The sequence below is a fragment of the Streptomyces sp. NPDC001153 genome, assembly GCF_053598315.1.
In genome coordinates this window covers 1-112,296 of sequence record NZ_JBSFJZ010000023.1, presented here as the reverse complement: position 1 = coordinate 112,296, position 112,296 = coordinate 1, and the positions used below count along the sequence as shown (strand labels likewise).

The window sequence follows — 112,296 nt, the reverse complement described above, 5'->3', positions numbered from 1 at the left end:
TGGACATGGGCGTCGCGTCCAGGCCCGGGTCGTTCGGGTCCTTTGCCGCGACCTGGATGACGATGGTGGCGGCGATGATGCTGCCCGGCGCGGCCCCGGCTCTCGCGAGGCATGTCCGCGTGGTCGGCGGACTGCGCGGCGCCCCGCTGTTCGCCGGGGCCTACCTCACCATCTGGGCACTGGCAGGTGTCGTGGCGTACACGCTGGACCGTCCGCACGGCCCGGCGGCCGCCGGCGCAGTGGTGATCACTGCGGGCGTCTACGAGCTCACGCCGGTCAAGCGGTACTTCCGGCGACGCTGCCACGAGGTTCCCGGTTCCGGGCTGAGGTTCGGACTCTACTGCGCCGGCTCGAGCATCGGGCTGATGGCGATGATGGTCGCGCTGGGCGTGATGAGCGTGTGGTGGATGTCGCTGGTCGCCGTCCTCGCCTCCGCCCAGAAGCTGCTGCCCGCGAAGACCGCCATCGATGTTCCGCCGGCGCTGGCGATCGTCGGGCTCGGACTCGTGAGCGTGGTCGCGCCCTCGCTGGTTCCGGGGCTCACGCCACCGACGACGTAGCGACAGGAGACAGGACAGGCGGGACAACGCACGACAGCACAGGAAGCGATTCCAAGGAGACAGGCAATGACCGGTCACAAGACGGGGACACGCGAGGAATGGCTCGCCGCGAGGCTGGAGCTGCTCGAGGCGGAGAAGGAGCTGACCCGACGCGGTGACGAACTGGCCCGGCGACGGCAGGAGCTGCCCTGGGTCCGGGTGGACAAGGACTACCGCTTCGAGACCGACGAGGGACCGGCGTCGCTCGCCGACCTGTTCCGGGGACGTTCCCAACTGCTCGTCTACCACTTCATGTTCGGGCCGGACTACACCGCCGGATGCCCCTCCTGCTCGGCGATCGCCGACGGCTTCAACGGCTCCGTGGTCCATCTCGCCCACCACGACGTCATGTTCTGGGCGATCTCGCGAGCCCCGCTCGCCAAGCTCCACGCGTACCGGCAGCGGATGGGCTGGACCTTCCCGTGGGCGTCCTCCCACGGCAGTGACTTCAACGTCGACTTCGGGGTGGCGCACACCAAGGAGGAGTGGGAAGCGGGACTCGTCGCGTACAACTTCGGGGAGGAGGACCTGCGCCCGGCGACCGACGCCGAGAAGAGCTCCCGCGACGCCTTCACCCAGTCGATCGTCGGCACGGACTGGGAGACCTACCGGCGGGAAGGCCCCGGCGTGAGCGCGTTCGCGCTGCAGGACGGCGCCGTCCACCACACCTACTCGGCGTACGCCCGCGGGCTCGACGGCCTGTGGGGCATGTACCAGTGGCTCGACCGCGCGCCCCTCGGCCGCAACGAGACCGGCTTCTGGTGGCGCCGCCACGACGAGTACGACAACCAGTGAGCGAGCACCGGAGGAGCATGAGGGCGGCCTGCACCGGCGTCCGGCGCTACGGCGACTCGGTCAGGCCGCTGCGGTGGGCGAAGACGACGAGTTGAGCACGGTCACGGGCGCCGACCGTGGCCATGGCGCGGTTGACGTGGGTCTTGACCGTTGCGGGGCTGAGCACGAGCCGGGCGGCGATCTCGTCGTTGGACAGCCCGGTCGCCACCAGCCCGGTGATCTGCCGTTCGCGGTCGGTGAGCGCCTCCAGCCCGCGGCGGGCCGCCCCGTCCAGGGGACCCGGCACCGCCGGGGTGGCGAGGAAGCGGCTGATGAGGGTTCTGGTCGCGGCGGGAGACAGCAGTGCGTCGCCGCGGCTGACCGCGCGGATGGCCTGCAGCAGCTCCTCCGCGTCGGCGCCCCTGCCCAGGAAGCCGCTGGCACCGGACCGAAGCGCCTCGAAGACGTACTCGTCGATCTCGAAGGTGGTCAGGATCAGCACCTTCACCCCGGCGAGGTCCTCGTCCCCGGTGATCAGGCGGGTCACCGCGAGGCCGTCCAGGACGGGCATACGGATGTCCATCAGGACCAGGTCGGCCTGGGCGGCTTGGGCCAGCCGTACCGCCTCCCGCCCTTCACCGGCCTCGCCCACCACCTCCAGGTCGGGCGCCGGCTCGATCAGGGCCTTGAAACCGGTGCGCTCCACGGGCTGGTCGTCGGCGATGGCTACGCGGATGGTCACGGGGCGGGCTCCGGGGCGAGATCGAGGGGCTGGCAGGGCAGGCCGGCCGTCACCTGGAAGGTACCGTCCGGGCGCGGGCCCGCGGCGAAACGGCCGCCGAGGGCGAGGACCCTCTCGCGCATGCCGACGATGCCGTGCCGGTCGGCCGGCGGGCGCCCGCTGTCGGGTCCGTGCGTGTCGGTCCCGGTCCTGCCACCCGAGAGGTCGGCGACGGTGATGCGCAGTTCGTCGGGGTCGTAGCTCAGTGTCAGGCGTGCCTGCCGCCGGCTGGAGTGCTTGTAAACGTTGGTCAGCGACTCCTGGATCACGCGGTACGCGGTGAGGTCGGCCGCGGGCGCCAGCGGAACGGCACCGCCGTGGACCCGGCAGTCGATGTCCAGGCCGCAAGCGCGCAGCGAGGCGAGCAGTTCGTCGAGTCCGTCGAGGCCGGGCGCGGGGATCGCGGTGGGGGCGACGGGGTCTCCGGGCTGCCTGAGCAGGCTGACGGTGTCGCGCAGTTCCCCAAGGGCCTTGCGGCTGGCGGACTTCACATGGGCGATGGCCTCCCGGGCCCCCGCGACATCGCGGTCATACGGCCCCTCGTTCCTGAGTGGCCGTCTGCTATTTCGCCAACGATTGTTGGTCTTATTCGCGCCATGGGTCAAGTGGCCGTCGCTCGCCCGGGTGAAGCCCCCACGGTGGTGGCGTCAGGAGCGGCGACAGACCGGCGAGTCCGGTGGGGCCGGGGCTGCAGGGCGCGTACGGGGCCATTGGCGCGCTCGGCGACGCCTTCCGCCTCGGCACCTGTCGCTACCTGCTGGACGGGGGCGGGCCGGCCGAGTCGCAGTCGGCCGGCCCGGCGCGTACGCGACCACCGGCGACCGCTTCGTCGCCGAACTCACCCACCGGTTCGGCCCGTTGGCCACCCTGCACCGGCGCGCCGACGTACGGGCGGCGCTCCTGACCGTCGCCCCGCACCCCGAGGAGTGCGCCCTCAACCTCACGCTGGGCGGCGACGCGCTCGACGGCGAACCGCTCACCTTCACCGGCACCGTGATCGAACCGGCGGCAGGCGGCACCCGGCCGTGCGTCCCCGAGAGCCTCGGCACGGGCGCCACCTCGGCCTGCTGCTCGCCGCGGAGTTCACAGGTGCTGCCTGACCATCCCCCTCCGGCCCGCCCGCACCGGACGCCTCCTGCCCGCCACGCTGCTCCTGGCAGGCGGCCTGGCCTTCCTCACCGGCTGGCCCGGGCACCTACGCCTACGTGTGCACCGTGCACCGTTATCACCCATATTGAGCCACGTCCCCCCGACCCAACAAGCCGGTGACCTGTGCGCGTACGACCTCCCACGCGGCGGTCGGCAGGTCTCCGAAGGCCGTCGCGCGCAGCGCGTGCAGGGCCTCCTCGGGGTTCGTGACGCACGGAGTGCTGCCGCTGAGCACGTCATAACCGTCGCGCACCGCGACCCGCAGCCGGTCGCCGTCGTCGTCGCCATCGCCGCCGTTCTCGTGCACCGCCGAGGCGACGACGAGGGGCGGCGGTCCGCCTGCCTCGCCGGCCAGTTTCCGATACGCGCAGGCGATGGGTGCACGCCAGCGCAGGCTGAGCAGGAGGGGGCGCTTGGCCACGAGTTCGGCCAGGTCCGTCTCATGGACGCCGTCGGTCTCCAGCACCGTCGCCCGGGCGTCCAGGACGATCGCCGCGGGCAGCAGACAGCGCAGTGTGCTGCCGACGAGGTTGCCGCCGACCGTCGCCGTCCGCCGCACGGCCCCGGTGCCCACCGCGGCGGCCGCGAGGCGCAGCACGTCCGGCACCCGGTCGTCCACCCGGTGCAGGACCACGGCTCCGCCCACCGTCTCCCGTCCCAGGACGTTGGCCTCCGGCAACTCCCGCAGGGACATGGCCAGTTCGGGGAATCCGTCGCGCTGCCATGTGGCCCACAGGAGCGTGGCCCCGCCGATCGGCACGGTCCCCTCGGCCAGGTACTCCTGCGCTTCGGACACCGACGTGGGGAGACGCAACAACACAGCGACCGGCCTGCCTTCCTCCGTAGTTGACCGAAGGCGGTGAGTGGTGTTCTGGCCAACCGCCCTCGCCAGGGCAGTCTTCTCGCCCGGGCGGGGGCGCGTACAGGGCTCACGCGGGCACACCGTGCGCGATCTCGTCTCCCTTTTGGACCCCTGCACCGGTGACCTTGTGGACCTGTCCATGACGTCCGTGGTGAGGGCAGCGTGGGCGGTATGGACACACCTTCCGCTCCGTTCGCCCAGCTCGTCCCCGGCATGGTCGGGATGGCGCTGGTCGGCAGCAGCGTGAGCGTCTCGCGCACGCTCGTCGATGCCCCGCTGTTCACCACCCAGGCGGTCCGGTACGCGGCCGCGACCGTGATCCTGCTGGTCATGGCCCGGATCGCCGGTGCTCGGCTGGTGTGGCCGCGGGGCCGGGAGTGGTTGTGGCTGGCCGGGATCGCGGTCACCGGTCTGGTGCTGTTCAACGTGGCCGTGGTCCGGGGCGTCGGCCATGCGGAGCCCGCGGTGATCGCGGTCGCGGTCGCGTGCGTGCCGGTGGTTCTGGGGGTGGTGGGCCCGGTGCTGGAGCGGCGCAGGCCGAGCCGGCAGGTCCTGTGGGCGGCGCCTGTCGTCATGGCGGGCGCGGTACTGGTGGAGGGAACGGGCCGTACCGATGCCGTCGGGGTGGCGTGGGCGGCGCTGGCCCTGGGCTGCGAGGCCGCGTTCACGCTGCTCGCGGTGCCGGTCCTGCGGCGGCATTCGCCGTGGGGGGTGTCCGTGCACGCGATGTGGCTGGCCGGTGTGCTGCTGGCCGTCCTCGGCACGGCGACGGAAGGGCCGTCGGCCGTACGGGAGGTGTCCGGATCCCAGTGGGCGGCCGCAGGTTATCTGGCGTTGATGGTGACGGCGGTCGCCTTCGTGTTGTGGTACTCGACCGTCCGCGCGGTGGGAGCGGGGCGAGCGGGGTTGCTCACCGGCATCGCGCCGCTGGCCGCGGCGGTCGTCGGCGCCGTCTCGGGCGGCGGCGCGCCGCGGCCGTCGGTGTGGCTGGGCATCGCCGTGCTGATCCTGGGCCTGGTCGGTGGCCTGCGTCCGCGGGGCGTTCCCGGCGGAGAGGCCGCGGAGCTCGATCCCCCGGCCGCGGCGGCTCCTTCGCCGGCCTCCGCGCGCTCCAGGTAGCGGGAGATCCAGGCTGTAGGCCCCAGTCCCCCGTCCAGGAGCCAAGAGCAGCAGGCTCGTGGTCAGAGCCGTACAGGCACGTCCGAGGGAGCCACGTCTTCTGCGCATGCGTTCCCCTTGCCGTCGGGGGCTTCCTCCGCGCGAGCGGTCCCGCCGGTTTCCGGAATCCCTCCGTCACCAAGTCGGCGTAAGTAGGGTGATATGCATGAAGGCACTTTTGTTGTCTGGTGGCTCAGGTACCCGATTGCGCCCCATAACCCATACTTCGGCGAAGCAACTTGTACCGGTCGCGAACAAACCGGTGCTGTTCTACGGACTGGAGGCGATCGCCGGGGCGGGCATCACCCAGGTGGGGATCATCGTCGGGGACACCGCCGAGGAGATCCGGGATGCGGTCGGGGACGGTTCCGCGTGGGGACTGGACGTCACCTACATCCCGCAGGCGGCGCCGCTGGGGCTGGCCCATGCGGTGCTGATCGCCCGTGAGTTCCTGGGCGACGACGACTTCGTGATGTACCTCGGCGACAACTTCGTCGTCGGAGGCATCACGGATCTGGTGGACGCCTTCCGCACCGAACGGCCGCAGGCGCAGATCCTGTTGACGAAGGTGCCGGACCCGACCGCGTTCGGGGTGGCAGAACTGGACGCGGCGGGCCAGGTGATCGGCCTGGAGGAGAAGCCGAGGCATCCCAAGAGCGAGCTGGCGCTGGTCGGCGTGTACCTGTTCTCGTCGGCGATCCATGAGGCCGTGCGCTCCATCCAGCCGTCCGGACGCGGCGAGTTGGAGATCACCGACGCGATCCAGTGGCTGATCGACGCGGGATGCGATGTGCGGTCCACGACCATCTCCGGGTACTGGAAGGACACCGGGAACGTCACGGACATGCTCGAGGTCAACCGCTCGGTCCTGGAGACCCTGGAGCGCCGGATCGACGGCACGGTCGACGACGACAGCGAGATCATCGGCCGGGTGCGGATCGAACCCGGGGCGAAGGTCACCGGCAGCCGGATCGTGGGACCGGTGGTCGTCGGCGCGAACACCGTGATCACCGACTCGTACGTCGGCCCCTTCACCTCGATAGCCGGGGACTGCCGGATCGACGACAGCGAGATCGAGTACTCGATCGTGCTGCGGGACTCCTCGGTGAGCGGGGTCCGGCGGGTGGAGGCCTCCCTCATCGGACGCAACGTCGAGGTGACTCCCGCGCCCCGCAAGCCCGCCGCACACCGTCTCGTCCTCGGCGACCACAGCAAGGTGCAGATTGCGTCATGACGGCTCCCGCCTTTCCCACTCCGACCCACCCGACCCGGATTCTGGTGACCGGCGGTGCCGGTTTCATCGGCTCGCACTACGTCCGCACACTCCTCGGTCCGGCCGGCCCGGGTGATGTGGCGGTCACGGTGCTGGACAGGCTCACCTACGCGGGCAACCCGGCCAATCTCGACGAGGTGCGCGATCACCCCGGATTCGCCTTCGTCCACGGTGACATCTGTGACGCCGCGCTGGCCGACGAGCTCCTCGCGACGCACGACCAGGTGGTCCACTTCGCCGCCGAGTCGCATGTGGACCGCTCGATCCTGGGCGCCGCCGAGTTCGTCCGGACCAATGTCCTGGGCACGCAGACCCTGCTGGACGCGGCGCTGCGGCACGGAGGTGCGAAGACCTTCGTGCACATCTCCACCGACGAGGTGTACGGCTCCATCGACTTCGGCTCCTGGCCGGAGACGGACCCGCTGCGCCCCAACTCCCCGTACGCCGCCTCCAAGGCGGCAGGCGACCTGATGGCCCTCGCCCACCACCGCACCCACGGCCTCGACGTGCGGGTGACCCGCTGCTCCAACAACTACGGGCACCATCACTTCCCCGAGAAGGTCATCCCGCTGTTCATCACGAACCTGCTGGACGGGAAGAAGGTCCCGCTGTACGGCGACGGCGGCAACATCCGCGACTGGCTGCACATCGACGACCACGTCCAGGGCATCGAGCTGGTGCGCACCAAGGGGCGCGCCGGTGAGGTCTACAACATCGGCGGCGGCACCGAGCTGACCAACAAGGAGCTGACCGCACTGCTGCTGGAGGCCTGCGGCGCGGACTGGGACACCAGCGTCGAGCATGTCGCCGACCGGAAGGGGCACGACCGCCGTTACTCCGTGGACTGCGCGAAGATCCGCGGCGAACTCGGCTACGAGCCCCGCAAGGATTTCGCCACCGGCCTTGCGGAGACGGTCACTTGGTACCGCGAGAACCGCGCCTGGTGGGAGCCGCTGAAGGAGCGAGCGGCGCTCTAGTGCCGTATCCACACCCTTTCGACGACGAACAGGGGACCATGAGCACCACTTGGCTGATCACCGGCGCCGCCGGAATGCTCGGGCAGGATGTCCTCGCGCGGCTGCGCGGGGAAGGCGAGGAGGCCGTCGGCCTGGCCCGGGGCGGTCTCGACATCACGGACGCCGGCACCGTGCACGACGCGATCGGCGCGCACCGGCCCCGGATCGTGCTCAACTGCGCCGCGTGGACGGCCGTTGACGACGCCGAGGAGCACGAGGCGGACGCCCTGCGGGTCAACGGCGACGGGCCCCGGCACCTCGCCGAGGCGTGCGCCAGGACGGGCGCCAGGCTGATCCAGGTCTCGACGGACTACGTGTTCGCGGGCGACGGCACCGGCCCGTATCCCGAGGACGCCCCGACGGCACCGCGCAGCGCCTACGGACGTACCAAGCTGGCGGGGGAACAGGCGGTGCTGGCGGCGCTCCCGGACACGGGGTACGTCGTGCGTTCTGCCTGGTTGTACGGGGCCGGCGGCGGCAACTTCGTCGACACGATGATCAGGCTGGAGTCGGTCAGGGACACCGTCGACGTGGTCGACGACCAGCGCGGACAGCCCACGTGGGCGGCGGACCTCGCGGACCGGCTCGTACGGCTGGGGCGTGCCGCCCTGGCCGGTTCCGCGCCCGGCGGGGTCTACCACGGCACCAGCGCCGGGGAGACGACTTGGTTCGGCCTGGCCCGGGAGATCTTCCGGCTGCTCGGCGCGGATCCCGGCCGGGTACGGCCGACCACCAGCACGGCCTTCGCACGGCCCGCTCCCCGCCCCGCGTACAGCGTCCTGGGGCACGACCGCTGGCGCCGGACCGGGATCGAACCGATCCGTCCCTGGCGCGAGGCGCTGCGGGCGGCTTTTCCCGCTCTGCTCGACGAGAAGAAGGGTTCAGCCCGGTGAACTTCAGGATCCAGCCGACCGCTCAGGTCGACGAGACGGCCACGATCGGTGACGGGACGACGGTCTGGGACCTGGCCCAGATCCGGGAGGACGCCCGGCTGGGCAGCGGGTGCATCGTGGGGCGGGGAGCGTATGTCGGCCCGGGGGTGCGGATCGGCGACAACGTGAAGCTCCAGAACTACGCGTTGGTCTACGAACCCGCGGTGCTCGGTGACGGCGCGTTCGTCGGCCCGGCGGCGGTGCTGACCAACGACTACTTCCCCCGTTCGGTGGACCCGCGGGGCCGTCTCAAGCGCGGCGGCGACTGGGAGCCGGTGGCGGTGGTGGTGGGCGAGGGAGCGTCCCTGGGGGCCCGTTCGGTGTGCGTGGCGCCGGTGCGTGTCGGTCGCTGGGCCCTGGTGGCGGCGGGTGCCGTGGTGACGAAGGACGTGCCGGACTTCGCGCTCGTGGCCGGCGTTCCGGCGCGCCGGATCGGCTGGGTCGGCCGGGCCGGCGTGCGACTGGTCGAGCGGAAGGGCGAGCCGGGCGGATGGGAGTGCCCCGAGACGGGGGCACTGTACGACGAGAAGGACGGCGAACTCGTCGAGCGCTCATGACGTCTCGTCGAGCGCGTATGACGTCCGATTCTCCCAAAACACCGATCCTCGAACACGCGCAGGCATAACATGTGTGCGAACTGTGCAGGACGGGCACAGTTAGCGCACACATACCTGTGCCCAGGGGGGGTTACCGGGTGGGGATACCTGTGTCTGAAGCGAGGAGTGACGACCGCTCCGTCGCCTGACGTCTGACGTTATGACGCTCTGATGTCTGACGTTCTGATGTCTGACGTTCCGTTGTCTGCCTTTCCGCCGCGTGGCCGTTCGCGACGCGGCGATCACGAGTCTGCGCAAAAAAAGAGGACCCACAGGGGGGTTGGTGTGCGCAAAAGATGACGATCACACGCCTGGCGGCGCTCGGCCGTGAGGAGCCGCCGCTGCTCGCGCTGGCCCGGCGACTGCTCGCGGTCGCCGAGTCGGGGCTTCCGTCGATGCTGCTCCCCGGTGGTGAGGCCTTCGCGTTCACCATGGCCGGGCGCAAGGCTCCCGGTGGTTCCTGGACCCTGGAGCGGCGCGGGACCAGTACCCGGTACGCGGCCATCACCGCGCTGGGGGCCCGGTTCCTGCCCGAGGACCGCCAGCGCGCGGTGCTCGGCGGGCGTACCGCCGAGGAGTTCACGGGTCTGCTGATCGAATCGCTGCCCGGGGTGGCCAACCTCGGCGACGCGGCGCTCATCGCCTGGGCCGCCGCCGAGACCGGACATCCCAAACTGTCCGACGCCGTCGCACGGGTCGCGGCCCTGGACGAGGACGGCCGGCCGCAGTACACCGTCGAGGCCGCATGGGTGCTGTCCGCGCTCGCGGCGGCTCGCGGCACGGTCGACGTGGAGAGCCGTTTCACCGCGGCCCGCGACCGTCTGCTGCGGGCCCGGATCGGGAACAGCCCGCTGTTCCCGCACGCCACCGGGCCCGGCCTCGTGCCCTGGTACCGGGCCCACGTGAGCTGCTTCGCCGACCAGACGTACCCGCTCCAGGCCCTGGCCCGCGCGCACGCCGGCGGCGACGGCGGCGGCGATCCGCAGGCACTGGCCGCGGCCGATGCGTGCGCGACACGCATCTGCGAGCTCCAGGGCGACGGCGGGCAGTGGTGGTGGCACTACGACGCGCGCACCGGCGGTGTCGTGGAGGGCTACCCCGTCTACAGCGTCCACCAGCACGCGATGGCGCCGACCGCCCTGTTCGACCTCGCCGACGCCGGCGGCACCGACTTCGGCGCGTCGGTCCGCAAGGGTCTGCGCTGGATGACGGACGTGCCCGAACTGGCCGAACGCCCGGAGCACCGCGAGCCGTTGATCCTCGACGAGCTCGGCGCCACCTGGCGCAAGGTCTACCGCGGCGACCCGAGGAAGGCCGTACGCGCCGCCCGCGGACTCGGCACCCGGGTCGCTCCCAACCTCCGGCTGAAGTCCCTGGACCGGCTGTACCGGCCGCTCTCCGTGGACCGCGAATGCCGGCCCTACGAGTTCGGCTGGATGCTCCACGCCTGGCAGGGGGGCCGCATATGAAGGCGCGTCAGTCCCTCTTCGGCATCGAGCTGGACCCGCTGACCATGGACGAGACCGTACAGCGCTGCCTGGAGGCGGTCCGGGACGGCAGACAGCTCGAGATCGGGGTCGTCAACGCCGCGAAGCTGGTGAACATGCGGCGGGATGCCCGGCTCGCCCGGGCCGTGACCGGCTGCGATCTCGTCCTCGCCGACGGACAGGCCGTGGTCTGGGCCGGCCGGGTGTTACGCGCCCCGCTGCCGGAACGGGTGGCCGGTATCGACCTGTTCCTGCGCCTGCTGGCCGAGGCGGAATCGGCCGGCATGTCGGTGTACTTCCTCGGCGCCAGACAGGACGTGCTCGATCACATGCTGCGCCGGGTCGCCGACCGCTTCCCGCGCCTGAAGGTGGCCGGCAGCCGCAACGGCTACTTCGACGACTCCCAGCAGGAGGCGATAGCGGAGGAGATCGCCCGAAGCGGCGCGCAGATGCTGTTCCTGGGCATGACCTCGCCCAAGAAGGAGATCTTCACCGCCGCCTACGGCGCACGCACCGGCGCCCGCGTCGTCCACGGTGTCGGCGGCTCCTTCGACATCCTGGCCGGGGTCACCAAGCGGGCCCCCGAGTCCTGGCAGCGGCGGGGGCTCGAATGGCTCTACCGCGCACTGCAGGAGCCGCGCCGCCTGGGCCGGCGCTATCTCACCACCAATGCTGCCTTCGTCCTCATGACGGCGCGAGAGTTCCTCCGGCTCACCCCGTCGACCGCTCCCGCGAACAGGAGTCACTGATGCGCGTCGTCGTGGTTGGACAGGGATACGTCGGCCTGCCACTGGCCATCCGCGCCGCCGAGGTCGGACACGAGGTGATCGGCTACGACGTCGACTCCCGGCGGGTCAAGAGCCTCTCCGCCGGCGAGTCCTTCGTCGAGGACGTCTCCTCCGAGCGGATCCGGGCGGCCCTGGACCGGGGCACCTACCGTCCGAGCGAATCGGCCCGCGACTGCGGCGGCTTCGACGTCGCCGTCGTGACCGTGCCGACCCCGCTGCACGAGGGCATGCCCGACCTCCGCTACATCAAGGAATCGGCGGTCACCCTCGCCCGCTATCTGCGCCCAGGTGCCACCGTCGTCCTGGAGTCGACCACATATCCCGGCACCACCCAGGAGCTGTTCGCGCCGATCCTGGAGGACGGCTCGGGTCTCACCGCCGGGCCCGACTTCCATCTCGGCTACAGCCCCGAGCGGATCGATCCGGGAAACGCGGTCTGGGGTTTCAAGGAGACGCCGAAAGTCGTGTCCGGCGTCGACGCGGCGTCGCTCAAGGCCGTGCAGGACTTCTACGCACAGCTCGTCGACACCACCGTGCCGGTGAGGTCGCCCAAGGAGGCCGAACTCGCCAAGCTGCTGGAGAACACCTTCCGCCATGTGAACATCGCGCTGGTCAACGAGATCGCGATGTTCGCGCATCACCTGGACATCGACGTCTGGCAGGCCATCGACGCCGCCTCCACCAAGCCCTTCGGCTTCATGAGGTTCACGCCGGGACCGGGCGTCGGCGGCCACTGCCTGCCGATCGACCCCTCGTACCTGTCCTGGCGGGTGCAGCGCGAACTCGGTCAGAGCTTCCGCTTCGTGGAGCTGGCCAACGACATCAACAACCACATGCCCGAGTACGTGGCGCGCCGGATCAGCGACCTGTTCAACGAAAGACGCCGTTCCGTGAACGGCTCGCGGATCCTGCTGCTCGGCCTGGCGTACAAGAAGAACACCGGCGACGCCCGAGAGTCGCCCGCGCTACGCATTTCCCAGCTGCTGCTCGACATGGGGGCCCAGGTCAAGGCGGCGGACCCGCACGTCGTCGAGGGCCTGCCGGTGGACACCCGGCTGGTGCGGGTCGAACTGACGCAGGAGGAGCTGGAGTCCGCCGATGTGGTGGTGCTGCTCGCCGACCACGACAGCTTCGACTACGAACTCATCGCCGAACACGCTCCGTTCGTCCTCGACTGCCGTCGACGGCTGCCCTCCCGACCCACGATCGAGGTGCTCTGAGCCATGCCGCGCATCGTCTGTGTCGCCGGGGCGCGACCCAACTACATGAAGATCAAACCGGTGATGGACGCCCTGGAACGCCGGGGCGCCGAGGTGGTACTCGTCCACACCGGCCAGCACTACGACCCGGCCATGAACGACGTGTTCTTCGCCGATCTCGGCATCCGGCCGCCCGACCGCTTCCTCGGCGTCGGGTCCGGCACCCATGCCGAGCAGACCGGACGCGTGATGACCGCGTTCGAGCCCCTGCTCGGCGAGGTCTCCCCGGACGTCGTCGTCGTGGTAGGCGACATCAACTCCACCCTGGCCTGCGCCCTCGTGACGGCCAAGGCCGGACCGCTGCTGGCGCATGTCGAGGCCGGGCTGCGCAGCCGCGACTGGAGCATGCCGGAGGAGATCAACCGCGTCGTCACCGACCGCGTCAGCGACTATCTGCTGGCGCCTTCGCCCGACGCCGCCGACAACCTGCGCGCGGAGGGGTACCGGGACGACCAGGTCCACCTCGTCGGCAACGTCATGATCGACACGCTGCTGGCCAACCTGGAGCGGGCCAGGAGCTCGGACGTCCTGGGCCGGTACGGCCTGGCCAGGGGCGAGTACGGCCTGGTCACCCTGCACCGCCCCGCCAACGTGGACGACGCCGAGGTCCTCGCCGCGCTCCTGAAGGCCCTGGGTGAGATCGCCGGCCGCTGCCCGCTGCTGCTGCCCGTGCACCCGCGCGCGGCGCAGCGGCTGGCCGACATCGGCGTCCCCGGCGGAATCCGGCTCGTACCGCCCGCCGGATACCTGGACTTCATCGCCCTGCAGGACTCCGCCCGGCTCGTGCTGACCGACTCGGGCGGCGTACAGGAGGAGACCACGGCGCTGGGTGTGCCGTGCGTGACCCTGCGGGACAACACCGAGCGGCCCATCACCGTCGAGCAGGGCACCAATGTGCTGGCCGGCCGGGATCCGGCGCGCATCGTGACCACCGTGAACCGGGTGCTGGACGATCCGCCCGCGCCGCGTCGGCCCGAGCTGTGGGACGGTCGCGCGAGCGACCGCATCGCCGACGTGCTGCTGGGGGGAGGCACCGCCCGCACGCGGCCGAGGCCCACCGACCGAACGTTCCCCATATGATCCGCTTGCCACATATGCTCGTCGAACGTCGGGGCGCGAGGGGGGACCACCATGGATCTGGCTGAGATATTCCGTGTCATGCGCAGGCGCTGGTACATCCTGCTGCCCGGGCTGCTGCTGACCGCCGGTCTGATGGTCGCCGTGGCCCTGCTGGTTCCGGTCACCTATCAGTCGCAGAGCACGGTGGTTCTGCTGAACTCCCAGAAGGCCACCGTGGCCTATGACGGCAACCCGTTCCTGAGCACCCAGACCTCGCTCACCGGCATGGCCGACAGTCTGGCCCGCAATCTCAACTCCGACGGCTCCGTCCGGGAGCTCAAGTCCCGCGGCGCCACGGGGACTTTCGAGGCCAAGCTCGCCGACAACGCACAGGGGCCGCTGATGTGGCTCACCGTCACCGGCACCGACAAGGCCGCCGTCCTGTCCTCGGACCGCATCCTGACCGCGTATGCCAAGGAGCGGCTGGATCAGTTCCAGCAACAGCAGTCGGTCGCCCCGAAGGCCATGATCCGTATGACGGCCGTCGTGCCCCCGCAGAACCCGGTGGCGCAGACCAAGACCCGGCTCGAGTACATGATCATGGGCGGGTGCCTGGGCCTGGTGCTGAGCCTGGTCGCCGTCTTCTACGTGGAGGCGCGCCGCCGGTCGCAGACGTCCGCGCGACCGGAAGAACCCGCACAGCCGGTCGCCGCCCCCCAGCCGGCGGCCGGAGAACCGGTCGCGGACCAGACCATCGCCCTCCGGACGACGCCCAGTTGGTCGCGGACCGCGGAGAACAGGTCCGCCGAGAACCGGTCCGCCGCGGAGCCGAGGGCCGGGCGGCCCGTCGTGGCCGTGGCGCCCGCCGCCGAGCCGCTCGACGAGGAATCGACTCATGGACAGCGTTCGCACACCGGACAGCGAGACCGCTGAGCCGAGCGACACCCCCGCCACCAACTCCCTCGGCCGAAAGGTCCGTTCGGCGGCCCGCTGGAGCCTGGTCAACACCGTGGTGATGCGCCTCGGCAACTTCGCCACCGGCATCCTGCTGGCGCGCTTCGCCCTCGGACCGGCCCAGTGGGGCGTGTACGGCATCGCGCAGACCGTGCTCCTGGTCCTGCTCTCCGCGAACGAACTGGGCGTCAGCCTGGCCATCGTCCGCTGGGACGGCGACCCCCGCCGGTTCGCGCCGACCGTGCTGACCCTGGCCACCGCGTCCAGCGGCCTGCTGTACGCCGCCCTCTTCGTCTCGGCACCGACGGTGGCCGGGCTGCTCGACTCGCCCGACGCCTCGGGTGTCCTGCGGGTGATGTGCCTGTGCCTGGTGATCGACGGGGTGGCCCAGGTGCCCGCCGGCTTCCTGACCCGGGAGTTCGCGCAGGGCAGGCGGATGCTCATCGACGCGCTCAACTTCGTCCTCAGTACCGGCGTGACGCTGGTGCTGGCCTTCGCCGGCTGGGGGGCCATGAGCTTCGCCTGGGGCGCGGTCGCGGGAAACATCGCCGCCCTCGTCGGCTGTGCCCTGGCCGCTCCCGGCACGCTGCGGTTCGGCTGGGATACCCAACAGGCCCGCGCGCTGCTGGAGTTCGGGCTTCCGCTGGCGGGCGCGAGCCTTCTCGCGCTCGCCGTGGTCAACGTGGACACCATGGTCGTCGGCTCCACGCTCGGCGGAGTCTCCCTCGGCTTCTACGTCCTGGCCTTCAACATGTCCGGCTGGCCGGTGCGTGTCATCTCCGAGGCCGCCCGCCGCGTGTCCTTCGCCGGCTTCTCCCGCCTCGCCGACTCACCGCAGGCCCTCGCCCGTGGCTTCAGCCGCGCTCTGGGCGTCCTGGTCACCGGCACCGTACCCCTGTGCGTGCTGCTCGGCGGCCTCGCCGCCCCCGTCGTCCACCTGGTGTACGGGAGCACGTGGCTGCCCGCCGCCGACGCGCTGCCCTGGCTGATGGCTCTGGGCCTGGTCCGCATCGGCTGTGAGCTCGCCTACGACTGCCTCGTCGCCACCGGGCAGCGCCGCTCCCTGATCCTCACCCAGGGGCTGTGGGTCGTCGCCCTGATCCCCGTCCTCGTCGTCGGCGCACGGCTCCACGGCATCGTCGGCGTCTCCCAGGGCCATGTGCTGGTCGCCGCCGGACTCGTCGTACCCGCGTTCCTCTACGCCCTCGGGCAGGCCGGGATCGGCCTCGGGCCCCTCGCCAGGGCCTGCGCCTGGCCCTTCCTCGGAGGAGCCGTGATGACCCTGGTCGTCCTCGCCGCGAAGCGGATCCTGGGCGACGGCACCCTCGCCCTGTTCGGCATCGGCGCGGTCGCCCTGGGCTGCTATGTGGTGTGCGTGCTGCCCAGCCGCCGTTTCCTGCTCGGCTCCCCGGAACCGGAGACCGTATGACGAGGCTCCGGCGCCTGCTCGCCGTCCTGGCCCTCCTGCTGTGCGCCGCGTGTGCCTCGAGCTCCTCGAGCTCCTCGGGCTCCTCGGGCTCGTCGGGCTCCTCGGGTTCCTCAGGCTCCTCGGGCTCCTCGGGCTCCTCAGGCACCGACGCCGCGCCGCCCGCCCGGAGCCACTCCCCCGGCGCGTCTCCGACCGCCACCGCGGCACCGGGCGAAGCCGGCTTCCCCGACGCCCGCACCACCGGCCCCCGTATCCCCCTGGCACCGCACTCCACGGGGAACATGAGCGTCAAGACCGACGGGACCGTCATCAAAGGGTGGGACATCACCGGCTCACTCGACGTCTACGCCAACGACGTGACCATCATCGACAGCAAGATCACCTCCGCCAACTGGTGGGGGGTCAACCTGCGCCCCGGCTACCACGGCCTGCGGGTCCTCCACACCACGATCACCGCCGTCCCCGGCCAGGGCCCCGACAACGGCGGAGTGGACTACGCCGTGTCCAACATGGGCACCAGCTCCGTCGAGGTCGGCTGGTGCGACATCTCCGTCTTCGGCAACGCCCTCTCCATGGGCCAGGGTCACCTCCACGACAACTACGTCCACGGCCTCGTCCCCTTCCGCAACAACGGCGGCGAGTGGCAGCACACCGATGCGGTGATCAGCGGCGGCGGCACCAAGGGCAAGCTGATCATCCGCCACAACACCCTGCTCAACCCCGTCGCCGTCGACCGGGGAGCGTCCGCCGCCCTGGGCCTGTTCGCCGACACCGGCCATGTCTACGACACCGTCGTCGACGGCAACCTGCTGGCCGGCGGCGCGTACGCCCTCTACGGGGGTGGCGCGGGCGCCACCGGGATCACGGTCACGAACAACGTCTTCTCCACCCGGTACCACCGCAACTCCGGCGTCTACGGAGCCGTCACCGCCTGGAACGCCCGCGGTCCGGGCAACGTCTGGCGCAACAACCACTTCTCCGACGGCACCCCGATCACCCCCGAGCCGGCCGGCTGAGAAAGAGGATCATGCGACGCATCGCCCGCGCCCCCTGGGAGCTCCTCAAGCACACCTTCGGCTGGCTCGTCCTCTTCGAGCTGCGCAACAAGGTCCTGCTCCTGCCCTCCGCACTGCGGCTGCGCCGCTTCGAAGGCGCAGAGGTCCGCCGCCTCGCGGCCGCCGCCGCACCCCTGCCCGCCGCCCTCGTCGCCACGGTCATCGCCACCCACCGCCGCCCGGACGAACTGCGGGCGGCCGTCCGGTCGGCCCTGGCACAGACCGTGCGCGATCAGGTCGTGGTCGTCGTCGACGACGGCGCCGGCCTCCCCGAACTCCCCGACGACCCACGGCTGTTCGCCGTCTCGCTGGCGCGCAACACCGGCGTGGCCGGCGTCGTGCGCAATGTCGGCATCCGCCTCACCCGCTCGCGGTACGTGGCCTTCCTGGACGACGACAACCTGTGGGAAGCCGACCATCTCCAACGGGCGCTGGCGGTCCTGGAGTCCCCCGGCGGGCCGGACGGCGTCTACACGGCGCTGCGCCGTGTCCTGCCGGACGGGAGGGAGCGGGACATCCTGTCCGTGCCGTTCGACCGTCGCCGGGCCGCTCGTGAGTCCTTTCTGGACACCAACGCGTTCGTCGCGCGGCGCAACCGGGCCTTGCACTTCAGCCGTCTGCGGCGCACGCCGGACGTGCTCCCGCGTGAGGACTGGGAGCTGGTCCGGCGGTACGGCCGCCGGCACCGCGTGCGCCATGTGCCGTACGCCACCGTGCGGTACCTGGTCAACCCCGGGAGTTTCTACACGACGTGGTCCGGCTGAGGTCCTGGAGTGGCCCGCAGGGCGCCCGGCTTGAGCAGCGCGGCCGCCGCCGCCCTGCTGGCCCTCCTGCCGAGGGCCGCCCTCGACGTCTCGCGCAGGAACACGGCACCTCGGAAGCACGCCGTTGCGACGGCGCCGTGGCGCCGCCCGTACAACCGCACCCGGTTGAGCGTGAGCAGGGCCCACAGCCGGGGCGAGACCTGGGAGTCGCCCCCCAGGTGCACCGCCTCGGCCGTCGGCTCCAGTTGCGTGCCGTACCCCAGGTCCCGCGCGCGCAGGCAGTACTCGGTCTCCTCCGAGTAGAGGAAGAAGGACTCGTCCCACGGACCGCAGGCGGCCAGGCAGTCGGCCGAGACGGCCATGAGGGCGCCGGTCGCCCAGTCCGCGCGCGTGGGCCGTCGATACGCGGCGGGGTCGGTGACGAGTTCGCTGAGGCGCGGGAACCGCCCGGCCCGGCGGTTGCCGATGACGGCTTCACCGAGGGCCCTCAGCACGCTCGACTCGCGGCGCAGCGAGTAGTGGGGCGTGTCCCGGCCCTCTTCGTACAGAAGGGGTACGGCGATCCCCACTCCGTCGCCGAGGCGCTCGACGAGCCGTTCGGCGCAGCCCTGCCGCATCCGGATGTCGGGGTTGCAGATGAGAGCGACGCCGTACTCACCGGCGGCTCCCAGCGCCGCGTTGATGCCGGCGGCGTACCCGGCGTTGCGGCCGGTCTGGACGATGGTGGCGTCGGGGGCCAGCTTCTGGAGAACCTCGACGGTGTCGTCCGCCGAGTCGTTGTCGGCGACCACCAGCCGCCAGTCGAGGCCGGCCATGCCCTCGCCGAGCGCGGCGAGGAACCCGGGGAGCACCGGGGCGCTGTTCCAGGTGACGACGATGACGGCGACGGGGCTCATCGGGACTCCACGAGTTGGGGGAGCTGGACTTCTGTGGTCTGACCGGGGCCCTGGACCGCGGCGGCGGCAGCCTCGCGCCGTACGAAGCCCAGATAGCTGCCCCCCGCCCCCAGGATCAGGAAGAACATGCCGGCGAACATGGGGAAGCTGAGCGAGTCGAAGGTGGCGCTGATGACCATGGCGACCAGTGACGAGGCGAAGAAGGCCTGGCCCAGCTCGCGATCGGACTCGGTGCGGGCCAGGCGCCGGATGGTGCCGCCGTGGTGGATGCCGGTGATGAACAGCAGGAGCAGGGCGAGAAGCCCGAGCACGCCCATCTCGGCCAGGCCCAGCATGTACTGGTTGTCCGTGAAGAAGTACAGGTCCGGAGTGAAGGTGCCGAAGCCCCGTCCGAACCACGGATGTTCCTTCAGATAGGGCATGATCGCGCTGTACTTGACCGTACGGGCCTGAGTGCTGCTGTCGGAGTTGGAGAGAAACGAGGCGAACAGGCCCGTGATCGTGCCGATCAGTCCGGGAACGAGGACCTTGAACACGGCCACGGAGGCCGCCATCACGGCGATCGCGGCCCAGCGCCGGGCCGGTTTCCAGCGCGGCACCAGCACCAGCGCCACCAGCAGCAGGCCGATGATCGAGGTCCTCGACACCGACAGGGGCAGCGCTCCGGCCATCAGCAGCACCGGGCCCCAGCGGCGCAGCGCGTGGAGGTGGCGTCGTACCGGATCCAGGGCCTGCTGGATGGCGAAGGGCAGGAGGATCGCCAGCATGCCGGCGAACTCCAGCGGCTGGGCCGTGGTGGCCCGGGGCCGGGTGAAGGCGCCGCGGTCCATGACGCTCACCTGGGCCACGCTGGTCTGGAGCCCGGGGATGTGGATGGAGTCGGCGATGTTGGTGGCGGCGAAGAAGTCGTAGAAGCCGATCGCGGCCACGACGGACCCCATGACGACCATCCGGCGCATCAGGACGTCCAGCCGGCCGCGCTCCTGCAGGGCCGCCGAGGTCAGGACGACGAGCGACACCCACACGAGGAATCCGATGAGCCCTCGGTCGGCCCCGAGGACCTCCTCGTGCGAGCTCTCGCGCATCGCGTCCGCGATGTACGCCGCCAGCACGGCCAGCCCGAGCCCGCACAGCGCGACCCGGGGGGTCCTGGTCCCCGGCGCCGGAAGGATACGGCCGCCGAGCCAGGTCGCGAGGTACCACAACAGTCCGAGCAGGGCGAAGACGTTGGCCGGGGTGCCGACGCCGCCGAGCGCGGGCAGGGCCAGGTTGGACGGGATGAAGAAGGCCAGCACCAGGTAGACGGTGAGGACCGCCGTGGCGTCGACCCGTCGGCCGAGCAGGCCTGCTCGTACCCGCCGGCGGCCGGGGGCATCCCGGGGGCGCGGGGCGAGGCCGTTCCCGGCGCGCCGCCGCCGGCGGACCACCGCGACGCCCTCCAGCAGGATCGACAGCAGGAACGCGCTGACGACGCCCAGGATGACCACCGCCGCGACGTCCTGGTAGCGGCTCTTGGACTTCGACACCGGGGTCTGCGGCAGGACGACCGGCGCGGTCTGGACGAAGTAGGTGGGCGGGACCTTCGCGGCGGCCTGCAGGGCCTTCAGCTGCTCACCGGCGAAGTCCGTCAGGGTGTTGGTCTCCCGCAGCACCTTCGCCCGGTCGGTTCCGGTGACGCTGAGCGAGAGCAGCGGGCTCTCGCTCTCCGGCGCGAAGCCGGCCGTGTACGGATCCGTGACCCCCCGGCTCTGCAACTCCTTGGCGGCGTCGGCCGATTCGAGGGTCCTGATCAGCACGTCGGCCGTGACGATCAGCGAACCGCCGGCATTGGAGATGGGGTTGCCGAACGTGGGGGCCAGCCGGGCGACGGCGGAGGAGTCCAGCAGCGCCACGGAGCTCTGGGACTGGTAGGAGACGGGCACGGTCACGTACAGATACGCGCCGCCGAGCAGACTGAGCAGGGTGAAGGGCACCATGAAGTACCAACGTCTGCGCAGAATGGCCCATATCTCACCAAGGCTCACGAACCATCCCCCCATTCGGTGGCATCCAGCCCCGCGTCCTGCCAGTATCGGGGGTGACGGAAGGAACTCGTATGTCGCCCGGGAACGTCGCCGATGCGCTGCTCCGCCGCTGGTACGTCCTGGTGGTCGCGCTGTTGCTGACGGCCGCCGGGGCGTACCACGTGCTGCGCCCCGCCCCCCAGTACGTCGGCTCCGCGGTGGTCGTCCTCAAACCGCCGGTGACGCGGAACCAGCCCAACCAGTTCACCAATCTGCAGCCGCCGCTCGCCGTGGTCTCCTACGCGGTCGTCCAGCAGCTGCAGTCCCCCGCCGGGGCCGGGGAGTTGAACGCGGCGGGCGTCCGCGGGACCTACCACCTCGTCCCCCGCAACAGCGGCACCAGCGCCACACCGCGCTACCTGATCCCTTCCCTGCAGGTGCAGTCGCAGGCGTCCGGCCCTGACGCGGCCGTCACCGCGGTGCGCCGCATCATCGGCGTCTACACCCAGCACGTCGAAGAGATGCAGACGGCCCAAGGAGTGCCCGCCGGGTCGCGGATCACCGCCTCCGTCCTGACCTCCCCGAGCGCCGCGGAGGTACAGGGCAGCAAGAGCCGGGGCCTGGCCGGCACGGCCCTGCTGGGCCTCGCCGGGGGTGTGGTCGGCGCGTTGTGGCTCGACCGGTATGTGAGGGGGCGCCGTCAGGCCGCGGCCCGACGGCACGCGGGTCCCGTTCCCGCGACCGGCTGAGCAGAACTGGTCGTTCATCAGATACCGCGCCGCTTCCACGACTCCCACCACAGCCATTCCCGCCCGCGCTCGGCCACGGCCGACCACACCAGCGGCTGCAGATACGGCATCGCCCTCGGACCGATCCGTCTGCGCAGGCGCAGCGCGCGGTACTCGGGCAGCGTCTCGTACCCCGGCAGGCACTGCTCGGCGAAGTCCACGCAGTCAGCGACCGGCACCAGCGCCGTGCGCCCCCGGTCGTAGGCACGGTAGGCCCGGCGCAGTGCGAAGCGGGCGAGCCGGGTGTGCACCTCGTGGGCCAGGCGGTCGGCCTGGGGCAGCCGGTCGGAGCACTTGGCCAGCACCGAGTCGAAGGCGAGGAGACGCTGGCGCAGGTCGTCCAGCTGACCGCCGAAGTCGGTGGTGGACATGTTCTTGCCGTGGACGCGGTAGAAGGCCTGGTCGGCGCCGCGTACGTAGCCGACGTCGGCGTGTGCGGCGAGCCGCATCCACATCTCGATGTCGCCGGCGTGGGGAAGCGCCGGGTCGTAGCCGCCGACCGTGCGCTGCAGGCTGGTGCGGACGACGACCTCCGGCGAGGTGATGCAGCCGGTGCCCTCGCGGAAGCGCCGCTCGAGCCACCACTGGCCGGGGTAGACGACCGAACCCGTGCTCCGCGTACGGGCCTTGGGCAGCGGGCCGCCGTGCTGGAAGCGCAGGGGACGCCCGTAGGCGAATCCCGCCTCGGGGTGGGCGTCCAGGAGTGCGGCGGCCCGTACCAGCGCGCCCGGGACCAGCCGGTCGTCGGCGGACAGGAGGGCGACGTAGTCGCCGTCGGCCCACTCCAGGAGGCCCTCGTTGTAGGTGGCGATGTGGCCCTTGTTGGTTGCGTGGACGCGGACCTCGATACGCGGGTCGGCGGCGGCCAGTTTGTGTGCGGTCTCCGCCGAGTCGTCGGGCGAGGCGTCGTCGATGATGAGCACCCGGACGTCGACGCCGTTCTGCTCGTCCAGGACACTGCTGACGCAGTCGGCGAGGAAATGGCCGTACTTGTAGCAGGGGATCACAACACTGACGGTGCTCATCGGTGGGCAAGCCAATCCCCGCCGGCGGCCCCCGAGCTGGGCGGAGGCCACCGACGGTGTTCGGGTCGGTCAGTTCTTCTTCTTGCGGACGGTCGTGCTGGTCAGGGTCCAGCTGCGGGACGTCACCGTGTGGTGGTGCTTGTCCCGGGCCGTGACCGTGACCGTGAACCGTGTGCCGTCCGGCAGCGGGGCGGACAGGTGGACGGACACCTTGTGGCCGGCCCGGTCGTAGGAGGTGACGGCTGTGACGTGGAGCTTCCTGGCGGCGGCCGCCTGGGGGCCCGGCAGGATCGTCACGGTCGCGTCGACGGAGGACACGGACTTGTCGGTGACGGCCATGACGAGGGCGCTCCCCGCGTCGGCGGTGTGTGTCACCGAGGACGCGGTCACCTCCGAGGCGGTGGCCGTCGCCAGAGACCCGCTGGGATTGTCGGCGGTGAAGACCGGGCCGACCCAGTAGTTCGCGGATCCGTACGAGCTGTTGGGGAAGGCCGAGTCGGCGCCGTACCGGTAGAGCCCGTTGTGGTGCGCGGTGGTGTCGGCGGTGGCGGTCAGCGGATACGACTGGTGGGCTGCCGCGAAATAGCCGCCGTCCACCGCGTAGTTGCCGTTGGGCGCGTGGTAGGAGACGACGTACGGGGTGCCGGCGGTGATGGCCACCGGGGTGGCGAAGGTCAGCTGCTGCCAGCCGGAGGCCGTCTCGCCGGTGAAGGTGCCGGTGGCGAGGAGCGTGCCGTCGTCGGCCCACAGGCTGCCGGTGTGGGTGCCCGTGTTGCCGGTGCCCTTGTAGAAGGTGACGCCGGTGACCCAGCCGTTCGCCGAGGACGTGAACCGGGTGCCCAGCTCGACGGAGTTGGCGTCACCGGTCATGTCGGTGGTGGCCGGCACGGCGGAGGAACTCCACAGCGTGCAGGGGCAGGTGACCGCGGGCGGGGTGGAACTGGTGGTGAAGGACCAGGTCACCGGGTCCGCCATGGCGTTGCCCCAGACGTCGGAGCCCTGGACGGACGCGGTGTACGCGGTGTGCAGTGCCAGCTCCGTCGACGGGGTGAAGGTCGCCTTGTTCGACGCTGGGAGGGTGATGGCCCCCGGGACGGAGTTGCCGGCCGGGTCCTTCAGAGAGAACGTCAGGCTGTCGGGGTCGACGGCAGAGCTGAAGGTGGCCGACACCGGGGCCGTGATCGACGCGTCGGTCGCCCCGGAGGTCGGGGAGGTGGCGGTGACGGTGGGCGGGGTCGTGCTGGCCGTCGAGGTGTCCAGCACCACGTCGACCCAGTAGTTGCTGCCGGAGGACTGCGAGGACGGGAAGGCGCTGGTCGAGCCGTAGTGGTAGACGCCGTTGCCGCCGTCTGTGCCGGACTTCAGCGCGGTGAGCGGAGCCAGGCCCGCGTCAGCGGAGGTGAAGTAGCCACCGTCGTAGGAGTATCCGCCGTTGGGCGCGAAGTACGAGGCGACGTAGGTGGTGTTGGCCTTGACGCTCACGGGGGTGGCGAAGTTCAGCTGCTGCCAGCCGGAGGCCGTCTCGCCCGTGAAGGTGCCGGTGGCCAGGCGGGTGCCGGAGGCGCTCCACAGGCTGCCGGTGTGGGTTCCGGTGTTGGCGGGCGACTTGTAGAAGCGGACGGCGGTGATGGAACCGGCCGCCGTGGTACGGAACTTGACGCCGAGCTCCACCGAGCTGCCGTCGCCCGCGTTGACGGTGCCGGGTACGGCCGAGGCCGGGAAGACGGTGCACGGGCAGGCCTGGGGGCCGACGGTCACCGGGACCGTGGTGACGGCGCCGATGTTGACGCTGTCGTCGACGGCGCGGACCTTGATGGACGCGGTGCCCGGGGCCGTCGGGGTCCAGCTGTAGCTCCAGGACGCGAGGCCCTTGGCTGCCTTCCAGGTGGTTCCGCCGTCAGTGGACACCTCCACGCGGGCCACCACGCCCCCGCCGGAGTCGGTGGCGGTGCCGGTGATGGTGACCGGCTTCAGCGCCGGGACGGTGACACCTGAGGCGGGGCTCGACACGGTGATCGCGGGGCCGGTGGTGTCGGTGGAGGCCCCGGCCGCGACGAGGTTGCTCTGCAGGGTCAGCGGCTGGACGCCCATGTCGGCGAGGATGTTCACCGTCGCCTGCTGCATACGGGAGTCCTCGGTGACCACCGTGTCGGCGGGGTTGTAGGTCGGGACGTTGGTCAGGCCCCACGACCACTGCACGGTCCCCGACCCGAACACCAGGGCCCCGGAGTCCTGGTCGCGGAACTCGACCAGGTTGTGCGTCGCCGTGCCGTTGCCGTACACGTTGCCCCAGTCCATGCGGAGCTTGCCGTCGTTGACGTCCACCGTCGTGGACGACACGTCGATGGCGCCGGCGGGTCTGGTGCTGTTGTCGACGTCGCTGTCCCACTCGTAGCCGAGGGTGCCCGTCGGGAAGGTGGCGGTCTGGCCGGCGGTGAGGTTCGCGATGGAGGTGTTGCGCCAGATCCGGTTCCTGCCGTAGGAGCCGGGGACCGTGATCGCGTCGCTGCGGTAGCCGTTCACCTGGAACATGGAGCCGGTGAGGATGTTCGGCGGCTGGTAGGTCTGTCCGTACTGGGTGCTGGTCGGGTCCATCCAGGTGCCGGTCCAGATGCCGCTGGGGTCGGCGACGCCGTTGTTCTGCGCCATCTTGGTCATCTTGTAGCAGACCAGGGTCCGGTCCGCCGTGTTCGTGCCGTCGTTGCTCGGGGCGAGCCGGGTCTTCCAGAAGACCTCGTTGCCACTGAAGAAGGCCTCCCGCACGTCGGCCTTCCGGGCCGCCAGGACGTTGGAGTACTGGCTCTGCGTCCAGTACTCGTCATGGCCGGAGGACATGTACACCTTGTGCTTCTCCAGCAGGGTGGCACCGCTGGTCGACGACACGTCCACGCCGGACAGATAGCTGACGTCGTAGCCGTTGCGCTCCAGCCAGGACAGCATCATGTACTCGGAGCCGTAGATGCCGTTGTCGCCGCCGATGTCCAGCGGCCGGTTGTAGCTGACCTCGTAGGCGCGGCCGTCCGGCGCGGGCCCGGCGCCGCCGTAGAGGTCCTGGCCGCCGTAGTGGTTGTAGGCCTGCCAGGTCTGGTCGCTGGTCTGTACGACGACGTCGGAGGTGCTGGAGTCCTTGCGGACGACGAACGGGTACGGCATGAGGCCGTTGCCGTCCGTCTGCGACAGGTTCGCGACGTACAGGCCGGACACGGCGTCGCTGGGCACCGTCCAGCTCGCGGTCACCGGCCAGTTGCCGCAGTCGACCAGGCCGGTGCTGCTCTTGGTGGTACAACTCGCCGGTTTGGTGAGGTAGTTGGCCGGATAGGTCACGGCCGCCTGGGCCGCGGTGGACAGCTCGCGCGCGCCGTCGCCGCCGTACCAGCCCAGCCGGTAGATCTCGATGTGGTACGGGACCTTCGACTGGACCTTGAACTGGACGGTGTCGCCGGCCTGGACGCTCTCCTTGGTGGAGAAGCCCTGGATGTCGCCGTACGCGTTGGGCGAGAACCAGTCGGACTTGGGGCTGCCCGGCTTGGAGTTCTCGCAGACGACCGGGTTCGAGCCCGTGCCGCACGGATCGGATGCCGCCTGGGCGGTCGCGGCCTGCGGGAGCACCGCCCAAATCAGTGCTGCCACGACGGCGAGGCGGCCGCCCCGGAGCCGTCTGCTCCATCTGTTCATGTGTACCTCTCAGCGGTGCTGTGCAGGACCGGCCCGTGCGGCCGGGGTGGAGCGTGAAGTCCGGGACCGGTCAGCTGCCCAGCGCGTCGGCGAGCGTGTGCACGACGCGCTGCTGCTGGTCGGGGGTGATCTGCGGGAAGAGCGGCAGCGACAGGATCCCTTCCGCCGCCTTCTCGGCGTTCGGGAAGGCGCCGCGGGAGTGGCCGAGATGGCGGTACGCCGGCGTGAGGTGGACCGGGGCGGGATAGTGCACCCCCGCGCCGATGCCCTCCGCGTTGAGCTTGCCGACGACGGCGTCGCGGTCCGCGCCGGTGACCTGGACGACGTACAGGTGCCACACGTGGACGTTGCCGGGCGCCGTCGCCGGGAGCACGACTCGCCCGGCGGCCGCCAGGTCGGCGAGCAGCGCGTCGTAGCGGGCCGCGGCTGCCCGGCGGGCCGCGTTGCCGTCCGCCAGCCGTGCCAGCTTCGCCCGCAGGACGACGGCCTGCAGCCCGTCCAGACGGCTGTTGAAGCCGGGTACGTCGTGGCGGTACTTGGCGATGCCGCCGTGGTTGGCGATCGCGCGCACCAGGCCGGCCAGTTCCTCGTCGTCGGTCAGCACCGCGCCCGCGTCGCCGTACGCGCCGAGGTTCTTGCCCGGGTAGAAGCTGGTGGCCGCGATGCCGCCGCTGCCGGGCGACCGGCCGTCGCGGGTCGCACCCTGGCACTGGGCGGCGTCCTCAACGACCTTTACACGGTCGGGCAGTTGGCCGGCCAACTCCGGCACGTCGGCCATCTGTCCGTAGAGGTGGACGGGTACGACCGCGCGAGTGGCCGGGCCGACCGCGTCCAGCGCCGCCTGAGGGTCGAGCAGGTAGGTGTCGGGCCGGCAGTCCGCGAGGACCGGTCGCGCACCGGTCCTCGCCACCGCGCCCGCGGTGGCGATGAAGGTGTTGGCGGGTATCACGACCTCGTCGCCGGGCCCCACCCCGTGTGCGCGGAGGGCGAGTTCGACGGCGTCCGTGCCGTTGGCGACGCCCACGCAGTGCGCGACACCGCCGAAGTCCGCGTATGCGTTCTCGAATCGGCGGACCTCGTCGCCTCCGATGAACGCGGTGCCGGCCAGGATCCGTTCGAATCCGGCCCGTACCTCGTCGGCCACTTCCTCGTGGGCCGCCTTGAGGTCCACGAGCGGAATCTGGTTCATGTCAGCGGTCCCCCCACTGTTCGCGTCGCACGTCCTGTTCGCGTCGCTAGTTCGTCGAGCGCGGGCGTGTCCGCCGCGCGCAGCCGCCGGGCCGGGCTCCCCACCCAGACCTCGCCCGGCGGAACGTCGCCGAGCACGCTGCTCCCCATCCCGATCAGCGACCACGCGCCGACCGTCGTGCCCTCCCGGACCAGCGCCCCGGAGCCGACATAGGCGCCCCGCTCCAGCCGAACGCCCCCACCCAGGCGGACGCCGGAGGCGAGGGTGGCGCAGTCCTCGACCACGTCGTCATGGGTGAGGACGACCTGCGGCATCACCGCGACATGCGCGCCCACCCGTACGGCGGCGGTCAGGACGCAGTGCGCGAGCAGGACCGAGCCGGGGCCGACCTCACAGGTCGCCGACACCGCCGCCGTCGGGTGGATCACGGTGGCGTAGCGGTTCGCGGACAGGCCGAGCCTGCGGACCAGCCGGGCGCGGGCCGCGTAGTCCCTGGGGTTGCCCACGCAGACCACCACCCCGGCGTCGGGCAGGTCGTGGACCAGGTCGCAGCCGCCGAGTACGGGGACGGAGTCCACCTCGGTGCCGTGCAGGGCGGGGTTGTCGTCCAGGTGCCCGAGCAGCCTGCACTCGCCCGCGTCCCGTACGGCCTGTGCGGTCTCCCGGGCGAACCCGCCCGCGCCGACGATCAGCAGCCCGTTCATCTTCGGGCCTGTTCGCGCAGTGCCGTCACGACGCGGTCCTGCTGGGCCTCGGTCATCGTGTGGAACAGCGGCAGGATCAGCGAGTCGCGGGTGATCCGCTCGGTGACCGGCAGCGGAGCGCAGGGGTGGCTCGCGTAGGCGGGTTCGAGGTGCGCGGCCATGATCCCGCGCCGGGCGGAGACCCCGGCCTCGGCGAGCGCGGCGAGCAGGTCGTCCCGGCCGACGGGGAAGTCCTCGTCCAGCAGTACCCAGTAGGACTGGAAGTTGCTCTGGCCGTGCGCGGGGTCGCGTACGGGGGTGAGGCCGGGGACGTCGTGCAGCAACGTGTCGTAGCGGGCCGCCAGTTCACGGCGGCGGGCGATCATCGCGTCGAGCTTGCCGAGCTGGACCAGGCCGATCGCGGCCTGGACGTCCGTCATCCGGTAGTTGTAGCCGACTTCCAGGTAGCTCTCCAGGACCGGCTTGTTGCTCGCATGGCGCTCGGCCGCCGAGGCGTTCATCCCGTGCTCGCGCAGCCGGCGCAGGCGTGCCGCCCACTCGGGGTCATCGGTGGTGATCATGCCGCCCTCGCCCGTGGTGACCAGCTTGCGGGGGTGGAAGGACCAGGCGGCGAGCAGTGCGCCGTGCCCGACGGGCTTGCCGCCGACCGTGGAGCCGATGGCGCAGGCCGCGTCCTCGACCAGGGGCAGGTCCCAGTCGGCGCAGGCGGAGCGCAGGGCGTGCACGTCGGCCGGTACGCCGCCCTGGTGGACGGCGAGGACGGCCCTGGTGCGAGGGGTGCGGACCGCGTCGACGGTGGCCGGGGTCAGGTTGCCGGAGGCGAGGTCGACGTCGGCGAAGACGGGCTGGGCGCCGACATACCGTATGGCGTTGGCGGTGGCGATGAAGGACAGCGAGGGCACCACGACCTCGTCGCCGGGGCCAAGACCGAGCGCGACCAGCGACAGGTGCAGGGCGGTGGTGCAGGAGCTGACCGCGATGCCGTGTTCGGCGCCCACCCTCTCCGCGAAGGCCCGCTCGAAGGCGGCGACCCGGGGCCCTTGGGCGACCCATCCGGACAGCACCGCCTCGGAGGAGGCCCGGGCCTCCTCCTCACCGAGCCAGGGGATCATCACCGGGATGCGGTCGGTGCTCACTTGGCCGCCTTCCGCTCTGCGCGCCACCACTCGACCAGGTCCCGCAGCCCGGTACGCAGGTCGATCCGCGCGGTGAACCCGAGCCGTTCGGCGGCCTGAGTGGTGTCCGCGAGGCGCCGGGTCACCCCGTTCACCGCGCGGGCGGGGCCGTGCACCGGCTCCAGGCCCTGTGCCCCCATCGCCTCCAGCAGGCCCTCGGCGAGTTCCTTCAGCGAAGTCTCCGTACCGCTGGCGATGTTGAAGACCTCGTCGGTGAGATCCGACTCGGCGGCGAGCACATTGGCCCGGGCGATGTCGCGGACGTCGACGAAGTCCATGGTCTGCGTGCCGTCGCCGAGGATCAGGGGGGGCTCGCCGGCCTCGATGCGCTCCATCCAGCGGATGAGCACCTCGGTGTAGAGGCCGTGGATGTCCATCCGGGGGCCGTAGACGTTGAAGTAGCGCAGCGCCACGTAGTCCAGGCCGTACATGGCGTGGAAGCTGCGCAGCATGCCCTCGTTGAAGGCCTTCGCCGCGCCGTAGAAGGTGTCGTTGTTGTACGGGTGGTGGCGCTCGGTCGTCGGGAAGGTCTCGGCCATGCCGTAGACGGACGCCGAGGAGGAGGCGATCACCTTGGCGACCCCGGCCTCGGCCGCCGCCTCCAGGACGTTGAAGGTGCCGTCGACCAGGACCTCGTTGGCCAGCCGGGGCTCCTCCGCACACTGGGTGATACGGATGGCGGCGAGGTGGAACACCAGGTCGGAGCCCTCGGTGACCTTCCGTACGGTCGCGGCGTCGCGGACGTCGCCCTCGACGATGTCCACGACGCCGCTGGGCAGGGCCCGGGCGAGGTTGGCCCGCCGCCCGCGCACGAGGTTGTCGAGTACGACGATCTCGCGGGCGCCGCCCTCGGCCAGGAGGTCGACGAGGTTGGAGCCGATGGTGCCCGCTCCCCCGGTGACCAGGATCTTCTTGCCGCGTACGCTGCTCAACTGCCTTGCCCTCTCAGGGAATCGGATACGCTGAATGGGGTGCGCTCAACGTCCGGCGCGCAGGCCGACGACCGCGCCCTTGAATTCCAGGCTGCGGGACGCCGCCTCGAGGATGTCCAGCACCCGGAGGCCCGCCCGGCCGTCGGTCAGGGGCGCCCGGCCCTGCCCGATCGCGTCGCCGAACTCGTCGACCATGCCGCGCAGCGCCTCCTTCTCGCCGATGGCGGGCGCGACCATGTCTCCGGAGCGGTACGAGACGAGCATGTCCCGGCGCTCGTCGTCGCCGATCTCCTGGGGCGAGGCCAGGTCCACGCCCCGGTCGTAGACGGCCACCCGCTGCAGGGGGTTGAGGTCGTCCCAGATCAGGGTGCGTTTGGCGCCGCCCACCATGGTGGTGCGCACCTTGGTCGGGGACAGCCAGTTGACGTGCACGTGGGCGATGGCGCCGGTGTTGAGCGTGAGCGTCAGGTAGGCCACGCAGGCCTGTCCGGCGCCGATCGGGTCGGCGCCGTGGGCGGCGACGGCGACCGGCTCGACGTTGTCGGGAAGGATGAAGTCCAGGATCGACAGGTCGTGCGGGGCGAGGTCCCACAGGACGTCGATGTCCTTCTGGACGAGGCCGAGGTTGATCCGGACCGAGTCCACGAAGTGGATCTCGCCGAGTTCGCCGGAGCGGACGAGTTCCCGGATGCGGCCGACGGCGGGGGTGTAGCAGTAGGTGTGGTCGCACATCAGGGTGAGCCCGCGCTCCTCCGCCTCGGTCACCAGGCGCACCCCGTCGGCGTAGGTCGCCGCGAGCGGCTTCTCCACGAGGACGTGCTTGCCGGCGCGCAGGGCGGCCAGGGCGATGTCGAGGTGGGTGCCGGCGGGCGTGGCCACCGCGACCGCGTCCACGGAGGGGTCGGCGAGGACGGCCGCGTAGTCCGCGGTGGCCTCGACCGTCGAGTAGGCGCCGAGGACCCGCTGGGCCCGGTCCACGTCGAGGTCGCACAGCAGGCGCAGCCGGAACCGCTCGCTGGCCTGGAAGTTGCGGACGAGGTTGGGGCCCCAGTAGCCGGCCCCGACGACCGCCACCCCCAACGGCTGCGTGGTCTGCGTCACTTGGTTCCTCTCCCCTTGGTCCATCGGTGGGCGGTCCATCGGTGGGCGGTTCGTTCGCGGGCGGTCCGTTCGCAGGCTCATCAGTAGGCCCCCGTTCCCCGCACCACCGCGGACCCGGTGCGCAGCAGGATCGACAGGTCGAGGCTCATGGACCAGTTGTCCACGTATCCGAGGTCGAGCCGGACGGCCTCGTCCCAGGGCAGGTCGGAGCGGCCGCTGACCTGCCAGAGTCCGGTGAGCCCGGGCTTGACGAGCAGCCGGCGTTTGATGTCCGGCGTGTACTCCTCGACCTCTTCGGGCAGCGGCGGGCGGGGGCCTACGAGCGACATGTGGCCCTTGACGACGTTGAGCAGTTGCGGCAGTTCGTCGAGCGAGCTGCGGCGCAGGAGGGAGCCGACCCGGGTGATCCGCGGGTCTTCCTTCACCTTGAACAGCAGGCCGTCGCTGTTCTGGTTGAGGTGCTCCAGTTCCGCCCGCAGGGCCTCCGAGTCCGGCCGCATCGTACGGAACTTCAGCATGGTGAAGTGGTCGCCGTACCGGCCCACCCGCTGCTGTCTGAACAGGGCGGGCCCGGAGCTGTCCAGCCGGACGATCAGGGCGATCAGCAGCATGGGCAGCGCGAGGAGCAGCAGGAGCGCCGCCGCGAGCGTGCGGTCCAGCAGTTCCTTGGGCAGGCGGGAGGTCCGCGAGAGGTTCGGTGCCTGGATCCGCAGCAGCGGCACCCCGTTGGCGGGCCGTACCACCAGCCGGGAGGCGGACACGTCGGCCAGCACGGGGGCCAGCAGGAAGTCGACGCCCTGCGCGGCCGCCGTCCAGCCCATCCGGCGCAGGGCGGAGGCGTCGGTCCCGGGTACCGGCAGCGCCACGACGGTGCTGACGCCCAGGGCCCGGACGACGTCGTTCATGTCACCGATGCCGCCGAGGACGGGGAGCCCCAACTTGCGGATCTCCGCGGCGTTTTGCGGATCACTCAGGCACACACCGGCGGCCTGCAGTTCCTGTACGCCGCCGCGCCGCAGCACGGCGACCAGTTCCACTATGCCCCGTGAGGGCCCGACCAGCAGGGTCGTGCTCCGGTCCCGGCCTCGCGTCCACCGGCGGTGCAGCCGGCGGCGCAGCGTGTAGCGGACCGGCAGGGCGATCGCGGCGGCCGGCACCGCGGCCACGCTCATGTCATGAAGGAGGCCCGAATCGCGCGTGAACAGCCAGTACGCGAGGGCGGCCAGGGCCGGCAGGGCGACGGCTCCGCGCAGCACCCGGCGGTATTCCTCGCTGCCCAGGCCGAGGGCACTGCGATCGTAGGAGCGATGGGCCAGCATCGCCACGATCCATGTCGGGGGCAGCGCCAGGGCCACTGCCCAGCGGCCGTACGCCCCGTGGATCACTAAGGCCGCGGCAACGGCGGCGAGGCCGTCCGCGACCAGCAGGACTGTCCGGTACTTCCGTTCCCAGCGTCTTCGGCGAGCTTCCGGACGTCTGTGTTCCACGACCAGTTGCTCATGCGTGACCTCAATGGTCATGTCCCCCCACCACATGCGCGGCTCCCCCTGGCCGAACGCAACAGGACCTGCGGTCGCATGTGCGCAGCCAGGGCTGGATCGGCACCGCATGTGTCTCCTCCACACAGCGGCACCGAAAAAGACGAGGAAGCCCTCAGCGGTTCCCCAACCGCCTCATGCTTCCTGCATGTTGGTTACTGCCTGTTTCGCATCCGGTTCACGACGCCGCACCTTGACGTACCGTCAAGGGCAAGTACCCCTCCCAAACCGGTCCGGCGGACCTCAATCTAGACCACGGGACGCAGTCACGGGAACAGTTGGACGGAACACACAGCGCAATGGCGACTTCGAGGCCATACTGCCCGGGTGACGAGCATCGTGATCCCGGCCCACAACGAGGCGCGCGTCATCGGCCGGCTCCTCGATTCGCTGCTGGCCGACTCCTTTGAGGTCGAGGAGGACGAGGAGGACGAGACCGACATCGTGGTCGTCTGCAACGGCTGCACGGACGACACCGCCCGGATCGCCGCCGCCCGCGGCCCGCGCGTCCGGGTGGTCGAGATCCCCGTCCCTTCCAAGCACGCCGCCCTGCGGTCGGGTGACGACCACGCGCGCGGCTTCCCGCGTCTCTACGTGGACGCCGACGTCGTGATCACCGCTGCCGACGTACGGGCGCTGACCGAGCCCCTGAGCGACGATGACTCGGGCATCCTCGCCACCGCTCCCGAACGGCGGATCCCGCTAACCGCCTGTGCCTGGCGGGTGCGTGCCTACTACCAGGTGTGGCAGCGGCTCCCGGCCGTACGCGAGGGGCTGTTCGGGCGGGGCGTGATCGCGGTGTCCAAGGCCGGACAGGCCCGGATCGCCGCGCTGCCGCCGCTGATGGCCGACGACCTGGCCGCGTCCCTGGCGTTCGCCCCGGAGGAGCGGCTCGTGGTCGGCGCGGCCAGTGTCGTGATCCAACCGCCGCGCACCTGGCGGGACTTGATCAAGCGGCGCATCCGGGCCGCGGTGTCCACCGCCCAGGTCGAGCAGCATCACCGGCCGGGAGCGGCCTCGGCGCGCACGAGCAAGGCGGATCTGAGGGCCCTGATCCGCAGGGAGCCGAGGCTCTTCGCGGGTGTCGTGGTCTTCGTCGTGGCGGCGATCGCCGCCCGGCGGGGGGCCGAAAGAGCCATCAGGGCACAGGACTTCGGCACCTGGCTGAGGGACGAGAGCAGCCGGCAGAACTGACCGCACCGCACCTGGAGCCTTGTCTTGTATCTCACCGACCGCTCCGCACCTGTCCAGGCGGGCACCGACCGGCGCCGAAGACGCGGCCCGGGGCCGAAGGTCGCCCCGGTCGTGCTCGCGCTGGGCACGGTCAGCCTGATCACGGACGTCTCCTCGGAGATGGTCACCGCCGTCCTGCCGCTCTACCTGGTCACCACGCTCGGCTTCAGCCCGCTGGGATTCGGCACCCTCGACGGCGTGTACAACGGCGTCAGCGCGCTGGTCCAGCTCACCGGCGGTCACCTCGCCGACCGGGTGCGGGGCCACAAGCTGCTGGCCGGGCTCGGCTACGGTCTGTCCGCGCTGTGCAAGCCGCTGCTCCTGTTCGCCGGCAGCCTCGGCACGTTCGGCACGGTGCTGGCGCTGGAACGGACCGGCAAGGGCCTGCGCACCGCGCCACGGGACGCGATGATCTCCCTGTCCACGCCGGCCGAGAACCAGGGCCGGGCCTTCGGTGTGCACCGGGCGATGGACACCACCGGCGCGATGCTCGGTCCGCTGGCGGCCTTCCTCATCCTGCGCGCGGCCGCCGACGGTTACGACGCCGTGTTCGGCGTGAGCGCGTGCGTCGCCGCGCTCGGTGTGGTGGTGCTGGTGCTCTTCGTACCCGGCGGGCAGCGGGGCAGGGGCGGCGGACGGCAAGGCCCGCAGACGGAGGAAGCGGACCTGACGTACGCATCCGAGGGGACCGACCATGGGGAGGTGAGGGGCGGCAGGCCGCCCGTCCGCGTGCGCGAGGTGCTGGCGCTGCTGCGCCTGCCACGGCTGCGGGCGCTCGCCGGCTGTGCCGCGCTGCTCGGCCTGACCACCGTCAGCGACGCCTTCGTGTATCTGCTCCTGCAGCGCCGGACGGGTGTCGGCGAGGAGTGGTTCACGCTGCTGCCGCTGGGTACGGCCGTCGTGTTCCTGCTGCTGGCCGTGCCCGTCGGCGCGCTGGCCGACCGGGTCGGGCGGCGCTCCGTGTTCCTCGCCGGGCACGTGGGTCTGCTCACGGCCTACGCCCTCCTGCTGTGGGCCCCGGGCACACCGCTCCTCGCCCCTGTCGTCCTCGCCCTGCACGGCACGTTCTACGCGGCCACCGACGGTGTGCTCCCGGCCGCCCTCGCGGGCCTCGTGCCCGAGCACCTGCGCGCCAGCGGCCTGGCCATCGTCGGCACCAGCCAGGCGCTGGCCCGGTTCTGCTGCTCACTGGCCTTCGGCGCCGCCTGGACGGCGTGGGGAGACGGCCCGGCGCTGGCCGGCTCGGCGGTCGGCCTGCTGTGCTGTGCGGCCGTCGCGGCCGTGGTGCTGCGGCCGGCCGGCGGAACCCGATGACCACTACAGCCACAAGGATCCGGATGACATCGCTGCGCCGCCGTCTGCTGATACTCGTCGCGGCGGTCCTGCTGCTCGCGGGCCTGGGCACCGGCCTGGTCCTGCACGCCGCGGACCGCGCGGACCGGGCGAACCAGTCGCGGTCGGGCGGTCCGGCCGTCCGCGCGGGCAGGCTCACACTCGACCAGAAGGGCCGGCTGGCCTTCCTCAACGCGACCCCCGGCCCGCACCGCACCGCGGTCGCCTCGGTACCGTCCACGGACCCGGAGGGCGGGCGGACCGCCTCGGGCCTGAAGTGCGCGCGCTTCTACGCGGCCGCCGGTACGGGCATCTGCCTGCAGTCCAACCCCGGTGTCCTCAAGCAGAGCAACCGCGCGCTGCTGCTGGACGCGGGCCTGCGCACCCGGCGCACCTACCCGCTCGCGGGCACCCCCAGCCGGGCCCGGGTGTCGCCCAGCGGCCGCTTCGTCGCCTGGACCGTCTTCGTCTCCGGCGAGTCCTATTCCTCCGCCTTCTTCTCCACCCGGACCTCGATCCTGGACACCCGCACCATGGGACTGACTCCCAGCCTGGAGACGTTCTCCGTCGTCAAGGACGGCAAGCCCTACCACGCCTCGGACATCAACTTCTGGGGCGTCACCTTCGCCGCCGACGACGACACCTTCTACGCCACCCTCAACAGCTCCGACAAGACCTACCTGGTCCGTGGTTCGATCTCCCGGCACACGGTCACCACCCTCGTCGAGAACGTGGAGTGCCCGTCGCTGTCCCCCGACGGGACCCGCGTCGCCTTCAAGAAGCGTGTGTTGTCCCGTACCGACCTCTGGCACGAGTACGTCCTCGACCTGCGCACCCTGCGCGAGACGGCGCTGGCCGAACGCCACAGCGTCGACGACCAGGCCGCCTGGCTCGACGACCACACCGTCGCCTACGCGCTGCCCGCCAACGGCAGGGTCGGCAGCAGCGACCTGTGGAGCGTGCCCGCGGACGGCTCGGGGACCCCCCGCCTGCTGATCGCCGGAGCCTCCTCGCCCGCCCCGCTGTAGAGCCGCGTGATCACTGGAAGTAGACGAGAATGCGTCCGGCGTTGCCCGTGTCGACCTCGCGCCGGACGTACAGCTTCCTGATGTGCTGCTGGTCCAGGAACGCGAGCACGCGAGACCTGAGCCGCCCGGAACCCTTGCCCGGAATGATCTCCGCAACGGGCTCGCCCGAATGGTTCGCCCTGAAGAGGAACTGACGCAGCGCCAGTTCGATGTCGCGGTTGTTGCGGAAGATCGGGTGGAGATCGAGCGACAGCATACGGAACCTCCCAGTGATGCGGCACGGCTGTCCGAGCACCGATCCATCATCGACTCGTTCCCGCCTGTCTGCTTCGATCGTACGACAATGTCGCGATGCGGAAATACAATGCCACCAAGTGGAAAAACGTGTGGGGTGGGATTGAGTATGCGGCGCCATGTGAGGATGCAGGCGCTCGGCCGCGGTCCGAGATTCGTCATTCGCGTGCTGCGCGGCCTGGCTCAGGTCATGTTTCTGGACAGTGCTGGGGCAGGCGCCGTCTTCGCCCTCGCGCTGTGGACGGCGGACTGGCGGTACGGCGCCTACGCACTGGGCGGCGCCGCCCTCGGCACCGGCGCCGCACGTCTGCTGGGCGCTCCCCATGACCGGGTGCGGGCGGGGCTGGAGGGCTTCAACTCCTGCCTGACGGCACTCTGCTTCGCCGTGTTCCTCGGCGCAGGCCGGTCGGCCACGATGGTGCTCGCGGCCGCGGCCTGCCTCGTGGTCACGGTCGTCACGGCGGCCCTGACGCGCGTGCTGCACGTCTGGGATCTGCCGACCCTGACCATGCCCTACTGCCTGCTGGCGGGCGCGGTCACCCTGGCCGCGCCCGCCTTCCGGCGGCTCTGGCCCCAGGCCCGGAGCATCGCCGCGCTGCCCCGCGCAGGCTCCGGACCCACCGTCCTGAGCTGGAACGACGTGGGAGGAGCGTTCTTCCGCAACGTGTCCCAGGTCTTCTTCCTGGAGCAGTGGTACGCGGGGGCCCTGCTGCTGGCCGGCCTCTTCCTGGCGAGCCGGGTCGCAGGGTGGGTGGCCTGCGCCGGCAGCGCGACAGGCATCCTGACGACCTGGGCGCTCGGCACACCGGCCGCACGGATCACCGACGGCACGCTGGGCTACAACGCGGTTCTCGTCGCGATGGCACTCTGCGGGGTGTTCCTGCCCGCCACCCGGAAGACGCTGCCGTACGCGCTGCTCGGCGCCGCGACCGCGACCGCCCTCACCCCGGCCGTCGCCGCTCTCCTCGCCCCGTCCGGCGGCCACCCGTTCACATGGCCGTTCGTGCTGACGACGCTCGGCTTCCTGGCGGCCGCCCGCTCCTTCCCGCTCATCACCACCCCCACCGCCTGCCGGGCAGCCGACCGGCCCACCGCGTCACTCCACGGCGACCAGGCCACCGCAGGCTGACGAGGCCGCCGTGACCGCAGGAGGTCGAGGGGAGACCAGCACCGGGGGGCAGGCCGTCTAACGCCACTCCCCCTTGGTGAGGGGTTCCACGGGGTGCTTCTCGCGTGGCATGTGGAGGCGGCGGAAGATCTCGGCCGACTCGGGGCTCTCGGCCTCCGTGTCGAGCTGGACGTCCAGCTCCCGCTCGACGTCGTGGGCGGCGCCGATCAGTACGAACTCGGTGCCCTCCTGGTCGAGCAGTTCGGGCTCGGCGCTGGTGAACCGACGTCCCTCGAACCGGTCCTGATCCCGGCTCGGCAGGTCGGCCCGCTGCGGCGGAGGCGGACCGACGCCTGCCGGCGCGCCCGCCCGCGGATTCTTCACCGCGAGGATGTAGCTCGCCTCGGGCTCGATGGCCAGCTCCTTCTGGACGGCGCCCGGCTTCGCGGGCATCTCCAGTTCGTAGGTCAGATGCGTGTGACCGCCGTGCCGGACGATCGCGTAGCGGCCCTCTCCCGCCGGCCTCGCCTCGGGTTGCGTCCGCTTGCCGCGCGTTCGCGTGTCGTACGTCCGCCGCTGCAGGTCCTCCGCGACGGGTTCCGGCCTGGTGGCCACCTCGTCGACGAAGCCCCAGAACCGCTCGTGTTCCGCCGGCTGGGGCAGGTACTTGCGCCCGATGACGAGGCGCCTGCTCCGGTCGCTGTCGGACGGCTGGAGGATCATGAAGAGGCGCTGGACGTCCTCGATGGCGTGAGCCTGCTCCTGCTCGACTCTGGGCCGGTACACGAAATAGATGTCGCCTCGTTCGAGGATGTCGTTCGCCATTGCCGCTCACCACCCACGCACACGATGACCGGCGAGTACCCCGTGTGCCGCAGGGCGATGGCTCCGCCCGGACAGTGACCGGATTTCTACGGACGGTGGTGTCGCGGGAGGGCGGACCGACCGCGCGGGCGACGCCTTGGAAACCGGCGCGAGCCGGCTGCGGGCCCCGGTGGCGCGGCCGCTGCCGGACGGCGGTTGGTGCCATACGGCGCGGGTACCCGAGCGCGCAGGGAGTGGCAGCAGGTGCGGGACGCGCCGGCCGCGGTCTGCGTGGCGTCCGAGGTGCCCGGCCTTGGCCGACATCCGCCGCCCCGACCTCGGCCCGGCGCCGATCGGCCTGCCCCAGGGAGCACCACCGGGAGCGAATCATGACGTCCACCGAATTCCTCGCCACCGTGCGGGAGCGCGGAGAGTACCCCGACCTCGACGAGGCGACCCGCGTCACCGAAGCCGTCCTCTGCACCCTGGGCGACCGGCTGCAGCCCACCGCGGCGGATCACCTCGCGGACCAACTGCCCCTGGAGATCGGCGGATTCGTCACCGGAGTGGGCAACACCGGACGGACCTGGGGCGTGCAGGAGTTCGTCCGCCAGGTGGCCCGGGCCGCCGCCGAGGACGAGGCGACCGCCCGGAGGGACGCGGAAGTGGTCCTCACCGCCGTGGGCAGCACCGTGTCGGGCGGTGAGCTGCACAAGCTGCTCAGCGTGCTGCCGAGCGGATACGCCGCGCTGTTCGGCCACCCCGAACTGACCTGACCGCGAGGTGTCACACACCCGCGGGCCAGGTCTGCTCCTCCCTTCTCTCCTCGGCCAAGGGGGGCAGCGGTGTGAGCGCGTGGGTGCGGTCGAGGTAGCAGAAGGCGTCGTAGCGCTGGGCCAGGACCGTGGGGACGTAGTTGCCGACGCGGTCGTACTGCGGCCGGTACACCACGCCGATCGCGCGGTGACCGTGCTCTTCGTGGTACCACTCGCCGCGCCCGGAGGAGGGCGGACGCTGGAGCTGCACATGCGGGAAGACGAACAGGACGCGCTCGCCGGGCAGCGCCCGGTGCAGCAGATCCTCCACACTGCCCCGGCGCGCGGACGGCATCGCCATGATCCTCGGCACGTCACCCCACGCGTACGCGGCGATCACGGTCCCGGAGTACGAGCCGAACCCGACCAGCACCACGCCCCTGCCCATGTGCCGCTCGCGCACCAGCTGGCCGACGTTGACTTCGCCGACGTCGGCCATGTCCGTGGCGCGCGCGTCACCGATGTGGGTGTTGTGCTCCCACACCACCGCCTTGGCATCGGGGCCATGATGCTCCATCAGCCGGTCAAGCGTGTCGGCCATGTGGCGGTCCCGGATGTTCCACGACTCGAGCCCGCTGTCGAGCATGACCCGGTAGTAGGCCTCGGCCCCGGCCAGCACCTCGGCGTTCTGCCGGGCGGCGAACTCCGCGTGCGAGCCGTCCATGGCGGCCGCCTGCGCAGCCCGCCGCCGCAGCTCGGTGAGCAGGGACACCACCTGTGGCTCACAGCCCTCGGGCACGTAGCGCGTGGCCGGCGCGTAGGACTGCGGATCCCGCGCGTACGGCTCGAAGCAGCGGTACGCCTCCAGGGCGTCCTGCACCCGGTCGGGGTCGTGCTCGCGCAGGTGGGACAGCACCGCGTGCAGCGACTCCCACAGGCTGTAGACGTCCAGCCCGAAGAATCCGACGCGCCGCTCGGGCGGCAGGGCCTCGTTGTGCCGGCGCAGCCACCGGGTGAACGCGGCCACGTCGGTGTTGCCCCACAGCCACGCCGGCCAGCGCCTGAAGCCCGCCAGGACCTCGCCGGGATCGTCGGGCGCGTCCGGCGCGGCGACCACGGAGCAGTGCACGGCCTGGCAGTCCGGCCAGTCGCCCTCGACCGCGACGAAGGAGAAGCCCTTCTCCTCGATCAGCCGGCGCGTGAGCGCGTCCCGGAGCCGGTAGTAGTCGGCGGTGCCGTGGGACGCCTCGCCGAGCAGCACGTAGCGGGCGTCGCCGATGCGCTCCAGCAGCGGGTCCAGCGACGCCGGATCAGTCAGCGGCAGGGCCTGGTTCCGGATGTGGTCCCTGTCGGTGTCGGGCACGGCGCGTCCCCTTTCCGCGGACGCCGGACCGGGTTCCCGCTCCGCCGCGGGCCCAAACGGCGTGCGCCCCCCGCACCAGGAGCGGGAGACGTCCGTGTGCGGGCAGTGCACGTGTCCCGATGCTCCGGCCGGGTACCCGCCACCCACCTCGTGGAGCAGCTGCAGAAGCTCGCGAAAGTCGAACGGCACCTCCAGGTGCGCCACGACCACAAGCCGACGGACGGCGAGGTCGCCCGGGAGAGCGGGCTCGACGAGGAACGGGTCGCCTGGCTGCGCCGGGTCGGGCGGCAGACGCTGAGCCTGGACACGCCGGTGGACGAGACCGGGGAGACGGGTCGGCGACCTCATCCCCGCCACCGACGTGCTCCACGCTCCGCGGGTCGCCGAGTACCGGGCGTTGGCCGAGGAACTCAGGGACGCCCTGGGCGTGCCGGCACCCCGCGAAGCCATGATCCTCAGCCTGCGCTACGGGCTGCACGACGGGCACCCGCGCACCCTGCAACAGGTGGCCGACCAGGTGGGACTGGCCCGGGAACGCGTACGCCACTGGAGAAGCAGCTTCGGCCACCCGAGACGGGCGAGCGCCTGCTGGACTGGGCGGCTGACGTGGACCGGGCGAGCTGGTGCGGCACCGCTCGAGCTGCCGCGCCCGGGCGCTGGTCAGCCCCGGGCGCCGGGGCCCGGTGTCCCGCCGAGCGTGGTGTTCCGCGTCCGGCGCGGCCGGGTACTCCGGTGCCGTCCGGCGTGTGCCGCGCCACCCACCATGATCGCCAGACCCGCGCAGAAGATGAGCGCCAGGGCGAGTCCGGAGCTGAACAGGGCGAGGCCGCTCATGGTGGCGACGTTGTGATCGAGGACGGACACCGTGTACTGGGGCCCGCCGGACAGGTTGCCCGCGATCGCGAGGGCCGTGAAGGCCGCCGCGCCCGCGAGAAGGAGCAGTCCGATGAACCGCATGCCAGTCATCTCCTCGCACGGGGGTCTGTCAGGCGGGTACCCCACGCCTCTGCGGTCATCCCCTGCGGTTCGGTCGTATGGCCCGGCGCGCGGCGGGTACTCCGGTCGCATGGCCGGTATCGAACTCAGAAGCGCAGCCTTCAGTGACCACAGCATGATCCCGCGCCACTACGCTCATGACGCGGACAACGTCTCTCCCCCGCTCACCTGGTCCGGAGTACCGGACGACGCGGCGGAACTGGCCCTGCTGTGCGAGGACCCGGACGCGCCGTCCGGAACCTTCGTGCACTGGCTCGTCACCGGCATCGACCCCCGCGTCGGGGGTTTGGGCGCCGGTGAGACCCCGCAGGGCAGCCAGGCGCATCGCAACGGCTTCGGGGAGCGGGGCTGGGGCGGCCCGCAGCCCCCGGTCGGCGACGAGGCCCATCGTTACTTCTTCCGGCTCTACGCCCTCCCCGCCCCGGTCTCGCTCCCGGACCGCGCCACCGCCGACGAGGCCCACGCCGTCCTGGAGCGGGAGCAGCTGGCCAGCGGCACCATCGTGGGGCTGTACCAGCGCTGACCACGTACGGCCGGCATGCGCGTCACCCCGGCGGCGTCCACGCTGTCCGTGGCCGGGCTGGAGGAGATCCCCGGCCGGAGGTGGCTGCCAGGCGCGTGATGTGCCGTGACGTGCGTCCCCTGCCCCCGCCGTCCCGCCCTTCCCTGACGCCGTCGACACGGCCTTCCATGACGGGTGTTGGGTCGTGTGCGCAGTCGTGAGCCGACGGACGACCGGGGTGGGCTGATCGTGCCGCTGGGAGTGGTCCGGCGCCCCGCCCCGCGGACGACCGCGGACTCCGGGGTAGGGATGGATCATGCAACGGATCACGGCGGAGGTGAGTGGCCGGCCGATGGCGGCCTGGCGGATCGCCGGACGGGACCGCCGGTGGTGTGCGTCCACGGTGCCGGGGTCTCCAGCCGGGAGTTCCAGCCGTTCATAGCGGCCCTTGGCCCCCACCACGACGCGTGGACCGTCGATCTTCCCGGGTTCGGTGCCAGCGCCGGCCCCCGGCAGCCGCTGGGATTGCGGGCGCTGGCCGACGCGCTCGTGGAGTGGCCGGCCGCCGTCGGACTCGACCAAGTGGTGCTTCTCGGCGGGTCCTTCGGCTGTCAGATGGCCGTCGATGCCGCCGTCCGGCATCCGGACCGCATCGCCGCGCTGGTGCTCGTGGGACCGACCCTCGACCCGGCCGCCCGCGGCTTCCTGCGTCAGCTGCTGCGCTGGATGCGCAACGCGCCCCACGAGCGCGTCTCGATGGCGGCGCTCGACCTCGCCGACCACCGGGACGCGGGCGGACGCCACGTCGCCGGCGCGTTCGCCGAGTCGCCCCGCAACCGTATCGAGGACAAGCTGCCCGCATGTCGTCATGCCGACGCTCGTGGTGCGCGGGGCGCAGGACCGGATGGTTCCCCAGGAGTGGGCGGAGGAGGTGACCCGGCTGCTGCCCGCGGGGCGGCTGGCCGTGGTGGAGAAGTCCGGTCACATGGTCCCCTACCGGCAGGCGCACTCGCTGGTCCGGCTGGTCACCGACTTCCTCGCTCACACATGCGCGGCCGCCGGTGCGGGCGGTGGCACGGGACCCCGGGAGCAGAGGCCGGCGCCATGAAGGCGGCCAGGGCGGTCGCCTCGTTCGACTCGGCCACCGGCATGCTGCGTGCCTTGTCGCGTTTCCTCGCGGGCCGGGACGTCCCGGCCCTCGGCACGTTCCCCGCCGCCTTCGAGTTGCCGCTGTCCGGCCTCCTCGGTGCGCTGAACCGGCTGCCGGTCGCGGTCCGGGAACGGGTGTACGCCGCGAGTGGCTGGGCGGAGGCCGTCCCGCGGCACCGCGTCGGCGACGTGCGTGCGGAGGCACTCGCCGAGTGGATCACCGGTCACTACCCCCGGCACCGCTACCCAGTGATCTTCATCGGGTCCGCCAACGGCGCCCTGGTACACCTCGCCGCCGCCCTCGACGCGGCCTGGCTGCCGCGGACACTGCTGCTGCCGGTGCGCCGCCGGGGTGTCGCCCCGGACGATCCACGCGGCGACCTGGCCGCCGTCCGCGAGTCCGGCCGGGCGCTGCTCGGGGCCAACCCGGACCTCGTCCTGCACCACATGCGCGATCCCAACCAGGACCGTCTCATGATCGCCGGAATGACGTACTTCCGGGTCAAGTGGCGCCGCCTGCCCGCCGCCTACCGCCGGTTCATCCGGGACCACCTGGCCCCGGGCGGCCTGCTCGTCGTCGTCGACCGCACGCTGCGCCGGCCCACCACGAGGGTCGACGACCGGTATGTGTTCCAGTTCGGTGCCCTCGGCGATGCCACGCCCGAGGAATACCGCCAGGGCGGCCCCCGCGTCGCCGACCTGCTCGCCCGCTACGGCGCCCCGGTGCGCCACTGGGACCCGCCCGCCGCCGACGGCGAGAGCCCGGAAGCGGAATGGGGCCTGGATCCCACGCTGCTCGACGACATCTCGGCCTACGCCGGTCAGCACCGGCTCGACGCACATCTGCTGCGCTTCGACACGCCGCAGCGGCTCAGCCCCGCCGTGGCCGACCTCTACCGGTCCTGGTACGCCGACCGTGGCCTGCCCACCGGTCGGCTCCTGGTCGAATCGTTCCTCCTGCTCGAACCCTGGTGGACCCTGCGCACCGGATCGGTGCCGTACTGGACCGTCTTCGGGACGGAGGCGTCCCGCGCGTACCTGGAGTCCTACCTGGACGCCTCCGCCCCGTACGACGAGATCCGGATCCTGCTGTTCAACCACGGCACCGACTCCATCGGCCCGGCCGACGCACGGGCCCGGCAGCGTACGGCCGCCCGCGCACGCAAGATCGGCCTCCTGACCGGAGTGGATGCCGCCGCATACCCACGCGACTTCGCCGCCTTCGTCCGCTCCCACCGGGAACTGAGCAAGATCCGCGCCCGCTACCCGCTGCCCCTGTCGCTCGGCGCCGCCGACGCGGTCACGGCACTCACCGCCCGAGACGACATCGTCTGGCGTCCGCTGACATGAAGCCCGTCGTCCGGTGAGAGTCCGGTGATGAGAGTCCGGTACGGAGGCGTGGCCGGACTTTCCACCTCCCCCCGGCCGGACCTCCGAGCTAGCCGGAGACGGCCTTCGCCCAGCCCTGGTCGACCGTCTTCCTCGCCTTCTCCAGTTGCGCGTCCGTCGGGAACTGCGGCGTCCCCTCCACCGACGGCAGGCGCGCGGCGGCGGCCTTGTCGAGGGTGCCGTCCTGCCTCATGACGTCCATGAGCACCGGGCGGGCGTAGCCGAGCAGCCGGAGGTTCTGGCCCTCCGGGCTGAAGAGGTACTCCTGCCACAGACGGGCGGCCGCCGGGTGCGGGGCGTGCTTGTTGACCGCCAGCGCGAAGTACTGGGCGAAGCTGCCGTCGAAGGGGATCGCGACCTGCCAGTTGACGCCCTTGTCGCGGAGTTCGTCGGCGTAGTGGAGGTTGATGTAGTCCCAGTTGATGCTGATGGGGGTACGGCCGTCCTCGACCGTTGCCGTGGTGGAATTGACGGGGTTGAAATTGCCGATCCTCTTCAGCTCGGCGAAGAAGTCGATGCCGGGCTGGATGTTGTCGAACGACCCGTTGTTCGCCAGCGCGGCCGCGTAGACGCTGTCGAAGGCGGTGGCCGACCGGGGCGGGTCGCCTTCGAGCGCGACCTTGCCCTTGTAAGCGGGCTTCAGCAGGTCGGCGAAGGTCTCCGGACAGATCTTGACCCGCTTGGCGTCACAGCCGATGGAGATGTAGCCCCCGTAGTTGTTGGACCAGTAGGCGTTGGCGTCCTTCTGGTTGTCGGGGATCGAGTCGAAAGGGACGACCTGGTACGGCGCCAGCAGACTCTGCTGCGCCGCGCTCCGCGCGAACGTGTCGCCGACGTCGATCACGTCGGGGGCTGTCGGGCTGCTCCCCTTCTTCCGCAGGGCGTCGATCTCGTCCTCGCTGTGGCCGTGCGGCTTGTCGACCGTGACCTTGATCCCGTACTTCTTCTCGAAGCCGACGATCAGGCCGCCGTAGTCGGCCCAGTCACGCGGCAGCGCGATCGCCCTGAGCCTGCCCTCCCGTTTCGCCGCGGCGATCAGTGCGCGCATGCCACCCATGTTCTCGGCGGAAGTGGCCACCGACGGCTTCTGGGGTCTGGCGGTCGGTGTGTGCTCGCAGGCGCTCAGGCCCAGTGCCACGAGGGCGGAGCAGCCGAAGACTGCCGCTGCTCGGACACGGGGTGTGGTCACGACTGCTCCTGGGGTAGGGGAACGGTTGTCGCCGACGGAGTCCGGCGTGTCGCAGGATGTGTGCCGAACCACCGGGGAATGCCCGGTGCCGCCGTGGCGCGGTCGTGGTGTTCCGTGAGCGGCCGAGGTCCGACGTACTCCGGTCCGCCGGCACACACGCTCCGACCGGCCGCCGCAGCTCCACCGGGGGTCCGAAGCGGCGGGCCTCGCGTCGTGTCTCCTGGCTTCCTTGGGTCTACTGCGTCCACGAAGTGGTCATCGAGGCCAGAGTACCCGGCCGCCTCGCCGACGGAATCGCGCCCGGGAAGCCCGCGGATCGGCGTGTTGCCCCGGTGGCACGCGGCCTCCCCACGCTCACAGCGCCGTGTCGTCCCACTGGTCGAGCAGGATGTCGCCGAATCCCTCCACCTCCGGCGTGGCGCCGTCGTTGAGGGACTGTTCGGCCCAGATGACCTTGCCGGTGGGCGTGTAGCGGGTCCCCCATCGCTCGGCGAACTGGGCGACCAGGAAGAGGCCGCGGCCGCCTTCGTCGGTGGCCTTCGCCCGGCGCAGCCGGGGCGAGGTGCTGCTCCCGTCGGCGACCTCGAAGATCAGGGCGCCCGCGGCCGGGCCGCTGACCGGCTCCGTGCGGAGCAGCCGGACGGCGATGGGTTCGGCGCCGTAGCGGACGGCGTTGGTGATCAGCTCGCTGAGGATGAGTTCGGCGGTGAAGACGACCTGCTCCAGGCCCCACTCCGTCAGCCGGCGGGCGCAGGCGGCGCGCACCGGGGCCACCGCCGCCGGGTCGCGGGGCACGTCCCACTCGGCGACCTGCGCCGGACCGAGTCGGCACGTGCGGGCAACCAGGAGTGCGATGTCATCCCGGGGCCGGTCGGACAGCATGGCGTCCATCACCGCCGCGCACGTGGCCTCCGGCGTGCGCTCGGGCCCCGACAGCGCCTCGCCCAGGGCCTGAAGACCGGCGTCCAGGTCGCGGGTGCGGTCCTCGATCAGCCCGTCGGTGAAGAGCACCAGCCGGGAACCCTCGGGGACGGTGAGTGCGGTGGTCTCGACAGGCAGGCCGGCGCCGAGCCCGAGGGGCGGGGAGACGGGCAGCTGGGGGAAGTCGACGGTCCCGTCGGGCCGGACCACCGCCGGTCCCGGATGGCCGGCGGTGGCCAGGTCCAGCCGCCCGGAGGTGGGGTCGTAGACGGCGTACTGGCAGGTCGCCCCGGTGATCATCCCCTGCCCGTCCCCGGCGGTGGCGGTCTCCTCGGCGTCGATCTGGGCCACCAGCTCGTCCAGCCGGACCAGCAGCTCCTCCACGGGCAGGTCCAGGCCGGCGAAGTTGTGAACGGCGGTGCGCAGTCGGCCCATGGTCGCCGCGGCGTGCAGGCCGTGGCCGACGACATCGCCCACGACCAGCGCCACCCGGGCGCCGGACAGCGGGATGACGTCGAACCAGTCCCCGCCCACCCCGGCCTGGGCCGGCAGGTAGCGGTAGGCCACCTCGAGGGCGGACTGTTCGGGCAGCCCGCGTGGCAGCAGGCTGTGCTGCAGCGTGACGGCCATGGCGTGTTCGCGGGTGTAGCGGCGGGCGTTGTCGATGCACAGAGCTGCCCTGGCGGCCAGTTCCTCGGCGAAGGACACGTCGTCGTCCTCGAACGGCGGGGAGCCCTCGGCGCGCCAGTAGTCCACCACGCCCAGCACCACGCCGCGGGCTCTCAGCGGAACCACGAGCATCGAGTGGATGCCGTGCTCGAGGATCCGCCGGGCACGCTCCGGGTGCTGGGCCAGCCAGCCTTCGGAGGCGCTGAGGTCTCCGACCAGGACCGGTCGGCCGTGGGCCATCGCCATGGAGACGGGGTGGCCCGGGACGAACCGGATCAGTTCGCCGACGGGGTGGAGGAGATGGCGCGCGTCCAGACCGGTGACGGCGCTGCGCCGCAGATCGGTGATCCGGGTGGTCGCAGCGGGGGGCTCCTCGCCGCGCAGGACCGGGTCCACCAGTTCGACGGTGACGATGTCGGCGAACCGGGGCACCGCCACCTCGGCCAGTTCCTCGGCCGTCCGCTTCACATCGAGCGTGGTGCCGATCCGCAGCCCGGCGTCGTAGAGCGACCTCAGCCGTTCGCGCGCCACCTCCGCCCGGCCGGAGACAGCCAGCAGCTCCGTGGTGTCCCGGAGCGTCACCACGCTGCCGGCCGAGCCGTGCGGTGCGGTGAGCCGCTTGTTGACCGCGAGCAGCCGGTCGCCCGCCCGGTACACCTTGTCGGTGACGGGGTGGTCGGAGGCCAGCAGCCCGGCGAGGTCCTCCTCCAGCCCCAGATCGGTGACGTGCCGCCGCTCCGCGTCCGTCGGCAGGTCCAGCAGCCGCCGCGCCTCGTCGTTGGCCAGCAGCAGCCGGCCGTCATCGCCGACGATCAGCACCCCTTCCCGCACGGCATGCAGGACCGCGTCGTGGTGCTCGTACATCCGGGTCATCTCCACCGGCCCCAGGCCATGGGTCTGCCGCCGCAATCGGCGGCTCACCAGGGCCGCCCCGCCCGCGGCGACGGCGAGGGCCATGGCGGCGCCGCCGAAGAGGACCGGCAGCTGCCGGTTCACCATGTGCTGCACCTGCTCGACCGTGACGGGCACGGAGACGATGGCGATGACCGTGCCGTCGGGTCGCTCGACAGGGACCGCCGAGATCACGGAGAGGCCCAGGGACCCGTGGAAGGTGCTCGTGAACGGTTGGCCGTTCGCCGCCTGCGCGTAAGGCCCGATGACGCGTTTGCCGATCTGGTGCGGGTCGCTGTGGGTGAGGGTGATGCCGTTCAGTCCGTACACGATGATGGCGTCGACGCCCGCGGCCTTACGGGCCGCCTCGGCGTGCGGTTGCAGCAGCGCCGACGGGTGGGTGCTCTGCAGCGCCGCCACGATTCCCGGGGAGTGGGCGAATGCCTGCGCCGTGGCGAGCGTCCGGGTCCGGGCGTCCGCCATGGTGTCGCGTCGGGCCTGCACCACGAGGGCCAGCAAGGTGGCGGCGACGAGGAGCACCACGACCGCCAGCTGAAGAAGGAAGACCTGGCCGGCGAGGCTGCGCACGCTCAGCAGCGACCGCCACGCCTCCCCTCTCCGGCGGCGCCGGTCCGGCCCATGAGTGCTCCTGGACGTATCAGGCGCACCCCGCCCGGACTGACCCGAAACTTCACCCATGTCACCTTTCTATCGTTTTTGGGCGCACAACAACGAGGCGACTTCGCGGCGACGACCGTCAGATGCCGGCGAGCGGCGGGGCCGTCGTGCCCCTGACTTCCAGGAAAGGGGTGGCGAGGTCGACCTCGCTCGGGCGGTCCGGCTCGTCGATCCGGTCGAGCAGGCGCTGCGCGGCGCGCCGGCCCACGTCATGGCTGGCGTTGTCCACGGTGGTCAGCCACAGATGGCGCAGCCGGGAGAGGTAGGTGTTGTCGTAGCCGACCAGGGAGAGGTCCCGCGGTACCCGGAGCCCGGTCTCCTCGGCGGCGGAGAGCGCGCCGACGCAGGTCATGTCGTTGACCGCGAAGACGGCGGTCGGGCGCCGCGGGCGGCTCAGGAGCCGGACGGCCGCCCGGTAGCCGCCCTCCTCGGTGAGGTCGCCCTGTTCCACGACCGCCGTGCCGGCGAGACCGTGCTCGCGCATGGTGGCCTCGAAGCTGCGCCGGCGCAGGTCGCCGACGGCGCCCTGCCCGGCGATGTGGGCGATGTGCCGGTGACCGAGGCCGATGAGGTGCTCGGTGGCCAGACGGGCTCCGTGCTCGTCGTCGTTGGCGACGATGTCCACGCCGGGCAGCACCGGTTCGCGGGTGCCGGCGACGACCGTGGGGACCAGTCCGGCGGCGGTGCGCAGGGCCTGGGGGTCCTGGAGCGTGCCGACGGCGATCAGGCCGTCGACGCGGAGTTCGGTGAAGGTCCGGGTGAGGTCCTCGCCGAGGCGCCGGTTGAGGTGGCCGTCGGCCAGCAGCATGTGCAGGCCGTTGTCGTACAGCCGTGCGTTGAGGCCGTCGAGCAGCTCCACGAACCAGGGGTTGCGCATGTCGTCGAGCAGCACCCCCACCGTGCGGGTGCGCCGCTCGCTCAGGCTGCGCGCGGCCGCGTTGGGCCGGTAACCGAGCGCTTCGACCGCCGCGAGGACGGCCTCGCGCTTCTCCGGCCGGACACCCTCCGAGCCGCGCAGCACGAGCGAGACCAGGGATTTGGACACGCCGGCCCGTTCGGCGACGTCACGGATGGTCGGAGCGCTCATGGCATGGACCGTTCCATAGCGCGTCTGCTCCTGTAAAGCCCCTTGACATCCGGCTCAAGTGGGACTCATGGTGGGCCACCAGGCTCTGGAACGGTCCAAAGAAGGGCGCTCATGGTGAATACGCTCGGCGTCGGCGTCGTGGGATTCGGCTGGATGGGACGGGTGCACACCCAGGCGTACGCCCGCCTGCCGCACCACTTCCCCCAGCTGTCCGTGCGGCCGGAACTGCTCGTCGTCGCGGACGAGGTACCCGGCCGGGCGGAGGAGGCCGCGGAGCGGTTCGGGTTCGCCGCGGCGACCCGGGACTGGCGGGCGGTGGCCGCCGATCCGCGGATCCAGGCGGTCAGCATCACCGCCCCGAACTTCCTGCACCGCGAGATCGGCGTGGCGATGACCGAGGCCGGCAAGCACATCTGGATCGAGAAGCCCGTCGGGCTCACCGCCGACGACGCCCGGGCGGTCGCCGACGCCGCCGCCAAGGCCGGCGTCCAGGGCACCGTCGGCTTCAACTACCGCAACGCGCCCGCCGTCGAGGCCGCACGCGACCTGATCGCCTCAGGCGAGATCGGCACGGTCACCCACGCCCGCATCCGCCTCTTCAGCGACTACGCCGCCCACCCGGACGGTGCCCTGACCTGGCGCTACGAGCGGGCACACGGCGGCAGCGGAGTCCTGGGCGACCTGGCCTCGCACGGCGCCGACCTGGCCCGGTTCCTGCTCGGCGACATCACCGCGCTCACCGCCGACAGCGCGATCTTCCTGCCTGAACGCGCCCGGCCGACCGGCGCCACCGCCGGCCACGCCCTCGCCACCGGCGGCGCGCCCGGGCCGGTCGAGAACGAGGACTACGTCAACTGCCTGCTGCGTTTCGCCTCCGGCGCCCGCGGCGTCCTGGAGGCCTGCCGTGTCTCGGTCGGCGAGCAGAACAACTACGGCTTCGAGGTGCACGGCACGAGGGGCGCCGTCTCCTGGGACTTCCGCCGCATGGGCGAACTCGCCGTCAGCCGCGGCACGACCTATCAGGACCAGCCGTTCAGCACGGTGTACGTCGGCCCGGGCGCCGGCGAGTACGCCGCGTTCCAGCCGGGCGCGGCCAACGCGATGGGCTACGACGACCTGAAGGTCATCGAGGCCCACCGCTTCCTGCGCTCCATCGCCGAGGGAACCGCGGTCGGCGCCACGCTCGGCGACGCCGTGGCCAGTGCCGTGGCTCTGGATGCGATGGCGCGCTCGGCCGAGCGGGGGACGTGGGTGCATCTGGGGTGACCACCGTACGCATCGGGGTCGTCGGCGCGGGCGACACGGGCACCGACCCTGTGCACACACTGCACCCCTGGGTGTCCGGCGCCGAGGTCGTGAGCGTCGCCCACATCGACGAGGAACGGGCCGCCGCCGACCGCATCACCGCGGGCCGGCCGCAGACCGAACACCGGTCACTTGCCGACTCGTTCACCACGCTCCGAGTCATGGACGAGATGCGCAGACTGTGCGGCATCGCCTGGCCTCCCCCGTGACCCCCTGGTGTCCGGCCCCTCGTCGTGCGCTATAGATACCCCATGGTGTGGTTGCTGGTGACAGTGGGAGTTCTCGTGGCATCGCTCGCCACCATGGCGCACGAACTGCGACAGAACGTGACGCTCCGGCAGATTCGGCCGACGGCGCTCGAGCTGCAGGCCGAGGTGATCGACCACAGCGCCACGCAGAGCGGGAAGCCGGGCGCGTACTTCCTCACGCCGGTCGTCCGCTACTTCATCGACGGCAAACGCTACGAGACCGAGCTCGCCAACGCGTCCTCCGGCCGCCCCGCCGACGTCGGCTCCTCGATGACCGTCCTCGTCTCCCCGGACCACCCCTACAGTCCGATGGACCCCTACGGCGGCATGGGCGCCACACTCCGCGGCGCCATCGTCACCGCCGTGCTGAGCACACTGCTCCTCGTCTGGCAGATCGCCCTGCGATGAGGCGCCGAGCCTCTGCGGTGTGCGGCTCCACCCGATCGGGCGGTAAGTGAGACGGTGGAGGCGCCGGGGTCGCCGCCTAGGATCCGTACCCGTGGCAGAGGTCCCCGATGAGTTGATCAAGCTGGAACGAACCGCCGAGCAGGAGCGCGCGAAACTCGCGGGCCTCACCGGTGACGAGTACGACGCTCAGCTGCACCGCTGGCGCGAGGCGTCCGACGCCGTACAGGCGGCCATCACCGCGCACGCCGCAGCCACCGAGTCCAGTCCGCACGAGGTTGAGCAGGCCGTACAGAAAGCTGTGCGGCGCAGCCAAGAGGACCCGGCCGTCGAGTAGCGCTCCCCGGGCGATGCCGAGCAGACAACGCGGGCTCGTTCAGCGATGCTGGACAAGGGTGGCACCCCTCCATGCGACAAGGAGCACGGCATGCCCACAGATCCGGTCGTACGATTCCTGGCGGCCCTGGACCCCGATCACCGGGACACGGTCGGCGCCAAACCGCGCCAGGAGCAGGAACGGCTCGCAGCGGCCTGGGAACGGGAACTGGAATCCGATGACGAGCTCGACGTCCTCGACGAGCTCTCCCCGCCCGCCGCGGAAGCAGAGGCCGCCCGCCGCGTCCTGGACCGCGGAGCCGGTTGAGACGAGGCCACCGGTCATGATCATTCCCGCCCCGACACGGCGGCACGGGTGAGGCCGGCGGTGGGACCCCGGGCGCCGCGCACGGCACGTGTGGCGCCTGGCCGGAGGCCGGACAGGCGGCGAGCGGCATCCTGCCCGAGGCCGACGGGTTCCGCCCGTTCGTGGATCTCGCCGGGAGTCCTCGGGCGGGTGCAGGCGATGGAGCCGGCCGAGGAACGGCGCGAGCTCTTCGACCCGCGGCGGCGATGCCGGTCCCCAGGCGCCGCGCGCGGACGCGCCCTTCGCCGACTGCGTGGTGGGCAAGGCGGAGGCTTGGCAGACCTCCGCTCACTGGGCATGGGTCAGGCATAGAACCGGGACAGGCTCTGGAGGACCGCGGCGGGCTTGGTACCGTCCTCCACCTCGATCGTGCCGTCGACGGTGATCTGGACACCCCCGGGCACGTCCTCGACCGAGGTGAGCCGGGCGGCGAGCCGGATGCGGGATCCGGCCTTCACCGGCGCGGGGAAACGCACCTTGTTCAGGCCGTAGTTGACCTTGGTGGTCACGCCCTGCACGTCCAGCAGTCCGGTGAAGAGAGGGATGAAGAGGGACAGGGTGAGGTAGCCGTGCGCGATCGGCGCGCCGAAGGGGCCCTGGGCCGCCCGCTCCGGGTCGGTGTGGATCCACTGGTGGTCGCCGGTGGCGTCGGCGAAGGTGTCGATGCGCTCCTGGGTGACCTCGATCCACTCGCTGGTGCCGAGGTCGCTGCCGGCGAGCTTCTTCAGTTCGTCCAGGCCGTTGACGGTGATGCTCATAAGTCGCTTTTCCTTTTCAGGGAGTTGGGGTGCCGTAGCGGTGCCGCACCCGGGACTTGAGGAGCTTTCCGGAGGCGGTGCGCGGGAGTTCGTCCGTGACCACCACCGACTTGGGGATCTTGTACTTGGCGAGCTTCCCGGTCAGCGAGGCCAGCACCTCGTCCGGGTCGAGTTCGGCTCCCGGGGCGGGGACGACGACCGCGCGGGGCACCTCGCCCCACTTGTCGTCCGGGACACCGATCACCGCGCACTCGGCGATGCCGGGGTGGGCGAGGAGGATGTCCTCGATCTCGGCGGGGTAGATGTTCTCGCCGCCGGAGATGATCATGTCCTTGATCCGGTCGACGATGTGCACGTAACCGTCCTCGTCCACCCGGGCCGCGTCCCCGCTGCGGAACCAGCCGTCGGCGAAGGCGGCCTCGGTCTCCTCAGGCAGCCCCCAGTAGCCGGCCATGACATGCGGTCCGCGCACCACGACCTCGCCCGTCTCGCCGACGTCGACCGGGGTGAGATCGGGCCGTACGACCCGTACGTCGCTGAAGAAGTGGGGTACGCCCGCCGAGCCCGCCTTCTCGACCGCGTGCTCCGCGTCCAGGAAGAGTGTGCCGGGCGCGGCCTCCGTCATGCCGTAGCCCTGGAGGAAGGTGAGCCCGCGCTGCTGGTACGTGGCGATGAGCGTGGTCGGCACCGGTGATCCGCCACAGGTGAGGATGCGGAGGGACGACAGGTCGGCGTCCGGCCAGCGGGGGTGCCGGGCGACCTGGTCGAACATCGTCGGCACGCCGAACATGAAGGTGATCCGGTGCCGTTCCACCAGGTCGAGGGTGGTCTCCGGGTCGAAGGCCTCGACCAGGACGCAGGTGCCGCCCTTGAGCAGCACCGGCAGGGTCAGCATGTTGAGACCCGCGGTGTGGAACAGCGGAGCGGAGACCAGGGCACGTTCGTCGGCTGTCAGGTCGTGGTCGACCAGGACGTTGACGGCGTTCCAGGTGAGGTTGCCGTGGGTGAGCATCGCGCCCTTGGGGCGGCCGGTCGTCCCCGAGGTGTACATGATGATGCAGGTGTCGTCGGGAGTGACCGGTTCGTCGATCGGGTCGTCCGGCGCGGCCGCCAGGGCCTGTTCGTAGGCGTCGCCGGTCTCGAGGCAGGTCCGTACGTCCGTCCCGTCCGGCAGTCCCGCGACGAGCCCGGCGTACGCGGGGCCGTGGACGAGCGCCTTGGCGCCTGAGTCGGCGAGCTGGTAGGCGATCTCGGGGCCGGCGAGGCGGGTGTTGAGGGGTACGAAGACCGCGCCGAGGGTGCCTGCGGCGAACAGGGTCTCCAGGTAGGCGGGGTGGTTGGGGCCGAGGTGGGCGATGCGGTCGCCGCGCCTGACGCCCCGGGCGCGCAGGGCGTGGGCGAGGCGGGTGACCCGTGTGTACAGGGTGCGGTAGTCGGTCGGCTGCTCGCCGTGGATCAGGGCCGTGCGGTGCGGGGTCTTGCGGGCCCGGCGTACGGGCCACGACCCCAGTCCCTGGTTGCGCATCTGACACCCCTTACGGTTTCGTCAGCCCGAGCAACCGGGCCGCGTTCTCCTTGAGGATCTTCGGCCTGACCTCGTCCTTGACGGACAGCTTCGCGAAGTCGGCGAGCCACCGGTCCGGGGTGAGCACCGGGAAGTCGGAGCCGAACAGGACCTTGTCCTTCAGCAGCGTGTTGGCGTACTGCACCAGCTGCGGCGGGAAGTACTTCGGCGACCAGCCCGAGAGGTCGATGTGGACGCCGGGCTTGTGGGTCGCCACCGCCAGGGCCTCGTCCTGCCAGGGGAACGACGGGTGCGCCAGGATGATCTTCAGGTGCGGGAAGTCGGCGGCCACGTCGTCCACGTGGAGCGGGTTGGAGTACTTCAGGCGGATGCCGCCCCCGCCGGGAACGCCGGCACCGATGCCGGTCTGACCGGTGTGGAAGAGCGCGATGGTACCGGTCTCCTCGATCACCTCGTACAGGCCGTACGCCACGGAGCGGTCGTTGGGGAAGAAGCCCTGGATGCTGGGGTGGAACTTGAAACCCCGCACCCCGTACTCCTCGACCAGCCGCCGGGCCTGCCGCACGCCCGCCTTCCCGCGGAAGGGGTCGATGGAGGCGAACGGGATCAGTACGTCGGAGTTCGCGGCCGCGGCTTCGGCCACCTCCTCGTTGGGGACGGGCTCGGTGCCGGTCGCGGACTCGGCGTCCACCGTGAAGACGACGGCGGCCATCCGCCGCTCGCGGTAGTACGCGGCGGTCTCCTCGAGCGTGGGCTTCCGTTTGCCCTCGACCTTGAAGTAGGCGGAGGAGGCGTCGTGCAGGTGGTCGTCCAGGGAGGAGTGCCCCTTGGAGGACACCTCCGCGTGGGTGTGGACGTCGATCGCGACGAGCTCGTCCGGCCTCGGTGCGGGTGCCATCACGCCTCCGGGAGCTTCGGGGCGGGGATGCCGACGGTCTGCGGCTCGGCGCCGACCGAGGTGGGCCAGGCGTCTGCCAGGGCGTCGGGGGTCCAGCCGCCGTCGGCGTAGGCGGTCCTGATCTCCTGGGGATGCGACCACAGCGTCACCTTGTCGCCGCCGATGCCGATGCACTGGCCGGTGATGCCGCGGGCGGCCGCGGAGGCCAGGAAGGGGACGAGGGCCGCGCAGTCCTCGGGGGTGCCGAAGCCCTCCCCCTTGCGCAGGAACGCCGGCAGCGGTTCGCCGTTCCTCATGGCCTCGATGTACGGGGCGAAGGCGGGGATGGTCTCGGTCATCGCGGTCGCGGCGACCGGCACGATCGCGTTGACGGTGATGTGCGCGCGGGCCAGTTCCATGGACCAGGTGCGGGCCATCGCGGCGATCCCGGCCTTGGCGGCGGCGTAGTTGGTCTGGCCGAAGTTGCCGCGCTGCCCGGCCGGGGAGCCGACGAGGACGAGCGTGCCGCCCTCGCCCTGCTCGCGCATGCGGACGGCGGCGGCGCGGGCGCAGGTGAAGGTGCCCCGGAGATGGGTGGTGAGCACCGCGTCGAAGTCGTCGTCGGTCATCTTCCACAGCACCTTGTCGCGCAGGATGCCCGCGTTGGTGACCAGGATGTCGAGTCGGCCGAACTCCTCGACGGCGCGGTTGACCAGCCGGTCGGCGGCCTCGGCCGTGCCGACCGGAACCACTTCGGCCACGGCGGTGCCACCGGCCTCGGTGAGGGACTTGACCGCCTGCTCGGCCACGGCTTCGTCGATGTCGTTGACGACCACGGACGCGCCGTGGGCGGCGAGGGCGTGCGCATAGGCGAGGCCGAGGCCACGGCCGCTTCCGGTGACGACGGCGGCCTTCCCGGTCAGATCGATGGTGGGCACGGGCGGTCCCTTCGCATGGGGTGTGGTCGGGGAGATCGAAGCTAAGAGCAATAATTGTTGTCGTCAATAGTTGTTGCCGACCTTGCGGTGCGTCATGCTGGACTCCGCACGCGAGAAGCCATCCCCGGGGAAGCCGAGACCGGCGCCCCGGGACCGAGACCAGGGAGCCCGCCATAGCCGGCCAGCACACCGACCACCCGACTCCCATCGACGCCGACGAACCGTGGATGCGGGGGCTGCACGCGGACACGGGATACCTGCTGTACCGCCTGGGACTGCGCTCCGGTCAGTTGTTCAACACGTTCCTGCAGGAGTCGGGGGTACGGCTGCGGCACTACGCCGTGCTGCGCTTCCTCGCCACCTGCGAGGGCGCTCTCCAGCGCGAGCTCAGCGCCCGGCTCGGCTACGACCCGAGCGCGATCGTCGGCCTGGTGGACGACCTGGAGAAGCTGGGCTTCGCCGAGCGCCGCCCCGCCCCCGAGGACCGCCGCAGTCGCATCGTCGTCCTCACCGAGGAGGGCCGCGCATTCCTCCGCGACACGGACCAGGCGGGCCGACGCGTGACCGACGAACTGCTCACCCCGCTCGACTCCGGCGAACGGCAGACGCTGCACGCCCTTCTGCTGCGCGTCGCCGGCAACGGGCTCGCCTGACGCTTCGGTCGCCGCGTGCATGCAGGGGCACGCGGCCTCGTAAGGTATCCGCGTGACCGGTCCCGTCCCCCGCCCCCAGTCGCTCCTGCTCAGCTTCCTCGGTGACGAGGTGCTGGGTCGCGGGGTGTGCGTGTACACGGGGAGCGTCATCGAGGTGTTCCGGCGGGCCGGCGTCGGAGAGCAGGCCACCCGGTCCACCCTCACCCGCATGGTCGGCCGCGGTCTGCTGAGCCGCCGACGCGAGGGCCGGCGGACCTATGTCGGCCTCACCGACCGCTCCGAGGCGATCCTGCGCGACGGCGAGCGGCGCATCTGGAAGTCCGGCGCGGTCAACCGGGACTGGGACGGCACCTGGACCCTGCTCGGCTTCTCCCTGCCGGAGTCGTGGCAGCGCCAGCGGCACGATCTGCGTTCCCAGTTGACCTGGGCGGGCTTCGGCGCACTGTTCAGCGGGCTGTGGATCGCGCCCGGCGAGGTCGACGTCTCCGGGATCGTCGCCGAGTTGGGCCTGCGGACGCAGGTGAAGGTCTTCCGGGCGCACGCGGACACCGGCACGGACATCGCCGAGATGATCGACGACACCTGGGACCTGGGTGAACTGGCCGCTCATTACCGGGAGTTCGAGGCGTCCTGGCGGCCGTACACGTCGGGCCGGGCGGACCTGACCGCCGAGGACGCCCTCGCGCTGCGCCTCCGGCTGACCGCCGAGTGGCTCCAAGTCATCCGCAGCGACCCCCGGTTGCCCGTGCGGCACCTGCCCGCGGACTGGCCGGCGGCCGCGGCGGAGAAGACGTTCCGCACGGTCCACGCCCTGCTGGAGGCGCCCGCCCGGGACGCGGCGCGCCGGCTCATCGAGACGATTCCGACGGCGTAGCGCCGTGGGCACGTGACGCATCTCCGCTCACTGCCGCCCGAAAGCAATGTTGTGCACTGTCTTGACCGCCGTAAGAAATCGGCCCTACATTCCTCCACGCTTCGTTCAGTGCACTGAGCATCTGCCGATCTGCCAGGGTCTCCGCTCCGCAGCCGCCCACAAGGAGCCACCTCCATGCCTGCCAGCACCCGCCCCCGGACTTCCCGCACCCGTCTGCGCATCGCCCTGGCCGCCCTGGCCACGCTGGCGTCCGCGGGCCTCACCACCAGCCCCGCGCCGGCCGCCCAGGCGGACACGCCGGCCACCGGCCACCTCACCGGCACCCTCTCCGACGACGCGACCTGGGTCGCTGACGTCCCCGCCCACTGGAACGGCACCCTGCTGCTGTTCAGCCACGGCTTCGGCCCCACCGTCGCCAAGGACGCCCCGTCCGACGCCGTACGCACCGCGTTGCTCGCCGAGGGCTATGCGATGGCCGGGTCGTCGTACGACCCCCATGGCTCGATGTGGGCCCTGGACAGCGCCGAACGCGACCAGTTCGCCACGCTCGACGCCATCACCGCGAAGATCGGCGCACCGCGGCGCACCCTCGCCGTCGGCCAGTCGATGGGCGGGCTCGTCAACGCGCAGATCGCCCGCGACGGCGCCGGCCGCGTGGACGGCGCGCTCGGCCTGTGCGGCCTCGTCGCGGGCGGCACCGACCTGGACAACTACCAGCTCGACGCCGAGTACGCCCTCGCCCGGCTGCTCCTGCCCGGGCAGGACGTCGGCCTGGTCCGCTTCGGCTCCGCCGACGCCGCGGCCGCCACCGCCAAGCGGCTGACCGATGCCGTCACCGCCGCACAGACCACCCCGCAGGGCCGCGCCCGGATCGCACTGGCCGCGGCCTTCCTCAACCTCCCCGCCTGGGCGCCCGGACAAGGCCGGCCCGCACCGGCGGACTGGGCGGGCCAGGAGGAGCAGCAGTACGCGTGGTTCGCGCAGGGCATCCTGTCGTTCGTCGAGGGCGGCCGGTACGCCGTCGAGCAGTCGGCCGGCGGCAACAACTCCTGGAACGCGGGCGTCGACTACGCCCGCCTGCTCGCCGGATCCGTCCACGCGCCGCAGGTCCGCGCGCTGTACCGGGCGGCCGGACTCGACCTGCGCGCCGACCTGACATCCCTGACCCGGGGCGCCGCGATCACCGCGGACCCCGCAGCGGTCCGTGCCGCCCAGCGCACCTCTTCTGCCGGTCAAGGACTCGGCGTACCGCTGCTGGACGTGCACACGATCGCCGACAACCTGGTCCCGGTCGAACAGGAGCGGCGGTTCGGCGACCGGGTGCGCGCGGCCGGGGACGGAGCGCTGCTGCGGCAGGCCTACGTCGAGCGGCAGGGCCACTGCACGTTCACCACCGCCGAGACCGTGGCCGCCCTGCGCGCGCTCGAACACCGCGTCACCACCGGCCACTGGGACGACGCCGCGACGCCGGCCGCGCTCCAGCGGACCGCCACGGCGCTCGGGCCGGACGGGGCGGCGTACATCCCCTACCGCCCGGCACACCTGACGGTCGGCCGCGACCGCCCGGCGCACCCCACCCACCACTGACACCGGGACCCGCCCATGTCCGACGCATCCGTCACCCCGCGCAGTTCCCTTCCCCTCGGCGCCCTCGTCGCCGGCTGTCTCGCGGTCTGTCTCGCGCAGATCGGCCTCGCCATACCGGCCACCCTCAACGGTCTGTTCCAGGAACACCTCCACCCCGTCGGCTCCCAACTCACCTGGATCTCCGACGCGTTCCTGCTGCCCGTCGCCGTGCTGGAACTCTCCTTCGGCGTGCTCGGCGACCTCTTCGGCCGCAAACAGCTCCTCGTCGGCGGCGCCGCGCTGTTGTGCGCGGGCGAGGTCGTCGCCGCGAGTTCCTCCGGCATCCATCAGCTGTGGGTGGGGCAGGCGCTGGCCGGGCTCGGCGCCGCCGCGCTCTTCCCCACCTCGCTGGCCATGATCGCGGCCGGTACGCACACCGGCCCGCAGCGCGCCCGCGCCATCGCCGTATGGGCCTCCAGCCTGTCCGCGGGCGGCTTCCTCGCCCCGTTGCTCGGCGGTATCACCGGCACCTACGGCTCGTGGCGCTCGGCGTTCGTGGTGGTCGCCGTGCTGGCCGCGGTGAGCGCCCTGGTGAGTCTGTGGCTCGCCACCAACTCCCGGTCACCGGAAGGCCGTTCGCTGGACGTCGGCGGCCAGCTCACCATCGGTGCCGGTCTGTTCGCCCTGCTGTACGCCGTCATCCAGGGGCCGACGGACGGCTGGGGGTCGGCTCCGGTGGTCGTGGCGTTCGTGATCGCCGCGGTGTTCGTGGGCCTGTTCGTGGCCGCCGAGAGCCGGGCCCGCTCGCCGCTCCTGCGCCTGGACCTGTTCCGCAACCGCTCCTTCGCGATCGCGTCGGTCGTCGCGGTCGTGGGCATGTTCAGCTTCCTGGGCACGGCGTACGCGGCGAGCATCCGGCTCGGTCCCATCCAGCACCAGAGCCCGATGCGCACCGCCTTCGCGTTCCTCCTGCTCAACGGCATCGCCCCGGTCCTCACCCCGCTGACCTCCCGGCTGCTGCACCGGCTGCCCGCGCGGGCGCTGCTCACCGGCGGGCTGGCACTGATCGCCGCGGGCGACTTCCTGGCCGCCGGACTCGATGCAGGCGACCGGAACCTGACCTCGCTGATCCTGCCGCTCGGGCTGGTCGGCGTCGGCTTCGCCTTCACGGTGTCGTCCATCACCGCGACCGCCGTCAACACGGTGCCGCTACCCCTGGCCGGCATGGCGAGCGCGGCGACCAACCTGCTGCGCGACTTCGGCTTCACCCTCGGGCCCGCGGTCATCGGGGCGGTCGCGCTGAGCCGGGCGGCTTCCCGGGTGACCTCCGCGCTGGCCACCTCGTCGTCCCTGAACGCCGAGTCGAGGACCGCGGCGCACGAGGTGCTGAAGGAGGGCGGCCCGCTCGCCCTGAACTCCGTCCCCGCCGCCTCCCCGCCGGGCGCGGCCCGCGCGTACGCCCTGGACGCTCTGGGCCACGGTTACGCGATCGGATTCGCCGTGTGCGGTTCGGCAGCCCTGTTCTCGGCACTGCTGGTGGTGACGGCACTGCGCGGGCGTACAGCCGAGGCGGGCGCGTCGCCGGCGGAGGACGGTACGGAGCGGACCGTCCTGACCACGGGATGACACTCGGTGGGCGCGCCCGGGGCTGCTCGGCGCTCCGGGCGCGGCCCGTCGTCGGTCCGGGTGTCGGCCGAGGCGAGATGGTCGACCCACACACACCGTCTTCCGTGCACGGCCATGTCGGCCGAAAGCCGACGCGCGGTGCTGACAAGACCGGTGACGGCACATCAGCATGGGAGCGTGTCCGAGAAGCCGAGCACCCCCCGCCGGATCGCCGACGACCACGTCGCGCAGGTCGCCGCCCTCGACCCCATGACCTCGGCCCGACTCGGTCTGCATCCCGAGGACGACCGGCAGCCGGATCTGTCACCGGAGGGCTTCGAGGCGCTCGCCGAACTGGACCGCCGAACGCTGTCCGTGCTCGACGCCACCGAGCGGGACGCCGAGAAGAACGGTGTGGTGTTCGAGGGCGCCGAGCGGAACTGCGCACGGCTGCTGCGGGAGCGGCTCACCGCGGAACTCGCCCTGCAGGCGGCGGGTGACCGGTTCCGCGAGCTGCGCAACGTCAACTCGCCCCTGCACAAGGTGCGGAGCATCTTCACCCTGATGCCGACCGACACCGACGAGGACTGGGCGGCCGTGGCCGGACGGCTGCGCAACCTGCCCGGCGCGCTGGACGGCTACCGGGCCACCCTGACCGAGGGCGTCGCCCGCGGGCTGCTGTGCGCTCCGCGCCAGGTCCGGGCCGTCATCGGGCAACTCGCGGCCTGGACCGGCCAGGACGCCGGCGGGGCGAGCTGGTTCGCCACCTTCGTGGCCGCGGGTCCGGATCGGCTCAGGCACGAACTGGACGCCGCCGCCGGCCGTGCGACGGCCTCGGTGGCCGGGTTCCGCGACTGGCTGTGCCACACCTACCTGCCCGCCGCGGACGGCACCCCGGACGCCGTCGGCCGCGAGCGCTACCTGCGCGCGGCCCGCTGGGCCAACGGCATCGCCGTGGACCCGGCCGAGGCCTACGCCTGGGGCTGGGAGGAGTTCCACCGGACGGTCGCCGAGATGCGGTCCGAGGCCGACCGGATCCTGCCCGGTGCCACCGTCCGGGAGACCGTGGACCACCTCAACCGGCACGGCCATGCCATCACGGGTGAGGAGAACATCCGCGCCTGGCTCCAGGAGATCACGGACGAGGCGATCGACGCCCTCGACGGCACCCATTTCGACATCTCCGGCCCACTGCGCCGGGTCGAGACGAGGATCGCGCCTCGGGGCAGCTCGGGCGCTCCCTACTACAACGGCCCCAGCCTCGACTTCAGCCGCCCCGGGCGCACCTACCTGCCCACGCTCGGCCAACAGACCTTCCCCACCTGGGAGATCGTCAGCACCTGGTACCACGAGGGCGTTCCGGGGCACCACCTGCAGACCGCCCGGTGGACCGCTGCCGCGGACCGCCTCAGCAGCTACCAGATCACCCTCGGCGCGGTCAGCGCCGACAAGGAGGGCTGGGCCCTGTACGCCGAGCGCCTGATGGACGAACTGGGCTTCCTCACGGACCCCGCCCGCCGCCTCGGCTATCTGGACAAACAGATGCTCCGGATCATCCGCGTGATCGTGGACATCGGCATGCACCTGGAACTCGCCGTCCCTACCGACTCGGGCTTTCATCCCGGCGAACGCTGGACCCCGGAGCTCGCCACCGCGTTCATGGCCGCCCACCACGGCAGCGACACCGCGCGCCGCACCAGCGAGATCGACCGTTACCTCGGCTGGCCCGGCCAGGCCATCGGCTACAAACTGGGAGAGCGCGCCTGGCTGGAGGGGCGCGAGGCCTCCCGTCGCCGCCACGGCACCGGTTTCGACCTGCGGACCTGGCACATGAACGCGCTCACCCAGGGCTCTCTCGGCCTCGCCGACCTGGCCGACAACCTGGCGTCGCTGTAGGCGGAGCGTCGGCAGCGTCCCTGCGACGGCGACGACCCCCGGTTCGCGCCGACCGCCTCCCGGAACCGGCCCGTCCGGCCCTCTCACCGACCGTGCGGGGCCGGTGAGGGGGGCCGGCCGGGCTCAGGGAACCGGCTCAGAAGCGGGGTGTCTGCGGTGTGTGCTGCGGTGCCGGGGTGATCCGTGGGTTCACACCGGGGTTCTGGCGGCCGGACGGCTCACAGGTGACGTCGTGTGCCGGAAGCCTCCCGCTGCTCAGGTAGGCGTTGACGGTGCGGTTGGCGCAGGCCCGCGGGTCACCGGAGTAGACGCCGTGGCCCTCGCCGCCCTTGACGTACACCATGCGCGAGCCCTTCAGTGCGCGGTGCATGCCGAGGCCGCTGACCAGGGGCGTCTGGGGGTCCCACTGGTTCTGGACGGTGAGCACGCCCACGGTGTTGTCCACCGCGGTGACCGGCTCGGCCGGCTTGCCCCAGAACGCGCAGGGCGTGATGTTGGAGCCGAAGTCGCCGTAGAGGGGGTACTTGGCCTTGTCCCGGATCGCGTCACGCCGGTACTGCTGGGGGTCGTGTGGCCAGGCCGCGGTGTCGCCGCAGACCACGGTCCAGAAGACGACGGAGCCGTTGTCGTCCGGCGGCTGCACGGCGGCCGACCCGGACCGGCGCGGTTCCTGCCGGCCGTCCGGCACGAGGGAACGGCCGGGAGCCGCATGGCCGTCGGCGGCCTTCCTGAGGCTGACGACCGCCGCGGCCGCCGCCTTGGGGCTGAAGAACTCGGGGCGCAGCCTGGCCCGGATGTCGTCCCCGGTGAGCTTTTCGCCGCCGTCGTCGATGGGGGTGCGGTCGGCTCGGGCGACCAGGTCCCAGAACGTCTTCTTCACCTTGGCCGGGGTGTCGCCGAGCCGGTAGGTGCGGTCGCGCTGCGCGGTCCACCTCGTCCAGCGCGTGAACGCCGGCTCGGTGCCCTCCGCCCAGACCTGGATCATGCCGCGCCAGACCCGTGCGGGGTCGACGGCGCTGTCCAGCACGATACGGTCGGCCCGCTGGGGGAACATCTGCGCGAAGACGGCTCCGAGGTACGTGCCGTAGGAGTAGCCCAGGTAGGAGATCTTCCGCTCGCCCAGAACGGCGCGGATGACATCCATGTCGCGGGCGGTGTTGCGGGTGGTGAAGTGCGCGAGTCTGTCGCCGTTCCTGGCACGGCACTTGTCGGCGACGGTCCGCGCCCACTTCACGTCATGGCTGAACGTCTCCGGTTTGTAGGCGTGTTCGAAGGCCTGCTCGCCTGCCGTGAGACCGCAGCTGAGCGGGCTGCTCCGCCCCACCCCGCGCGGATCGAACCCGATGAGGTCGTACTGCCGGCGCACCTCCTTGGGCAACGTGTCCTTCATCATGACCGGCATGTCCAGGCCCTCGCCGCCCGGGCCGCCGGGGTTGAAGAGGAGCGCGCCGTGCCGCTCGGCGGGGACACTGGTCCTGATGCGCGAGATGGCCAGCTTGATCGTCTCGGCGTCGGGCCGGCGGTAGTCGAGCGGGACGTCGATCGTCGCGCACTGGAACGCGGCGGGCTGCGACGTGTCGCACCTGTGCCACGCGGGCTTCTGGTTCGCGAATCTCTGCAGCGGTTCCGCCGCGGATGCCTGCGCCGGGGCGAGGGCGGGCACCAGCGTTGCCGTGACCCCCACGGCGAGCAAGGGCGCCATGCGTCCTATCCGCACGATGGCCGTTCCTTTCGGTCAACTTCCAGGACGGAACGACCATTTCGTGTCGGCGCGGGCGCGCGAATCCCTCTACAGGCCGGACTTGTTACGACTCACGGCGTACACAGAAAGAGACGTACGGAGGAGAACCCGAACGCGTTGATCCGCATCCGCGCCGGGTGCCGGCTCGGCTACGCCACGGCGCGCCTGCTCTACGCGGACGTCCGGCGTGCCCGCATCCAGCCGAAGAGCACCACCGAGCACAGCGCGGCGACGGCGCACCACGTCGACACGAACGCCAGCCGCCACAACACCCAGCACGCCGACGCGCCCACGGCGACCAGGATGCCCAGCACGAGCAGCCACCGGTCACCGGACAGCAGCAGGGAGCCCACCGTGCCCAGCAAGTAGCCGATGACGAGCAGGGGTACCGGGGAAACGTGCAACACGTATGCGAGGGTGTGGCCGTGGATCTCGGCCGTCACCGGTCCGGTGGCAAGGCCACGGGCGAGCGACACGGCGGTCAGCGATCCTGCGGCGAGCGGAACAACCAGCCGGAACCGGGCGTGGGGCGGGGCCACCCACATCACTCCCGCCGGGACCCATACCGCCAGCAGCGGCAGGGCGATGACGGCCCATACGACGGTCGCGGGTCCGCCGCCGCCCCCGCCCGAGCGCCACACCACCGACTCGACGATCTGGTGAACCCCCAGCAGCAACGGCATCGCGGCAAGCGGGAGTTCCCGGCCCTGGCGCACGAGCGCCACGCAAGCCACGCCCACCGCGGCGACACCGCTGCCCGCCGCGAGGTCCGCCGTCGCACTCCAGCACATCACGCCGCCAAGGGGTCGCCGCCGAGCGGTCGGTCACCGGCCTTTCGCCTCTGCCGCCGACCAGGCTACGTCCTTCTGTCGCGGGGCCCGATGAAGAGTTGCGGGGCCCGTTGATGATTAGCTTGCCCCGGCCTTCGCGCCACCCCGCCCCCGGCAGTCTGGAGGACTCCGCACCATGAGCAGTGGCCACACGTACGAGTACAAGGTCGTCACCTTCCGGGAGTCGCTGATCGGCGACGCGCTGGACAGCGACAAGCTGGAGAAGGTCCTGAACAAGCACGCCGAGGAGGGATGGGGCCTGAAGGCCATCACCTCCGCCGACGTCAAGGGCCGCATAGGGCCCGGAGCCGTGGAAGGGCTGCTGCTGACCTTCGAGCGCCCGCGGCAGTGAGATCGTGTGCCGCCCGCGCGCATGCGTGGGCGGCCGCCGGTCCGAAGACACACCCGGGTCCGTATGAGACCGTGGTGTCAGTGACCCCGCCCGCGGATGCGGCCGACACGATGGATCTCAGGGATCTGGCCGACAAGCACGGGGGCGATCCGTTCGGCATCACGTCTGCCGCCGTCGCCCTCACGGACGTACACGGCCTGATCCGCTACTGGAGCCGCAGGGCGGAAGAGCTCCTCGGGTATCCGGCGCCCAGCGTGCTGGGGCGGCCCGCGACCTCCCTCCTGACGAGCGACCGTTCACCGGCGTCCTTGCTCGCCGCGGCGCAGCCGGTCGGGGAGGGCTGGGAGGGCCTGATCACCGCGCGTCACCGGGCGGGCCACCCGGTCGAGCTGGCCCTGCGGGTGTGTCCGCTGCATGCGGAGCAGGGTTCCGTCTGGCTCGCCGTGGCCTGTGAGGTCTCCGACTCGCGCCGGTGGGAACTCGATCAGGCCGTGGTGCGCGGCCTCCTGGAGGAGTCGCCGATCGGCATCGCCGTCCTCGACGGTGAGCTGCGCTTCCAGTGGGTGAACCAGGCGCTGGCCGCCATGGAGGGCATGCCGACCGACCTCGCGGCCCCGGGCGCGGCCGCGCTCGCCGGAGCGGAGCAGGTGCCCTCGGCCGTGGACTGGCAGGCGCGCCAGGCGCTGGTGTCGGGCCGGGTCACGCCGGCCGTGGAACACGTGGCGCCCCGGCACGGCATGTCCCGCCGGAACTCGCAGGGCCGGCTCAGGCTCCGCTCGTCGTTCCCGCTGAGGGACGTCGGCGGCAAGACGCTCGGGGTGTGTCACACCGCCGTCGACTTCACCGCCCAGGACCGCGCACGCGAGCGGCTCGCCCTGGTCAACGAGGCGGCGCAGCGCATCGGCACCACCCTGGACCTCGACGGCACGGTGCAGGAACTGGCCGAGGTGCTGGTGCCGCAGTTCGCCGACTTCGTGGCGATCGATCTCTTCCAGGGCGTCCTCGCGGCCAGGGACCTCACCCCCGGACCGGTCACCGGCGGCACGCTCCAGCGGGCGGTGCACCTGTCGATCCACGAGGAGGTGCCGGAGGCGATCGTTCCCATCGGGGAGTCCAGCGGGTATCCGTCGCAGTCCCCGCAGCAACGGTGCCTCGCCACGGGCCGGCCGATCCTCGATCCGGTGCTGGACCCGACGACGTGGTGGCTGGCCGGCGATGAGCAGCGCCTGTCCAGGATCGTCAGACTGGGTGTGCACACGCACCTGGTGGTGCCGCTCCGGGCGCGGGGCTCGACCATGGGCGTGGTCACGCTGCTGCGCTGGGAGAACCCCAGCCCGTTCGACGAGGACGACCTGCTGCTCGTGGAGGAGCTGGTGGCGCGGGCCGCGGTGTGCGTGGACAATGCCCGGCGGTTCGTCCGCGAGCACAACGCCGCCCTCGCCCTCCAGACCAGTCTGCTGCCCCCGGATCTGCCCGATCACTGCGCCGTCGAGGCCGCATACCGCTATCTGCCGACCGACGCGGAGGCCGGGGTGGGCGGCGACTGGTTCGACGTCATCCCGCTGTCCGGCGCCCGCATCGCCCTGGTCGTGGGGGACGTGGTGGGCCATGGCATCCACGCCGCGGCCAGCATGGGCCGGCTGCGCGCGGCGGTGCAGACACTGGCCGACATGGACCTGCCCCCCGACGAGCTTCTCGCCCATGTCGACGACCTCGTCCTGCGCCTGGCGGACGAGGCGGAAGCGTCCGAGAGCGGGCCGGTGGTGTTCGGCGCCACCTGCGTCTACGCGGTGTACGACCCGATCTCGCGGAAACTGAACGTGGCCCGCGCCGGACACCCCACCCCCGCCATCGCGCACCTCAGCGAGCCGGTCGAACTGCCCGACATCCCCGCCGGCCCCCCGCTGGGGCTGGGCGGTCTGCCCTTCGAGTCGGCCGAGATCGAGCTGGAGGAGGGCAGCGTCGTCGCCCTGTACACCGACGGGCTGATCGAGGCCTCGGACCGCGATGTCGACGTCGGCTTCGAGCGACTCTGCTTCGCCCTGGCCCATCCCGACCGGCCGCTGGAGGAGATCTGCGACACGATGGTCCGCATTCTTCTGCCGGACCATCCGCACGACGACGTCGCCTTCCTCATCGCCCGCACACGCGCCCTCTCCCCCGACCGGGTGGCCGCCTGGGACGTGCCCGCCGATCCCGAGGCGGTGCACGAGGCACGCGACAACACCGCCCGCTGCCTGGCCGCGTGGGGTCTGGAGGACATCGCCTTCACCACCGAGCTGATAGTGAGCGAGCTGGTCACCAACGCCATCACACATGCCTGCGCACCGATCGGCCTGCGGCTGATCCACGAACGGACTCTCATCTGCGAGGTGTCGGACGCCAGCAACACCTCCCCCCATATGCGCCGTGCCCGCAGCACCGACGAGGGAGGGCGAGGTCTCTTCCTGGTCGCGCAGCTCGCCCAGCACTGGGGCACGCGGTACACCGCCACCGGCAAGACCATCTGGGCGGAACAACAGCTGCCGAGCGACGCGCCCCGCTGAGGGTGGTACGGGGCTGCCCCTCACTGCGAGTTCCACGCGCCGCCCGGAGAACGTCCACCGCTGCGGTGCGGCCACGCCCTGTCCACCGTCACCGGCGGCGCCGGTCGCGGACGTGCTCTTCGACGAGGACGAACGGCGCGCCCCGCCGAGTCACCAGCGCGTCCGTTGCGCCTGCACGTAGGTCAGCCATGGCCGCAGGTCACCGCGTCCGAGCAGCTCGAAGCCGGCGTCGGTGACGAGGGTGTCCAGCAGATCGACCCGGTGGTGCGCCATGGCGTGGCCCACACCGCCGTGTACCAGGTGCCGGCCGATCCGGGTCTTCGGCGGCCGGAACTCCACGACGAGCAGCCGCCCGCCGGGTCGCAGGACGCGGTGCATCTCGCGCAGTGCCGTGGGCCGCAGCTCCTCCGGCAGATGGTGCAGCATCAGACTCGTGACGACGGTGTCGAAGGAACCGTCCGGAAAGTCGAGGGCCTCGGCGACGCCCTCACGGTAGTCACAGCGGGCGCTGCCGGGGCGCCGGGTCCTGGTGCGGGCGTAGTCGAGGACCGGCGGGGAGGGATCCACGCCGGTCACCGCGCCCTCCGGGCCGACCCGCGCGGCCATGTGCCGGGTCAGGTAGCCGGTGCCGCATCCCACGTCCAGGACGCGGTCGCCCGGTGCGGCGCCGCTCAGCTCCGCGAGGCGGGAGAAGACGCGTCCGCGGCGGCCGGCGAAGCAGAGGGCGCCGAAGACTTCGTACGCCCGCGGGGTTGCGATGGTCACTCCGGGGGTGTCCGCGTGCGGCCTGCCCTGCATGAGGTGTCCGAGAGGCATGATCCTCCTTCTTAACTTAGTCACGACTAAGCCCAAGCCCAACTTAGTCATGACTAAGAAAAACGGCAAGGGGGCATACGATGATCGGTGTGACCGAGCCCCGATCCCGCACGCGTACCCGGCTGAGCGCCGCCGAGCGCCGTGCCTCGATCCTCACCGCGGCCACCGAGGTCTTCTCCGAGGCCGGCTACCAGCGCGGCAAGGTATCCGACATCGCCCGGCGGGTGGGCGTCACCGAGCCCGTCGTCTTCCAGAACTTCGGCTCCAAGTCCGCGCTGTACCGGGCGGTCCTCGACCACGCCACCGACGCGGTCTCCGCCCTTCTGCACCGGGCGGCCGATGCGGGCCGGCCGGTCCCCGAGGTGCTGGCGGCATTCCTGGACCCCGCCCGCATGGACCACTTCCACCGGCCCGGCTCCCACGGCTTCCTCTTCGCCGACGCCACCGCCCTGGCCCATGACCCGGACCTCGGCGAGGCCCTCCGCCAGGTCCATCAGCATCTCGCCGACACGCTCGCCGACCTGCTCCGCCGCGGCCAGGCCGCCGGAGACGTCCGCGACGACATCCAGCCGCACACGGCCGCCTGGTGGCTCGTCTCGCTCCTCGCCGGGCGCTCCTTCCGCGCGGCCGTCGTCCCGGACCGCGACACCGTCGAGGCAGAACTGACCCGGATGGCATTGCGGTCGCTGCTGCCGGAGCGGCCTGCCGGGTGACGTGTGGGGACCGGCCCTGGGCCGGTCCCCACACGCCGGCTCGCGCGGCGTTGCTACACGGTGAGGTCCTCCTCCTCGGGGAGTTCGTCGGTGTCGACGCCGCGCACCTGGGCCAGTTCGTGTGTGAGGGCGGCGAGTTCGGCGCCGCCGGCCATGTGGTTGGTCAGTTCCTCCCGGCCGACCTCGGCGCGGAGGCGGACCGCCCGCCATCCACATCTTTCATCATGCGCCAACTCGCACAATCTGCCTGCGTTTTCCAGGTTTACCGTGACCAACAGGCGCCTATGGAAAGACATCTGCTTTATTCATTGACAGCGAAAAAGAACCTCTCTAGGTTTCCGGCCATGACGCCGGCCACCTCCCTGGTCTTCACCACGCTGCTCTCCCACGGTCCGCTCACCCGGGCCGAGGTGGGGCGGCGCACCCAGCTCTCTCCGGCCGCCGTCACCAAGGCGGTCCGTCCGCTGATGGAACTCGGCTACCTGGTCGAGGGCGTGGACGAAGAGGCGCGTCCCGCGGTGGGACGCCCGGCCAGCCTGGTGTGGGTGGACGGGGGGAGGGCGCTGTTCATCGGGATCAAGGTGACAGGCGACGAGATCATCGCCGTACTGGCCGACCTGTGTTGCCGTGTCCGGTTGTCCCGGCACGTACGGCTCACGGGCCGCGAGCCGGGGGCGGTGCTCCCCGTCATCACCGCGCTGGTACAGGAGTTGCTCACGGAGGCCGACGGTTTCGGTGTGCAGGTACGGGGCCTGGGCATCGCAATCTCGGGGGATGTGGACCGCGCGGACGGTGTGGTCCGCTACTCGCCCTTCCTGGAGTGGCGGGACGTACCGCTGGCCGCGATCGCCGGGACCGCGACCGGGCTGCCGGTCACGGTCGACAACGACGTACGGGCGCTCACGGTCGCCGAGCACTGGTTCGGGGCCGGAGTCGGTCTCTCGGACTTCGCCCTGGTGACCGTGGGCGCCGGCATCGGATGTGGCCTGGTGGTGCATGGGCAGGTGGTGTCGGGCGCGCACGGCGTGGCCGGCGAGATCGGGCATCTCTCACTCGACCCGCTCGGCCCGCTGTGCCACTGCGGCAACCGGGGATGTGTGGAGGCGATCGCGGCGGATCCGGCGATACTCCGCGCGGTGTGCGCGGCCACCGACAAGCAGGTGAGCGACGCGGCCGAGGCGCTGGCACTGGCCCACAGCGGAGAGCCCGGTGTCAGAGAGGTCTACGCACGAGCCGGCGAAGCCGTCGGCAAGGCCATCGGCTTCCTGGTGAACATCCTCGGTCCCGAGCGGGTGGTCATCTCCGGCGAGGGCCTGGCCGCCTACGACCTGGTCGCCGAGGGCATCCGGGACGCGTTCGCCGCGTCCGCCTTCGGCACCGCTGCGCAGTGCGACGTGGTGACACGTCCCCTGCCGTTCGAGGAGTGGGCGCGCGGAGCCGCGGCCACCGCCATCCAGTCCTTCATGGGATCGGGCATGTGAGAAGGAGGAGCGATGACGCTGCAGAGCCGCAGCCCCCACAGTCCGGCCACCTCATCGCGGCAGGGCTTTTCATGACCGCGATCCCCATGTTCCTGATGTGCCCGACGGTGCAGCGCCGGTTCATCAGCGGGCTCCCCATCGGCTCGGGCGAGGGCTGAGCCCCGCCGCACGCGGCGTGTCCTGCCCGGCCGGCCGCCCTCTCCGGCCCGCCTTCGGGCCTCGTACGACGCCCCTCCCCCACCCTGAACCACGCCCGCCCCCCACCGGGTGCCACCGCGCGTTCCCGCTCCCTCAGCCCCACCCCACCTCACCTCAGGAGGCGACCCATGCGGTCATCCCCGTACAGAGTCCTGCGCGGAGCCCTCCCCGGCCTTCCGCGCCGCACCGTCAGAGCGGCGCTGGTCCTGGCCGTCACCGCCGGACTCGCCACAGTGGCCCCGGCCGTCGCCACCCAGGCCGTCGCTTCCGGCTCCCCGAGTACAGCCGTCACCTCGGCCGCTACCACGGACGGCGCCGCCTCCGGTATCGCGGCCAAGCCGTACATGGGCTGGTCCAGTTGGAGTATGCAGTCCTCCCAGTACCCGGGCCTCAACCCGGACGGCAACTACAGCTACCTCACCGAGGCGAACGTCCTGAAGCAGACCGACGCCCTCGCCGCCACGCTCAAGAAGTACGGCTACGACCATGTCAACATCGACGCCGGCTGGTGGATGGACAAGAACTGGACGTCCGAGTTCGACCAGTACGGCCGGCAGACACCCGACCCGGTCCGGTTCCCCGACGGTATGAAGTCGGTCGCCGACCACATCCACGCCAAGGGTCTCAAGGCCGGCATCTATCTGCCCGTCGGCCTGGAGAAGGGGGCGTACGGCGACGGCAAGGTTCCGGTCCACAACGCCCCCGGCTGCACCACGGCGGACATCGTCTACCCGGATCTGCGCACCACCAACGGCTGGGACAGCGCCTACAAGCTGGACTTCGACAACCCGTGCGCGCAGAAGTACGTCGACTCGCAGGCGCAGATGCTCGCGGACTGGGGCTACGACTTCCTCAAACTGGACGGGGTGGGCCCCGGCTCGTTCAAGTCCGGTGACAACTACAACAACGTCGCGGACGTGGCCGCCTGGCACCAGGCCATCGCCGGCACCGGGCGCCCGATCCATCTGGAGCTGTCCTGGTCGCTCGACATCGGCCACGCCGCCGACTGGAAGAAGTACTCCAACGGCTGGCGCATCGACACCGATGTGGAGTGCTACTGCAACACCCTGGTCACCTGGGAGAACTCGGTCAACGACCGGTGGAACGACGCCCCCGCGTGGAGCCACAGGGCGGGCCCGGGCGGCTGGAACGACCTCGACGCGATCGACGTCGGCAACGGCGCGATGGACGGTCTCACCAACGCCGAGCGACAGAGCTACATGACCCTGTGGGCCATCAACAAGTCGCCCTTGTTCACCGGTGACGACCTCACCAAGCTGGACAGCTACGGCCTCTCCCTGCTGACCAACCAGGAAGTCATCGGCGTCGACCAGAACGACTCGCCCGTCGCACGCCCCGTCACGCCGCTGGGCGATCAGCAGGTCTGGGGAACCAGGAACGCCGACGGCACGTACACCGTGGCCCTGTTCGATCTCGGCGGTTCACCGGCCTCCGTCACCGCCGACTGGGCGTCCTTCGGCTTCACCGGCGCGGCCTCCGTGCGCGACCTGTGGAACCACCGGAACCTCGGCACGTACAAGAACAGGATCACCGCGACGCTGCCCGCGCACGGCTCACGGTTGTTCACCGTCAAGCCCGGCGGCACGCCGCCGGCGACCACCCGCTACGAGGCCGAGTCCGCCGACAACACCCTCACCGGCAACGCCTCCACAGCCGCGTGCGGCTCCTGTTCCGGCGGCAAGAAGGTCGGCAACCTCTATCTCGACAGCAAGCTGCAGTTCAACGACATCACGGTGAAGAAGGACGGCATCTACACCGTCAACGTCGCCTACGTCAGCGGTGATCCCCGCTCGGTCACCGTCTACTCCAACAGCGGCAACGGCACCAGCCTGAAGTTCCCCTCGACGGGCGACTGGGACACCGTCGACACGGTCAGCGTCCAGCTGGCGCTGAAGGCGGGCTCCAACACCATCACGTTCGACAGCGGCTGGGACTACTCCCCTGACATCGACAGGATCGACGTACCCAAGTCAGCCTGACCATTCGCGCGGGGCCGGGTGTGACACGCCCCCGGTCCCGCACCGCACCGCCCCGCACCGCGCCGTTCCCCTCACATGGAGTGCACCACGTGGACACCGAGCACACCGAGCACACCGAATCGCGCGACAACCACCCGAGCCGCAGGGGCTTTCTCGCTCTCGCCGCCGCCGGCGGCGCGGCCGCCGCCCTCGGCGGTCTGCCCGCCTTCACCGCATCGGCGGCCCCCGTCCGCCCCACCTCCTCGCCGCTGCTGTCCGCGGCCGCCGCCGCCAGGAACCAGCTGTGGTGGCAGGCTCCCGGCTCCGCCAACTCGATGATCCGGCAGGGCCTGCCGGTGGGCAACGGGCGCCTCGGAGCGCTCGCGGGCAACGACCCCGCCGCCGAACTGCTGACGATCAGCGACGCCACCCTGTGGACCGGCGGCCGCAACGACACCCTGCAGAGCGACGGCCAATTCCCCTACGGCCGGGACGACTTCGGCTCCCTGACCCTGCTGGCCGAGCTCACCGTCACCATCGACGGGCACGACCTGGGATCGGTCGACAACTACCGCCGCTCCCTCGACCTGGCCCAGGGCCTCGTCAGCGCCTCCTACGACCTGTCCGGCGTCACCTACCAGCGGCAGATCTTCGCCAGCCGCCCGGACGACGTCATCGTCCTGCACTTCTCCCAGCAGGGCGGCGGCACCTACACCGGTACCGTGACCCTCGCCGGGACCCACGGGGAGACCACCACGGCCGACAGCGCCGGGCGCTGCGCGTCGTTCGGCGCCTGCTTGCCCAACGGGCTGAAGTACGGCGCCGCCGTCACGGCCCGCAGCAGCAGCGGCACGGTCGCCGTCGACGGTACGTCGATCTCCTTCAGGGGCTGCACGGACCTCACGGTGGTGGTCAGCGGCGGCAGCGACTACGCGCCCGACGCGGCCGCCGGGTTCCGCGACCCGTCCATGGACCCGGAGCGCCTGGCGCGGACCAAGGTCGCCGCCGCGGCCGGGCACTCCGCGACCACCCTGCTGCACACCCATGTCGCCGACTTCCGCCCGGTGTTCGAGCAGTTGGACATCGACCTCGGCACGTCGTCCGCCGCACAGCGCAGGCTGGACACCTGGCAACGGGTGCAGGCCCGCTACCGGGACGACGTCCCCGACCCCGAACTCGAGGCCGCCTACCTCCAGTTCGGCCGATACCTGATGATCTCCGGATCGCGGGGCGCGCTGCCGATGGGCCTGCAGGGCCCCTGGTTGGACGGCAACGACCCGGACTGGATGGGCGACTACCACACCGACATCAACGTCCAGATGAACTACTGGATGGCCGACCGTGCCGGCCTGTCCGGCTGCTTCGACGCCTTCGCGGACTACTGCCTCGCGCAGCTGCCCTCCTGGACGGACATCACACAACGGCTGTTCAACAGCCCGGCCAACAGATACCGCAACTCCAGCGGGAAGCTGGCCGGTTGGACCGTGGCCATCTCCACCAACCCCTACGGCGGTGGCGGCTGGTGGTGGCATCCGGCCGGCAACGCCTGGCTGTGCCAGAGCCTGTTCGAGCACTACGAGTACACCCAGGACCGCGCCTACCTGCAGAAGATCTACCCCCTCGTCAAGGGCGCCGTGGAGTTCTGGGAGGCCCGCCTCGTCACCACGACCGTCACCGACGCCTCCGGAGCCTCGCGCGAGGTCCTCATCGCCGACAGCGACTGGTCGCCGGAGCAGGGGCCGCTGGACGCGAAGGGCATCACCTACGCCCAGGAACTGGTGTGGAACCTCTTCGGCGACTACCACACCGCGACCCAGGTGCTCGGCAAGGACACCTCCTACAGCGCGACCATCGACGGTCTGCGCCGGCGCCTGTACCTGCCCGTGGTCAGCCCCAGGACCGGGTGGCTGGAGGAGTGGATGTCGCCCGACAACCTCGGCGAGACCACACACCGGCATCTCTCGCCGCTCATCGGCCTCTTCCCCGGCGACCGGATCCGCCCGGACGACTCCACCCCGAAGGACATCCTCGCCGGCGCCACGGCCCTGCTGACCGCCCGCGGCATGAACAGCTACGGCTGGTCCAACGCCTGGCGCAGCCTGTGCTGGGCCCGGCTGAAGAACGCGGAGAAGGCCTACCAGCTCGTCGTCAACAATCTCAAGCCCTCGGTGAACGGCGGCAACGGCACCGCGCCGAACCTCTTCGACATCATGGACATGGGGCAGGGCCGCGGCATCTTCCAGATCGACGCCAACTTCGGCACACCCTCCGCGATCATCGAGATGCTCGTCTACTCACGCCCGGGCCACGTCGAGTTGCTGCCCGCGCTGCCTTCTGCCTGGGCGGCGTCCGGCTCGGTGTCCGGCGTCGGAGTCCGCGGCGGCTTCGTGGCCGGCCTGAAGTGGAAGAACGGCAAGGTCACACAGGTGACGCTGAAGAGCGTCGGCGGCCGGGACACGACCGTCGTCTCGGGCGGTACCTCACGGAAGATCAGCCTCAAGCCCGGAGAGTCCGTCACTCTGGGCACTTTCGGCTGAGGACGCGGACCACGAGAAGAGTGGAGAGATCGAGGATGTCCCCGGAAGAGAGAACCATGGCGACGGCTCGCCGACCGCGTCGCAGAACCCTGCTGTCCGTGTGCGGCGCGCTGACCGGATGTGCCCTGGCGGTCGTTCCGCTGAGCACCGCGCAGGTGGCGAGCGCCGCCACTTCGTCACAGCAGAGCAAGGGAACCCGGGTCAGCGCCTGGTCGCCCAGCATGACGACCGGCGGGCCGTCCTTCACCGACCGGACCATCCGGATGGTGGTGCACAGCAGCGTCTCGGGCTCGGGCGCCCGCATCACCCTGTCCAACCGGTACAGCCCCACCCCGCTCGACGTCAGCGCCGTGGACGTGGCCGTCCAGGCGAGCGGTGGCGAGGCCACGCGCGGCACCACGCGCAACGTCACCTTCGGCGGATCCCGCCACGTCACGATCCCGGCCGGTGCAGAGGTGGTCAGCAACGTCGTCCCGATCCCGGTCGGCGCCGGGGAGAACCTGCTCGTCAGCCTCTACGTCCCCGGTACGACGGGGGTGTCGACCTGGCACTCCGACGCGTTCGACACCACCTACATCGCCTCCGGCAACCACACCGGTGACGACAGCGCCGCCGCCTTCGGCACCACCACGACCTCCTGGTACTACCTGGCGGGGCTGGACGTCGTGTCACCGACCGCGCGGGGCACCGTCGTCGCCTTCGGTGACTCCATCACGGACGGCTACCACTCCTCGACCGGCACCTACAGCCGGTGGCCCGACTTCCTCGGGCGCCGGCTCGCCGCCGGACCGGGTCCGCAGAGGCTGAGCGTCGTCGACGCCGGGATCGGCGGCAACCGGGTCCTCACCGACGTCCCCAACCTCTGGCAGGGCGTCAGCGCCCTCAAACGGTTCGGGCATGACGCGCTCGGCCAGAGGGGGGTCAGGGACGTGATCCTCTTCGAAGGCATCAACGACATCGGCAACAACGCCGGCCCCGACGGCAGGCCGCTGACCGCCCAGGACCTCATCAACGGCTACCGCACCCTGATCGATCAGGCGCATGCCGCGCACGTCCGCGTCATCGGTGCGACCCTGATGCCCGACAAGGGCAACGGGTACTACACGCCTGCCGCCGAGGCGATCCGCCAGAGCGTCAACCGGTGGATCCGCACCGGCGGCGCCTTCGACGGCGTCATCGACTTCGACCGGGCCATGCGGGACCCCGCGAACCCGGCCGCCCTCGACCCGGCCTACGACTCGGGCGACCACCTCCACCCCGGCGACGCGGGCATGAAGGCCATGGCCGACGCGGTGGACCTGCGGCTGCTGCGCACCTGACACCGGCCGCCGGACGCACGGCCCGAGGCGGTCACCGACGCCGTGACACCCCGAGACCGACGAGCCAACGCCGTCCACGAGGCCGTCGTACAGCTTCGGCGGACATCCCGGCCCGGCCCGGTCGTACAGCTCCGCCTCCTCGTCGAAGGCGCGGCTCAGGCGCACCTCCGGGGACGCTCATCCGTCGGCGCGGACCGCGCGCGCGAGGGAGTGGCGGGGTGCGTCCTCGTAGCAGGAGAGGTCCCAGCCCGTGGCGTCCAGGGCGGGCCGGAGGTTCTCCTCGGCGAGTGGGTCCTCGGGGTCGAGTGGACGTCCGTGGCGGGCGGCGCGTTCGGCACGGCCGGAGGGGTGGTAGAGCAGCAGTACGCCGCCGGGGGCGGTCACCCTGGCCCACTCACGCAGTGCCGCCACGGGGTCGGGAACGTGGTTGATCAGGCCCGCGCTGAAGACGCCGTCCACCGCGCCGGCCGGCAGCGGCAGCCGGCAGGCGTCGGCCAGCAGCAAGGAGCCGTCCGCCGTACGGCCTTCGCGCGCCGCGGCGGTGAGCATCGCGGGTGTCAGGTCGATCCCGACGACGACGCCCCCGTCACCGACCTGGGCGCGCAGAGCGGGGAGTACCCGGCCGGTGCCGCAGCCCAGGTCCAGGACGCGCTGGCCGGGGCGCAGCCCCATGCGCCCGGCGGCGGCCGCGTACCGGGGGCCGTCGACGGCGAACCGCTCCTCCCAGGTGGCCGCCCGCCGGGTGAAGAACGCGCGGGTCGCCGTCTGTTCGGCCCGTCCCGCGACGAAGTCGGCGAAGCACTTCACCACGGTGTCGCGGTGCCGGGCCGGCGCTGCCGGCGGTTCCGTCGACCGGGTCTCCACGAAGTCCGGTACCGAGGCCGCGAGTTCCGGGCAGGGCACGACGGCCCCCTCCGCCGTTGCCTCGTCCGCGTCCAAGGGGAACTGGATCCCCCATGCCGAGCCGCCGATCCGGAACGCCTGCGCGGGCTGGTGGCCGCAGGACGCCAGCACTGTCGCGGTCTGCGGAAGGTCCAGGGTGCCGCTGTGCCAGTGCAGTGCCCGCAGCCGGTCGGGCACGCTCGCGAACAGCGGGTCGGTGAGCGCGGCCGCCGTCATCCGTACGTCGCCCCAGCCGAGCCGCGCGCCGGTGCCGCCGGGCCGGGCGAGACCACCCGCCGCGACCGCCAGCAGTCGGGCGCCCAGGCACAGGCCGAGCACCGGCACCTCGGCCTCCAACGCGGCCCTCAACAGGGCCAGTTCCGCGCTCTGTCCGAGGAGGTCCTCGCGGACGCCCACCGGTGCGCCCAGCACGATCAGGGCCACCATGCCGTCCACCGTCTCCGGTACCCGGTCACCCGCCCAGGTCCGGCAGACCTGGACCCGCACTCCGGCCTTCCCCAGCGCGGCGCCGACGGCGTACGGCCCTTCCTGCGGTGCCTGCTCCACGATCTGGATCACCGGCCCACCACCTCCCGCACGACCGTACCCGGACGGCAGCGACCGACAAACGCAGATACGAGAACCGATTGCCGCAACAGCTCGCATCTGCGACCGATTCCGCCTGACAGGTCACGCAGATGCGTCGCGCAGCACCCGGACCTCACGGGCGTCGAGAGCGGCGAGCACCTCGGCGCAGATGGCCAGTGCCGTCTCGGCCGGGGTGCGCGCGCCCAGGTCGAGGCCGATGGGGCCGTGGATGCGACCGAGGAGTTCCTCGTCGAGGCCGGCCTTGGCGAGATCCGCGGCACGGCGGTCCTGGGTGTGGCGTGAGCCGAGCGCACCGACGTAGGGGACGCCGGTGGTCAGCGCGGCGGACAGGACGGGGACGTCGACGTCCGGTTCGTGGCTGAGGACGATCAGGCAGGCGGCGGCCGGGCGCTGGGCGAGCAGCCGGACGGCGTCCTCGGCGGCGGACTCCATCGTGGCGTGCCAGTCCAGCAGGCGGGCCTGCCGGGCGAGCAGCTCGGCCAGTTCGCCTCCTCCGACGATGACCAGGTGGGGTACGGCCGGGAACGTCTCGATGAGGATCAGGCCGTCGTCCGTGGGGCGGATGTCCCGGCCGGTCCGGCGGCGGCTGAGCAGTTCCCGAGCACGTTCGACGGCCTCCGCGGGCCCGCCGTCGGCCTCCGGCCCGGGTGCCGTCACGGTGCCGGCCGCCCGGGTCCGCGCCTCGTCCAGCCGCGTGATCAGCGCGGCGTCGGTTCCGTCCGCCAGCAGGTCCCACCAGCGGGCGGGAACGGTGTGCAGGGACTGCAGCAGCACTTCGGCGTGGCCACCGCAGGTCAGGCCCGCCCGCTTCACCTCGTCGTCATGGACGGACACCTCGCGCACGCCCGCGGTGTGGTCCGCGGGCAGGGCTGCGGCCTCCGCCGCCAGGTACGCGTCGAACGCCCCGCCGTACAGTGTGCCGTGGCAGTGACCGTCCTCGTCGATCAGCAGGGCGTCAGCGGGGCGCCGGGGCCCGAAGCCCCGCTCGGTGAGGGGGCGGACGAGGAAGCCCGTACGCCCCTGAGCCGCCCACTGCCGTGCTGTCTCGGCCAGTTCACGCATGATCGCGGCCCTCCTCGTGGTCGGGGTCGGCACCGGGAGCCGTCCGGCCTGCGTCGGCGCCGTGCCCGGAATTCTCGCATGATCACGAATCTCGCCGCCGCACCCGCCACGGAGGCGGGTCGACGCGTACCGCGTCGGCGTGCTCGGCCACGTAGTCCTGTACGACCGACAGGAAGTCCGGGTCGGGCTGGAGACCGAGTGCGGCGGCGCGTTGGTTGTCGAAGACGGCCGGCCATGAGGCCACGATGGCTTCGACGGCCGGATCGGGCCTGATGCTCACGAGGTCGGCGACGGCGTCGCCGGCCACCTGCCGCAGGGTGGCGAGCATGCCGCCGACCGAGACGGTGAGCGCGGGAAGGTTGACCGGCACCGTGCCTTCGAGCCGTCCCGGTCCGGTGCCGCGCTCGGCTTCGGCGATGCGGAGCAGTCCGTGGACCGTGCGGCGTGGTGAGGACAGGGCCACCCGTAGGCCGGGGTTCACCGGGCAGGTCGCCGGGAGTCCCGCGAGCGGTTCACGGACGATGCCGGACAGGAAGCCGGATGCGGCGGCGTTCGGTTTCCCTGGCCGTACCGAGACGGTCATCAGACGGGCGATGCGCCCGTCGAGGAAGCCGTGGCGGGTGTGGTCGGCGATCAGGTGCTCGCAGATGAGCTTCTGCGTGCCGTAGCTCGACTGCGGCAGGGTCAGGGTCGATTCGTCGACCACCGGGGGCAGCGGCAGCCCGGGGCCGCCGCCGTAGACGGCGAGGCTGCTGGAGAACACCACCCGCGGCTTCGGGCCGCCGGTGGCCGACTGTGCCCGGGCGGCATCGAGCAGGGCGCGGGTCGTGTCCACGTTGGCGCGCATGCCGAGGTCGACGTCGGCCTCGCACTCGGCCGACACCGCGGCGGCGAGGTGGAACAGCACGTCGACCGGCTGCGCGAACAGGTCGTCCAGGCGGTCGATCAGGTCGCCGTGCACGATGTCCACGAGGGGGTCGGTCGCCGGTGGGGAGTCGGGCTGTACGGTGCGGTCGGCGAGCACCAGACGCTCGATCGGTGCGCCGCCGAGCGTCCCCGTCCGGAGCAGCGCGGCGGCGAGCCGACGGCCCAGGAAGCCGAACCCACCGGTGATGACGACCCTCACGTGACGACTCCTCGGTAGTGGCCCGGCCGACCGAGCCCTCATGGTGATCTGCCGGGCGTTTGTGAAGGGCGTCCGGTACGGCGCCTCTGTACTGTCTGCCCGTCCGCGTCCAGCGGCAAAGGCATCCGGTCGACCACACGGCTGGCTCCCGGCGGGTGGGCCGGGAGCCTTCAGCGGGCGCGGTCCGGCGGGACAGTCGTCACCACGGACGCCGTGGCGCAGCGGATCCGGTTCCTCAAGCGGCGATCGGGGCCTCCCAGTGGATCCGGTGGTCGTACTGCCAGGCCATCTTCTCGGGAGTGGCGAGGCGGGCGAACAGCGGCAGCAGGGCGTCACGGAGCACCCGCCCGACCGGCCCGGCGGCCTTCCCGCTGTTGGTGCGGGCGGCCTGGGCGATCACTCGCTCGACCCGGGCACGGCGGGCGTGCTCGTACGCGGCGAAGGCCTGAGGGTGCGGCAGGTCCCGCAGGGCGCGGGCGAGTTCCACGGCGCTCTCCGCGGCGAGCGAGGCACCCTGGCCGGAGCTGGGCGAGGTGGCGTGGGCGGAGTCGCCCACCAGCACCATCCGGCCGCGATACCAGTGTGGGACGTGCGGGAGATCCTCCATGGGTCCGGCGCTGACCAGGTCTTCGGGCGGGGTGCGCCGCAGCAGGTCGAGAGCCGGTACGGAATCCCCGGCGAAGGCCTCGCCCAGCCGGTGCAGCCACTCCTCGTCGGAGGTCTGGCGCACCTGGTTCGACGTCAGGTGGGGATGGGGCAGGTTGGCGAACCATACGCCGGTGCCGTCGTCGAAGGACTGGTAGCCGAAGAAGGCTCGGCGGCCGAAGGCCATGTACATCCGGTCCCCGGTGGGCGGCAGTCCCGCGCAGTCGACCCGTGCGCCGAAGCCCAGCAGTCCTGAGTAGCGCGGCCGGGGCGCCTGGGGGTCGATCAGCCGGCGCACGGTGGAGCGCAGGCCGTCGGCGCCGATCAGGACGTCGGCCTCGGCACTGGTGGTGCCGTCGGCGAAGACGGCCCGGATGCCGGTGCCGCTCTCGCGCACGTCCACCAACTCGTGGCCGTGCTGGACGTGGACGCCCTGGCTCAGGGCCAGTTCGTAGAGCCGCCGGTACAGATCGGCACGCCAGCTGAACTGCATGGGCTGGCGGATCTCGGTGATGGTCCGGCCCTTGTGGTTCTGCAGCACGATGGCGTTCATCGGGGCGCCGATGCGCTCGAGTCCGACGAGCTCGAGGGCGGCCCGGCCGTTGGGGGCGATGCTCAGGGCTCCGCCGATGCCGTCGGCGGTCGTCGCGTGGGACTCGTGCACGGTGGCCTCGATCCCGGCCCGGCGCAGCGCGAGGGCTGCGACCGGGCCGGCGATGCCGCCGCCCACCACGATCGCGGTGCGGGTGCGGGTCATGTCAGCGGGTCCTCTCTCGATTCGGGTCGTCCACGGACGGCAGGCCGCCCTCGCGGTGGGCGCGGCGCAGGTCGTCCAGATAGGCCCGCGAGCACATGGCGGTGAGCTGCGCGATGCCGCCGCGCCGGATCCGGATCTCGCCGTCGGTGACCTCTCCGGTCAGCCGCAGCAGTGCCGGGCCGGCGCCCGGCTGCGCGTCCTTCACCCGGCCACGGCGGGCGAAGGCGAGGTCCCAGCAGTCCACGGCGGTGTCTTCGGGCAGCAGCAGGCCGACCGCGCCCGAGACGAGCTCCAGCCTCAGGGTGACCGGCTCGTCCCAGCCGATCTGCGGCGAGCGGAGGTCCAGAACGACGAGGGCGCGGCGGGCGCGCACGTCGAACTCGGTGGCCTCGGTCCAGTGACCCAGACGCTTCACGGTGGCGTGGTCCGCATGGATGCGCTCGGCGGACTCGAGCGGAGTCGCTGTCTTCATGGTTCGATAGTTGCAATGAAACTAGTCTCGCGTCAACTAGTTCATCTGAGATTGGCTCCGGTAGGCTCTCGGCATGCGCAGCTCCCCTCTCGGCCTCACCGTTCTCTCGCTGCTGCACCTGCAGCCGCTGCACCCGTACGGCATCCAGCGGCTGATCAAGCAGTGGGGGAAGGACCAGGTCGTCAACGTCAGTCAGCGCGCGAGCCTGTACCGGACCATCGACCGGCTCCTCGAGGCGGGACTGATCGCCGTACGCGAGACCAGCCGGGATCAGCAGTACCCGGAACGCACGGTCTACGAGGTGACCGACGCGGGCCGTGCGGCAACGCGTGAGTGGCTGCGGGACATGCTGGTCGCGCCGCGGGCGGAGTACCCGGAGTTCCCCGCCGCGCTCTCCTTCACGATGATGCTGCTGCCGCAGGAGGCGGAGGCCGATCTGTCCGCTCGGGCCGCACAAGTACGCGCGCGGCTCGCCGAGTTGGAGGCCGCCGCCGAGGGAGCGCGGCAACTGGCGCTGCCGCGTGTCACCATGCTCGAGGACGAGTACCGCCGCGCCGTACTGACCGCGGAGCTCGACTGGCTCGACGCGGTCACGTCCGACCTCCGCTCCGGCGCGCTCACCTGGGACTTCGAAACCCTCTCGGCACTGGCCCGGGCCACGTCCTGAGGCCGGCGGCGACGCGACGCGCACGTGCTCGCCGACGCACACGCACCGGGTGCGGGACGTTCATCCGGCCGAGCGGCGCCGCCGTGGCCGGCCGACTGCCGTCACGGGACATCCCCGTCCCAGTCGAAGTGGCGCGGGTCGCCGGGGCGCGGGGTGTACATCGCCCGGCCACCGGCACCGAAGCGGCCCAGTTCGGTGGGGAGGGCGGCGCCGGAACCGCTCTCGTCTCCTGTCCAGTCGGTTATGTCGAGCAGGAGCCCGTCCAACGGCCCGCCGACCAGTTCGGCGTACCGGCGTCCCGGCCGCGGGCCCGGTCGGTCGTGGTCCTGGCCGTAGACCCGGCCGCGCAGCAGTTGCTCATCGTCCCTGTCCATGCCGCCAGCCTCGCAGCCACCACTGACAGTGCCATGGGCGTGTGCGTTCGCGCCGACGTCCGCGGGATGCGCCGCCCGGGCTCAGCGGGACCCGAGCGTGTTGCGCCTCAGCTGCTCCCACCAGGCCGGGAGTGGTGGCCCGCCTAGGCTCGCAGGACATCCACCAGGGCGACCACCGTCGGCCGGTGCTCGGCGAAGGAGAGGGAGACCTTGTGCAGGCCGGGCATGGCCCCGGTGGGAGCCGCGAGCGAGAACCGTTCCTGGACAACTCCCTGACCCGCGGGGGCGGATCCCGCGGAATGGGCACGTCCGGAAGTGCCGGGGCGCGACCGGCGTACCTGGCGCAGGGCCGGCGGCAGGATCTCGGCGGCGGCCGTGGCGAAGAGGCCGACGCGCAGGGCGAGGGTCGCCCCGGCCTCGGTGAGTTCCACGCGGCGTCCCACCCCACTCGTCCAGTCCATTCAGGAATGCCAAAAGTTCGGAAGCACCAACCGTTGATGGACGTCAACGGTCGGCTTGCTGCACGATGACGCACGGACGGCTGATCGGCACGACTCTGTCACTGACAGCCCCGCCGCCCCGGAATCGGATCCGGCCGACGGGGTGTCTCCGGAAGGGAGTGGCCCGTTGTCCTCCTCGGTCTTCCGCACCGTTCCGGCCTCCGCCGATGTCGTGATCATCGGTGGCGGCGTGATGGGGGTGAGCACCGCGTTCCACCTCGCCGAAGCCGGGGTGACCGACATCGTCGTCGTGGAGCGCGGAGAACTCGGCTGCGGCAGTTCCGGCAAGCCGATCGGCGGCGTACGTGCCCAGTTCTCCGATCCGCTCAACATCGAACTGGGCAGCCGCAGCCTGCGCGCCTACCGGGAGTTCCCCCAGCGCCCCGGCGCCGCCATCCGGCTGGACACGGTCGGCTATCTCTTCCTGCTCGACAGCCGACAGCAGGCGAGCGACTTCGAGGCCGGCGTCGAGCTGCAGAACGGTCTGGGTGTGCCGAGCCGCGTGATCAGCCCCGGCGAGGCCGGGCGCCTGTGTCCCTACCTCAGCACCGAGGGACTCGTGGCCGCCGCGTACTCCCCCGCCGACGGGCACGCTCGCCCCGGACTGGTCGTCCAGGGGTACGCGCGGGCCGCGGCCGGGGCCGGAGTCACCCTTGCCACGCACACCGAGGTCTCCGGCATCGACACCGCCGGGAACCGCGTCGTCGGCGTACACACCTGCCGAGGCCGCATCGCGTGCTCCACCGTCATCTGCACGGCAGGGGCCTGGTCGGCGCGGATCGGCGACATGGCCGGCGTCGACCTCCCGGTACGGCCGGTGAAGCGGCAGCTGGCGTTCACCGTGCCGCTCACGCCGCCCGCTCCGCGTATCCCGTTCACCATCGACTTCTCCTCGACCGCCTACTTCCACAACAGCGACGACGGCCTGCTGTTCGGGCTGGCCGATCCCGGCCAGGAGGACGGCTTCGACACCACCTGGACCCCGGACTGGCTGGAGCTGTTTCGCACCGCCGCCCGCCGCCGCGCCCCGGCCCTGGCCGGCATGGAGACCGTCGGGGGCTGGGCGGGCCTGTACGAGGTCACACCCGACCACAACGCGCCGATCGGCCGCTCCGGTGAGCTGACCGGCTTCCTGTACGCCACGGGGTTCTCCGGCCACGGCTTCCTGCAGGCGCCCGCGGTCGGCGAGGTCATGCGCGACCTGTACCTGGAGCGCGAGCCGTTCACCGACATCTCCCCGCTCAGCGCCGACCGGTTCCGCCATGGCGCCGACGTCCGCCCCGAAGCTCACGTGGTGTGAACCCCGATCGAGAGGCCGAACCATGTCGACGATCAGTCAGTGGCAGCTGCGGGCCGCGTTCGCGGAGCGGCTGTCGCACATGTACGGGCAGGAGGTGCCCGCCTACACCACGCTCGTGGACGTCTCCCGCGAGGTCAACGAGGACGTCCTGCGCGCGCGGGGCGCCGACGCCCAACGGCTCGGATCCATCGGCCGGGTGACCGCCGAGCGGCACGGAGCCATCCGCGTCGGCACGCCGCGGGAACTGCAGCAGGTGGCCCGCGTCTTCGCCGCCCTCGGCATGCACCCGGTCGGGTTCTACGACCTGAGGGAGGCCGCGGCCAGCGCCGTACCCGTCGTCTCCACCGCGTTCCGGCCGGTCGACGCAGAGGAGCTGGCACGCAACCCCTTCCGGGTGTTCACCTCGATGCTCACCCCGGCCGACCCCCGCTTCTTCGACACCGATCTGCGCACACGCCTCGAAGCGTTCCTCGCGGGCCGCGAGCTCTTTCCGCCGGAGCTGCTCGCCCTGGCCGACCGCGCCGCAGCCGAGCAGGAGCTGCCCGGGGAGCAGGCCGAACGCTTCCTCCAACTGGCCGTGCAGGCCTTCGAGTTGTCTCCCGAACCGGTCGACAAGGCCTGGTACGGGACCCTGGAGCGAATCTCCGCCGTCGCCGCGGACATCGGCGGCGTGCGCAGCACCCACATCAACCACCTCACCCCGCGCGTCCTGGACATCGACGAGTTGTACCGGCGTATGACCGAGCGCGGCATCGAGATGATCGACACCATCCAGGGCCCGCCGGCCTGGAAGGGCCCCGATGTGCTGCTGCGGCAGACCTCCTTCCGGGCCCTGGCCGAGCCCCGCGCCATGCGCACCCCGGACGGCGGCGTCGTCAGCGGCTCCCTGCGGGTCCGCTTCGGCGAGGTCGAGGCCCGCGGCATCGCCCTCACGCGCGAGGGCCGCGCCCTGTACGACGAACTCCTCGGCCTCGTCGACGAACAGGCGGCCCAGAAACCCTCGGAGGCCCGCAGCGACATCGCGCGCGCCGTATGGGAACGGCACATGCCCGGCAGCGAACAGGAACTCGCCGCCGAGGGGCTGGCCTACTTCACGTACCGGCTCGACCCCGATCGGCCCCGCGACGGAAGCCGGCCGCCGGCGGACCTCGAAGGCCTGCTGCGGGAGGGGTGGGTGCACGCCCAGCCCCTCGTCTACGAGGACTTTCTGCCCCGCTCGGCGGCCGGCATCTTCCAGTCCAACCTCAGCGGCGAGGGCACCCGCGACAACGACCGGCAGGGCACGGCCTACGACGCCGCCTGGCTCTCCGGCGCCATCGGCCGCGACGTCCTGGACCCGTTCGACCTCTACGAGCGGCAGCAGAACCGCTCCCTCGCCCGCGTCGCCCGCGAACTCGGCCTCACCGAAACCCTCCGCTGACACCAACCCCTCACACCGTCAAGGACCACCATGACCAGCACCGTCCTGCCCGCCACGGACGACCTGCGTGCCCGCGCCCGTGCCGCCCTTCGGAACATCGGCGTCGACGTGGCCGAGGGCACCGGCCTCCACGCGCGCACGCCCATCACCGGCGAGCACCTCTTCGGCCTGCGGGCCGCCACCGACGCCGACGCCGAAGAGGCCGTCGCCGCCGCCCGTACGGCCTTCCTCGCCTGGCGCACCACGCCCGCCCCGCGCCGTGGTGAACTCGTGCGCCGTCTGGGTAAGTTGCTGCGCGAGCACAAGAGCGACCTGGCGGACCTCGTCACCCTCGAGGCGGGCAAGATCCGCTCCGAGGCGCTCGGCGAGATCCAGGAAATGATCGACATCTGCGACTTCGCGGTCGGCCTGTCCCGTCAGCTGTACGGCCGTACGATCGCCTCCGAGCGCCCCGGCCACCGGCTGGCCGAGACCTGGCATCCGCTCGGGGTGGTCAGTGTCATCTCCGCCTTCAACTTCCCCGCCGCCGTGTGGTCCTGGAACACCGCGATCGCCCTCGTCTGCGGGGACACCGTGGTCTGGAAGCCCTCGGAGCTCACGCCGCTGATCTCCCTGGCCTGCGGCCATCTGCTCACCCGAGCGGCCGGCGACGTAGGGGCACCCCGTGACGTGCACCGTCTGCTCCTCGGGGACCGCACGGTCGGCGAGAGGCTCGTCGACGATCCGCGCGTCGCCCTCGTCAGTGCCACCGGCTCCACCCGCATGGGCCGCGAGGTCGGCCCCCGCGTCGCCGCCCGCTTCGGCCGGAGCCTGCTGGAACTCGGCGGCAACAACGCCGCGATCGTCGCTCCTTCCGCCGACCTCGACCTGGCCGTCCCGGCCATCGTCTTCGCCGCGGCCGGCACCGCGGGCCAGCGCTGTACGACGCTGCGCCGCCTCATCGTGCACCGCGACATCGCCGACACCCTCGTCGAGCGGCTGACGGCCGCCTACACGAGGCTGCCCGTCGGCGACCCCTTCGACGACAGCACGCTCGTCGGCCCGCTCATCTCCACCGCGGCGCTCGACGCCATGCGGGCCGCCCTGACCCGCGTCCAGGCCCAGGGCGGAAAGATCCTGGCCGGCGGAAACCGGCGCCTCGCCGACGCGGCACCCGCGGCGGCGTACACCGAGCCGGTCCTCGTCCTCGCCGACGAACAGAGCGACGTCGTACGGGAGGAGACCTTCGCACCGATCCTGTACGTCCTCACCTACGACACCCTCGACGAGGCGATCACCCTGCACAACGACGTGCCCCAGGGCCTGTCGTCCAGCATCTTCACCCGCGACCAGCAGGAGGCCGAGCTGTTCCTGTCCGCCGCCGGCTCCGACTGCGGCATCGCCAACGTCAACATCGGTACCTCCGGGGCCGAGATCGGCGGTGCCTTCGGCGGCGAGAAGGACACCGGCGGCGGCCGGGAGTCCGGCTCCGACGCCTGGAAGTCCTACATGCGCTCGGCCACCAACACCGTCAACTACTCCAGCGAACTGAACCTCGCCCAGGGCGTCAGCTTCCTCTGACCGGGCGACAGCCGGCGGCGGGCACAATGGCTCCGTGGATACGCGCCATCAGATCATCGTCGCCCTGGACTGCGACGACCGGGCCACGGCCGAAGGCATCGTCGATCAGCTGGGCGGCGAGTGCCGTTTCTACAAGGTCGGCCTGGAACTGCTCACCGTGGCCGGCCCCGACCTCGTCAAGGGCCTGGTCGCACAGGGCAAGGAGGTGTTCCTGGATCTCAAGCTCTTCGAGATCCCCCACTCGGTCGCCGGCGCGGTCCGTGCCGCGGGAGCGCTGGGCGTCTCCATGGTGACGGTGCACGGCATGGGCGGCCCGCGCATCATGACCGCCGCCGTCGACGCCGCCCGTGCCTTCCCCGGACTGCGGGTCCTCGCGCTGACCGTGGTGACCAGCATGACCGACGAGGACCTCACCGACATCGGGATCGCGGACTCGGCCGAGGAGCAGGTGCTCAGACTGGCCCGGCTGGCGGGCAAGGCCGGCTGTCACGGTCTGATCGCCTCGCCCCGGGAGGTCGCGGCCCTGCGGAGCGCGCTGGGGGCCGATCCCCTGATCGTCACCCCGGGAGTCACCCTGCCCGGTGGCTCTCCGGCCGAACATGTCCGCCCTGGAACACCGCGTGCCGCGATCGCCGCCGGCGCGTCGCATGTCGTCGTGGGGCGAGCGGTGACGCGTGCCCCGGATCCGGCGGCCGCGTTCCGTCTCATCCGCACCAGCCTCGTCCCGTAGGCGAACCGGTCGGGGCATTCTGTTGCGGGCCGAGGTTGTCGGCTCGCCGTTGCGGCTTGATTCCACGGTCAGTTGGGATTGTCACCGCTGGTGAGCGTCTCCCACGCCACGAAGAGGTTGTCGGTGCCGGCCGGGCGGTTCCGCTCGGTCAGGGTCTGGGTGTTGGTCATGGCGATGCCCCGTCGGTTGTGCAGGGCGTTGTAGCCGACCTCGGTGACGGGGCCGAGCCCTCGCCTGACGGATCCGCCGCACAGCCAGCTCGGGACCGGTGCGCCCAGCTCGTACCGGGACTGGAAGCCGAGCGCCTGCCGCAGCCGTTCCCCGACGTCGGTGCCGTAGAGGTCCTGCCCCTGGATCCGGCTGGTCTCGGCGACGTGCGAGATGGCGGAGATGCCGTATCCGGTGTGCACGAAGTCGCGGCAGGTCTCCTGGGTGAGTCCGGTCACGAAGGTGGACTGGCCCTGCCAGTACGAGACGATCTTGCCCCGGGTGTTCAGGTTCTGGCTCGGCACGGTCTTCGGCAGGTCGCCGTCGGAGGAGAGGTACACGTAGGCGGCGGTGCGGGTGCGGAAGCGGGCCATGGCCGAGTCGTAGGAGGCCTTGTCCTCGAGGAAGACCGAGATGCCGACAGCCGCCTCCATCATCGTCAGCTCCCAGTTCCCGTTGGAATGGCAGCCGTTGATGATTTTGGGCAGGACTTGATGAGCTCGGCGGCCTTGGCCCAGGAGGCTCCGCCCAGGCGGTCTGGAGTGGCGCGTTGCTGTCGGTGTGGTCCGTGAGCGTGGCGGACCAGGCGTCCATCAGCTCGATCGCCTTTCTCGCGTACCGCTCGTCACGGGTGATGTACCAGGCGAGGGCGTCGGTGTACGCCGCGATGGCGTCCTCGCGTTCGTCCGTGCAGCCGTGGTCGGGGTCGGAGTAGGGGCCGCACTCGACGACGGCACGGGGTTCGGGGGTGCGGCCGAGGCTTGCGTACCGGCCGGCCATCATCTGGTCGTAGGCGGCCTTCCAGGGCTGGGCGCCCGCCAGAACCTTGCTGCGTGCGAAGTCGAGTTGAGCACGCGAGACGGTGACGCCCGGGTGGACGAAGGCGGCAGGAGCGGCCGCCGCCCGCCCGACACCGGGCCAGGAGAGCAGTCCGGTGGTCAGCATGGCGGCAGTGGCAGCGGCGGTGAGCGCGAGAGCGGGCCGGACGTCTTGAACGCACGGGAGGTTCAGGCACTCACTCCACGAGGCCGGTGCCGTCATGTGCCGCGGTGGGAAGTTCGATCTCCGCCCAGATGGTCTTCCCCTGGGCGAGGTGGCGCGTACCCCAGCGCCGGGCGAGCTGGGCGACGAGCAGCAGGCCGCGGCCGCCCTCGTCGAAGGTGCGGGCCCGCCGCAGATGGGGGGCGGTGCCGCTGCCGTCGGACACCTCGCAGATGAGTGCCACCTCACGGATCAGACGCAGTTGGATGGGCGGTTGCCCGTAGCGGATCGCGTTCGTGACGAGTTCGCTGACCACGAGTTCGGCGGTGAACGCCACCTCGTCCAGCTCCCAGGCGTCCAGCCGGGCGAGCACGTGCGCCCGGGCGTCGGCCACCGCGGCCGGGTCGGAGGGCAGGTCCCAGGCGGCGATCCGGCCCGCGTCGAGGGCTCGGGTACGGGCGACGAGCAGAGCCACGTCGTCCTCGGGCTGTTCGGGCAGCAGACGGTGGATCAGGTCGTCGCACAGCGCTTCCAGCGACCGGGAGTCGGTCCGGTCGAGGCATCGGCGCAGCAGCGCCAGGCCCCTGCCCAGATCGCGATCGGCGCCCTGGACGAGGCCGTCCGTGTACAGCGCGAGAAGGCTGCCCGGCGGCAGTTCCCACTCGAAGGGCTCGAAGGGCAGCCCACCCACACCCAGCGGAGGGCCGGGAGGAATGCCGGCGAACTCCGCCGAGCCGGCCGGCGTGACGACCGCGGGCGGCGGGTGGCCGGCGCTGGCTGCCGTGCAGCGGCGCGCCACCGGGTCGTAGACCAGGTACAGGCACGTGGCGACGAGGCCGGTGGAGGCCTCGAGGGCGGGCTCGCGCTCCGTGGGGCCGTCCTCCTCGGCCGCCAGGTGGGTGACGAGGTCGTCGAGATGGGTGAGGAGTTCGTCGGCGGGAAGGTCGACGTCGGCCAGGGTGCGCACCGCGGTCCGCAGCCGCCCCATCGTGGCCGACGCCCGCAGCCCGTGACCCACCACGTCGCCCACGACCAGCGCCACCCTGGCGCCCGACAGGGGGATCACATCGAACCAGTCGCCGCCCAGTCCCGCCCGGGTGCGGGCCGGAAGATAGCGATGTGCGGCCTCGACCGCTGCCTGGGCGGCGATCCGGCGCGGGAGAAGGCTGCGCTGCAGGGCCAGGACGGTGCCGCGTTCGAGGGTGTAGCGGCGGGCGTTGTCCACGGCCACGGCGGCCCGCGCGGCGATCTCCTCGGCCAGGAGCAGGTCGTCCTCGGTGAAGGGCTCCTCGCGCCGGTGGCGGACGAGGACCGCGATGCCGAGGGTGATGCCGCGGGCGCGCAGGGGAACGATCAGCAGGGAGTGCATGCCGAACTTCCGGACCACGCCCGCCCGCTCGGGATCCGCCTGCTCCCAGTCCCTGACGGTCGGGTCCTCCATGCGGTGCAGCGAGGCTCGGCCGGTGGCCAGGCAGCGGATGGGAGGTGAGTCCTCCGGGTAGTCGTCCACGGTTCCCGGCTTGACCAGCGACTCGGGTACGCCGGGCAGGACGGACTGGTGCGCCGCGCGGCGCAGGGGGACCCTGCCCGTCGTGGAGGGCCTCGGTTCGACTCCTCGGAACAGGGAGTCGAGCAGGTCGATGGTGATGAAGTCGGCGAGCCGGCCCACCGCGACGTCGGCCATCTCCTGGGCCGTGCGCATCACGTCCAGGGTGCTGCCGACCTGTGCGCTGATGTCGTTCAGCAGGGTGAGCCGCTCCCGCGCCAGGTGCTGTTCGGTGACGTCGAGCGCGGAGAGCTCCAGGCACCCGACCCGCCCTGCCGTGGTCGTGAGCGGGGAGACCGTGATGGACCAGACCCTTTCGTGTGCTTCCGGCCGGGCCCTGCCCCGCACGTGGAACCGTTCGGCCTCGCCCGTCATGAGCACGCGGTGCATGCCGTCCTCGACGGTGCGGCAGATGTGGGGCGGCAGGATGTCGGTGACCCGCTGACCGTACATCTGCCCCTCGTTCAGGCCGAGTTCACGCACGGCGCCGGCACTGGCGCGGACGGCCCGCAGCGCCGAGTCGTAGACCATCACGGGCAGCCGGCACTGCGCGAACGCCTCCTCCGCCGACACCGGCTCCGGTCCCGGCCGGTGCGCTGGTGCGACCACGAGGAGCTGCTGGGCGCGGCCTTCGGCGTCGACCGACGGGTACGCGTGCACGTGGACCGCCATGTGCCGGCCGTCGCGGTGCCGGAGCAAGGTCGTCGTGCCGTACCCGTGCAGGGCGGTGTCAGAGCGGTCCCCGAGGGCCGCGTCCGAGACGATCAGCCGGGTGACGGGGCTCCCGACGGCCTCCTGACGGGCGTAGCCGAGCAGCCGCTCGGCACCCGCACTCCATGCCGTCACGATCCCGTGAGCATCGACGACCGCCGTGGCCGCGTCCGCGGGATCGGGGGCTGCGCCGAGCGGTGTGGAATCGACCACGACGGTTCACCACCCGTTCCGCCCGCTCGGACCGCATGGCCCCGGGCGAACGCCACGGGGGTCACGGGCCGCCCGGGACGGCCGGCCTCGCCACGCCGACCCCATACCCCACTTCTATCGTGCTTTGCTCGCGCTCGCGCGTCGTACGGCCCGCCGTGACCGCTGCGCGCGCCGTGGGCAGGACGCTCCCGGGGCGCCGACCGCCTCGAGCACGAGGCACGCCCGGAGCCCGGATTCACCCGATGTGGTGGACGCCGGCACCAAATCCGTCTCCCGGACGGCGGGCGAGTCGGTCCCGCCCAGGCCCGGCAGCACCGGAACCAGCGCGGCTCCGCCGCCGGACAGCACGGGGAAGCCCCGGGCTTTCCGATCAGGACTTTGCGCACACGGCCAACTACGCTGTGCGTTCGTGCGTGCTGGGTCGGTCATCACCCGAAGCGGCCGCTCCGTGCCGCGGGCCGGAGCGGTGGTCGTCGTGTTGCTGGCCACGCTCCTGCATCTGCTCGGCTGCTGTCACGGTCCTGCGGCAGCCGAGGCCCTGCGCACCGACGCCTTGTCGCAGGTGGCGCCCGGCAGCCACGGACCGCGGCCCGCCGACTGGCATCGGGACACCACGTCCGGGCCGGGCACCGCCGGGCGGAGCGCATACGGGCAGGGCACGGACGAGCAGAGCACAGCCGGCGAGAGCACAGCCGGGCAGGGCACACCCGCGTCCGACGAGGATGCTCACTGCTGCGCCCTGGACGAGCCGACCGTACAGCCGCCGCGTCACCCCCGTCCGACCGGACCGCCGCTCCCCGACCTCGTGCTGCCCGATCCTCCCGGCCCCGCCGCGGCCGCCCCCTCGTCGGCACATCACCACTCCCCCGCTGTCCCCGCCGAGTCCTCCGCAGGACATGGGCGTGCGCTTCTGGGCGTGTGGCGGACCTGATCGGCACCTCGCCGTGTTCCACACGACGTGAGCCCACGGCGACCGATCGACTCCGCCCCCGTTCCCACCATCGGCCGGCCGCCGGACCCGGCGCCGGTCGCAGGAGAAGCACGCCATGAACCAGCCCCCACACACCGCACGCCCGATGCCTGCGGACCATTCGCCGGCCGACGCCAGGCACCCTCTGCACACACCGGCCGGCCTCGTCGGTGACACCCCCGTCCTCTGGATCGGCGAACCCTTCACCGCCGCCGGCCGCGGCTTCTGGGCCAAGCTCGAAGGTCACAACCCGGGCGGCATCAAGGACCGCAGCGCCCTGTACATGGTCCGAGCCGCTCGTGAGCGAGGCCGGCTCCGGCCCGGTGCCCGGATCATCGAATCGACCTCGGGCACCCTCGGGCTCGGCCTGGCCCTGGCCGGTGCGACATACGGCCATCCGGTCACCGTCGTCACCGATCCCGGCATCGAGCCGTTGATGACGGGCCTGCTCTCCGCGTACGGGGCGCGGGTCGACGTCGTCACCACGCCCCATCCGCAAGGCGGCTGGCAGCAGGCCCGCCGACAGCGCGTCGAGGAGCTGCTCGCCGTCCATCGGGGCGCATGGTGCCCGGACCAGTACAACAACCCGGACAACGTCGTCGCCTACGCCCCGCTCGCCCACGAACTCGTCGCCCAGCTGGGCCGCGCCGACACCCTGGTGGTCTCCGTCGGCACCGGCGGCCACTCGGCCGGCATCGGTTCCGTGCTGCGCGGCTTCTTCCCCCGCCTGCGGATCGTCGGGGTCGACGCCACCGGTTCGACGATCTTCGGCCAGCCCGCCGCATCCCGCCTCATGCGCGGCCTGGGCTCCAGCATCCACCCCCGCAACGTCGCCTACGGCCTCTTCGACGAGGTGCACTGGGTCGCCGCCCCCGAGGCCGTGTGGGCCGCCCGGCACCTGGCCCGCCGCCACTACGCGGGCGGTGGCTGGAGCGTCGGCGCCGTCGCCCTCGTCGCACGCTGGCTGGCCCGCATCCTGCCCGCGGAGAACCGGATCGTCGCCGTCTTCCCCGACGGCCCGCAACGCTACGTGGGCACGGTCTTCGACGACGCCTACTGCCGCCGCCACGGACTCCTGGGCGCCCCGCCGGCCGACGACCCGGACGAGATCACCCACACCCGGGAGCGCACCGTCACCCGCTGGACCCGCTGCACCCACGTCACCGACCCCCTCACCGGCGACGAACGCCACGACCTGGCGGGAGCGACCCGATGAAGCAGCTGTGGCGGCAGACCCGTTCCTTCCCGCCCGCGGCGAGGCTGCTGATGGCCAACCAGTTCGGCATCAACCTCGCCTTCTACATGCTCATGCCCTACCTGGCCACCCACCTGTCCGACGGACTCGGCCTCGCCGCCTGGGCCGTCGGGCTCGTGCTGGGCGTGCGCAACTTCTCCCAGCAGGGCCTGTTCCTCATCGGCGGCACCCTCGCCGACCGCCTCGGCTACAAGGCCCCGATCATGGCGGGGTGCCTGCTGCGCACCCTGGGCTTCGGCCTGCTCGGCTGGGTCGGCAGCCTGCCCGCACTCGTCGTGGCCTCTGCCGCCACGGGCTTCGCCGGCGCCCTGTTCAACCCGGCGGTCCGCGCCTACCTCGCCGACGAGGCGGGCGAACGGCGCGTGGACGCCTTCGCCACCTTCAACGTCTACTACCAGGCGGGCATGCTGCTCGGCCCGCTGGTGGGATTGGTCCTGCTGGCCGCCGACTTCCGGCTCGTGTGCACGGTCGCCGCCGCCGTCTTCGCCGTCCTCACCCTGCTGCAGTGGCGCGCGCTGCCCGCACGTCACCGAGAGACGAGGGACAGCGGGCGGGACAGTGTGCCGGCGCAGTGGCGGGGCGTCGTGGCCAACCGTCCGTTCCTCCTCTTCTCCGCCGCGATGACCGGCTCGTACGTCCTGGCCTTCCAGGTCTATCTCGCGCTGCCGCTCGCCGCGTCCGAGGCCCTCGGCGCCCAGGGGACCGCGGTCACCAGCGGACTGTTCGTCGTTTCGGCCGCGGTCTCCGTCGTGGGCCAGCTAAGGCTCACCGGCTGGGCCAAGGACCGCTGGCAGCCCAGTGAGGCCCTGGTACGCGGGCTGTCGGCCATGGGGCTCGCGTTCGTGCCGCTCGCCCTCAGCCCGCGCGGCTCCACAGCGGCCGTACTCGTGTCCCTGGTCGTGGCCGTGGTGCTGCTGGCGGCCGGATCCGCGATCGTCTATCCCTTCGAGATGGACACGGTCGTCGCCCTGTCCGGCAACCGCCTGGTCGCCACGCACTATGGCCTCTACAACACCGTCTCCGGACTCGGCATCACCCTGGGCAACCTCGGGACCGGGGCGCTGTGGGACCTCGCCGGACGCCATGACGCCGCCTGGCTGACCTGGGCGGCTCTTACGGCGACCGGGACGGCCTGCGCCGCGGCGGTCGCCGCCCTCGCCCGGACGGGACGCCTCACCGCGCCCCGGCCGCAGCCCGTCGCGATGTGAGCCGCGGGCCCCGGGCGGCCCGGCCGTACGGCTCGACCGCGTGGTCCGGGCCGCCCGGGGACGCCGGAACACCCGGCCCGACCGCCCCGCGGAGGCAGGCGGGCCGGGAGAGAATGACCGTATGACGGACAAGAACGCGGCGACGCTCTCTCGCAAGACGTACGAGGCCGAACTGCTGCGGCTGCAGATCGAGTTGGTCAAGCTGCAGGAGTGGGTGCGCGCCGAGGGCGCCCGGCTGGTCGTCGTCTTCGAGGGGCGGGACGCGGCCGGCAAGGGCGGCGCCATCCAGCGGGTCACCCAGTATCTCAACCCCCGTGTCGCCCGGATCGTGGCGCTGCCCAAGCCGACGGAGCGCGAGCGCACCCAGTGGTACTTCCAGCGGTACGTCGAGCATCTGCCGGCCGCCGGGGAGATCGTGCTCTTCGACCGGTCCTGGTACAACCGGGCCGGCGTCGAGCGCGTCATGGGCTTCTGCACCAAGGAAGAGCACCAGCTGTTCCTGCGCCAGTGCCCGATCTTCGAGCGGATGCTGGTCGAGGACGGGATCCTGCTGCGCAAGTACTGGTTCTCGGTGAGCGACGCCGTACAGCAGGAGCGCTTCCAGCGCCGGCTGCAGGATCCGCTGCGGCGCTGGAAGCTGTCGCCGATGGACCTGGAGTCGATCACCCGTTGGGAGGCGTACTCCCGGGCGAAGGACGAGATGATGGTGCACACCGACATCGCCGAGGCGCCCTGGTACGTCGTGGAGAGCGACGACAAGCGGCGTGCCCGGCTGAACATGATGGCCCACCTGCTGTCGTCCGTCCCCTACCACGAGGTGCCGCCACCGGTGCTGGAGCTGCCGGAGCGGCCGCCGTCCAGCGGCTACGAACGGCCGCCGCGCGATCTGCAGACGTACGTCCCCGACCACACGGCGCACCTGTGAATCCGCCCCCGCCACGGTCCGGGGCGGGGGCACACCGGGGTCCCGGACCGGTTCAGCCGTCCCACGCCCAGTCGGCCACCTCGGGCAGGTCCATGCCGTGCTCGCGGATCCATACCTGGTGGCGCTGCCGGGCGTCCGCCATCCGCTGACGCACGGCGGCCGCCCGCACCGCCAGACCGGGGACGCGGTCGATCACGTCCATCACGAGGCGGTAGCGGTCCAGGTCGTTGCGAACCACCATGTCGAACGGCGTCGTGGTGGTGCCGATCTCCTTGTAGCCGCGCACGTGCAGGTGGCGGTGCCCGGTGCGGCGGTAGGCGAGGCGGTGGATCAGCCACGGATAGCCGTGGTAGGCGAAGATGACGGGCTTGTCGGCGGTGAAGAGTCCGTCGTACTCGAAGTCGCTCATCCCGTGCGGGTGTTCCTCGCTCGGCAACAGCCGGGCGATGTCGACGACGTTCACCACACGCACCACCAGCTCGGGCAGTTCCCTGCGCAGCAACTGGGCCGCCGCCAGCACCTCCTGTGTGGGCACGTCGCCCGCGCAGCCCAGGACCACGTCGGGCTCGCGGGTACCGTCCTCGGTGCCGGCCCACTCCCAGATGCCCGCGCCGCGCGCGCAGTGCACCGTGGCCTCTTCCATCGGCAGCCAGTCGAAGCAGGGCTGTTTGCCGGCGACGACGACGTTGACGTAGTCGCGGCTGCGCAGCACGTGGTCGGCCACCGACAGCAGGGTGTTGGTGTCCGGCGGCAGGTAGACCCGCACCGCCTCGGGGCTCTTGTTGAGGATGTGGTCGACGAAGCCGGGATCCTGGTGGGAGAAGCCGTTGTGGTCCTGCCGCCACACGTGCGAGGTGAGCAGGTAGTTGAGGGAGGCGATGGGGGCGCGCCAGGGCAGGCGGCGCGTGGTGCGCAGCCATTTGATGTGCTGGTTGACCATCGAGTCGACGATGTGCACGAACGCCTCGTAGCAGGAGAACAGCCCGTGCCGGCCGGTGAGGAGGTAGCCCTCCAGCCAGCCCTGGCAGGTGTGTTCGGAGAGGATCTCCATGACCCGCCCGTGCCGGTCGAGGTGCTCGTCGACCGGGAGGGTCGCGGCCTGCCAGGCCTTGCCGCTGGCGCCGTAGACGGCCTGCAGCCGGTTGGAGGCGGTCTCGTCGGGGCCGACCAGGCGGAAGTCACGGCGGTCGGCGGTGGCCGCCATGACGTCCCGGAGCAGGTCGCCGAGGACACGGGTCGGCTCGTGCAGGGTGGCGCCGGGCTTGTCGACCTGCACGGCGTACTTCTCCAGGGGCGGCAGGGGCAGCTCGCGCACCAGGAGTCCGCCGTTGGCGTGCGGGGTGGCCCCGAGCCGCCGGGCCCCCTCGGGGATGCAGGCGAGCACGTCCGGGCGCGGGACGCCGTGCTCGTCGAACAGTTCCTCGGGACGGTACGACCGGAGCCACTGCTCCAGCTGCCGCAGGTGCTCGGGGTTGTCCCGGACGGCGGCGAGCGGCACCTGGTGGGAGCGCCAGGTGCCCTCCACCGGCAGCCCGTCGACCTCGGCCGGGCCGGTCCAGCCCTTCGGGGTGCGCAGCACGATCACCGGCCAGCGGGGCCGGTCCGTGGCCCCGTCCTCCCGGGCGGCCCGCTGCAGGGCGGTGATGCGGTCGACGGCGGTGTCCATGGCCCCGGCCATCGCGCGGTGTACGGCCGCCGGGTCGTCGCCGGTGACATGGATCGGCTCGTGGCCGTAGCCCCTGAGCAGGTCGTCGAGTTCCGTCTCGGGGAGCCGGGACAGCACGGTCGGATTGGCGATCTTGTAGCCGTTGAGGTGCAGGACCGGCAGGACGGCGCCGTCGTCGACCGGGTCGAGGAACTTGTTGGAGTGCCAGGACGCGGCCAGCGGCCCGGTCTCCGCCTCGCCGTCGCCGATCACGCAGGCGACCAGCAGGTCCGGGTTGTCCAGTGCGGCGCCGTAGGCGTGCGAGAGGGAGTAGCCGAGTTCGCCTCCCTCGTGGATCGAGCCCGGCGTCTCCGGCGCGACGTGGCTCGGTACGCCGCCGGGGAAGGAGAACTGCTTGAACAGCCGGGCCATGCCCGCCGCGTCCCGGGTGACGTCCGGATAGGTCTCCGTGTACGACCCCTCCAGCCAGGAGTTGGCCAGGACGGCGGGGCCCCCGTGACCCGGTCCCCAGATGCACAGGGCGTTCAGGCCGCGGGCCCTGATGAGGCGGTTGAGGTGGGTGTGCACGAGGTTGAGGCCGGGTGAGGTGCCCCAGTGGCCGAGCAGGCGCGGCTTGACGTGCTCGGGGCGCAGCGGTTCGGTCAGCAAGGGGTTGGCCATGAGGTAGATCTGGCCGACGGAGAGGTAGTTCGCGGCGCGCCAGTGTGCGTCCAGCGTGGCGAGCTCCTCGTCCGTGAGCCCTGCGGGCGTCTGCTGCGTGTCGACGGACATCGGGGTTCCTTCCGGATCGGACGGCGATCGGGCGTGAGCTGTACCCGGGCGGGCACAGCACCCACCCTCGGGCGGACCGCCGGGTACCGGACAGGGCCGTTCGGGCCACGCCCGCCCGCAAGGCGTCCCTTCGGCCCGGCTGGGGCTGAGGTCCGCCGCCCGTACGGCGTCCCTCCACCCCGTACAGCGTCCGTCCGCCGCTCGGCACCGGCCGGGTGACCAGCTCCGACTGGGGTAATACGAACCCCTCTGGGGGGACGGCGTCCGCACGGCTCGCGCTGCGCGGGCCCGGGTCGAGGGCCTGTACGGCGGTGCGGTCGGCCGGTGTCTCAGGGGCTTTCCCACACCCCCAAAATACCCCCCGGGGTACTCATGCTACCGTCGTAGTATACCCCGGGGGGTAACTGGAAAGGAGTTCCCGTGTTCTTCGTCGACACGATCGAGGTGGCCGGGCTCGGCAACCGCAGCTATCTGGCGGGCGGCGAACGGACGGCCGTGGTGGTCGACCCGCCTCGTGACATCGACCGGGTGATCGCCGCCGCCGCACGGCGCGGGGTGCGGATATCCCACGTCGTCGAGACCCACCTCCACAACGACTACGTCACCGGCGGACTGGAGCTGGCCCGCATCACGGGCGCCGCCTACCTCGTCCCCGCAGCGGCCCGGGTCTCGTACGAGCGCGTACCGGTGGACGACGGCGACCACCACGAGATCGACGCCGGCGCCGGACTGGTGCTGCGCGCGATAGCGACGCCCGGCCACACCCCGCACCACACCTCCTACGCGCTGGAGGAGAACGGCACGGCCGTCGCCGTGTTCACCGGCGGCTCCCTGCTGATCGGCACCGTCGGCCGGCCCGACCTGGTCGAACCACGGTTGACGGAAGACCTCGCCCGGGCCCAGCACGCCTCCGCGCACCGCCTGGCCACTGAACTGCCCGACGAGGCCACCGTGCTGCCCACGCACGGCTTCGGCAGCTTCTGCTCGGCGGGCCGGGCGGAGGGCGTGTCCACCACGATCGGCAAGGAGAAGGCGTCCAACACCGCCCTGACCCGGGACGTGGACGGCTTCGTCGCCGACCTGCTCGCCGGTCTGGACGACGTTCCCGCGTACTACGCCCACATGGGCCCGGCCAACGCCGCGGGGCCCGCGCCCCTCGACCTGACCCCGCCCGCCCTCGCGGACGCCGACGAGATCGCCGGCCGGCTCGCCGCCGGGGAGTGGGTGGTCGACCTGCGCAACCGGATCGCCTTCGCCGAAGGGCACGTCGCCGGTTCGTTCAACTTCGAGGCCGAGGGACAGCTCGCCACCTACCTGGCCTGGCTGGTCCCGTGGGGCAAGCCGGTGACCCTGCTCGCCGAGTCCGCCGGGCAACTGGCCGCTGCCCAGCGCGAGTTGGCCCGGGTCGGCATCGACCGCCCGGCCGCCGCGGGCGTCGGGGAGCCCTCGCGCTGGGCACGGGAGGGCGAGGCTCTCGCCTCCTTCCCGCGGGCCACGTTCGCCGACCTCGCGGAGCACCCCGGGGACGGCATCGTCGTGCTGGACGTCCGCCGGGACTCGGAGCGGGCGTCGGGCCATGTCGCGGGCTCGGTCCACATCCCCGTGCACACCCTGCGCGACCGCCTCCACGAGGTCCCCGGCGGTCAGGTGTGGGTGCACTGCGCCGGCGGCGTGCGCGCCGCCATCGCCGCCTCCCTGCTGGACGCGGCCGGCCGTGACGTCGTCGCGGTCGACGACCGCTTCGACTCGGCCGAGAGGGCCGGGCTCACCGTCCGCACCGCCTGACGGCGTCCGCCGCCAGGCATCACAACCGAGAAGTCGAAGAAGGCGAAGATGACGAACAGGACCAGGATGAGCCTCTTCCAACGCGGCCAGGGCGGCCCGGCGCGGGTGACCGTGCGGGAGGCCGCCGTCCGCACCGTGCACGCGCGGGCGGCCGGGAACAGCGCGACCTCCGTGTTGCTCGACATACGCGAAGCCGACGAGTGGCAGGCCGGACACGCCCCCGGCGCCGTGCACCTGACCCTCGCCGCACTCGCCGCCGGTGCCGGGCTTCCCGCCGAGGCGCAGGCGGGGCCGGTCATCGTGATCTGCCGCTCGGGCCGTCGCTCCCAGCGGGCCGCCGAACTGCTGCGGGCCAGGGGCGTCGAGGCCGTCGACGTCATGGGCGGCATGCAGGAGTGGGCCCGGGCGGGACTGCCGGTCGTGGACACGCGAGGCGGGAACGGGACCGTCGCGTGAGCGCTGTGCTCCTCGCGCTGATCGCCGGGGCCGTCATCGGCCTGGCGCTCGGCGCCCTGGGCGGCGGCGGCAGTGTGCTGGCCGTACCCGCCCTGATCTATCTGCTCGGCTTCACCCCGGTCGCGGCCACCACGGCCAGCCTGGTGATCGTCAGCGTCACCTCCGCCACCGCCCTGTCCGCGCACGCCCGCGACGGGCACGTCCGCTGGCGTACGGGGCTGCTGTTCGCGGCGGCCGGGATCGGCCCGGCCATGCTGGGCGGCGCGCTCGCCGGGCGTCTGCCGGCGGCGGCGCTGACCGTGGCCTTCGCCGTGGTGGCGGCCGCCGCCGCGGTACGCATGCTCAGGCCCCGCCCGGACGCGGACAGCGCCGTCCGGGTACGGCCGGGCCGGGCGGCGGCCGCCGGTGCCGGTCTGGGCGCGGTCACCGGCGTGCTCGGCGTGGGCGGCGGCTTCCTCGCGGTCCCCGCGCTGGTCGGCGTCCTCGGCATGCGGATGCGGGCGGCCGTGGGCACCAGCCTGCTCGTCATCACCGTCAACTCGCTGGCCGCCCTGGCGATGCGCGCCGGTACGGCCGACGGCCTCGACTGGTCCGTCATCGGGCCGTTCGCCGGGGCGGCGATCCTGGGCGCCTGGGACGGCAAGCGCCTGTCGGCGAAGCTGTCCGGGCACACCCTGCAGCGGGTCTTCGCTGTCGTCCTGCTGGCGGTGGCGGGCTTCATGCTGGTCGACGCGGTGGTGGGATGAGCGAGCGACCGCGCTCGCGCGGCTGTGGCGCCCGCTGCCCCGCATGCCCTACGCGAGCGAGAGGAACAGCTTCTCCAGCCGCGCGCGCATCGCCTCCGTGTCCTCACCGTTCTTGCGGCCCGATTCGATGTCGGCCACGCACTGCTGCAGGCCGGTGGCGATGATCGCGAACCCGGCCCGGTCGAGTGCCCGTGAGGCGGCGGCCAGCTGCGTGATGACGTCCTCGCAGTCCCGCCCCTCCTCGATCATCCGGATCACGCCGGCGATCTGGCCCTGCGCACGCCGCAGCCGGTTCAGCACGGATCTCAGGGACGCGCCCTCAAGCTCCAGTTCCACGATCACTCCTCGGAAAAAATACCCCTAGGGGTACTGTACGTCCCGGTCAGGGACGGCGGCGACCATCAAGGATCACATCTGCCATGACCACCACCCCCCTCATCGTCGACACCGAGCAGGCCCGCGCCCGGCTGGACGACCTCACCGTCATCGACGTGCGCACCCCCGGCGAGTACGCCTCCGGCCACCTCCCCGGTGCCCTCAACATCCCTCTGGACCAGGTCCGGCGCGCGCTGCCCGAGATACGGCATGCCGCCGGACGCGGCGACGTCCTCGTGGTGTGCGCCTCCGGCGCCCGCTCGGAGAACGCGTGCAGGCTGCTGGCCCAGGAGGGCATCCCGACGGCCAGCCTCACCGGCGGCACCCGTGCCTGGGCCGGCGGAGGACACGAACTGCACCGGCCGGCCGCCTGCGACACCCGGGCCGGCTGGAGCATGGAGCGACAGGTGCGCTTCACGGCGGGCACGGTCGTACTTGTGGGCCTGCTCCTCGGCCTGCTGGTGCATCCGGCCTTCCAGATCCTCTCGGCCGGCATCGCGGGCGGTCTCGTCCTCTCCGCGCTCACCGACACCTGCGGCATGGCCGCCGTACTGGGCAGGCTGCCGCACAACCGCCCCCGCCCGGCGGACCTCGCCGCGACACTCGCCGCACTGCGCCGCGACTGACCGCCGCCCTGACGCACGGAAAGAGCCGAAGGGCCCTCGTGCCCCGCCCGGAGCGGATGCAACGTGAGGTTGGGCCCCCTGTGTGTCGCGGGACTCGCCGGCAGCCCGGGAAAGGCGGTGGGGACGATGGCACCTCCTCTGGTGGTGGGCGTGGACGGATCGGACTCGTGTCTGCTCGCGGTCGACTGGGCCGTGGACGAAGCCGTCCGGCACGGCGTGCCGCTGCGGTTCGTCCACGGCTCCCTCTGGGAGCGTTACGAGGGCGCGCTGCCGGGGACCGGCATCGGTCGTCCCTCCGAGCGGGTGCCGGCCAAGCACATCGTGGCCTGCGCGGCCGAGCGCGCCGAGCGGCACAACCCCGATGTGAAGGTCACCACCGAGGTCGTCCCGGAGGACGCCGCGACCGCTCTCGTGCGCGAGGGCGACGCCGCCTTCGCGGTGGTGACGGGCTCACGCGGGCGCGGCCGGCTCAAGGAACTGCTGCTCGGCTCGGTCGGTCTGGCCGTCGCGGCCCGGGCACACTGCCCCGTGGTCGTGGTCCGAGGTGATCGGGCGGGTCTGACCGGTACGCACGGACGGATCCTGCTCGGCCTCGGGGACGCGGACACGGGCTCCGAGGCCCTTCGGTTCGCCTTCCGTGAGGCCGACGTGCGGGGCAGCATCCTGGACGTCGTACGTGCCTGGCGCCACCCTGCCTTCGAGGCGGGCGGTGAGCGGAGCCGGGCGGAAGAGCCGGCCGACGCGTCGGCCGCCGCGCTGCTCGATGCGGCGCTCCGTGAGCCGATCGCCGAGTATCCGCGCGTGCGGACCCACCGCTCGGTGCTCGAGGGTCCCGCGAGCAAGGTCCTGGTGAACCGGTCGGCGGCCGCGGATCTCGTGGTCATCGGTACCCGCCGCCGGACGGGACACCTCGGCCTCCAGCTCGGCCGGGTGGGCCACACGCTGCTGCATCACGCTCAGTGTCCGGTCGCGATCGTGCCCCAGCAGACGTGAGCACCGGTGGCGCACGCCGCTCCGCTCTCAGCCGAACAGACTGCGCACTCTGATCGTCTCGACGTGCCGCCAGGAGCCCCCGGGCAACAGCATCCAGTCGCCCTTCGTCGACGAGGCCCTGCGCACGACGGCGGTCCGCGCCGTCCTGCGCGACGGCAGCCGGGAACCGCAGCCCGCCGCCTCGGCCCGCGGCCGGGCCGGCGCCCCCTTGCTCATGGCTCTTCCCGCGACATGAGGAGCAGTACGTCGACGACGTTCGCCTGCATGAGCACTCACCCCTCAGACATCATCGTCCTTTTCTCGGAGGATCGCCCTCGGACGGCACAACGCGGGGCATCGAAGCCCGCCGGCTGCGCCGACCGCAGCGCCCCGGTCGCGTTGCCCTGGCGAGATGGCGGGAGCGCGTGCAGCGTGGAAACGAACGGGGCCGATCGACGGGGTGGGAGAGCCGTAGGAGAGGTGGGACACATGGACAGGGATGCCTCCGGGCCCCGGGTGGTCGTCGGTGTCGACGGATCGCCGTCCTCGTACGAGGCCCTGCGCTGGGCCGTCCGGTACGCGGGCCTCGTCGGCGCCACCGTGGACGCGGTCGCGGTGTGGGAGCTGCCGGGGCTGTACGGGTGGTCGGCGCCCGCCGTGGACATGGACCTCGACGAGGAGGAGACCCGGCAGCGGATGCACAAGGAGCTGACCGACGTGCTCGGCGCGGACGCGAGCGGCTCGGTCCGCAGCCATGTGGTGCACGGCAATGCCGCCGACGTGCTGCTGCGGGCCGCCGAGGGAGCGGAACTCCTCGTCGTCGGCAGCCGGGGCAGGGGCGGGTTCGCCGCCGCCCTGCTCGGCTCGGTCAGCCAGCATGTCTCGCAGCACGCGAGCTGCCCGGTGGTGATCGTGCGCGCTGAGCAGCAGTGACCCGCTCCCTCGGGCAGCGACCTGCTGACCGGGGCCCCGTCCTGCAGGACCACGAGCCCGCCGGGGTGGGTGGTGCCTCCTGCGGTCCGCCCAGCCGGTAACCCGCTCGTGCGCTCCTGGAGCACCGTCGTCCCGGTCCAGCAGGAGGTCGTCGAGCGTCACCACGCCCACCAGGAGGTCTCCGTCCAGCACCGGCAGGCGGCGTACGCCGATGCGGCGGAAGGTGCGACAGGCCGCCTGGGCGTCGTCCGCGGCGTCGACCGCGACCACCCCCGCCGACATCACCGCTCCGACCGCCGTGGTCGGTGGCAGCCCCCCCGCCGAGCCCGCGCACCGCTGTGTCGCGGTCGGTTCCGTGGTACGGCCACCGCGGGAGCGGTCATCACCTCGGACACCTTCACCCGGCCTCTCCCCCGGGTCCGACGCCCGTGGGCGTCGCCGTCTCATACGACGTCCAGCACGTCGGCGACGGGCCGGCGGGGACTCGGACGGCCTTCGGGCCCGTAGCCGAGCCGGATGACCATCTGCACGTGAGCCATGGCCGAGACGGGGTCACGGACCGCCCACCGCAACGCGCCCCATTCCAGGGGCTGGGACGTCAGCGAGGCGACCAGCCCGTCCGTCGTGGCCCGCAGCAGGACCCGCTCCAGCGCCTGACCCGCGCACAACCAGTCCACCGGCCGGTCGTGGGCGGTGCCGAGCAGGGCGATCTGGGGGTGGCGTTCGAAGGCCGCCCAGCTGCGACCGGGCACTGCGCGTCCCGCGGCGAAATCGCGTACACCAGCGGCGGTCCGGCGGCTGCGGGGCCCCAACGCCTCGGCCGGGATGCCGTCCGAGGCCTCGGCGCCGCCCGTCGGTTCCGTTCTGGTCCAGCGTGCCGTCTCACTCCGTACACCGGGATCCACGGCCTCCCGGCCCTCTGCATCCCCCACCAGCTCCAGCAGCAGCGCCACATGCCAGGGCCCCGGGAAGAGCAGTTCCGCTCCCTCGGCGCGGGCCGCCTCGCGCAACCGGTCCTTCAGCACGCCCGGTATCTCCTCCTCGCGGTAGGGATGACGGCTGGAGTGCCGGCGGCGGATCGCCGGCCGCAGTGCGGCGAGTGCCTCGTCGGGACGGGCCGGGCCGCCGAGGCCCAGTTCGGCCAGCAGCGCCGGATCGGCCGGATCGGGCAGCAGCCGGACCACCGGATCCCGGCCGGCCGCGGCGACGGCCACGCGCAGGTTGAGAAGCGCCGCGCCGCAGCCGAGGTACAGGCCGCGGTTGTCGGGATCCGTGTGCGGCAGGGCGCGCTCCAGGTCGGCGTAGAGGCGCAGGATCCCGCTGTCGCGCCGGTAGTGGAACCTCCAGGGCTGGGCGTTGTGCAGTGAGGGGGCCGCCGTGGCATCGGCCACGAGGGCGGTGATGTCGGGCGTGGCGAGGGGTGGCGTGATCACGATGGCCTCCCTGGGGTCGCGGGCCCGGCCGTCGCCCGCGGTGACGAGCCGCACCTGGATCCGGGACGGCATACCGGGTCCTGTCTCCAGCCTGGATGGCGCTCGCTGTCCGGGGCAGGGCCGCCCGGGCCCGACCCGGGGGCCGGTGGGCCCCTCGTGCCGGGCTCCGCGGACGACGACCGCTGCCACAGGGCCCAATGTCCCGCCGTCTCCCCGGACGGGGCGCACTCGAACCGGGGCGCGTGGGGCGTACGGTGCTGCACCACGCCAGGTGCGCCTACGTTCAGGCCCGCGCAGGCGGAACGACGAGGACAGGGCACTGGGCGTAGTGCAGCACTCCCTGACTGACCGAGCCCAGCAGCATCCCCGTGAAGCCGCCGTGCCCTCGTGTGCCCACCACCAGGCCCAGTGCGTGGGCGGAGGCTTCGGTGAGCGCCTGGACCGGATGCCCGACGACCAGTTCGTGCCGCAGCTCCACGTCCGGGTAGCGGGTGTTGCGGCCCGCCACGGTCTCCGAGAGCAGTCGCCGGCACTCCTGCTGGGCTCCGTGCTCGTCGAAGATCCTCAGCGGTCCCGGCTGCCACACGTACAGGGCCCGCACCTCGGCGCCGCGCAGGGAAGCCTCCTCGAAGGCCAGGTCCACGGCGGCGGCCGAGTGCTCGCTGCCGTCGACGCCGACGACATAGAACGCCGCCTCCTCGGGAACGTGTTCCGCTTCCGGGACGACCACGACCGGGCAGTGCGCCCGGGCCATCAGGGGCAGGGCGACCGCGGCGGAGCCGAACACCTCCTGGGTTCGGCTGAGGTGTTCCGAGCCCAGCACGACGGCCGTGGCGGTGCGGCTCTCCTCGCCCAGCACCCACACGGGGTCGCCTTCGGCGAGTACGGCGTCCACCTCGACCGCGGGATGCCGGGCCGCGACGAAGTCCACGGCCTCGGCGAGGAGTTGCTTTCCGCTCCGGTGCAGCCCCTCGTTCCACTCCTGCCAGGACGGCGGGACGTCCGGCCCCCGTTGCCCCCTGGTCGGCACGCCCTCGGCGCGGACCGGCCGGAGCGGCACTCCTCGGCGGGCCGCCTCGTCGGCCGCCCAGGCCAGCGCCGTGCGCCGGGTGGGATCGGCCTCCACACCGACCACGATCGGCCGGCGCTCACTCGGCGAGGACATGATCGCCTCCAGTCTCCGGCCCGGCGGCCGCGGACAGCCCGTGGGCCGCGGCGGGATGGTGGACGCCGACGACCTCGCCGTCCCGGGTGACTGCACCGGCCGTGGTGCCGCGGACGACGATCTCGTCGCCGACGCGGGCGCGCATGGGGGCGGCGCTCTCGCCGGGGCGTGCCGGCGGCGCGACCCGGTCGGTTCGCTGTCCCCGTTCGGGCGTGATCATGGTCCTCGCCTCCTTGCCGCGGTGGCGCGGTGGCTCGGTGGCGCGGGATGTGCCGCCGCCTGCCCGTGCCACGGTCCTGACGCCGCCATCCGGTCCCATGCAAGTCGCGCGCCGCACCTGCTGCCAGGGGCCGTTGGTCCCCGCCTCGGGCGGGTCGGCCTCAGCCGCCCCCGGAGTCACCCGGCGGTCCGGGCCGTCGTGTCGGGCGAGAGGATCCGGGCCCCGATGTCCACGCGTACCTTCATGGTCAGTTCGTCCAGCGCCCGTGAGCGGGTCGCCCGGACCGGTTCGGGGTCCTCGATCCGACGGGCGGAGGCCGGCAGACCGGCGATGTCCTCGCGGAAGCGCTCGCGCGCGTCCTGCCAGCGGTCCGGCGGGCCCGTCCGCCGGCCGCCGGACATGACCGTGTGCAGCAGCGGACGCGCCGAGTCCGGCGGTTCCTCCCCGGCCAGGGCGATGACATCCGGGTGTCCGGCACGCCGGTGGACCTGCTTGCGGCCGGGGGACGTGACCTTCGCCGAGGACAGCTTCATCACGGGCCGGCCGTCGTACTCCACGAGTTTGTACGCCGCGTCCAGGTAGGGGGCGTCCGCGGCCACGCCGACCCGCGTGCCCACGGCGTACACGTCGATCGGGGCGCCGGAGCCCACCAGCCGGGCCACGCCGTACTCGTCCAGTCCGCCGCTGGCCACGATCCGTACGTCGGTCAGCCCGGCGGCGTCCAGGAGGGCCCGCGACCGGCGCGCGAGGGTGTCGAGGTCGCCGCTGTCCAGGCGGATCGCACAGCCGGGGCCGCGCCGCAGGTCGTTCAGGACCCGGGCCGCGATGCGGACGCCCGCCTCGGTGTCGTACGTGTCCACGAGGAAGGTGACGGGGCCGGGATGGCAGCGCGCGAAGGCCCGGAAGGCCTCCTCCTCGTCGCGGAACGTCTCGATGTAGGAGTGCGCCATGGTGCCCGATGCGGGAAGGCCCAGGGCCGTCGCCGCGGCGACGTTGCTCGTGCCGGCGAAGCCGACCAGAGCACCGAGGCGGGCCGCCTGCAGACCGGCCCACGGGCCGTGCGTGCGGCGCAGGGAGAAGTCCACCACGTGCCGCCCGCCCGCGGCCAGCACACAGCGTGCCGCCTTCGACGCCACCACCGTCTGGTGACACACCTGGTTCAGCAGGTACGTCTCGACGAGCTGGGCCTGCGGCAGCGGTGCCGTCACCTCCAGCAACGGCTCCCCGGCGCACACCGTGTGCCCCTCGGGCACGGCGCGCACCTCGCCCTCGAAGGCCAGGCCGAGGAGCGGTTCCAGGTCCCGCACCGGGCGGTGCAGGGCCGCCGCGAACTCCTCGACGTCCTCCCGTTCGACGCGGTATCCGGCCAGGAAGTCCAGGGCGGGCTCCAGACCTGCGGCGACCAGGAAGCCCCGGCCGGGCGGGAGATCACGCACGAACAGGCTGAAGGTGGCCGGTGCCCGCATGCCCTCCCGCAGGTAGGAAAGAGCCATGGTCACTTCGTAGAGGTCGGTGGTCGTGACGTCGGACATGGTGATCGCCGCCGTGTGTGGTCGTTCCCCCGTCACCAGTCTGAGCGCGCCCGACAGGGGTAAAAGGGACTTTGAGGACCCATGACGGGGGCTGTTCGGCCTCAGCACGGGAACCCGGGGCGTGCTGGACTGGAGGCAGGAGAAGACCGAGGAGGTACGGCCATGGGCACACTCACCCGCAGGCAGAGGATCCCCTTCCCGGACATGCCCGACTGGTTCGAGACCATTCCGAGCAGGTTCGCGATGCCCTCGTTCCGTATCGAGGACTACACAGAGAACGACCGTTACGTCATGCGCGCCGAGCTTCCGGGCATGTCTGCCGAGGACATCGACGTCGTCATCGGCGACGGGGTTCTCACGGTCAAGGCCGAGCGCACCGAACGGGACGCGGACAAGAACCACAGCGAGATCCGGTACGGCGCGATGAGCCGCAGCGTGACCCTGCCGCCCGGCGCCGACGAGGACGACGTCACGGCCGACTACAAGGACGGCATGCTGACCGTCAGCGTGGGCCTGGGCTCCGAGAAGGCGGAGGCCAAACACATCGAGATCAGGCACGGCGGCTGACACACCGACGGGCTCCCTGGGAGCCCGTCGTACCTTGTCGTCCCACTGCTCGCGCGTGAGCACGTCGGAGCGGTCCCGGTGGTGGACGTAAGCATCGTGTGGTGGGAATCGTCTCCGGTGACCGGCCCGGGCGGGTCGGCGGGCTCCGGGAGCTGCGGCGGCACAGCAAGGCGCGCGGCGAGACGGCGGCCGATCTGATGGGCGGCTGCGCGATCATCGTGCCCCGGGGCTCTGGAGTTCCGCGGCTCCAGGTCGGACGCGAGGACCGCCGCCTGGACCCGGCGCTGGACTCCCGGCTTCGTTCGCGCGGCGACAGGCTCGCCGGCCCGGGCGGCAGCAGGAACACCCGGATCGGGTTCCGCTCCGTGAAGGTCCGTGGCTAGGGCCGGCTGGCCCCGGTCACTCCGTGGCAGGCGGGTGCGAGGTCGAACTGCACGTCCACCACGCCCTCCACGGCCCGCACCAGGTGCGCGGCCACCGGGACCAGGGCGGTGTCGCGGATCCGGCCCGTCAGCGTGACGACTCCGTCGTGCACTTCCACCTGGATGACTGAGGCGGGCGGCGGGAAGAGGTACGCCACGATCTCGTGCCGGACCTCCTCGGCGATGTCGTCGTCGTAGCGCAGGAAGACCTTGAGCAGATCGGCGCGGCTGACGATGCCCGCCAGCAGCCCGGCGTCGTCCACGACCGGCAGCCTCTTGACCCCCTCCTGTGCCATGGTGCGCGCGGCCTCGGC

General features: G+C 71.9%; 101 protein-coding genes and 5 pseudogenes (1 of these 106 only partly in view). 60 read left to right on the top strand and 46 right to left on the bottom strand.

What is annotated here, in order from left to right:
* A protein-coding gene (locus tag ACWDEN_RS25780) for a copper chaperone (protein ID WP_450860232.1) crosses the window boundary here: on the top strand, positions 1 to 560 show its 3' portion. The gene continues 106 nt to the left of window position 1, outside the view; the window shows 560 of its 666 coding nt (coding positions 107–666); its start codon lies off the left edge, out of view; it ends in the stop codon at positions 558 to 560.
* 66 nt (positions 561 to 626) lie between these two features.
* Positions 627 to 1,394, top strand: coding sequence for a DUF899 domain-containing protein (locus ACWDEN_RS25775; RefSeq protein WP_351602774.1), 768 nt, complete (start codon positions 627 to 629; stop codon positions 1,392 to 1,394).
* 46 nt (positions 1,395 to 1,440) lie between these two features.
* Here ACWDEN_RS25775 and ACWDEN_RS25770 read toward each other — a convergent pair whose 3' ends face one another.
* The 3 genes from ACWDEN_RS25770 to ACWDEN_RS25760 form a co-directional block, all read right to left on the bottom strand.
* Positions 1,441 to 2,115 (bottom strand): response regulator, encoded by a 675-nt coding sequence (locus ACWDEN_RS25770; RefSeq protein WP_450860231.1) that lies wholly within the window; start codon positions 2,113 to 2,115, stop codon positions 1,441 to 1,443.
* Positions 2,112 to 2,645, bottom strand: a complete 534-nt coding sequence (locus tag ACWDEN_RS25765) for a sensor histidine kinase (protein WP_450860230.1) — start codon at positions 2,643 to 2,645, stop codon at positions 2,112 to 2,114. The genes ACWDEN_RS25770 and ACWDEN_RS25765 overlap by 4 nt, the downstream gene beginning before the upstream one ends.
* Before the next feature lie 734 nt (positions 2,646 to 3,379).
* Positions 3,380 to 4,123, bottom strand: coding sequence for an FAD binding domain-containing protein (locus tag ACWDEN_RS25760; protein ID WP_351602768.1), 744 nt, complete (start codon positions 4,121 to 4,123; stop codon positions 3,380 to 3,382).
* 213 nt (positions 4,124 to 4,336) lie between these two features.
* Here ACWDEN_RS25760 and ACWDEN_RS25755 point away from each other — a divergent pair, with 213 nt between their 5' ends.
* The 13 genes from ACWDEN_RS25755 (at position 4,337) to ACWDEN_RS25695 (ending at position 17,935) form a co-directional block, all read left to right on the top strand.
* Positions 4,337 to 5,284: a DMT family transporter gene (locus ACWDEN_RS25755; RefSeq protein WP_351602766.1), complete on the top strand. Its 948-nt coding sequence runs from the start codon at positions 4,337 to 4,339 to the stop codon at positions 5,282 to 5,284.
* 205 nt (positions 5,285 to 5,489) lie between these two features.
* On the top strand, positions 5,490 to 6,557 hold the full coding sequence (locus tag ACWDEN_RS25750) for a glucose-1-phosphate thymidylyltransferase (protein ID WP_351602764.1): 1,068 nt from the start codon (positions 5,490 to 5,492) through the stop codon (positions 6,555 to 6,557).
* Entirely contained in the window at positions 6,554 to 7,573 is a 1,020-nt protein-coding gene (rfbB, locus tag ACWDEN_RS25745) for a dTDP-glucose 4,6-dehydratase (RefSeq protein WP_351602762.1), read from the top strand. The genes ACWDEN_RS25750 and rfbB overlap by 4 nt, the downstream gene beginning before the upstream one ends.
* 38 nt (positions 7,574 to 7,611) lie before the next feature.
* Positions 7,612 to 8,505 (top strand): dTDP-4-dehydrorhamnose reductase, encoded by an 894-nt coding sequence (rfbD, locus tag ACWDEN_RS25740; protein WP_351602760.1) that lies wholly within the window; start codon positions 7,612 to 7,614, stop codon positions 8,503 to 8,505.
* Positions 8,502 to 9,101 (top strand): acyltransferase, encoded by a 600-nt coding sequence (locus ACWDEN_RS25735; RefSeq protein WP_351602758.1) that lies wholly within the window; start codon positions 8,502 to 8,504, stop codon positions 9,099 to 9,101. Before rfbD ends, ACWDEN_RS25735 begins: the two co-directional genes overlap by 4 nt.
* Positions 9,102 to 9,436: 335 nt before the next feature.
* On the top strand, positions 9,437 to 10,609 hold the full coding sequence (locus ACWDEN_RS25730) for a hypothetical protein (protein WP_351602756.1): 1,173 nt from the start codon (positions 9,437 to 9,439) through the stop codon (positions 10,607 to 10,609).
* The gene (locus ACWDEN_RS25725; protein ID WP_351602754.1) at positions 10,606 to 11,376 is read left to right on the top strand and encodes a WecB/TagA/CpsF family glycosyltransferase; all 771 of its coding nucleotides are present in this window, start codon (positions 10,606 to 10,608) and stop codon (positions 11,374 to 11,376) included. The genes ACWDEN_RS25730 and ACWDEN_RS25725 overlap by 4 nt, the downstream gene beginning before the upstream one ends.
* Entirely contained in the window at positions 11,376 to 12,635 is a 1,260-nt protein-coding gene (locus tag ACWDEN_RS25720) for a nucleotide sugar dehydrogenase (RefSeq protein ID WP_351602752.1), read from the top strand. Before ACWDEN_RS25725 ends, ACWDEN_RS25720 begins: the two co-directional genes overlap by 1 nt.
* Before the next feature lie 3 nt (positions 12,636 to 12,638).
* Positions 12,639 to 13,754 (top strand): non-hydrolyzing UDP-N-acetylglucosamine 2-epimerase, encoded by a 1,116-nt coding sequence (gene wecB, locus ACWDEN_RS25715; protein WP_351602750.1) that lies wholly within the window; start codon positions 12,639 to 12,641, stop codon positions 13,752 to 13,754.
* 51 nt (positions 13,755 to 13,805) lie between these two features.
* Positions 13,806 to 14,666: a Wzz/FepE/Etk N-terminal domain-containing protein gene (locus ACWDEN_RS25710; protein ID WP_351602748.1), complete on the top strand. Its 861-nt coding sequence runs from the start codon at positions 13,806 to 13,808 to the stop codon at positions 14,664 to 14,666.
* Positions 14,629 to 16,116, top strand: coding sequence for an oligosaccharide flippase family protein (locus ACWDEN_RS25705; protein WP_351602746.1), 1,488 nt, complete (start codon positions 14,629 to 14,631; stop codon positions 16,114 to 16,116). Before ACWDEN_RS25710 ends, ACWDEN_RS25705 begins: the two co-directional genes overlap by 38 nt.
* Entirely contained in the window at positions 16,113 to 17,132 is a 1,020-nt protein-coding gene (locus ACWDEN_RS25700; protein ID WP_351602744.1) for a hypothetical protein, read from the top strand. Before ACWDEN_RS25705 ends, ACWDEN_RS25700 begins: the two co-directional genes overlap by 4 nt.
* Positions 17,133 to 17,143: 11 nt before the next feature.
* Positions 17,144 to 17,935 (top strand): glycosyltransferase family 2 protein, encoded by a 792-nt coding sequence (locus ACWDEN_RS25695; protein WP_351602742.1) that lies wholly within the window; start codon positions 17,144 to 17,146, stop codon positions 17,933 to 17,935.
* Here ACWDEN_RS25695 and ACWDEN_RS25690 read toward each other — a convergent pair.
* Together ACWDEN_RS25690 and ACWDEN_RS25685 are read right to left on the bottom strand one after the other, a co-directional pair.
* Entirely contained in the window at positions 17,914 to 18,831 is a 918-nt protein-coding gene (locus ACWDEN_RS25690) for a glycosyltransferase family 2 protein (RefSeq protein WP_351602741.1), read from the bottom strand. The two genes, ACWDEN_RS25695 and ACWDEN_RS25690, sit on opposite strands and share 22 nt — an antisense overlap.
* Positions 18,828 to 20,855 (bottom strand): O-antigen ligase family protein, encoded by a 2,028-nt coding sequence (locus tag ACWDEN_RS25685; protein WP_351602739.1) that lies wholly within the window; start codon positions 20,853 to 20,855, stop codon positions 18,828 to 18,830. The genes ACWDEN_RS25690 and ACWDEN_RS25685 overlap by 4 nt, the downstream gene beginning before the upstream one ends.
* A 71-nt stretch (positions 20,856 to 20,926) precedes the next feature.
* Here ACWDEN_RS25685 and ACWDEN_RS25680 point away from each other — a divergent pair, with 71 nt between their 5' ends.
* The gene (locus tag ACWDEN_RS25680) at positions 20,927 to 21,583 is read left to right on the top strand and encodes a hypothetical protein (RefSeq protein WP_351602738.1); all 657 of its coding nucleotides are present in this window, start codon (positions 20,927 to 20,929) and stop codon (positions 21,581 to 21,583) included.
* A 17-nt stretch (positions 21,584 to 21,600) separates the two neighbouring features.
* On the opposite strand, the gene ACWDEN_RS25675 is transcribed toward ACWDEN_RS25680, so the two are convergent.
* From ACWDEN_RS25675 to ACWDEN_RS25640, 8 genes are all read right to left on the bottom strand, one after another.
* A complete protein-coding gene (locus ACWDEN_RS25675) occupies positions 21,601 to 22,647 on the bottom strand; it encodes a glycosyltransferase family 2 protein (protein WP_351602737.1) in 1,047 nt (348 codons plus the stop codon).
* A 69-nt stretch (positions 22,648 to 22,716) separates the two neighbouring features.
* On the bottom strand, positions 22,717 to 26,277 hold the full coding sequence (locus ACWDEN_RS25670) for a DUF4082 domain-containing protein (RefSeq protein ID WP_351602736.1): 3,561 nt from the start codon (positions 26,275 to 26,277) through the stop codon (positions 22,717 to 22,719).
* A gap of 115 nt (positions 26,278 to 26,392) precedes the next feature.
* Positions 26,393 to 27,511: a DegT/DnrJ/EryC1/StrS family aminotransferase gene (locus ACWDEN_RS25665; RefSeq protein WP_351602735.1), complete on the bottom strand. Its 1,119-nt coding sequence runs from the start codon at positions 27,509 to 27,511 to the stop codon at positions 26,393 to 26,395.
* Positions 27,508 to 28,215: an acetyltransferase gene (locus ACWDEN_RS25660; protein ID WP_351602734.1), complete on the bottom strand. Its 708-nt coding sequence runs from the start codon at positions 28,213 to 28,215 to the stop codon at positions 27,508 to 27,510. Before ACWDEN_RS25660 ends, ACWDEN_RS25665 begins: the two co-directional genes overlap by 4 nt.
* Positions 28,212 to 29,351 carry a DegT/DnrJ/EryC1/StrS family aminotransferase gene (locus ACWDEN_RS25655; RefSeq protein WP_351602732.1) on the bottom strand — a complete coding sequence of 380 codons (1,140 nt, stop codon included), beginning with the start codon at positions 29,349 to 29,351 and terminating at the stop codon, positions 28,212 to 28,214. The genes ACWDEN_RS25660 and ACWDEN_RS25655 overlap by 4 nt, the downstream gene beginning before the upstream one ends.
* A complete protein-coding gene (locus ACWDEN_RS25650; protein WP_351602730.1) occupies positions 29,348 to 30,322 on the bottom strand; it encodes an NAD-dependent epimerase/dehydratase family protein in 975 nt (324 codons plus the stop codon). The genes ACWDEN_RS25655 and ACWDEN_RS25650 overlap by 4 nt, the downstream gene beginning before the upstream one ends.
* A 45-nt stretch (positions 30,323 to 30,367) precedes the next feature.
* Positions 30,368 to 31,423 carry a Gfo/Idh/MocA family protein gene (locus ACWDEN_RS25645; protein WP_351602728.1) on the bottom strand — a complete coding sequence of 352 codons (1,056 nt, stop codon included), beginning with the start codon at positions 31,421 to 31,423 and terminating at the stop codon, positions 30,368 to 30,370.
* An 80-nt stretch (positions 31,424 to 31,503) separates the two neighbouring features.
* Positions 31,504 to 32,943: an exopolysaccharide biosynthesis polyprenyl glycosylphosphotransferase gene (locus ACWDEN_RS25640; protein WP_351602726.1), complete on the bottom strand. Its 1,440-nt coding sequence runs from the start codon at positions 32,941 to 32,943 to the stop codon at positions 31,504 to 31,506.
* Positions 32,944 to 33,288: 345 nt separating this feature from the next.
* Here ACWDEN_RS25640 and ACWDEN_RS25635 point away from each other — a divergent pair, with 345 nt between their 5' ends.
* The 3 genes from ACWDEN_RS25635 to ACWDEN_RS25625 are packed head-to-tail and all read left to right on the top strand — an operon-like array spanning position 33,289 to position 36,554.
* Complete coding sequence (locus ACWDEN_RS25635) at positions 33,289 to 34,155, top strand: glycosyltransferase (RefSeq protein WP_351602724.1); 867 nt, start codon at positions 33,289 to 33,291, stop codon at positions 34,153 to 34,155.
* Positions 34,156 to 34,179: 24 nt separating this feature from the next.
* A complete protein-coding gene (locus ACWDEN_RS25630) occupies positions 34,180 to 35,508 on the top strand; it encodes an MFS transporter (RefSeq protein ID WP_450860229.1) in 1,329 nt (442 codons plus the stop codon).
* A 23-nt stretch (positions 35,509 to 35,531) separates the two neighbouring features.
* Positions 35,532 to 36,554: a TolB family protein gene (locus ACWDEN_RS25625; RefSeq protein ID WP_450860228.1), complete on the top strand. Its 1,023-nt coding sequence runs from the start codon at positions 35,532 to 35,534 to the stop codon at positions 36,552 to 36,554.
* Between the two features lie 10 nt (positions 36,555 to 36,564).
* Here ACWDEN_RS25625 and ACWDEN_RS25620 read toward each other — a convergent pair whose 3' ends face one another.
* Positions 36,565 to 36,810, bottom strand: a complete 246-nt coding sequence (locus ACWDEN_RS25620; RefSeq protein ID WP_450860227.1) for a Smr/MutS family protein — start codon at positions 36,808 to 36,810, stop codon at positions 36,565 to 36,567.
* 228 nt (positions 36,811 to 37,038) lie between these two features.
* Here ACWDEN_RS25620 and ACWDEN_RS25615 point away from each other — a divergent pair, with 228 nt between their 5' ends.
* Complete coding sequence (locus tag ACWDEN_RS25615; RefSeq protein WP_450860226.1) at positions 37,039 to 37,977, top strand: urea transporter; 939 nt, start codon at positions 37,039 to 37,041, stop codon at positions 37,975 to 37,977.
* Positions 37,978 to 38,034: 57 nt separating this feature from the next.
* Here the strand turns inward: ACWDEN_RS25615 and ACWDEN_RS25610 are convergent, their stop codons facing one another.
* On the bottom strand, positions 38,035 to 38,781 hold the full coding sequence (locus tag ACWDEN_RS25610; protein WP_450860225.1) for a hypothetical protein: 747 nt from the start codon (positions 38,779 to 38,781) through the stop codon (positions 38,035 to 38,037).
* Positions 38,782 to 39,149: 368 nt separating this feature from the next.
* Between ACWDEN_RS25610 and ACWDEN_RS25605 the strand changes: the two genes are divergently transcribed.
* Positions 39,150 to 39,536 (top strand): DUF2267 domain-containing protein, encoded by a 387-nt coding sequence (locus ACWDEN_RS25605; RefSeq protein WP_351602712.1) that lies wholly within the window; start codon positions 39,150 to 39,152, stop codon positions 39,534 to 39,536.
* Between the two features lie 10 nt (positions 39,537 to 39,546).
* On the opposite strand, the gene ACWDEN_RS25600 is transcribed toward ACWDEN_RS25605, so the two are convergent.
* Positions 39,547 to 40,878 carry an erythromycin esterase family protein gene (locus ACWDEN_RS25600; protein WP_450860224.1) on the bottom strand — a complete coding sequence of 444 codons (1,332 nt, stop codon included), beginning with the start codon at positions 40,876 to 40,878 and terminating at the stop codon, positions 39,547 to 39,549.
* A gap of 129 nt (positions 40,879 to 41,007) precedes the next feature.
* Here ACWDEN_RS25600 and ACWDEN_RS25595 point away from each other — a divergent pair.
* Positions 41,008 to 41,481 (top strand): annotated as a pseudogene (locus ACWDEN_RS25595) (sigma-70 domain-containing protein); the annotation flags it as partial.
* A 57-nt stretch (positions 41,482 to 41,538) separates the two neighbouring features.
* On the opposite strand, the gene ACWDEN_RS25590 reads toward ACWDEN_RS25595, so the two are convergent.
* Positions 41,539 to 41,835, bottom strand: coding sequence for a hypothetical protein (locus ACWDEN_RS25590; RefSeq protein WP_351602708.1), 297 nt, complete (start codon positions 41,833 to 41,835; stop codon positions 41,539 to 41,541).
* 109 nt (positions 41,836 to 41,944) lie between these two features.
* On the opposite strand from ACWDEN_RS25590, the gene ACWDEN_RS25585 reads away from it, so the two are divergent.
* From ACWDEN_RS25585 to ACWDEN_RS25570, 4 genes and pseudogenes are all read left to right on the top strand, one after another.
* Positions 41,945 to 42,397 (top strand): YbhB/YbcL family Raf kinase inhibitor-like protein, encoded by a 453-nt coding sequence (locus ACWDEN_RS25585; protein ID WP_351602706.1) that lies wholly within the window; start codon positions 41,945 to 41,947, stop codon positions 42,395 to 42,397.
* 288 nt (positions 42,398 to 42,685) lie between these two features.
* A pseudogene (locus tag ACWDEN_RS25580) lies at positions 42,686 to 43,102 on the top strand (alpha/beta fold hydrolase); the annotation flags it as partial.
* A 142-nt stretch (positions 43,103 to 43,244) separates the two neighbouring features.
* Positions 43,245 to 43,484: an alpha/beta fold hydrolase gene (locus tag ACWDEN_RS25575; protein WP_450860235.1), complete on the top strand. Its 240-nt coding sequence runs from the start codon at positions 43,245 to 43,247 to the stop codon at positions 43,482 to 43,484.
* Positions 43,481 to 44,875: a hypothetical protein gene (locus tag ACWDEN_RS25570; RefSeq protein ID WP_450860236.1), complete on the top strand. Its 1,395-nt coding sequence runs from the start codon at positions 43,481 to 43,483 to the stop codon at positions 44,873 to 44,875. Before ACWDEN_RS25575 ends, ACWDEN_RS25570 begins: the two co-directional genes overlap by 4 nt.
* 88 nt (positions 44,876 to 44,963) lie before the next feature.
* On the opposite strand, the gene ACWDEN_RS25565 is transcribed toward ACWDEN_RS25570, so the two are convergent.
* The 3 genes from ACWDEN_RS25565 to ACWDEN_RS25555 all read right to left on the bottom strand — a co-directional run bounded on the left by ACWDEN_RS25565 (position 44,964) and on the right by ACWDEN_RS25555 (position 50,349).
* On the bottom strand, positions 44,964 to 46,103 hold the full coding sequence (locus ACWDEN_RS25565; RefSeq protein WP_351602700.1) for an ABC transporter substrate-binding protein: 1,140 nt from the start codon (positions 46,101 to 46,103) through the stop codon (positions 44,964 to 44,966).
* Positions 46,104 to 46,457: 354 nt separating this feature from the next.
* Positions 46,458 to 49,283: a SpoIIE family protein phosphatase gene (locus tag ACWDEN_RS25560; protein WP_450860223.1), complete on the bottom strand. Its 2,826-nt coding sequence runs from the start codon at positions 49,281 to 49,283 to the stop codon at positions 46,458 to 46,460.
* 58 nt (positions 49,284 to 49,341) lie between these two features.
* Positions 49,342 to 50,349, bottom strand: coding sequence for a LacI family DNA-binding transcriptional regulator (locus tag ACWDEN_RS25555; RefSeq protein WP_351602696.1), 1,008 nt, complete (start codon positions 50,347 to 50,349; stop codon positions 49,342 to 49,344).
* Between the two features lie 111 nt (positions 50,350 to 50,460).
* On the opposite strand from ACWDEN_RS25555, the gene ACWDEN_RS25550 reads away from it, so the two are divergent.
* The 5 genes from ACWDEN_RS25550 to ACWDEN_RS25530 all read left to right on the top strand — a co-directional run bounded on the left by ACWDEN_RS25550 (position 50,461) and on the right by ACWDEN_RS25530 (position 52,950).
* The gene (locus ACWDEN_RS25550) at positions 50,461 to 51,615 is read left to right on the top strand and encodes a Gfo/Idh/MocA family protein (RefSeq protein ID WP_450860222.1); all 1,155 of its coding nucleotides are present in this window, start codon (positions 50,461 to 50,463) and stop codon (positions 51,613 to 51,615) included.
* On the top strand, positions 51,612 to 51,863 hold the full coding sequence (locus ACWDEN_RS25545) for a hypothetical protein (RefSeq protein ID WP_351602692.1): 252 nt from the start codon (positions 51,612 to 51,614) through the stop codon (positions 51,861 to 51,863). The genes ACWDEN_RS25550 and ACWDEN_RS25545 overlap by 4 nt, the downstream gene beginning before the upstream one ends.
* A 75-nt stretch (positions 51,864 to 51,938) precedes the next feature.
* Positions 51,939 to 52,310, top strand: a complete 372-nt coding sequence (locus ACWDEN_RS25540) for a hypothetical protein (RefSeq protein WP_450860221.1) — start codon at positions 51,939 to 51,941, stop codon at positions 52,308 to 52,310.
* A gap of 91 nt (positions 52,311 to 52,401) precedes the next feature.
* The gene (locus ACWDEN_RS25535) at positions 52,402 to 52,644 is read left to right on the top strand and encodes a hypothetical protein (RefSeq protein ID WP_450860220.1); all 243 of its coding nucleotides are present in this window, start codon (positions 52,402 to 52,404) and stop codon (positions 52,642 to 52,644) included.
* A gap of 90 nt (positions 52,645 to 52,734) precedes the next feature.
* Positions 52,735 to 52,950, top strand: a complete 216-nt coding sequence (locus ACWDEN_RS25530) for a hypothetical protein (RefSeq protein WP_351602686.1) — start codon at positions 52,735 to 52,737, stop codon at positions 52,948 to 52,950.
* A 341-nt stretch (positions 52,951 to 53,291) separates the two neighbouring features.
* Here ACWDEN_RS25530 and ACWDEN_RS25525 read toward each other — a convergent pair whose 3' ends face one another.
* From ACWDEN_RS25525 to ACWDEN_RS25510, 4 genes are read right to left on the bottom strand one after another with little or no spacing between them, the layout of a single operon-like run.
* Entirely contained in the window at positions 53,292 to 53,747 is a 456-nt protein-coding gene (locus ACWDEN_RS25525; RefSeq protein ID WP_450860219.1) for a MaoC family dehydratase, read from the bottom strand.
* Between the two features lie 16 nt (positions 53,748 to 53,763).
* Positions 53,764 to 55,272, bottom strand: coding sequence for an o-succinylbenzoate--CoA ligase (gene menE, locus ACWDEN_RS25520; protein WP_450860218.1), 1,509 nt, complete (start codon positions 55,270 to 55,272; stop codon positions 53,764 to 53,766).
* A 10-nt stretch (positions 55,273 to 55,282) separates the two neighbouring features.
* Positions 55,283 to 56,170 carry an amidohydrolase family protein gene (locus ACWDEN_RS25515; RefSeq protein ID WP_450860217.1) on the bottom strand — a complete coding sequence of 296 codons (888 nt, stop codon included), beginning with the start codon at positions 56,168 to 56,170 and terminating at the stop codon, positions 55,283 to 55,285.
* Positions 56,170 to 57,087: an SDR family NAD(P)-dependent oxidoreductase gene (locus ACWDEN_RS25510; protein WP_351602678.1), complete on the bottom strand. Its 918-nt coding sequence runs from the start codon at positions 57,085 to 57,087 to the stop codon at positions 56,170 to 56,172. Before ACWDEN_RS25510 ends, ACWDEN_RS25515 begins: the two co-directional genes overlap by 1 nt.
* A gap of 227 nt (positions 57,088 to 57,314) precedes the next feature.
* Here ACWDEN_RS25510 and ACWDEN_RS25505 point away from each other — a divergent pair, with 227 nt between their 5' ends.
* The 5 genes from ACWDEN_RS25505 (at position 57,315) to ACWDEN_RS25485 (ending at position 63,681) form a co-directional block, all read left to right on the top strand.
* Positions 57,315 to 57,740, top strand: coding sequence for a MarR family winged helix-turn-helix transcriptional regulator (locus ACWDEN_RS25505; RefSeq protein WP_450860216.1), 426 nt, complete (start codon positions 57,315 to 57,317; stop codon positions 57,738 to 57,740).
* Between the two features lie 46 nt (positions 57,741 to 57,786).
* Positions 57,787 to 58,614 (top strand): PaaX family transcriptional regulator, encoded by an 828-nt coding sequence (locus ACWDEN_RS25500; RefSeq protein WP_351602873.1) that lies wholly within the window; start codon positions 57,787 to 57,789, stop codon positions 58,612 to 58,614.
* Between the two features lie 174 nt (positions 58,615 to 58,788).
* The gene (locus ACWDEN_RS25495) at positions 58,789 to 60,201 is read left to right on the top strand and encodes an alpha/beta hydrolase (protein WP_351602675.1); all 1,413 of its coding nucleotides are present in this window, start codon (positions 58,789 to 58,791) and stop codon (positions 60,199 to 60,201) included.
* 15 nt (positions 60,202 to 60,216) lie between these two features.
* The gene (locus tag ACWDEN_RS25490; protein WP_450860215.1) at positions 60,217 to 61,806 is read left to right on the top strand and encodes an MFS transporter; all 1,590 of its coding nucleotides are present in this window, start codon (positions 60,217 to 60,219) and stop codon (positions 61,804 to 61,806) included.
* Positions 61,807 to 61,983: 177 nt separating this feature from the next.
* Complete coding sequence (locus ACWDEN_RS25485) at positions 61,984 to 63,681, top strand: DUF885 domain-containing protein (RefSeq protein ID WP_351602671.1); 1,698 nt, start codon at positions 61,984 to 61,986, stop codon at positions 63,679 to 63,681.
* 136 nt (positions 63,682 to 63,817) lie between these two features.
* Here the strand turns inward: ACWDEN_RS25485 and ACWDEN_RS25480 are convergent, their stop codons facing one another.
* Both ACWDEN_RS25480 and ACWDEN_RS25475 read right to left on the bottom strand, forming a co-directional pair.
* Positions 63,818 to 65,398, bottom strand: a complete 1,581-nt coding sequence (locus ACWDEN_RS25480) for an alpha/beta hydrolase (RefSeq protein ID WP_351602669.1) — start codon at positions 65,396 to 65,398, stop codon at positions 63,818 to 63,820.
* 194 nt (positions 65,399 to 65,592) lie between these two features.
* Entirely contained in the window at positions 65,593 to 66,213 is a 621-nt protein-coding gene (locus ACWDEN_RS25475; RefSeq protein WP_351602871.1) for a DUF6629 family protein, read from the bottom strand.
* 175 nt (positions 66,214 to 66,388) lie between these two features.
* Here ACWDEN_RS25475 and ACWDEN_RS25470 point away from each other — a divergent pair, with 175 nt between their 5' ends.
* A complete protein-coding gene (locus ACWDEN_RS25470; RefSeq protein WP_351602667.1) occupies positions 66,389 to 66,604 on the top strand; it encodes a DUF4177 domain-containing protein in 216 nt (71 codons plus the stop codon).
* A gap of 80 nt (positions 66,605 to 66,684) precedes the next feature.
* Positions 66,685 to 69,150, top strand: coding sequence for a SpoIIE family protein phosphatase (locus tag ACWDEN_RS25465; protein ID WP_351602665.1), 2,466 nt, complete (start codon positions 66,685 to 66,687; stop codon positions 69,148 to 69,150).
* Positions 69,151 to 69,300: 150 nt separating this feature from the next.
* On the opposite strand, the gene ACWDEN_RS25460 is transcribed toward ACWDEN_RS25465, so the two are convergent.
* Entirely contained in the window at positions 69,301 to 69,966 is a 666-nt protein-coding gene (locus ACWDEN_RS25460) for a class I SAM-dependent methyltransferase (protein WP_351602663.1), read from the bottom strand.
* Between the two features lie 89 nt (positions 69,967 to 70,055).
* On the opposite strand from ACWDEN_RS25460, the gene ACWDEN_RS25455 reads away from it, so the two are divergent.
* Positions 70,056 to 70,679 (top strand): TetR/AcrR family transcriptional regulator, encoded by a 624-nt coding sequence (locus tag ACWDEN_RS25455; RefSeq protein ID WP_351602661.1) that lies wholly within the window; start codon positions 70,056 to 70,058, stop codon positions 70,677 to 70,679.
* A 53-nt stretch (positions 70,680 to 70,732) separates the two neighbouring features.
* Here ACWDEN_RS25455 and ACWDEN_RS25450 read toward each other — a convergent pair.
* Positions 70,733 to 70,870 (bottom strand): annotated as a pseudogene (locus ACWDEN_RS25450) (sugar ABC transporter ATP-binding protein); the annotation flags it as partial.
* Positions 70,871 to 71,023: 153 nt separating this feature from the next.
* Here ACWDEN_RS25450 and ACWDEN_RS25445 point away from each other — a divergent pair.
* The 4 genes from ACWDEN_RS25445 (at position 71,024) to ACWDEN_RS25430 (ending at position 78,193) form a co-directional block, all read left to right on the top strand.
* Positions 71,024 to 72,160 carry an ROK family transcriptional regulator gene (locus ACWDEN_RS25445; RefSeq protein ID WP_351602659.1) on the top strand — a complete coding sequence of 379 codons (1,137 nt, stop codon included), beginning with the start codon at positions 71,024 to 71,026 and terminating at the stop codon, positions 72,158 to 72,160.
* 326 nt (positions 72,161 to 72,486) lie between these two features.
* Positions 72,487 to 74,358, top strand: a complete 1,872-nt coding sequence (locus ACWDEN_RS25440; RefSeq protein WP_351602657.1) for an alpha-galactosidase D — start codon at positions 72,487 to 72,489, stop codon at positions 74,356 to 74,358.
* Positions 74,359 to 74,447: 89 nt separating this feature from the next.
* Positions 74,448 to 76,874, top strand: a complete 2,427-nt coding sequence (locus tag ACWDEN_RS25435; RefSeq protein WP_450860214.1) for a glycosyl hydrolase family 95 catalytic domain-containing protein — start codon at positions 74,448 to 74,450, stop codon at positions 76,872 to 76,874.
* A 56-nt stretch (positions 76,875 to 76,930) separates the two neighbouring features.
* Entirely contained in the window at positions 76,931 to 78,193 is a 1,263-nt protein-coding gene (locus ACWDEN_RS25430) for an SGNH/GDSL hydrolase family protein (RefSeq protein WP_450860213.1), read from the top strand.
* A gap of 177 nt (positions 78,194 to 78,370) precedes the next feature.
* Here the strand turns inward: ACWDEN_RS25430 and ACWDEN_RS25425 are convergent, their stop codons facing one another.
* From ACWDEN_RS25425 to ACWDEN_RS25405, 5 genes are all read right to left on the bottom strand, one after another.
* A complete protein-coding gene (locus tag ACWDEN_RS25425; RefSeq protein WP_450860212.1) occupies positions 78,371 to 79,654 on the bottom strand; it encodes a methyltransferase domain-containing protein in 1,284 nt (427 codons plus the stop codon).
* Positions 79,655 to 79,765: 111 nt separating this feature from the next.
* Entirely contained in the window at positions 79,766 to 80,746 is a 981-nt protein-coding gene (locus ACWDEN_RS25420) for an XdhC family protein (RefSeq protein ID WP_450860211.1), read from the bottom strand.
* An 82-nt stretch (positions 80,747 to 80,828) separates the two neighbouring features.
* Complete coding sequence (denD, locus tag ACWDEN_RS25415; protein ID WP_450860210.1) at positions 80,829 to 81,872, bottom strand: D-erythronate dehydrogenase; 1,044 nt, start codon at positions 81,870 to 81,872, stop codon at positions 80,829 to 80,831.
* 235 nt (positions 81,873 to 82,107) lie between these two features.
* A complete protein-coding gene (locus ACWDEN_RS25410; RefSeq protein WP_450860209.1) occupies positions 82,108 to 83,274 on the bottom strand; it encodes an FAD-dependent oxidoreductase in 1,167 nt (388 codons plus the stop codon).
* A 1-nt stretch (position 83,275) separates the two neighbouring features.
* Positions 83,276 to 83,746 carry a hypothetical protein gene (locus ACWDEN_RS25405; RefSeq protein WP_351602643.1) on the bottom strand — a complete coding sequence of 157 codons (471 nt, stop codon included), beginning with the start codon at positions 83,744 to 83,746 and terminating at the stop codon, positions 83,276 to 83,278.
* Positions 83,747 to 83,819: 73 nt separating this feature from the next.
* Here ACWDEN_RS25405 and ACWDEN_RS25400 point away from each other — a divergent pair, with 73 nt between their 5' ends.
* Positions 83,820 to 84,413: a PadR family transcriptional regulator gene (locus ACWDEN_RS25400; protein WP_351602641.1), complete on the top strand. Its 594-nt coding sequence runs from the start codon at positions 83,820 to 83,822 to the stop codon at positions 84,411 to 84,413.
* A gap of 101 nt (positions 84,414 to 84,514) precedes the next feature.
* Here the strand turns inward: ACWDEN_RS25400 and ACWDEN_RS25395 are convergent, their stop codons facing one another.
* Positions 84,515 to 84,787, bottom strand: coding sequence for a hypothetical protein (locus tag ACWDEN_RS25395; RefSeq protein WP_351602639.1), 273 nt, complete (start codon positions 84,785 to 84,787; stop codon positions 84,515 to 84,517).
* A gap of 143 nt (positions 84,788 to 84,930) precedes the next feature.
* Positions 84,931 to 85,248, bottom strand: coding sequence for a hypothetical protein (locus ACWDEN_RS25390; RefSeq protein ID WP_450860208.1), 318 nt, complete (start codon positions 85,246 to 85,248; stop codon positions 84,931 to 84,933).
* 166 nt (positions 85,249 to 85,414) lie between these two features.
* Here ACWDEN_RS25390 and ACWDEN_RS25385 point away from each other — a divergent pair, with 166 nt between their 5' ends.
* From ACWDEN_RS25385 to pyrF, 4 genes are read left to right on the top strand one after another with little or no spacing between them, the layout of a single operon-like run.
* Positions 85,415 to 86,587, top strand: coding sequence for an NAD(P)/FAD-dependent oxidoreductase (locus ACWDEN_RS25385; RefSeq protein ID WP_450860207.1), 1,173 nt, complete (start codon positions 85,415 to 85,417; stop codon positions 86,585 to 86,587).
* A gap of 22 nt (positions 86,588 to 86,609) precedes the next feature.
* Positions 86,610 to 88,007, top strand: coding sequence for a 2-oxoadipate dioxygenase/decarboxylase (gene hglS / locus ACWDEN_RS25380; RefSeq protein ID WP_450860206.1), 1,398 nt, complete (start codon positions 86,610 to 86,612; stop codon positions 88,005 to 88,007).
* Positions 88,008 to 88,037: 30 nt separating this feature from the next.
* A complete protein-coding gene (gene amaB, locus ACWDEN_RS25375; protein ID WP_450860205.1) occupies positions 88,038 to 89,567 on the top strand; it encodes an L-piperidine-6-carboxylate dehydrogenase in 1,530 nt (509 codons plus the stop codon).
* A gap of 34 nt (positions 89,568 to 89,601) precedes the next feature.
* Positions 89,602 to 90,297: an orotidine-5'-phosphate decarboxylase gene (gene pyrF, locus ACWDEN_RS25370; RefSeq protein WP_450860204.1), complete on the top strand. Its 696-nt coding sequence runs from the start codon at positions 89,602 to 89,604 to the stop codon at positions 90,295 to 90,297.
* Positions 90,298 to 90,365: 68 nt separating this feature from the next.
* Here pyrF and ACWDEN_RS25365 read toward each other — a convergent pair.
* Positions 90,366 to 91,449, bottom strand: a pseudogene (locus tag ACWDEN_RS25365) (alginate lyase family protein).
* 70 nt (positions 91,450 to 91,519) lie between these two features.
* Positions 91,520 to 93,955, bottom strand: coding sequence for a SpoIIE family protein phosphatase (locus ACWDEN_RS25360; protein WP_450860203.1), 2,436 nt, complete (start codon positions 93,953 to 93,955; stop codon positions 91,520 to 91,522).
* 409 nt (positions 93,956 to 94,364) lie between these two features.
* On the opposite strand from ACWDEN_RS25360, the gene ACWDEN_RS25355 reads away from it, so the two are divergent.
* The 4 genes from ACWDEN_RS25355 (at position 94,365) to ppk2 (ending at position 98,313) form a co-directional block, all read left to right on the top strand.
* Positions 94,365 to 94,886, top strand: coding sequence for a hypothetical protein (locus tag ACWDEN_RS25355; protein ID WP_450860202.1), 522 nt, complete (start codon positions 94,365 to 94,367; stop codon positions 94,884 to 94,886).
* A gap of 115 nt (positions 94,887 to 95,001) precedes the next feature.
* Positions 95,002 to 96,141 carry a PLP-dependent cysteine synthase family protein gene (locus tag ACWDEN_RS25350; protein WP_450860201.1) on the top strand — a complete coding sequence of 380 codons (1,140 nt, stop codon included), beginning with the start codon at positions 95,002 to 95,004 and terminating at the stop codon, positions 96,139 to 96,141.
* Positions 96,138 to 97,388, top strand: coding sequence for an MFS transporter (locus ACWDEN_RS25345; RefSeq protein ID WP_351602621.1), 1,251 nt, complete (start codon positions 96,138 to 96,140; stop codon positions 97,386 to 97,388). The genes ACWDEN_RS25350 and ACWDEN_RS25345 overlap by 4 nt, the downstream gene beginning before the upstream one ends.
* A gap of 121 nt (positions 97,389 to 97,509) precedes the next feature.
* The gene (ppk2, locus tag ACWDEN_RS25340) at positions 97,510 to 98,313 is read left to right on the top strand and encodes a polyphosphate kinase 2 (RefSeq protein ID WP_450860200.1); all 804 of its coding nucleotides are present in this window, start codon (positions 97,510 to 97,512) and stop codon (positions 98,311 to 98,313) included.
* A 52-nt stretch (positions 98,314 to 98,365) separates the two neighbouring features.
* On the opposite strand, the gene ACWDEN_RS25335 is transcribed toward ppk2, so the two are convergent.
* The gene (locus tag ACWDEN_RS25335) at positions 98,366 to 100,750 is read right to left on the bottom strand and encodes a phosphoketolase family protein (protein WP_351621897.1); all 2,385 of its coding nucleotides are present in this window, start codon (positions 100,748 to 100,750) and stop codon (positions 98,366 to 98,368) included.
* 420 nt (positions 100,751 to 101,170) lie between these two features.
* Here ACWDEN_RS25335 and ACWDEN_RS25330 point away from each other — a divergent pair, with 420 nt between their 5' ends.
* The 3 genes from ACWDEN_RS25330 (at position 101,171) to ACWDEN_RS25320 (ending at position 103,737) form a co-directional block, all read left to right on the top strand.
* Positions 101,171 to 102,535: an MBL fold metallo-hydrolase gene (locus ACWDEN_RS25330; RefSeq protein WP_450860199.1), complete on the top strand. Its 1,365-nt coding sequence runs from the start codon at positions 101,171 to 101,173 to the stop codon at positions 102,533 to 102,535.
* Positions 102,536 to 102,601: 66 nt separating this feature from the next.
* Positions 102,602 to 102,991 (top strand): rhodanese-like domain-containing protein, encoded by a 390-nt coding sequence (locus tag ACWDEN_RS25325; protein ID WP_450860234.1) that lies wholly within the window; start codon positions 102,602 to 102,604, stop codon positions 102,989 to 102,991.
* Entirely contained in the window at positions 102,988 to 103,737 is a 750-nt protein-coding gene (locus ACWDEN_RS25320; RefSeq protein WP_351621889.1) for a sulfite exporter TauE/SafE family protein, read from the top strand. Before ACWDEN_RS25325 ends, ACWDEN_RS25320 begins: the two co-directional genes overlap by 4 nt.
* Positions 103,738 to 103,785: 48 nt before the next feature.
* Here the strand turns inward: ACWDEN_RS25320 and ACWDEN_RS25315 are convergent, their stop codons facing one another.
* Positions 103,786 to 104,073: a metal-sensitive transcriptional regulator gene (locus tag ACWDEN_RS25315; protein WP_351621886.1), complete on the bottom strand. Its 288-nt coding sequence runs from the start codon at positions 104,071 to 104,073 to the stop codon at positions 103,786 to 103,788.
* A gap of 83 nt (positions 104,074 to 104,156) precedes the next feature.
* On the opposite strand from ACWDEN_RS25315, the gene ACWDEN_RS25310 reads away from it, so the two are divergent.
* On the top strand, positions 104,157 to 104,738 hold the full coding sequence (locus ACWDEN_RS25310) for a rhodanese-like domain-containing protein (RefSeq protein WP_450860198.1): 582 nt from the start codon (positions 104,157 to 104,159) through the stop codon (positions 104,736 to 104,738).
* 126 nt (positions 104,739 to 104,864) lie between these two features.
* Entirely contained in the window at positions 104,865 to 105,731 is an 867-nt protein-coding gene (locus ACWDEN_RS25305) for a universal stress protein (protein WP_450860197.1), read from the top strand.
* 27 nt (positions 105,732 to 105,758) lie between these two features.
* Here ACWDEN_RS25305 and ACWDEN_RS25300 read toward each other — a convergent pair whose 3' ends face one another.
* On the bottom strand, positions 105,759 to 105,947 hold the full coding sequence (locus ACWDEN_RS25300; RefSeq protein ID WP_351621878.1) for a hypothetical protein: 189 nt from the start codon (positions 105,945 to 105,947) through the stop codon (positions 105,759 to 105,761).
* 252 nt (positions 105,948 to 106,199) lie between these two features.
* Here ACWDEN_RS25300 and ACWDEN_RS25295 point away from each other — a divergent pair, with 252 nt between their 5' ends.
* Positions 106,200 to 106,643, top strand: coding sequence for a universal stress protein (locus ACWDEN_RS25295; protein WP_351621875.1), 444 nt, complete (start codon positions 106,200 to 106,202; stop codon positions 106,641 to 106,643).
* Positions 106,644 to 106,844: 201 nt separating this feature from the next.
* Here ACWDEN_RS25295 and ACWDEN_RS25290 read toward each other — a convergent pair.
* The 5 genes and pseudogenes from ACWDEN_RS25290 to ACWDEN_RS25270 form a co-directional block, all read right to left on the bottom strand.
* Positions 106,845 to 106,925: pseudogene (locus ACWDEN_RS25290) on the bottom strand (hypothetical protein); the annotation flags it as partial.
* 161 nt (positions 106,926 to 107,086) lie between these two features.
* A complete protein-coding gene (locus ACWDEN_RS25285; RefSeq protein ID WP_450860233.1) occupies positions 107,087 to 108,076 on the bottom strand; it encodes an Acg family FMN-binding oxidoreductase in 990 nt (329 codons plus the stop codon).
* Positions 108,077 to 108,359: 283 nt separating this feature from the next.
* Positions 108,360 to 109,241, bottom strand: coding sequence for a universal stress protein (locus ACWDEN_RS25280; protein ID WP_450860196.1), 882 nt, complete (start codon positions 109,239 to 109,241; stop codon positions 108,360 to 108,362).
* Complete coding sequence (locus tag ACWDEN_RS25275; protein WP_450860195.1) at positions 109,225 to 109,461, bottom strand: DUF1918 domain-containing protein; 237 nt, start codon at positions 109,459 to 109,461, stop codon at positions 109,225 to 109,227. The genes ACWDEN_RS25280 and ACWDEN_RS25275 overlap by 17 nt, the downstream gene beginning before the upstream one ends.
* A gap of 176 nt (positions 109,462 to 109,637) precedes the next feature.
* The gene (locus tag ACWDEN_RS25270; RefSeq protein WP_450860194.1) at positions 109,638 to 110,993 is read right to left on the bottom strand and encodes a nicotinate phosphoribosyltransferase; all 1,356 of its coding nucleotides are present in this window, start codon (positions 110,991 to 110,993) and stop codon (positions 109,638 to 109,640) included.
* 162 nt (positions 110,994 to 111,155) lie between these two features.
* Between ACWDEN_RS25270 and ACWDEN_RS25265 the strand changes: the two genes are divergently transcribed.
* Together ACWDEN_RS25265 and ACWDEN_RS25260 are read left to right on the top strand one after the other, a co-directional pair.
* Positions 111,156 to 111,560, top strand: coding sequence for an Hsp20/alpha crystallin family protein (locus tag ACWDEN_RS25265; protein ID WP_351621861.1), 405 nt, complete (start codon positions 111,156 to 111,158; stop codon positions 111,558 to 111,560).
* Between the two features lie 101 nt (positions 111,561 to 111,661).
* Complete coding sequence (locus ACWDEN_RS25260; protein ID WP_450860193.1) at positions 111,662 to 111,943, top strand: hypothetical protein; 282 nt, start codon at positions 111,662 to 111,664, stop codon at positions 111,941 to 111,943.
* On the opposite strand, the gene ACWDEN_RS25255 is transcribed toward ACWDEN_RS25260, so the two are convergent.
* Positions 111,940 to 112,296, bottom strand: a 357-nt coding sequence (locus ACWDEN_RS25255) for a BON domain-containing protein (RefSeq protein WP_450860192.1), incomplete at its 5' end; no start/stop codon positions are given. The genes ACWDEN_RS25260 and ACWDEN_RS25255 overlap by 4 nt on opposite strands.

What these genes read in the sequence shown, in the direction of transcription:
- amaB (WP_450860205.1), top strand. Translation starts at nt 88,038, where the DNA reads ATGACCAGCACCGTCCTGCCCGCCACGGACGACCTGCGTGCCCGCGCC.
- ACWDEN_RS25680 (WP_351602738.1), top strand. Translation starts at nt 20,927, where the DNA reads ATGTCGCCCGGGAACGTCGCCGATGCGCTGCTCCGCCGCTGGTACGTC.
- ACWDEN_RS25275 (WP_450860195.1), bottom strand. Translation starts at nt 109,461, where the DNA reads ATGATCACGCCCGAACGGGGACAGCGAACCGACCGGGTCGCGCCGCCG.
- ACWDEN_RS25695 (WP_351602742.1), top strand. Translation starts at nt 17,144, where the DNA reads ATGCGACGCATCGCCCGCGCCCCCTGGGAGCTCCTCAAGCACACCTTC.
- ACWDEN_RS25585 (WP_351602706.1), top strand. Translation starts at nt 41,945, where the DNA reads ATGGCCGGTATCGAACTCAGAAGCGCAGCCTTCAGTGACCACAGCATG.
- ACWDEN_RS25755 (WP_351602766.1), top strand. Translation starts at nt 4,337, where the DNA reads ATGGACACACCTTCCGCTCCGTTCGCCCAGCTCGTCCCCGGCATGGTC.
- ACWDEN_RS25395 (WP_351602639.1), bottom strand. Translation starts at nt 84,787, where the DNA reads ATGGACAGGGACGATGAGCAACTGCTGCGCGGCCGGGTCTACGGCCAG.
- ACWDEN_RS25410 (WP_450860209.1), bottom strand. Translation starts at nt 83,274, where the DNA reads ATGACCCGCACCCGCACCGCGATCGTGGTGGGCGGCGGCATCGCCGGC.
- ACWDEN_RS25325 (WP_450860234.1), top strand. Translation starts at nt 102,602, where the DNA reads ATGAGCCTCTTCCAACGCGGCCAGGGCGGCCCGGCGCGGGTGACCGTG.
- ACWDEN_RS25445 (WP_351602659.1), top strand. Translation starts at nt 71,024, where the DNA reads ATGACGCCGGCCACCTCCCTGGTCTTCACCACGCTGCTCTCCCACGGT.
- ACWDEN_RS25300 (WP_351621878.1), bottom strand. Translation starts at nt 105,947, where the DNA reads ATGAGCAAGGGGGCGCCGGCCCGGCCGCGGGCCGAGGCGGCGGGCTGC.
- ACWDEN_RS25560 (WP_450860223.1), bottom strand. Translation starts at nt 49,283, where the DNA reads ATGGGTGAAGTTTCGGGTCAGTCCGGGCGGGGTGCGCCTGATACGTCC.
- ACWDEN_RS25665 (WP_351602735.1), bottom strand. Translation starts at nt 27,511, where the DNA reads ATGAACCAGATTCCGCTCGTGGACCTCAAGGCGGCCCACGAGGAAGTG.
- ACWDEN_RS25640 (WP_351602726.1), bottom strand. Translation starts at nt 32,943, where the DNA reads ATGACCATTGAGGTCACGCATGAGCAACTGGTCGTGGAACACAGACGT.
- ACWDEN_RS25690 (WP_351602741.1), bottom strand. Translation starts at nt 18,831, where the DNA reads ATGAGCCCCGTCGCCGTCATCGTCGTCACCTGGAACAGCGCCCCGGTG.
- ACWDEN_RS25270 (WP_450860194.1), bottom strand. Translation starts at nt 110,993, where the DNA reads ATGTCCGACGTCACGACCACCGACCTCTACGAAGTGACCATGGCTCTT.
- rfbD (WP_351602760.1), top strand. Translation starts at nt 7,612, where the DNA reads ATGAGCACCACTTGGCTGATCACCGGCGCCGCCGGAATGCTCGGGCAG.
- ACWDEN_RS25420 (WP_450860211.1), bottom strand. Translation starts at nt 80,746, where the DNA reads ATGCGTGAACTGGCCGAGACAGCACGGCAGTGGGCGGCTCAGGGGCGT.
- ACWDEN_RS25605 (WP_351602712.1), top strand. Translation starts at nt 39,150, where the DNA reads ATGACGTCCACCGAATTCCTCGCCACCGTGCGGGAGCGCGGAGAGTAC.
- ACWDEN_RS25710 (WP_351602748.1), top strand. Translation starts at nt 13,806, where the DNA reads ATGGATCTGGCTGAGATATTCCGTGTCATGCGCAGGCGCTGGTACATC.
- ACWDEN_RS25350 (WP_450860201.1), top strand. Translation starts at nt 95,002, where the DNA reads ATGAACCAGCCCCCACACACCGCACGCCCGATGCCTGCGGACCATTCG.
- ACWDEN_RS25335 (WP_351621897.1), bottom strand. Translation starts at nt 100,750, where the DNA reads ATGTCCGTCGACACGCAGCAGACGCCCGCAGGGCTCACGGACGAGGAG.
- ACWDEN_RS25730 (WP_351602756.1), top strand. Translation starts at nt 9,437, where the DNA reads ATGACGATCACACGCCTGGCGGCGCTCGGCCGTGAGGAGCCGCCGCTG.
- ACWDEN_RS25345 (WP_351602621.1), top strand. Translation starts at nt 96,138, where the DNA reads ATGAAGCAGCTGTGGCGGCAGACCCGTTCCTTCCCGCCCGCGGCGAGG.
- ACWDEN_RS25720 (WP_351602752.1), top strand. Translation starts at nt 11,376, where the DNA reads ATGCGCGTCGTCGTGGTTGGACAGGGATACGTCGGCCTGCCACTGGCC.
- ACWDEN_RS25530 (WP_351602686.1), top strand. Translation starts at nt 52,735, where the DNA reads ATGCCCACAGATCCGGTCGTACGATTCCTGGCGGCCCTGGACCCCGAT.
- ACWDEN_RS25705 (WP_351602746.1), top strand. Translation starts at nt 14,629, where the DNA reads ATGGACAGCGTTCGCACACCGGACAGCGAGACCGCTGAGCCGAGCGAC.
- hglS (WP_450860206.1), top strand. Translation starts at nt 86,610, where the DNA reads ATGTCGACGATCAGTCAGTGGCAGCTGCGGGCCGCGTTCGCGGAGCGG.
- ACWDEN_RS25295 (WP_351621875.1), top strand. Translation starts at nt 106,200, where the DNA reads ATGGACAGGGATGCCTCCGGGCCCCGGGTGGTCGTCGGTGTCGACGGA.
- wecB (WP_351602750.1), top strand. Translation starts at nt 12,639, where the DNA reads ATGCCGCGCATCGTCTGTGTCGCCGGGGCGCGACCCAACTACATGAAG.
- ACWDEN_RS25725 (WP_351602754.1), top strand. Translation starts at nt 10,606, where the DNA reads ATGAAGGCGCGTCAGTCCCTCTTCGGCATCGAGCTGGACCCGCTGACC.
- ACWDEN_RS25400 (WP_351602641.1), top strand. Translation starts at nt 83,820, where the DNA reads ATGCGCAGCTCCCCTCTCGGCCTCACCGTTCTCTCGCTGCTGCACCTG.
- ACWDEN_RS25610 (WP_450860225.1), bottom strand. Translation starts at nt 38,781, where the DNA reads ATGGCGAACGACATCCTCGAACGAGGCGACATCTATTTCGTGTACCGG.
- ACWDEN_RS25515 (WP_450860217.1), bottom strand. Translation starts at nt 56,170, where the DNA reads ATGGCACCCGCACCGAGGCCGGACGAGCTCGTCGCGATCGACGTCCAC.
- ACWDEN_RS25700 (WP_351602744.1), top strand. Translation starts at nt 16,113, where the DNA reads ATGACGAGGCTCCGGCGCCTGCTCGCCGTCCTGGCCCTCCTGCTGTGC.
- ACWDEN_RS25505 (WP_450860216.1), top strand. Translation starts at nt 57,315, where the DNA reads ATGCGGGGGCTGCACGCGGACACGGGATACCTGCTGTACCGCCTGGGA.
- ACWDEN_RS25660 (WP_351602734.1), bottom strand. Translation starts at nt 28,215, where the DNA reads ATGAACGGGCTGCTGATCGTCGGCGCGGGCGGGTTCGCCCGGGAGACC.
- menE (WP_450860218.1), bottom strand. Translation starts at nt 55,272, where the DNA reads ATGCGCAACCAGGGACTGGGGTCGTGGCCCGTACGCCGGGCCCGCAAG.
- ACWDEN_RS25570 (WP_450860236.1), top strand. Translation starts at nt 43,481, where the DNA reads ATGAAGGCGGCCAGGGCGGTCGCCTCGTTCGACTCGGCCACCGGCATG.
- ACWDEN_RS25460 (WP_351602663.1), bottom strand. Translation starts at nt 69,966, where the DNA reads ATGCCTCTCGGACACCTCATGCAGGGCAGGCCGCACGCGGACACCCCC.
- ACWDEN_RS25750 (WP_351602764.1), top strand. Translation starts at nt 5,490, where the DNA reads ATGAAGGCACTTTTGTTGTCTGGTGGCTCAGGTACCCGATTGCGCCCC.
- ACWDEN_RS25620 (WP_450860227.1), bottom strand. Translation starts at nt 36,810, where the DNA reads ATGCTGTCGCTCGATCTCCACCCGATCTTCCGCAACAACCGCGACATC.
- ACWDEN_RS25305 (WP_450860197.1), top strand. Translation starts at nt 104,865, where the DNA reads ATGGCACCTCCTCTGGTGGTGGGCGTGGACGGATCGGACTCGTGTCTG.
- ACWDEN_RS25390 (WP_450860208.1), bottom strand. Translation starts at nt 85,248, where the DNA reads ATGGACTGGACGAGTGGGGTGGGACGCCGCGTGGAACTCACCGAGGCC.
- ACWDEN_RS25310 (WP_450860198.1), top strand. Translation starts at nt 104,157, where the DNA reads ATGACCACCACCCCCCTCATCGTCGACACCGAGCAGGCCCGCGCCCGG.
- ACWDEN_RS25590 (WP_351602708.1), bottom strand. Translation starts at nt 41,835, where the DNA reads ATGCGGTTCATCGGACTGCTCCTTCTCGCGGGCGCGGCGGCCTTCACG.
- ACWDEN_RS25430 (WP_450860213.1), top strand. Translation starts at nt 76,931, where the DNA reads ATGGCGACGGCTCGCCGACCGCGTCGCAGAACCCTGCTGTCCGTGTGC.
- ACWDEN_RS25470 (WP_351602667.1), top strand. Translation starts at nt 66,389, where the DNA reads ATGAGCAGTGGCCACACGTACGAGTACAAGGTCGTCACCTTCCGGGAG.
- ACWDEN_RS25490 (WP_450860215.1), top strand. Translation starts at nt 60,217, where the DNA reads ATGTCCGACGCATCCGTCACCCCGCGCAGTTCCCTTCCCCTCGGCGCC.
- ACWDEN_RS25280 (WP_450860196.1), bottom strand. Translation starts at nt 109,241, where the DNA reads ATGTCCTCGCCGAGTGAGCGCCGGCCGATCGTGGTCGGTGTGGAGGCC.
- ACWDEN_RS25615 (WP_450860226.1), top strand. Translation starts at nt 37,039, where the DNA reads ATGTTTCTGGACAGTGCTGGGGCAGGCGCCGTCTTCGCCCTCGCGCTG.
- ACWDEN_RS25265 (WP_351621861.1), top strand. Translation starts at nt 111,156, where the DNA reads ATGGGCACACTCACCCGCAGGCAGAGGATCCCCTTCCCGGACATGCCC.
- ACWDEN_RS25525 (WP_450860219.1), bottom strand. Translation starts at nt 53,747, where the DNA reads ATGAGCATCACCGTCAACGGCCTGGACGAACTGAAGAAGCTCGCCGGC.
- ppk2 (WP_450860200.1), top strand. Translation starts at nt 97,510, where the DNA reads ATGACGGACAAGAACGCGGCGACGCTCTCTCGCAAGACGTACGAGGCC.
- ACWDEN_RS25575 (WP_450860235.1), top strand. Translation starts at nt 43,245, where the DNA reads ATGCCGACGCTCGTGGTGCGCGGGGCGCAGGACCGGATGGTTCCCCAG.
- ACWDEN_RS25405 (WP_351602643.1), bottom strand. Translation starts at nt 83,746, where the DNA reads ATGAAGACAGCGACTCCGCTCGAGTCCGCCGAGCGCATCCATGCGGAC.
- ACWDEN_RS25675 (WP_351602737.1), bottom strand. Translation starts at nt 22,647, where the DNA reads ATGAGCACCGTCAGTGTTGTGATCCCCTGCTACAAGTACGGCCATTTC.
- ACWDEN_RS25775 (WP_351602774.1), top strand. Translation starts at nt 627, where the DNA reads ATGACCGGTCACAAGACGGGGACACGCGAGGAATGGCTCGCCGCGAGG.
- ACWDEN_RS25625 (WP_450860228.1), top strand. Translation starts at nt 35,532, where the DNA reads ATGACATCGCTGCGCCGCCGTCTGCTGATACTCGTCGCGGCGGTCCTG.
- rfbB (WP_351602762.1), top strand. Translation starts at nt 6,554, where the DNA reads ATGACGGCTCCCGCCTTTCCCACTCCGACCCACCCGACCCGGATTCTG.
- ACWDEN_RS25440 (WP_351602657.1), top strand. Translation starts at nt 72,487, where the DNA reads ATGCGGTCATCCCCGTACAGAGTCCTGCGCGGAGCCCTCCCCGGCCTT.
- ACWDEN_RS25550 (WP_450860222.1), top strand. Translation starts at nt 50,461, where the DNA reads ATGGTGAATACGCTCGGCGTCGGCGTCGTGGGATTCGGCTGGATGGGA.
- ACWDEN_RS25495 (WP_351602675.1), top strand. Translation starts at nt 58,789, where the DNA reads ATGCCTGCCAGCACCCGCCCCCGGACTTCCCGCACCCGTCTGCGCATC.
- ACWDEN_RS25475 (WP_351602871.1), bottom strand. Translation starts at nt 66,213, where the DNA reads ATGTGCTGGAGTGCGACGGCGGACCTCGCGGCGGGCAGCGGTGTCGCC.
- ACWDEN_RS25555 (WP_351602696.1), bottom strand. Translation starts at nt 50,349, where the DNA reads ATGAGCGCTCCGACCATCCGTGACGTCGCCGAACGGGCCGGCGTGTCC.